The following is a 115,343-nucleotide window of genomic DNA, read 5'->3' as shown; positions in this document are numbered from 1 at the left end:
AATCGCCTCGTCTCACAACTGGTTTCAGTCCCGCGCGTCATCCACAATCGTGTTTTGACAGGGGATGCAAAAGCACGGAATGTGATTCGAAGATTGAGCCAAAAGAAGACGGTGTTCAATGGCTTGGTTGTACGGGATAAGAGAAAGGTACACCAGATGCTCTGGAAAAACGAACACATTCGTAGCTATCTGCCACAGACAGTTCCTTATTCCATGGAGCAGTTGCGTCAGTTCTTGGATAAATACCAGGTGGTGTACGTCAAGCCTTCGATTGGATCAGTCGGAATTGGGGTAGCACGTATTGAACGGCATGGAGGCAATTATCACTTCATTGCATCGAAAAAACGGCAGATTTTATCTCATTCGCAAATACTCTCCACGGTGCGGCGTTGGGTCGGTAACAAACGATTTTTGATCCAGCGAGGGATTCCTTTGGCGCGCTATGGAGGCAAAACGTTTGATATTCGTGTTTCGGTGCAGAAAAACAAAGAGAAACAGTGGACTGTGAGCGGGATGGTTGCCAAAGTCGCCAATAAGAAAAACAAGCTGAGCAATCTCTCACGAGGTGGGACAGCAGTGCCGTTTTCGGAAGCATTATTCCCCATCTTTCCTGAGGTGAAACAACAGCAAGCAGTCATCGAAAGAGTAAGCGTAGCGGCGGTGGAAATTGCGAAGCAATACGGTCGGCATTTTTCATCATTAGCAGACTTAGGCATGGATATGGGAATTGACGAGCGAGGTAATCCGTATTTAATTGAAGTCAATGTGCGTGATCAGCGCTATTCTTTTTTCAAGGCTGGAGAGAAGGCGATGTTTAAACAAACGTACCGTCATCCACTGGAATATGCGCAGACATTACTCGCTGAAAAAAAGAAACGGAAGCATCAGCTTCTATCGCCAAGCTATTTACTCTAAAGAAATAACGCAGAAAGAATGTGAAAAAGACGGTGGCAATTATTGCCCCGTCTTTTCGTATGCCGTGACCTACGATTCTGCCGGCTGTTGTTGGTCAGCCAAAGGAAAGGGCAGATTGCGAAAGTGACGATATACCAAAGCCAATATCGATTTTCGAGTCAAGATTCCTTGGAAATAGTGCTCGTCGTCTTCAATGCAGACGAAAGGGTGATTAATGGACACTTCCAATGCTTTCAAAAATTCATCGGTGTCACGCAATCGAGGGACCTTCGTATCCATCACATCATCTACAATATGTTCGGACATACGCTCGGTCTCGAAGCGTTCCAGACCTAGAGTCTTATTCATGATCATATTCGTGCTGATTAACCCATGCAAACGATACTGATGATCCAGTACAGGAACGGCTGAATAACCGGACTTGATTAGGACAAGCAGGGCGTGCTCAAGCGAATTACCTAACTGCACATGTGCGACCTTTGTGGACGCGATTATGAGATCTTTGATCGGAATATGTAACAAAGGGATCTCTTGATTCATTCAGATCCACCACCTTTTCTTTCTGTCGTCTATAGCAGTAAAGAACTGCCTGTGGTCCTCTTCTATGATACCGTAAGCGAGGTACAAACGGTAGGGCTACATTTAGAAAACTTGGCGTTGCCAAGCCTTTGGTGGGGTAATAGACGAAAAAAAGCCCGGCAGTTACGCCAGGCAAGTAATCGAGGTGTGGAACAATCGTCCCTACTTCTAGTATGGGAGATCATGTTGTTTTTTACATTAGGAGTTTAGAGGAAACCAGCTTCTCTCTTACGCTTTATACGTTTGATTTTTGAAAATCGGTTTTGCTTCCACACGTTTTTTCCGATTGAACCAAAAGGACATCGTCGTCAACTCGTAAAGGAAAATACAGAGTGGCGGTGTAATCACGAACATGCCGAGAACCAATGACGGCGTCGACCAGCCTAGTCGATGAATGACGTAGCTCTGCAGTAAGAACAGGATCAACGGATGAACCAAATAGATAGCCATATTTTGTTTGGCCAACCGGGCAAGCCACGGACCGAGGTTAGGCAGTTTGCCGAGATAACTGGATGCAGGGTAAAAGCTGATGATCACACAGAGTGTGTACACCAAATAAAGCGGTTCAAAAATATTCATGCTCTCGTAATAGCTTTTGGAGCCGGAAAGATAGCTGAACGCCATCCAAACAGCAGCACATGCCATCACAACGATAGAAGGTATTTGAAGGCGTTTCACCCACGTCCGCCATTTATCCACATTCATCCCGGCATAAGCACCGAGTGCAAAAGTAAATACGTACATCAAAACATAGTGCTGTCCGTAAACATAACTGTGCTGCACGAGGGACAGGAATGGATTTGCAGCCCAATCAATGGCCCATAACGGCTTAATGAACAAATAGTGATAGAGAACGTATAGACCAGCCTGTCCAATAAATAGAGCGATGATCCAGCGGAAGTTCAAGTACCGTTCCATCCACGGTTTGATCAGGCAAAACAACAAGCATAGTTGCAAGTAAAGCGGAATGTAGTACAGGTGGTAGAATGAACTGCCATTAAGCAGACTTTCGAAAAACGGTCCAACCAGCACGGCCGGGTCAAAGGTTTGGTGTTTAAAATAGGTGAAGATGGCCGTCCAAATTACGTAAGGCAAAATAACTGCGCGCCAGCGTTTTTTCCAGAAAGCACGCCAATCCAATTGTCGGTTCTGATACCAGTAAAATAGAAGCATTCCAGTTGCAAATATAAATAAAGAACGACCGAATTTTAACAAGATGATTAGAACGGCTTGTAAATCACTATTCCACGGATACGTCTTCTCATTTGAGAGAAAAAAGCTGAGGATGTGAATTATCAAGACAGTAAGAGCCCCAAAAACAAAAAGGGCATTCAGATCCTGAAACGTCCCCTTTCGATTGCTATTCATAATTCCTCCAGAATTTTACCGGCAGCACCTGGAGAATCAAAAGCAAGTATAATGCCCGTTATTCGGGTAAGTGCCAGTCAGGTGCGGCCAGTTCTTTTGCGGTATAAGAAAATAAGTGTAATCGTTGCGACAAATGATGCCTCGACTCTGTCACTAACTCATTTTGCACATAAAAGGGGGTAGGTAATACAGCCCACTCAGAACGGATTGTCTCCAAAAGCCGTGCTTTTACATCATCCATAGTGGCCAATTTCCCAGTCAAACTCGCAATGCTTCCAACGGTAGAAGCATCAATGGAAGGAATTGGCTTATGACTTTGCATTTCATCCAAGCCCGCAAGACGGTAAAAGCGCTCCATCCATTCCCCTCGTGGCCGATCGTCGACGTTAATGCATAACTGCAAAATAGAGCCGTGTCGCGTGCGTCTTTGCGCCATACCTCCGATTTTTTTACCGTGAATGGAAAAATCGTATTCCCCTGCACAGTAGGAACCCGTCACTTCACCAAATTCGAGCTTCCCGTAATCGCGCAGGCCCACATCAAGAAGCTGGGCTACAAACGAGAAGAAGGAGTCAATGGAAATCGAGGTGTCAGGCAATAGACAAGCCATATTGAGAACGCCAGCATCAAGCGGAACACAAGCTCCACCAGATGAGCGAAGAACACAACCAAAGCCATCTTGACCAAACTTACGCAAGGCTTGCTGGAGATGAGGAAGCTTGGCGTCTCTGCGGCCGAGATACAGCGCCTGATCGTACACCCAGAGATGAATGACAGGGGTTGCAGATTCAGATTGCATACTCGCTGCCAACGCTTCATCACGGATTAAAGGCTCAAGTGGACTATCCTGGTAGGTACCGGAGTCCATCCAGCGAAACGGTTGATTAACAGAAAATGACATAGGAAGGCTCCTTCACAGGACAAGAATAGCTACCATTATAACATCTGAAATGCGTTTATTTCTACGTTTTCGCCATCTTTTTTCCATTTGGTAGAACATACATGTCAAGTAGAGTGAAAAAATACCCGACAGGCCAAGAGAGCTTGTCGGGTCAAAATATGGTTCTTTATTTGGTCTCCTTGAAGGAGAAATTGTCCAGATAGGTCGTTTTGCGAGGCGCATTTTCAGTTGCCTCTTCTTGTAGGTACAGACCGAGCTTTGTGCCTTCTTGTTTCACATACTGTTGACCAAACAAGTATTGATCGTTCAGATAAATGGAAACAGTGTTCTCGTTAACTTCTACTTTTAAGCGATTGCTGGATTTCAGCTTGTAGGAGCTAGAAGTAATGATGTCAATATCGTCTTCTTCGACATCATTCACTTTACCTAAAACAACGCGATCTTTTTGGATGAATACAACATTGGCTTTTCCGTCTTTACCGTTGAAGTAAAGGCCTCCTAAGCCTTCACTGCCTACGACATTGACATCGACGCTCAATTCGTATTTCTTAACTTTGTCAGACTCATTCCAATTCAATGGCAGGAAGTAGTGATCCAGATCATCATCATCGGATTCCGCTGTCACTTGTTTGCTAGCGACCTCCCAGTTTCCTGTCGCTTTGTCTGTATCCCAGTTTTTCAATTTGGAATCAGAGAAGGAATCGCTGATATTGATTCGCTCTGGTTCTGGCTGAGGTTTCGGTTGACCAGGGGTAGGGAATACAATTTTGATCTCATCATCATCGTCACGATCCAAAATAGCGCGATAGAGCAGAGAGGCAGCTTCCGCACGAGTAATCGGATCTTGTGGACGGAAATTGCCATTGTACCCTTTCATCAGATCAGTTTGGATCGCAATCGCAATATACGGACGCAGAGCTGACGAAATATCATCGTAATCACGGAACTTTTTCAATTGATTCAGGTCGGCTTTGTACTTTTGATCGTAGCCCAACAGGCGTACCAATGCGACAGCAATATCTTCACGTACTGCCGCTTGATCTGGCTTATACGTGTAGGTGGAGCCGGATTTGTAACCAGTCAAGTAAGGCTTGGCGTACTCCACATACAGAAATGCCCAGTGATGACGCGGTACATCCTTAAAGGTTTGGTCGACGTAGCGTTTGTTTATATCTACATCTGCTGCTGCGATCATAATTTTGGCAAATTCGGCGCGGGTAACTTCGTTGTTCGGTCTAAATGTCCGATTGTCGTACCCTTTGATGATCCCTTTTGCCGCCATCTCCGTAATTTCCTTGTATGCCCAATGGCTACGTGGAACGTCTGAGAACGAAGGAGTGGAAGCGGCACCGACGACTGGGATAACCGTTAAGAACATTAACACCGACAAAAATACGGCTAGTGCTCTTTTCATGTTAACCTCCTCAAAATGGCAATGTAGTTTTTGTTGACTGCTATTCAGACGGCGAGTGGGCTTGTATTGTTGCAGGAGAAAAAAATATTATGGTGAAAATAGGAAAAAAGACGGAGTTTCAAAAAAATTGGCGGAGCATGTACCAATGGTAAGGGCATGCTTGTTTGATTTGGATGGAACGCTATTGGATCGGGAACGGTCGTTGGATGCATGTTTGGCACGACAGTGCGAACGTACACGGCCGCTCCAGAAAAGAATGTCTCTGGAAGCGGGACCTGTTTTGGGGGGATAACGTGGAGGCAGACGCTATTATCGAGAAAATCCCAGAACTGATTGGAACGATCTCTCGCCGTTTCGTACATATTTTGCCTCATAATGGTTATTATGCATTAGCTTTTGTATCACCCAAAATGATATAATTCTTTATTGGTTACTTATGTAGATGATTTTAGCTGAGGTGATATATGATGAAGGAAACGAAAGAGGCGACTGTGGACTTAAAATCCGTTAAGTCTCCAAAGAAAACGGAAGACTATGCGAAATACTTCCAGGCCCCTTCTTTGAAAGATGCGAAAAAGCGCGGTAAGGAAGAGATTTTAGTCCATTACGATTTTAATATCCCAGAAGACATGCAGAACATCGGAAAAGGAAAGCGTTATCACGTTCGTACGTATGGCTGCCAAATGAACGAGCATGATTCGGAGACGATTTCTGGTATCTTGCAGGCAATGGGCTATACCTCCTCTGATTCTGTCGAAGATGCGGATGTCATCCTATTTAACACCTGTGCGATCCGCGAAAATGCAGAGGATAAAGTATTTGGAGAGCTTGGCCACATGAAGCGGCTCAAGAATAACAATCCGAATCTGATCCTCGGTGTTTGCGGCTGTATGTCCCAAGAAGAGAAAGTCGTCAAGAAAATCCTGAAAAGCTACCAGCAGGTCGACTTGATTTTTGGAACGCACAATATTCACCGATTGCCAGAACTGTTGCGCGATGCAATGTTCAGCAAAGAAATGGTGATTGAGGTTTGGTCTAAAGAAGGCGATATCGTCGAAAATATGCCGAAGCTCCGCGAAGGAAACACCAAGGGCTGGGTTAACATCATGTACGGCTGTGATAAGTTCTGTACGTACTGTATCGTGCCATATACTCGTGGAAAAGAGCGCAGTCGACGCCCGGAAGATGTTATCGCGGAAGTGCGTGATCTCGCTCGCCAAGGCTTTAAGGAAATCATGCTTCTTGGACAAAACGTCAATGCGTATGGGAAAGATTTTGAGGACATCGAGTATGGTTTTGGAGACCTGATGGACGAGATCCGCAAGATTGATATCCCGCGTGTGCGCTTCACGACTAGTCATCCGCGCGATTTTGACGACCACTTGATCGAGGTGCTGGCAAAGGGCGGCAACCTGGTGGAGCAAATCCATTTGCCTGTCCAATCCGGTTCGACAGAGGTACTCAAGCGGATGGCGCGTAAATATTCGCGTGAGCATTATCTGGAGCTCGTTCGCAAAATCAAGGACGCGATCCCGAATGTCTCGCTTTCTACCGATATTATTGTTGGCTTCCCAGGCGAAACCGATGAGCAGTTCGAAGATACTATCTCAATGGTGGAAGAAGTCAAGTATGATTTTGCCTATACCTTCATTTACTCCCCACGTGAAGGTACACCGGCTGCTGTCATGGAAGACAATGTGCCGATGGAAGTGAAAAAAGCGCGCTTGTACCGACTCAATGAAGTCTTGGGTCGAATTAGTCTGGAGCAAAACAAAAAACTGCAGGATCAGGTTGTCGAGGTACTTGTGGAAGGCGAATCGAGGACGAATGCGGAAGTGCTTGCGGGACGTACGCGTACGAACAAGCTGGTCCATTTCACTGGCGACAAATCCTTGATCGGACAGTATGTGCACATTAAAATTACAGATGCGAAAACGTGGACACTCCACGGAGAACTCGTATCCAAAGTTGAGGTGTAGGTCATTATGGAACAAACAAACGTGTATACCCAGAAAGAAATTCTTGATAAAGCTCGCGAGCTTGCAGCTATGATCGCGCGTACGAATGAAGTCGATTTCTTCAAACGTGCCGAACTGCAAATCAAGCACAATGAACGTGTGCAAGATTTGATTGATACCTTGAAGCAGAAGCAAAAGCAAATGGTGATGTTTGAATCCATCAACAAGCCTGAACTGGTGAAAAAAGTGGAAGGCGAGTACAACCAATTGCATGAGGAACTGGATGCTATTCCAATCGTTACGGAATTCAAGCAATCGCAGGTGGATGTGAACGATCTTTTGCAAATGGTCACGAACGTGATCACGAACACCGTTTCGGAGCGTATTATTTTGGATACAGGCGGAAACCCATTGACCGGAGAGACGGGTGGCGGGCCTGAGAAGAAAAAATCTGGCGGCTGCTGCTCCTAATTCTTGATAGAAAGCTTTCCTGGCGCTGTTTTGATGAGTACCCAACAACTTTCCCAAATATAAGGTGGTTGTTTGCACGCTAGTCGAATGCCCTGCATACAAATGTACAGAAACGTTGTATGGAGGAGGTAACGAAATGTCGGGTATAGACAAAGATCTACAGTGCCGGGAACTTATCGCGAAAGCAGTCTGCGGCAAAGGCCATAAATTTTCTACTACCACCCACACCATCATACCGTCGCAAACTCCTTCGACGATCCTCGGATGCTGGATTATAAACACGAACTTCCAAGCAGAGAAAGTCGGAGATGCCGTTGAAGTATCTGGTACGTATGACGTCAACCTGTGGTTTTCGTTTGCTAATAACACGCAAACCGAAGTCAAGCGGGAAACTGTAAAGTTCTCCGTACTCGTACCGCTTACGTTCTTCGACAAGAACTGCAGAGGCGATCTGGAAATCGTTGCACGCGCCGTGGAGCAACCGAAGTGCATAAAAGCGGAGTTAAGTGGTGGTGGCACAATCACAGTCAGAGTTGAAAGCGAATATGCAGTAGAGGTCATTGGAGAAACAAAGGTGTGCGTTGTTGTCTGCAATAGTTGTGATGACAAAGAGTTCCATCTGGTTGACGACTTTGAAGATAACAGTGACGAGTTTGATGACTTTGATTCCGCTACGCTACTCGACGAGCTCGACTAAAGAGGAGAAATTATCTCCTCTTTTTTCTTTTTTTCGGAAGTGTACCATTCACACTTTTTTTTGGGCGCAGTCATAAGATAACGAGAGAATAGCGGGGGAGTGTGGAAGGCATGATTCTACGCACAAAGGCGAGTCAGCGAGCTAACAAGCAGGAAACGCCAGCAACACAACCGATGACGGCCAACGCTAAAGAAGTCGTAGCGTATTTGCATCGTCCAGAAATCGGGCGCTGGTTGCTCCGGCAAGGGAGAATACCTGTAACGACAGGAAAAGCAGCGCGACCGGGTTGGCGGACATATAGGATCTGCCTTTACCAAGACTATGTACTGGATATCGCCAGGAGCGAGGAGCAATCACAATGGCTGCTGCACCGGATGCAGGAACCCGAATGGCATTCCGTCTCCTTACCTTCCGCCGAAACGGAGGTTCAAGTGGTACAGGGGCTGGCTGCGCGCAGTTTGTATGCCGCTGGAGCCGATGCGGGTCAAGTAACGATCATGGCGGCTTCTCCCCATCGACTTAAGGTCGTCGAGGTGGAACCAAATTGGCCAGCCAATCATGCTGACGAATATATGCAGCGGGCTCGAGATTGGTGGGAAGGTCGGATGCGCAAACAGCCGCAAAAGCTGCAAAGCATGGGGGCTGATCCCGAGTTTGCTTTACGCAAGCCCACAGGAGAGATGGCACTTGCTTCGGACTTCCTGAGTATTAATGGCACGGTTGGATGTGATACGACACGCTATCGGGAAGAATTAGGTCTCCATCAGCACCCGGTTGCAGAGTTGAGACCTGCGCCATCGGAGGACCCTGATCAATTATTTATGCACATCTACGATAATCTGGCACTCGCATACCAAAAAATAGGGAACTCGTCTATCGAATGGCTCGCTGGCGGAATGCCGTTTCAAGGTTATCCAATCGGCGGGCATATTCATTTTGGCGGTCTTACCCCTACTTTTTCTCTACGGCGAAAGTTGGATGCGTACTTGGCTCTTCCCCTTGTTCTAATTGAGGATGCAGGCTGTATGAGCCGCAGAGAGCGATATGGATTTTTGGGGGATGTACGGGAGAAGGAATATGGATTCGAATATCGTACGCTCCCCAGTTGGCTCGTTGATCCCCTTGTCACCCGAGGTATTCTTCATTTGGCCCATTTGGTTGCAACCAATCACGAGAAGCTACAAGCAACGCCTCATCTAAAGCTCCCGCTCATCAAAGCGTACTATCAGGGCGAAAAAGAAAAGCTCCTGCCGTACGTTGCCCAAGTCTGGCAAGAATTAAAGGAGCTACCAGGCTATATGCTGTCACGAATTCATTTGGATCGATACTTTTCTTTTTTAATCGAAAGCCAATCGTGGAGAACGGATGAAGACCTTCGCAAGACATGGAAGCTAGCATAAACAGATCTACCATTGGATGCAGGATCAACATTACCGTACAATCATGATATAATAGCGACGAGAATTAGTAGGCTAGGAGAAGAAAATCATGGCTCAATATACCCCGATGATTCAACAGTATCTGGCTATCAAAAAAGATTATCCGGATACTTTCTTATTTTTTCGCTTAGGCGATTTTTATGAACTGTTTTTTGATGACGCCATTCTTGCGTCCCGTGAGCTGGAAATTACACTGACGGGACGTGAAGGTGGTGGTTCTGAGCGCATACCAATGTGCGGTGTTCCACATCATGCGGCAGATGGCTATATTGCAGAGCTACTGAAAAAAGGACATAAAGTAGCCGTTTGCGAGCAAGTCGAAGATCCAAAAGAAGCCAAAGGGGTCGTTCGCCGGGAAGTTACACGTGTCATTACTCCAGGAACGATGATGGAAGGCAAATGGCTGACGGATAAGGAAAACAATTACATGGCAGCTTTGGCCCAAGTAGAAGGGCGAACGGGTGTTGCTGCGTGTGATATGAGTACAGGCGAGATGTACGTTACCTCTTTGGTGGGACAAGCAGAGGCTGTTCTGGATGAAGCCTTGCAATATCGCCCCAAGGAGCTCGTCTTTTTTGGCCTCGCTGTTTTGCCGAAGACAGCACTGCCATCTACTGTCGTGGATGCGAACCAGCTGGACGCATTTGCGGTGGATAGTCAATATGCGGAGCAGGCAAAAGGTCTGGACATGTCCATGCGAGCGGCGGTAAATGCTCTCTTGTTCTACATAGGGACGACGCAAAAACGCAGTCTTGCCCATATGCGGCTGTTAAAGCAGTACGATGCCAAGCAGTACCTGCAAATGGACGGCTTTTCCAGACGCAATTTGGAATTGACAGAGACCATTCGCGATAAGACGAAAAAAGGCTCTCTGTTGTGGCTGTTGGATCGGACTCAAACCGCAATGGGTGGTCGTCTTTTGCGCAGATGGATTGAGCGTCCGTTGCTCAGTCGCGATCAGTTGGAGGCACGATTGAGCGCTGTGGAAGCCTTAAAGGGTGACATGCTGCTTCGCTCCGATTTGCGGACTTGCTTGGATCGTGTCTATGATTTGGAGCGTCTGGCGGGCCGTATTTCCTACGGGAATGCGAACGCACGAGATCTCATTCAGCTGCGGATGTCTTTGGAAGCTGTTCCAGAGCTGAAGCAATATATGATTCAAACGAATACGCCGGTATTGATGGAACTTGCGCAAGGGATGGATGAGTGTACGGATATCGTCAACTATTTGGCTCATGCGCTCGTGGATGATCCCCCAATTTCGGTTCGTGAAGGCGGAATGATTCGGACGGGATACGATGAGTACCTGGACAAGCTCCATACGGCAAGTCGTGAAGGGAAGACGTGGATTGCCCAGCTGGAGCAGGGAGAACGGGAAGCGACAGGGATTCGATCACTCAAAGTAGGCTTCAATAAGGTGTTCGGTTATTACATCGAAATATCGAAGTCCAATATCGCCAACGTTCCGGCTGGGCGGTATGAGCGCAAGCAAACGTTAGCCAATGCAGAGCGGTACATCACACCAGAGTTGAAGGAACGCGAAGCGCTCATTCTTGAAGCGGAAGAAAAGATGATTGAGTTAGAATACCAACTGTTCGTGGCGGTAAGAAGTGAAGTCGCGAAGCATATACCAAGACTGCAGAACCTCGCAGAGCGCATTGCATCTGTGGACGTTCTTCAGGCATTTGCTACGGTAAGTGACGAGCGCGGATTTATACGCCCTGAGCTTGTGGAAAGCGGCGAATACGTCATTACAGAAGGGCGTCATCCAGTAGTAGAAGCCGTTCTGGAGCGCGAAAAATATGTGGCAAATGACGTGGAGATGGATCAGACGAATCGTCAAGTTTTGCTCATTACGGGTCCGAATATGGCGGGTAAGAGTACGTACATGAGACAGATCGCCTTGATCACGGTGATGGCACAGATCGGTTGCTTCGTTCCGGCTAAACAGGCCAAGCTCGCGATTGTTGATCAGATTTTTACTCGAATTGGGGCCGCCGACGACTTGGTAGGCGGGCACAGTACGTTTATGGTGGAAATGCTGGAGACCAGACACGCCCTGCAAAAAGCGACAGCAAAGAGCTTGATCCTGCTCGATGAAATCGGTCGCGGGACTTCAACGTACGATGGAATGGCGCTTGCACAAGCAGTCATTGAGTACATTTGCCAAAAAATCGGTGCCAAAACACTCTTCTCGACGCACTACCATGAGTTGACCGGGTTAGCAGAGACGTTGAGTGGTGTCGTGAATGTCAACGCTCGATGCGAAGAACGGGAAGGAAAGCTCTTGTTCCTTCACAAAATTGAAGAAGGACGAGCAGATAAAAGTTATGGAATCCATGTGGCAGAGCTGGCTGAAATGCCGACCTGGGTCATTGAACGGGCGCGCAGTATCTTAACCGGGCTTGAAGCGAATGGAAATGCAGGGAATGGAAATGCAGCGAGTGACGTGCAAATGTCGCTCGAATCGCTATGGACGGCACCAGTTGCTGCGGTGCGTGAAGAACCGATGCAGTTTGCGGCGGCCGAGGAAGAAGCAATTATGGCTGAACTGCGCGAGCTGGATTTGAATTCAACGACGCCAATGGACGCTATGATGAAGCTATATGAATGGAAACAGCAATTGAAAAAGCGATAGGGTTCGTCCGGAGGGGAGGCACTCATGGGAACCATTCAAGTTTTAGATGAGCAACTCGCCAATATGATTGCTGCAGGGGAAGTAGTAGAAAGACCGGCTTCGGTTGTTAAAGAGCTGGTAGAGAATGCAATTGATGCCAGTGCAACGACAATCGAGATCCACGTAGAAGAAGGCGGTCTGGAGATGATTCGGATCGTTGACAATGGGAAAGGGATGGACCGGGAAGATTGCCAACTGGCTTTTGAGCGCCATGCCACCAGTAAAATCAGCAACGCTCGTGATTTGTTCCGCATTCGTACACTGGGCTTTCGTGGCGAAGCCCTGCCGAGTATTGCTGCAGTATCGCGCATGGAGCTGACGAGCAGTACGTCCAGTAGTGAGATAGGTACTCATCTCATGATTGAAGGTGGGCAGCTCGGAACGCTTTCCGATAAAGCCGCTGTAAAAGGGACGGAAGTATGTGTACGCAGCTTGTTTTTCAACACACCTGCTCGTTTGAAATACATGAAGTCGATCGCCACGGAAGTCGGACATATTTCCGATTATGTGAATCGACTTGCACTCACGCATCCGTCGCTCTCCTTCCTGCTGACTCATAACGGCAAGACACTTTTGCAAACGTCTGGCGACGGAAAGCTGCTGCACGTCATGGCGGCTATCTACGGTGTGCAAGTAGCGAAGCTGTTGCTACCAATTGCAGGGGAGACCCTCGACTATAAGTGGTCTGGTTTTCTATCGAAGACGGAAGTGACAAGGGCGAATCGCTCTTACCTTTCGACACTGGTAAACGGTCGGTACGTGCGCAGCTATTCGATCAACAATGCGATTATGCGCGGTTATCATACATTGTTACCCATCGGCCGTTATCCGATTGTGGCTTTGCAGATCGAGATGGATCCATCACTGGTCGATGTGAACGTACATCCTGCCAAACTAGAGGCGAGATTCAGTAAAGAAGATGAATTGTGCAGTGCAATTGAACAGTCAGTAAAAGAGACATTGCGACAAGGCTTAGGAATTGTCAGACCCATGGCTACACAACCAAAAGCGAAGGTCGTCACCCAGGTTGTACAACCACAGTTTGACCTGCAAATCACCAAGCCTGATACTCCGCAAACGCCACTATTAGCAGCGAGTCCCCGGCTCCAGGAATGGATGGCCAAGCAGGAAACGATAAGTAAGCAAGTGGATGTAGTGCCGCATATCGCACCGTCCATGGAAAACGGCACGGTAAAGGAGTCGGCAGCCAACTATGAAATGCTGGAGTCTGCAAAAGTAGAGGCTATCCCGCATGAAATCGTGCAGGCGACTTTCCAACCTTACGAGACTAAGGCTCCGGAACAATTGGACATTGCCCAGGCACCATCTCCTGTGCATCCATTACATGAAATCAACAGCGAAGACAATTCAGCCACAGCAGGTACCGATCAATTACTGCCACATCCGGAAGCTACCAATGAAAATGAGACGGATTCACCTGTTCCCGTTATGTACCCAGTTGGTCAAGTACATGGCACCTACATCGTCGCGCAAAATGACGAAGGCATGTATTTAATCGATCAACATGCTGCGCAGGAGCGGATTTTTTACGAGTATTTCATGAACAAGCTGGCAGAAGAGGACATTTCCAGCCAGATCATGCTGTTTCCTCATACGGTGGAGTATACGGCTGCAGAGGCAAGCAAACTGGAGAAGCGACTGTCGCTTTTGCAATCGTTTGGTTTGGAGATTGAGGCGTTCGGTGGACGGACCTTTATCGTTCGCGCTCATCCACATTGGTTCCCAGAAGGGGCTGAGCTGGAGGTCATTGAGGAGCTCATTCAGTTTGTACTGGAAACGGGCGAAAACACCCAAGCTAATGTCGTGCTGATGCGCGAAAAAGCTGCCATCATGATGTCTTGCAAAGCTTCGATTAAAGCGAACCGCTTCCTCACGAATGCAGAGATGGAAAGCTTGCTGAACCAGCTGCGCAAGACGAGCAGTCCATATACGTGCCCGCACGGCAGGCCGATTGTGATTCATTTTACTGGTTATGACTTAGAAAAAATGTTTAAGCGTGTGATGTAAACATGTATGGGGAAGAGACTTATCTTCGGAGTAGAAAAACGAGATACTTCATTTTTATTGGGGTGCTATTCGTCATTCGCGAGGATAAACATCAAGAAGAGACGAGAAGCATGCTAAACTAACAGATTTGTCATTTTGCGAAAAAAGCGGTAGTCAGGAAATGGTTTATTGTTCCTGACTGCCGCTTTACTTTTCATAAGTGGACTTCAAAGTTAAATAAAGCAGTGCCAAAACCACTGACTGAGCTCTCGATATGGCCTTTTACTCTTTTGGGTTCCGGCTTTACAAGACCCCCGAGAGGTTAACCAAGCCTCGTTAAACCTAACATTCCTCAACATTCATAGTTTGCTCGGGTACGTCATTGATAAGGGATATACGGTATCTCCCAAAAAGCAATTAAATCTTCCTACCTTTTATCCCTGATTTTGTCAGGGACTTTTTAAAACATATGAAGGAGGAGTCAACTACGGAATTCAATGACGAGAAGCGAGACAAGACTCCGGTCACTCGCTCCCTACTTAGTGGGCGTTGAATCTTTGGATTTTTTTAAAGAAAGGGTATTGTTGAAAAGGAACAAGAATTATATACTATTTATGTAATAAAATGGTAAAGGATGTGGAGTATGATTAAAAAGGTTATGACTTTGGGTGCAATTGTTTCTGCATTAACTTTCGGTTCGCAAGCCGCTTTTGCCAGTGATGGATGGGCAGATACAAGAGAAACTGCTCAAGTTATCCACGCTGGTGGTAGTTTCTTTCAAACAATCTCGGATAGTACAGATGTTGATTGGTATGTTTTTAGAAATGACTCAGACAAATCGAATTGGGTATTCGAACTTCAATCCCCTGCTGGCATTAACTATGACTATGACTGGATAGCTTTTGGACCTAATGGCGAGTATATATTGTCTGGTACTGCTGGTGATTTAGGGCCTGGTGAAATTGACGCTGCATCGGCAGGTGGCATAGGTTTTGGTAAGGGGGCGACAGTATACTTTAAAGTTCGTGGACATGCCTCCCAAGATTTTGATTCGAGACATATTTACGCTGTTTACTTATCGACTTGGTAATATTAGAGGAAAAATTTTTTATGGGCTTAATGAAAAGCACCCAAGTGGTGCTTTTTCTTTTTCAATAAAAAACTTAATAGGCGACTATTCTGCCTCTTTAATTTTATTCAGAAAATTTAAAAATCAAGATTGATTTTAGACAAACGCTGACTTATGATTACTTGCAAAAACGAGGTGAAACGAAATGAGTTCATCACGCCAAACCGGGATGTTTATTTATCCGTGGGACATAGCCGAGAGTGGAATCGAAGCTGTGATGCAAACATTGCAGGGGGCCAAATGCAATACAGCGGTGGTCAATAGCAGCTACCATCAGGGGAGATTTTTTCACCCGAGAAGCAAAACGTTTCGCAGGCTGCCGTTTTCAGGGGTGTCGTTTGCGCCTGAATGGTCGAAGTACAACCGTTTACGCCCGACCGTACACGAGCAAATCGCACAAGCAGGCATTCTTGCCAAAATGAAAGAAGCTTGTGAGCAGGCAGGAATGGGGTTTCATACATGGTGGGTTGGCCTTCACAATTCTACACTTGGTTTGGCTCATCCAGATCTTTGTGTGCAAAACATTTGGGGGGATACATACACGTACGCGCTATGTCCTTCGCAGCCTGAGGTTCAGCATTATGCCAAGGCGCTTTTTACGGATACGCTAGAGCAGGTCAAACCGGAGCGGATTCTGATCGAAGCGACCGCCTTTTTGCCGATAAAGCATGGCGAGCATCATGAAGTATGCCTCCTGCCGTTAGGAGAATCACTGCAATGGTTACTTTCGCTCTGTTTTTGCGGAGCATGTACGGAGCGTGCCGAATCGAAGCGAATCGATGTAGGAGCAGTCCAACAGCTTGTATCAAGGCTGGTCAATCAGATGGTAGAAGCCGATTCCATCTCGCAAGTATCCGCTGAAGCGAGAGAAGTTGCCTTTTTGCTGCTGGAATACCCGGAATTGTATCAGTATCAGCAATCTCGTCTGGAAGTGGTAGATGGGCTATGGAGGAGCCTGAAGGAAATCGCGATGAGTATGGGGACTGCATTGGATGGCTTTCCGTCTTCGACACCGTTTTTTGTGAATCAGTCCTATTGGGAAGGGGTTTCGTTGCGAAAAGCTGCGGCTACTCTCGATCGTGTCGTTCCTCTCGCCTATGGAGACAGTGTCGGTGATGTGGCGTATACCTTCCATGCAATCAAGCTTGTAGCCCCAGAAGCTGCGTTGGGAGCGGCTTTTTCCCTGCATCATAGCCAAATCCAGTCAGCAGTCGAGTTGGCAGCGAGGGTGAAAACAGCAGTGGACGCAGGCGCTCAATCGATTGTTTATTACAATCTCGGTCTGTTAAATAACCGCAGGCTGGATTGGATCAGACAGGCGAACCTTGCAGATGAGTAGTGGAGATAGCTTTTTTCATTCGCATGGCTTATGCCCACATGTAACAAGACCCACGGAACTACTACAGTCCGACGCGCTTTCATAAAAAATGGTATGATTGTCATAGCAAAGAGGAAAACAGTTTGGTTCAGATTCTATTTGACCGGCAAATTAATCCTGCTTACAATAATATGATCGTTACCGTTTATGTAAAAACCGTCGAGTCGTTTTTCTAGAACAGCAGTTCTTGTCAAAAGGGCGAAGACGTAAGGAAGGGAACAAAGGCGTGATTGTTACGACAGGACTTGAGCCTGGTGAAGAAACCTTGCGTCACGCAGCTGAATTGGCTAGTACATTGGGGCTACAGGTTGTGAATCGACGAGATTTTTCATTGGGTCAAATGCGCAAGCAATATGGGGTAGAAAAAGTATTGGTGGTTTCCGCTCTCGGAGCACGACTGGAAGTGCCGGGGAAAAAACCATTCTTTTTTCATCCGAACACATCTGCTTTTCGTATAAAGCGGCTCATGCGCGGCGATACTGATACTATGCTTGTTGCTTGCCAAATTCATCCAGGGGACGAAGTGCTTGACGCAACCTTGGGTTTGGGTGCTGACGCTATTGTATTTTCTCATGCAACTGGCGCAAATGGGAAAGTCGTTGGTATCGAATCTGAGCGATTGTTAGCCATCTTGGTAGAAGATGGACTGCGGCACTGGTCATCCGATGCGGAAGAACTGGAGCAAGCCATGCGTCGTATTGAGGTGCGATGTGGCAACCATCTAGAAGTACTGAGAGGACTGCCTGCACGTTCCTTCGACGTCGTTTATTTCGATCCCATGTTCGAAGTAACTGTACAAAGCTCGTCGGGAATCGCCGGAGTCCGGGAGCTCGCCAATCCAGATGCTCTTTCAGAGGAGGCTGTTTTGGAAGCGCAGCGAGTTGCGAGAAAACGTGTGGTAATGAAAGAAGGAAAAGAAGGTAGGATGTACGAGCGCTTTGGTTTTACACCGTTTCGCTCCCGCGGCCAGCAGGTCGTGTACAGCTACAAAGAGATAGGTGGAGGGGAGTGACCTTGCTACAGAGAGAAAGGCTAGTCGTGATTCTTGGCCCAACAGCGGTCGGCAAAACCCAGCTTAGTCTGGAGCTGGCCGAACAGTTCGACGGTGAGATCATTTCCGGAGATTCCATGCAAGTATACCGTGGAATGGATATTGGCACCGCAAAAGCAGAACCAGAGGAGCTTGCGAGCATACCGCATCACCTCATTGATATTAAAAATCCAGACGAAGAATACTCTGTCGCGATGTTTCAGGAAAGTGCCGCAACGTTGATTACAGACATCAACCAGCGTGGCAAACTTCCGTTTATCGTAGGCGGGACAGGTCTGTACATAGAATCGGTTACCCATCGATTTCAGTTTTCCACCACTTCTCAAGACCCTGAGCTGCGTGATCGACTGCAAAGATTGGCTGACAGTGAAGGCGTGGAAGCATTGCACGCCCGATTGGCCGATGTCGATCCGATTACAGCCGAACGCTTGCATCCCAATGATGTAAAGCGGGTGATTCGCGCATTGGAGATTTATGAAAGCAGCGGGTACAGGATGTCCGACTTTCAGCTGCGGGCACAGCATTCCCCTTATGATTTGGTGATGATCGGTCTCACGATGGACCGCGCAAAGCTGTATGAACGAATCAACCACCGGGTAGAACTGATGATCGAAGCGGGACTGGTTGAGGAAGTGAGGGGGCTCTTGGATGCTGGATACGATGTGTCACTGGTCTCCATGCAAGGCTTGGGGTACAAGGAGCTCATCCCTTATCTGTATGGAGAAATCACGCTAGAAAAAGCAGTGAACGACATACAGCAGCGAACGCGACATTTTGCCAAACGCCAGCTTTCCTGGTTCCGTCGCATGGAAGAAATTCAATGGTTTGACATGACCGATCCAGCCGAACAGAGGAATAACGTGGAAACTATCAAGCGAATATTGGCAGGAAAGTTTCAACAATTGCCGAATATATAACATACAAGTCCTTTTAGGGGGTAGTGTACATGAAACAGACGATCAACATTCAAGATACGTTCTTGAATCATTTGCGGAAAGAAAACATCGCGGTTACCATTTACCTTGTGAACGGATTTCAATTGCGCGGGTATATTAAAGCATTCGATAATTTCACGATTGTGATTGATAGCGAAGGCAAGCAACAATTAGTATACAAGCATGCGATCTCCACTTTCACTCCGCAACGCCCTGTATCGCTTATGTCTCAAGAGAACAACCAACAGTAAGCGAAGCAACACCAACAGCCAGGATACATGTGATCCTGGTTCTTTTTTATTATCTGGCGCGATTGAGGGAAATTCCTTAAACGCAAAAAGTATCAATAAAAAAGCCCTGTCGCCTTAGAAGCGAACAGGGCTTTCACATTACTCTATGCAATGATTATCCGTATAAATTTGGAACGTGATGCCGAATTTGTCTTTCACATTACCGTATGCTGGGCTGAAGAACGTTTCTTGCAGAGGCATAAGCACTTGACCGCCTTCTTGCAGGGCATCAAAAATCTTATGAGATTGTTCTTTATCATCGGTCGAGATGCAAATGGTCACTTGATCACCAAGCTGATGCGGTTGTCCTGGGAAGGTATCGGAAAACATCAGTTCAGTTTCACCGACGCGAATAGTAGCATGTCCGATACGATTCTTGGCTTCTGCAGGTAATGGGAACTCAGGATTTTCCGGCATTTCACCGAAGGTTTGCTTGAACAGCACTTCAGCACCTAGCGCACCCTCGTAAAAGCTAATCGCTTCACTTGCAGTACCATCCAAAACGATGTAAGGAATCAAACGCAATGCCATCAGTCAACATCTCCCTTGGTTTTCATATGACCAACTTGTCAAACCCACTTACTATTATTGCCCATAATGTGATTGTAATGCACAGAACGTACGTTTGCAATAGAGAAGTTGATCAGGACGCTGATGAATTCCGACGAACCATGACTACGTAGCAGACAATGGCGCCAATCGTAGAAAGAGCAATGATGATCCCCATAGGTACTGCGGTATGTTCGCCGCTGATTCCCACAAGTGGAGCGACAATTCCACCGCTAATGAAGGATAGTAGCCCCTGGAGAGCAGATGCGCTTCCTGCCGCCTTACTTTGATTTTGCATGGCGAGAGAAAATCCTGTTGCGCCCACAATCCCTACACTGGATACGACAAAGAAAAGGGGAACGAGCACAGCAATAAGACCAGCTTGTAGGAGAATCATTCCCAGAAGGAGGATTCCGCCGACTCCTGCAATGGTAATCCCAGCAATGAACAAGGAAGTTTCTTTCACTTTACCTGCAAGCTTCCCTGTGATTTGACTCGCTATAATAATGCCTACACCATTCATCGCGAAAATGAGACTAAACGTTTGTGGAGACACTTCAAATATTTTTTGAAACACAAAGGGCGAACCGGCGATGTATGCAAACATGGCGGCTATCACTAGGCCCTGCGCGATGGCGTAACCCATAAAAACACGATCCTTCAGCAAGGTACCAAAGGTCGTCAGTGTATTGCCGATTCCCGCCTTGGAGCGGCGATCTTGTGGCAATGTTTCTGGAAGAGCAAGCAGCACGACGAGAAACATGATAGCGCCAATCAGACCCAGTACGACAAACACGCCGTGCCAGGTAGTAAATTGGAGGATTTGTCCCCCTACGATAGGTGCCGCGATCGGAGCGATCCCGTTAATGAGCATCAAGAGGGCAAAAAACTTCGTCAGCTCTGTCCCCGAGTACAAATCGCGAACCGTAGCGCGGGCGATAACAATTCCAGCAGATCCAGCAAGACCTTGTACGAAGCGAAGCAAGATGAACGTATAAATAGAGGGAGCTACCGCACACAAAAAGGAAGAGACCGCATACAAAATGAGCCCGATAATTAAAGGGGTTCTTCGACCGCGTACGTCGCTGATCGGCCCCGCAAACAATTGACCAATGGACAGTCCGAGCATGCATGCTGTCAAACTGAGTTGGGTCATGGAGGTGCTCGTCAGCAAATCATCGGCAAGCATAGGAAGTGCAGGTAAATACATATCTAGGGACAGTGGACCAAAAGCAGAAAGCGATCCTAGAATCGCCGCCATCCACAGCCGGCGTGATTTGTTGCCGGTTAGGGACGTGGAATCAAGTTCTTTTGCTAGATTATTCACGGCAAGTTGTCAAACCTTTCTCATTATTATTCAAGGAAAGAAGCTTTTTATAACTCAGAAGTGGGTTGCGTATTTTGCAAGTAAAAAGCTTGGAGGTTGCTGTGCATGCGATCGAGCAAGCCACGCAACACATCCTTTTCTTCCTCGGAGAATCCCATGAAGCAATTTTCCTCAATGACGCGTAATACTTCTTTGACATGCTTGGTAGCCATCCGACCTTTGTCGGTAAGATAAACGCGGGAGATACGTTGGTCCCGTTCATCTGCTCGGCGCTCGACAAGTCCCGATTTGGCCATTCGATTAATCATAACGGTAAGCGTAGCGGGCTTTACTCCGATTTTTCGGGCCAATTCTCTTTGAATCATCCCATCTTTTTCAATCAAGCGCATCAAGAGAATGGGCTGACCGGGATAGACGTCGTATTTTTGAATCAGAAATTCTACATTTTGCCGATGCATTTTCATTACATGCGACGCAGAATGGGTTAATGCGGTTGCATAACTGAACTCCACCAAAGTACCCCCAATTAATTAGTTTGCTAATGAATTTTCTGTTATAGACGTCCGGAAGTTAATGCCTCGTCCTATTATACAAAAACGATTGGGCTTCGTCATGAAAATGATTTGCAATTACGAGCTTTGGAAGGATACGCGGCATTCTTTGGAGAAGTAATGATGTCCTTGAAAATCGAATGAACAGGTTAGGTGAGACAAGATGATCATGAATGAAAAAATAAAAGCGGCAGTCGTTCAATTAACAGGGGTAAACGGGGAAGATCTCGGAATCATCTCCACAAAAGAAGCTCTTCAAATGGCAAAAGAACAGGGAGTGGACCTGGTATGTCTTTCTTTGGCTTCGAGTCCGCCGCCTTGTCAATTAGTGAATCGAACGAATTATAAGGAACAGGTCATCAAGGAAAACGCCAAAAACCGAAAAGCAGAAAAAGGCGTAAAAGTAAAAGAAATTCGTTTAAGTGCCTACATCGAAGACCATGATTACGATACGAAAAAAAGACAGGCAGAACGAATTCTTTCATCCGGGGATGCTCTTCAGTTGACTGTAAAACTGGAGAAAAAGGAAAGCCAGGAAGCCAAGCGGTTAATTGAGCAGCTCATCAAAGATCTGGCTCATTGCGGAAAACAGGATAAAGGGATTCAAGTAAGCGGCAAGCAAGTAGTTGCCAATCTATTGCCACTCTAATGACGAAAAGGGAGTAAGCGTATGCCTTTTACTTTTGCTCATCCGGCTATTGTACTGCCGTTACGCAAATGCAAGTGGTTTTCGTTCTCTGCCCTCGTCTTTGGCAGTATGGCACCCGATTTTGAGTATTTCTTCCGGATGCAGCCATTCAGCGTGTACAGTCACACCATGCTTGGATTGTGGCTGGTTGATTTGCCCATCGCGATCCTATTAGCGTTTTTGTACCAGTACGTGGTCAAAAAGCCGATGCTTGCACGTTTACCAGAGTGGATTGGACGAGGGCTGGACTACACAGACAAGGGTGGCAGAATGCCAGCGTGGCGAGCGGCAATTGTGTTTATGTACTCAGCGTTACTCGGTAGTTTGAGTCATATCGCATGGGATGCGTTTACCCATGACGGTGGACGTATGGTAGATCACTTCTTGATCTTGCAACAATCCATCTCGATCGCCCACTATAAGGTGCCTGTTTACAAGCTGCTACAGCACGGCAGTACCCTTTTCGGCGGCTTGGCTATTTTGTATGTCATTGCGCGAAGTGCGCACAAAAACAGACAGATCGTCATGAGACAGGTACCTGTCTTGGAAAAATGGTTGTTCTGGTTCGGGGTGGGGTTGTTTGGTATCGTGACGGTCTTTTTACACGCATTCCTGGTAAAAGGAATTTCACCCTTCGTCCATCCTTTGCAGCAAGTCGTCCCGTTTCTCTCGGGATCACTGCTTGGAATCGTGGTGCTCTGCTTCGCTTTGGACAGGCTCAGATTAAAAAAATAGGGCAGGGTGGCGGACAGATACTTCATCTCGCCAGAATGGGCTCTGTAGGTGTTGAGATGACGAAGCGTATAGTTTAATACGCAGAATCTCAAATATTACAGTTATAAAGTCTAAAATCCCTCATTTTGAGGGATTTTATTTTTTCTAAATTGAAAAATCCTCGGACTTCAAATTCATTAAATCATCACGAGTTGGGTCAGGAACTTTGAGCAATCTAACTGCTTGCACACGTATTGCCTTTTCAATATTATTTCGTACATATCTTGCATTACTGAAATTTACTTGAAACGGATCGCTCGTTACTGTTAGCAGTCTTCTCCTCAGTTTTTCACTTGCTTCAGCAGAAATTCTATACTCCTTGTTCTTTGCCATTACATTTGCAATTTCCATCAACTCATCCACCTCATAATCAGCAAAGTTGATGTGGACGGGAAAGCGTGAAGGCAGTCCCGGATTTAACTCAAGGAATGTATCCATTTCATCATTGTACCCTGCAATTATACAGACGAAATCATTGCCAAAGTCCTCAAGGCATTTTGTAAGACAGTCTACAGCCTCTTTTCCAAAATCTTTTTCACCGCCACGAGCTAATGAGTAGGCCTCATCGATAAACAGTATTCCTCCCATGGCTTTCTTAACAAGATCACGAGTCTTTTGTGCCGTGTGCCCAATAAATTCACCAACGAGATCTGCACGTTCAACTTCGGTTAGATGGCCCTTAGTTAAAACACCCATTTCCTTAAAAATCTTTCCGAAAAGGCGTGCAATTGTTGTTTTCCCAGTACCGGGATTTCCTTTAAACACCATATGGAAAACTTGTTTCTCAATTTTAAGACCGTGTCGTTCCCTTGCTTTATTCATTTTGATGAGCGCATAAATTTCATAAATCGTTTTCTTGGCTTCATGTAAACCAATCAGGCTTTCTAATTCTTCAAAAACAGTTGTTAAATTTGAACTCGACGTGGTACGAACTATTTCAGGTAAAGTATTTAGCTGCTTAACACTTACTGGTCGATTGAATACAACTTGAATTCGATTATTACTACTTGAAGATTCGAGCACCTCAGTTTGAGGAATGGCTCCTGCTTGCTTCACATGTTTCACCTGCCTTGACCATCATACAGAAAGTATACTCAGGAACATCGGAAAATCTGCCAATTTTTGAGGAGTTTATGCCAAAAGAGGAATGGAAAAAGTACTTTTCTTCCAGGAAGAAAACAGCAAAGTATCGAGGAGTGTGCTTTAACAAAGTTTCTGGTAAATTTCTGGCTCAAATTTATGATATAAGAAAAAGCGTTAAAATTGGTGAGTTTGAAACAGTGAAAGAGGCGGCTATGGCGTATAATCAAAAGGCAATTGAGTTAAACGGAAATAAAGTGAAATTAAGCGTTTATTAAATAAGAATAGGCACCTGATAAACAAGCGCCTTGGGAAACTAGAAAGGTAAAGGTAGGGATTGCAATGAAAAAAACTTTAACCTTACTTTTAGCCACATTACTCATGTCTGGATGTGCGACTAGTAACAATGAGACTGAAAGACAAACAATAACTGGATACGTCATTGAAAAAGATACTGAAAAAAACGTCTCTTAGTCATAGAAAATGATGAAACTAAGACGAACGACAGTACAAACTATGAAGCAGAGTGGTACTTCCAAAAAGAAGAAGCAGTCTTCCAAGATAGCAGGGGCAATAACATTTCCTTTGATAAAATTGAAGTAGGACAAATGGTATCTACATGGTCAGCGACACCATCCGCGCAGTCATACCCCAGTTCAGCAAAACTCAGTAAACTTGTAATTAATGAAGAAAGCAAAAATCCTATTAATCAAATGGATGAAAAAAAGGCTATTCAACACGCAATCAATTTTTTAAAGAGCAAACATGATGACGGAATCATTATTAAAAGTGCAAATGGACAGAAGGATTATTGGCAGATTAAAGCAACAGATTATGATAATGAAGAAGAATCTATTCTACAAATTAATGCACAAACGGGAGAAGTAAAAGAAGTTTGACTCCCTGTTGCAATACGGAAACGACCATTACTCGGCGAGGGAAGAGTGATGGTCGTTTGGTTTCTTCAATGCTCCCATTCAAATTTCCATAATATGATATAATCTTCCAAAATAAAAGAACTCCATCAAACAAGCGGAGGAACAAGATGGAACAAAAGAAATATACGGACGTTATACGTCTCGGCCATCAAACGACAGAAGGTGTATTTAAAGAAGGGGATTTCATTATCATTCAAGAAAAGCTTGATGGAGCGAATGGAAGCTTTCGATACGATGAAGAAACGAACAGCATCCGGGCATTCTCTCGAAATATGGAATTGCATGAGGAAGAGAACCTGCACGGCTTTTTTCAATGGACGCAACAGCTCCCGAAAGAGAAAATCGTGGCGGGCATGGTTTATTTCGGAGAGTGGTTGAATCCGCATAAAATCAAATATCCTCAGTATGAAAAACAATTCTTTTTATTTGATATGTACGATACCGCTGCCTGCGAATATGTGGATTTCGCTATCGTGGAAAGGGAAGGACAGCGACTTGGCTTGCAACTCGTGCCGGTCTTTTATCAGGGGGAATACCAAGGGGAAGAGCATCTCAGATCGTTTGTCGGTAAAACAGCGCTAGGTGGCAAGCTCCGGGATGAAGAAATCGGTGAGGGCATCGTCGTGAAAAATGCCGATTATCGGGATCGTTTTGGACGACAGTTATTTGTCAAAATCGTCACGGATGTATTTAGTGAAGTCAATCGTCAAAAGCCAACGAAAGACCCGAATCAACCGAAATCGGAAGAAGTGTTGTTTGTTGAGCGGTATGTGACGCTCGCCCGTGTGGAGAAGTTTCTCTACAAATTGATTGACGAAGGCCTACTGGAAGAGACATTTGGCGTAAAAGACATGGGGGTTATACTGAAAAATCTGAATGTCAGCATTTATGAAGATCTCCTCAAGGAAGAGGCTGATGCCTTGCCTGATGGATATGATGAAAAGGAACTCCGCAAAGCGATTAGCAAAGTGATTCCGCTTTTCGTTAAGGAGATTTTCTCAGAGAAAGCGGCAGGTAACCCGTGACACAAGTTGATTTCAGTTGGGTGCCCCGCTGCCGTAACGTTTTGGGCAAAATGTGGTATGATAGTCATGAAGGGGCGTGAATCGGTGAACGATCTGATCAAAACGAAAGAAACAGCCATACTGGTTGGTTGCTATTTAGATAACCGCGATGAAGAAAGAACCCGTCTTTCCATGGAAGAATTGCATGAGCTGGCCAATACTGCTGGTGTAGAAGTACTGGACGTCATCACGCAAAATCGGGACCGGGTTGATTCTGCCTGGTATTTGGGGACAGGAAAAATTGATGAAATCGCGCAGAGGGCTGAAGAGCTGGATGTGGACGTCATCATTTTCAACGATGAGTTGTCTCCGAGTCAGACTCGTAATTTGGATAAAGTTTTTGATTGCAAAGTGATTGATCGCACGCAGCTCATTTTGGATATTTTCGCAGGACGTGCACAGTCGCGTGAAGGGAAAATCCAGGTAGAGCTGGCGCAGTACAACTACTTGCTGCCGAGGCTTGCCGGGCAAGGAAAACAGCTTTCCCGTCTCGGAGGCGGTATCGGTACGCGTGGTCCAGGTGAAACCAAGCTGGAAAGCGATCGTCGCCATATTCGCAAGCGGATCAGTGAACTCAAGCAGCAATTGGAGGATACCGTTCGGACGAGACAATTGCATCGGGAGCGTCGGAAGAAAAACAATGTGTTCCAGATTGCGTTGGTCGGCTATACGAACGCTGGGAAGTCGACGATCCTTAACAAGCTTACGAATGCAAACACGTTGCAGGAAGACAAACTGTTTGCCACTTTGGACCCGACGACCAGGCAATTGGAGTTGCCGAGTGGACAGGATGTTCTATTAACGGATACGGTTGGTTTTATTCAAGACTTGCCTACGAGTCTGGTCGCTGCATTCCGTTCGACGCTGGAAGGCGTAAAGGAAGCAGACCTTATCCTGCATGTGGTGGATAGTCATCACCCTGATTTCCAAGTACACATGGAAGTCGTAGATAAGATTTTGCGCGAGCTAAAAGCAGAAGAAATTCCGCAGCTAGTCGTTTTTAACAAGGCAGATATGCTCACAGAGGGCTCTTACTTGCCGCGTGCAGACGAATCGATTCTGATTTCTGCGATGCGGGAAAATGACCTGAAGCAACTGCTCTCCCGGATTGAGTCATTTGCTCTGCAATCTTTCAATGAGATGAAGCTACGCGTTCCTGTCGAGCGTGGAGACATTCTCTCCCTTTTGCATCGGGATGGGGTAGAGATGGAGCAAGAATTTAATGAAGAGGAAGCGGCCTACTTGATCACCGTCCGAGTGAACAAGGATAATCCGATATACGGCAGGATTGCTCCTTTCCTCCTGGATAAACCAGAGACTGTTGAAGAGAGTTGGTAAGTAACAGATGTTTTCATATTTTTCCCATGGAGAAAAGCTTCGCCCCCTCGTAATGGAGGTGGAAGCGACGATCTCAGAGAGACATCGTCAAATTTCCGCTTTGGTGGATACGAATCAACTGAAAGTATTGCGTTCTTTCCAAAAGCATGAAGTCAATGAATTTCATTTTTCAACATCCACAGGCTATGGCTACGATGATTCCGGACGTGCAACGCTGGAATCGATTTATGCCGAAGTGTTTGGTGGAGAAGCGGCTCTGGTCCGCAACCATATCATCTCGGGTACGCATGCGATTGCGATTTCTTTGTTTGGCATTCTTCGTCCAGGCGATGATCTTCTCTATATTACGGGCAAACCATACGATACGCTGGAAGAAGTAGTGGGTGTGCGCGGCGAAGGGCAAGGCTCACTCAAGGATTACGGCATCGGTTATAGCTACGTGCCTTTGACGCCAGAAGGTGAAATTGATTTTGTGGCAGTAGCACAAGCGATTACGCCAAAGACGAAGGTCATCGGGATTCAACGTTCGCGAGGCTATGCAGATCGACCTTCTTTCACCATTGCGAAAATCAAAGAAATGATACGGGTTGTAAAAGAAATCAAGCCTGATCTGATCGTCTTTGTAGACAACTGCTACGGAGAGTTCACGGAGGAGCAAGAGCCATTGCACGTAGGTGCAGACATCATGGCAGGCTCACTCATCAAAAACCCGGGTGGCGGCTTGGTCAAAACAGGCGGTTATATAGTGGGACGCGAGGATTTGGTTCAGCTTGCTTCATATCGGATGGCAGCACCTGGAATTGGCGCAGAGGGTGGTGCATCGCTCTACTCGCTACTGGAGATGTACCAAGGCTTTTTCTTGGCTCCACACGTAGTGGGAGAAGCTTTAAAGGGAGCGGTGTTCTCTTCGGCAATGCTGGAGCGTTTGGGCTTCAAAACAAATCCACTGTGGCATGAGCCGCGGACAGACCTGATTCAATCCGTGGAATTCGGCAGTGCTGAACGACTGATCACGTTTTGCCAAGGGATACAGAAAGCAGCACCAGTTGATTCACACGTCACTCCGTATCCAAGCGAAATGCCTGGATACGCTGATCCTGTGATTATGGCAGCAGGTACGTTTATTCAAGGGGCGAGCATCGAATTCTCGGCAGATGGCCCGATTCGTCCACCTTACTTGGGCTTCGTTCAAGGCGGGTTGACGTACTCTCACGTAAAAGTGGGGATTTTGACGGCGTTGAATGGGATGCTGGAAAAAGGCTTACTGGAAATACCGGGTGAATAGGATAAAAGCGTAAGGAAATGGCGGCATTCTCTGGATGATGGAGGATGTCGTTTTTCAATGTAATAAAACTGTACATAACTTTCTGTGTAATATTATCTAACATCTATTGACAGGGATTTTGTTATAAAATAGAATAAGATTAAGAAATACGAAACAGGAGGGACAAGTCATGAGTGATGACCTTCGCCGGAATATGGCCCTCTTTCCCATTGGGATCGTCATGAAGCTGACGGATCTCACTGCGAGGCAAATCCGTTATTACGAACAAAACGACTTGATTCAGCCCGCCCGCACAGAAGGGAAGCAGAGGCTCTTTTCTTTCAACGACGTAGATCGCTTGTTGGAGATCAAGGCTCTGATTGAAAAAGGACTGAATATTGCAGGGATCAAGCAAGTCCTGCAAATGCAAGAGCCTGCTATGGAACAAACAGAGATTACCACCACGTCCGAAGAGAAACGCAAGGACATGTCCGACAAAGAGCTGCATCAGCTCCTAAGGCAACAGATTATGTATCGCGATGCCACTCGCCATGGCGAGGGTGCATTGATACGTGGAGAGCTTTCCCGCTTTTTCCACTAGATAGAAAGCCGATATAGAGACAGGAGGAGAGAAATGTGAGCAAGTTTACAAGAGAAGACATCATGCGCATGGCCCAAGAAGAGGACGTAAGGTACATCCGACTGCAGTTTACCGACCTGATGGGGATCATTAAAAACGTAGAAATCCCGCTGTCCCAATTGCCGAAAGCACTCGATGGCAAAATGATGTTTGATGGTTCTTCCATCGAAGGCTTCGTTCGCATCGAGGAATCCGACATGTATCTGGTACCTGATCTGGATACATGGGTTGTATTCCCGTGGGGCAATGAATTTGGTAAAATTGCACGTCTGATCTGTGATATCCACATGCCAGATGGCTCTCCATTCGAAGGAGATCCGCGCTACATCCTGAAGCGTGCCTTGAAAGAAGCCGAAGAAATGGGCTTCACAGCATTCAACGTAGGTCCAGAGCCTGAGTTTTTCTTGTTCAAACTGGATGCAAAAGGCGAGCCTACACTGGATCTGAACGACCAAGGCGGATACTTCGACTTTGCTCCACTCGACTCCGGTGAAAACTGCCGTCGTGATATCGTATTGACGTTGGAAAAAATGGGCTTTGAAGTGGAAGCATCTCACCACGAGGTAGCTCCAGGTCAACACGAAATCGACTTCAAGTATGCAAATGCACTCCAAGCAGCTGACCAAATTTTGACGTTCAAACTGGTTGTTAAAACCATCGCGCAAAAACACGGTCTGCATGCGACCTTCATGCCAAAACCGCTGTACGGTGTAGCTGGTTCCGGTATGCACGCGAACCAATCGCTGTTCCGTGGTAAAGAAAATGCTTTCTATGACGAGTCCGATGTAATGGGACTGAGCCAAACAGCGAAGCATTACCTGGCAGGTATTTTGCAGCATGCGCGTAGCTTTACTGCGATCACGAATCCGCTCGTAAACTCTTACAAGCGTTTGGTTCCTGGTTACGAGGCTCCTTGCTACGTAGCTTGGTCTGCGAAAAACCGTTCTCCATTGATCCGTATCCCTGCTTCCAGAGGCTTGAGCACGCGTATTGAAGTACGCAGCCCAGACCCTGCAACCAACCCATACTTGGCGCTGGCAGTTATGCTGAAAGCTGGTTTGGACGGAATCAAAAACAAGCTTACGCCACCACCTGCTATTGATCGCAACATCTACGTGATGACCGAGCAAGACCGCGAAGCAAACGGAATCGAGAACTTGCCTGCTACTTTGAAGGAAGCAATCGAGTGCCTGAAAGCAGATCCGGTGATTTGCGAAGCATTGGGCGAGCATGCATTGGTACACTTTATTGAAGCGAAAGAAATTGAGTGGGATATGTTCCGCACACGCGTTCACGATTGGGAGCGCGAGCAATACATGACTGCTTATTAATAAGCGAAACCCCTTGCGCCTGTAGGTGTAAGGGGTTTTTTCAATTTGTGGGTGCTGCTGTAAAACGTTTCACCCACAAACGCACCCACAAATTACTCATAAATGTTCTGCATATGGTCTTCAAATTTTCTCATGTTGTCGCTTTCGAGATTTGCATGCTGCCATGACCTAGACGCTCTTGAATATATTTCATATCCGCACAAGTTCCATGAGTCAGACTGCGTGAGTATATCTTAATGAGTGGATAGCTATTGAGGGAATGTTCATTTTTTTTAACGTTCGTGAAAAGGCGTTAAACAAAGTAGATTTCGGTATGAAATTTCCATCTTTCCTGCACAATACGAGATGTAGATCATGATAGCAAGCAATTTAACAAACTGCCCATTTTAATAAGGTTCCATATGGTTGACTCTAAATGGATCGCAGGCTTTCACATAACGGGACAAGCCGTTTGAGGCTTTTCGAATCGCATGATGATTCACCCAGTTCGCATCTTCATTTTCTCACGCCCATCCTTCCGGATATACCACCTGCGTTTATGAAAGGAGATGGACCTGTAATTCTGGGCCAATCTGATGATTCGTTTACGAGTAAGTGATGCTGGTTTTGAAGATAAGCTTTTGTTAAGGGAACTTCTTACAACCAGATGACCGGGGTAGTGAGCTTTCACGAAGTTACCGTAAGTTTCGAACTCGGAGAAGCCGGCATAACTCTGCTTGTTGGTTTTCTTGATAATCGCCCAGTACCATCTAGTCTTATGCCTAGCCTCAATTTTAGATTTCAGCCGGGAGAGCTTCGATTTGTCGAACAGCATATAGTGGGCAACGAAAGAGCGCGAAGCGGTTGCCTTGGTTCCCATTAATTTCTTATAGGTGCGAAAATACTCGGGACGACTCCAGTTACGGCAGTAAAAAACGGTTTTCCCGTTGACAAGAAAAACATGAGGGCGGATGAGAATGGTGTCGGCGTCAATCACAAGATAATACCTTTGCTTGGTCAAGTTTCCTCCCGCCAGCTTCAACAATTGTTGGAGCAGCCAGCCAGAGCGATTGGTGCGTTTGGTTTGGTAGTGAATGTCTTTTTTTGTAATCGGTAGGACGCGTTTTTCATTGATGAAGGTGCAGTTTTTACGCCGGCAAAGGGCTTGGATTCGTTTGCTTGGTGGCGAAACAACCATGATCTTACCGACCGGATGCTTCACTTGCTTACGGATACTGTCAATGACATAGGGAAGAGTGCCAAGGTCTTTCTCAATAGCTGGGATTAGGACATCAATTTTAATAGAGCTGTTGAAGGTGCTTTTCGCTGAACGTGTCAACTTCTCAACTCCTTTTCGCTAAGCAGTTTCAAGCATATGTGTCTGAACGGGTCGGCCAGAGTGTCCGACTTTCCAGATAGGATATGATTTTCTTCCTTAGGGTGAATATGACAGATATGGAAATCCTGCAAAATGGGTGTTTGTCTGCTGGTTTAATAAATCAGTAAAAATGGAAAGAACCCCGTTCTTAGTAGACGGGGAAAGAGTAGGACAATTTCTTATACTTCCAAGCCTAACTTTTCGACGAGAAAATTTCCATTTTCTATTGTCAGTACACGTTTTTCAAATTTATAATCCCAACCATTTTGTAGAGCATGCTTTACTATTTTAGCGCATATACCTGGCGTACAAAAATTGGCATACCAACTTATCGGCCAAGAAAAAAAGATTATGACGTATGATGTTTTAGTTCTTGCTGGATAGATAGTAAATCTAATGTTATCGCGGTTATAAGTTTGGTCAATAACACAATGAAATAAAGAACCATCAACTACGACCTTTTTTACTTCTTTTGTAAACGCCTTAATAGAGTATTCCCCCTCATAATTAGACAGTCTACCATCTGGGATATTTTACCATGCACGATACTTCTTGGAATATGTTCTGAACTTAGTAAAAATGATGCTTCAAATGGATTTGATCAATGACTTCATCAACGAGTGCGAGGGCATGTGCGGCGTTTAACAAAATGCTTAATATGCTAATTAGGTCTTTACATTATTCGTAGTATTTGGATGCCTCTAAGATTTTAGCGAAAGCTTCCAAAGAAGGGGTGTCTGGTGCTAAGTGGGTTTCCAGCGAAGCAGCCATCGATTCGAGATAATGACTTAGTGAGACATTTTCCCAATCTGGATTATTTTCTAACTCAGCGAGCGATCTTTAATCAAAATCGATAAGGTCCTGCTTTGTATATGCTTGTCCATTTTTTGACCAACGTCCATACGAGGTCCTCCACAAATTGTAACGATGGTTCAATGTTATATAAATACAGGTTTGATGGGAAGTAGAAGCCATTTTATTTAACAAACTGTGTATTAAGTAATGAGTGAAATGCCCTGGCTCATGTTTACGATGCTGGATCGAGTAAGAATATTATGCTACTTTGAAACTTTGAGCTAACGTACAATCATACACAACGGCTTTTTTACTTTATAGATAGGGCAAAACTTTAGCTTTATAGCGTTGTAGCGGTGCCTCATATAGCCGTTTAATAATTATTTCTGTTACCTTTATATATTTACATAATCTTCGTTATTGGAAGTGAAATGAGCTTACACATCCAAGCTGTTGATGATAGCTAATATTTGATGATCTGTCCATTTGCCATTAATCTTTATATTTTCTTTAGCTATACCTTCTTTTTTAAACCCTACCTTTTCTAATACACGAATAGATGCTATATTGTCAGGCATAGCTCCTGCTTCAATTCTATGTAGTTTTAATTCTCTAAAAGCAAAGTCTACAACAAGTTGAAGAGCTTCTGTTGTATAGCCCTTTGCATTATACTCCTTATCTAAAGAAAATCCCGTAGTACAGCTTTGGACGTTTCCCCTAACAATTTGAGTTAATGAAATGTCTCCGATAAGTTTATCAGTTGCTTTTAAAAAGATTCCAAAAGCATATACTTGCCCTTCATCTGTCTTTTTTAATACCTGTTCAATGCGTATTTTTTGATGTTCTTCTGTATAAAAGGCTTCTGGGAGTAATGGGCAAACTCGTTGAAAAAATTCGCGATTTCTAGTATGTAATTTAGCTAACTCGCTGGCGTCAGAAATCTTGTAAAGTCGAAGATATATTTGTTGTCCTACTAGTTTCATAATAAAATCCCTCCGATATCCTCTTTTTTAGGCTTGGTTTCCTTATCCCGAATTCCATCCGTGATCGCCGTTCTCTTTTTTCCACATTGTACCACTCGTCTGAGTTTTACAGAATAAGTATTTGCACGTTCGCATGTTGCTCACATATAATAGGAACAAATGTTCGTAAAAGGATGATTTCTATGCAGACAATCAAAACAGTGATTGATGGCCAACTCCAAGCTGTTCCGGTTTTAACTCCAAAGCATCTCAAAGCTATAAGCAAAATCCACACAGGTGGTAGCCCAGGATGCGCTCCTGACATTCTCCGTGATTTGATAGAGGCTGGATTGGTGGAGGAGACTGCAAATGAGCTTGTTGTATGAGCATCACTATGAGCCTGTAAGGACTTCGTTACCCCATATTGATCCAGACTCGCTTGCTGAAATGCTTGTGATCGTCTATGACTCAGTACGCCATGATTTTGCGATTGAGGTTAGCTGGTTTGAAGATTGTATTCGTAGGGAATGGGGAGTGATTAAGAACATCGACCGTGAAGAACGGAAAATCAAACTAATACGGGACGATGGCTGCTGGTGGATTCCTATCGATAATTTACTTAAGTTGAGCGGGTGTAGTAGACGATGATACAACCTGACCAATGGCGAGATGTACTACACATGAAACGATCTTGTATGGCATGCTGTTTAAGGCTATCGCCCTTGATACAGAAAGCCTTAATCAGGATCAGCTCAAAATGTCATACCGCCTCATGCTCGATACCGTATCGATGTGGGCTGAGCGAAAACATCACGAATATCGGTGCCAGTTTGGGAGGATGGGTTCATGTCCAGAAGACAACTGATGGTTTTCTATACTCTGTAGTTGTAACTGTCCGTGGCAGACAGGAAGAATGCCTCTACAGCGTGTCGCACCTCAAAGCTGAATGTCAGGTACGGCTTAACAATTATCTGTACGACGCCAAGCAGCGAGCGAAGTAATTACCAGTATTTATACATGAAATCATTTCAATAGCAAGTCGATAATAATTGTGTAATCTAGTATAGGTTCACTTGGGGATAAAGCGTACGACTCAATCTGTGCAGATGAGTCTGCGCTATTTTTTTGTGGCAAGAGAAGGTATGGATACCTATATATACTTGTAGTAAATACTGAGCTGATAACCTACTATATTGATAAGAACTTTTTTTATTCACGTACTACTTCTTGTGTACCCCAATTTGCTTAAAGCAGTTGGGGACTTTTTTGTTTCGAGGTGACCACATGTATATTTCTGCTATGCTGCTTGAGCAAGCGGATAAACCATTTTCGGACAAACGCTACGTCCTGGGCACTCCCCAGCGACCATTTTAGGCTTGGTTTCCTCATCGCGGGGAACTTCTGTAAGAAAAAAGAGGCTGTCCTAAAAGTCGAAAGACCATAGGACAACCTCTTTTCTTTACTTATGCACAACATCAATAAAAATCATTGACATATGGGCTCGAATATGTGATTATCTTCTCTGTCACTTATAATGATAATCATTATCAAGTGCTGCTTCACACCAAACATCACGTAACAAGGAGAAATGAGCATATGAAAAAAGGAACACGAATCATACTTGCCTGCTTGGTTGCAGTAGTCACAGCCATATCGGCGGGTTGCGGAAGCAGCCAAACAGCTTCGGAAGCAACCAAGAAGCCTGAAACACGCGTAGTCAAGCATCTGATGGGGGAAGTGACGATCCCGGCGGAACCAAAGCGGATTGCAGACGTATCGGGAGCAGCGGAGGAACTTTTAATTTTGGGACACAAGCCTGTTGCTACGGCCAATACATATAAGACAAAAATCATGTCCCACGTAACGGATAAGTTGACAGATGTAAAAACGGTCGGCTGGATGTGGGATGACTCCATCAATTTGGAAGCTGTGGTAGAAACAAAGCCAGACCTGATTATTATGAATAACCGCCAGCAAAAGATGTACGAGCAACTTTCCAAAATTGCACCGACTGTCGTACTGGAGACAGACATGGATAAATGGCGTGATAAGTTTAAAGAAATCGGCCGCCTGTTTGGACAAGAAGAGGACGTGAACAAATGGCTGGCTGGCTATGACGAGAAGACGAAAGGGATGCGCGAGCAACTCAAGCAAGCATACGGCGACCAGACCTTTATGTTCCTGGCCGTAACGCCTAAATTGTTCCGCGTGTACGGAAATTATGGATATGCAGATATCTTGTTCTCTGACCTCGGCCTGAAGCCGGCAGCAGGGACACCTACGGATAAAACAATGGAAATGATCGAGCTGGAAGGATTGACGAAGTTTCAACCAGACCATATGTTCCTGGTCAATTTCGGCGGAAAAGCAGATGAAGTATACGCAGAACTGAAAAAGAGCCCCGTATGGAAAAGCAACAAGGCAGTTCAACAAGGCCATCTCTATGAGGTAACCAATGAAACATTCAATATCAAAGCCTTTGGCCCAATTGGAAAGGAAATGCTCTTAGAGGAGATTGGCAGCATGTTGCTGAAAAAGCAATAATGATGCGATCACACGAAAGATAGGGCAGGCCGGAAAGTCCGTTTTTACTTCCCGTTTGAGGAAAAGTTGCTTCCTAACGTGAACTTCCTTATTGTGGCCTTAGGACCTATCCACTCCAAAGACGGGTATTCTCCTAATCACTTTCCTAAAAGCTAATCGGGACAAATAAAGAAGTCGAAGCTGGAGAGAAACGAGATGTTTTTCCCAGCTTCATTACTTTTAGGGGCCACGGAACACATGAAAAAGCTGGAATCATCAGCGGGGAACTATAGGCATACACCTCACGGCAATAGAGGAATTATTCGAGCAGTTCCAGCCACGTCATCCAAATGACAAGACAGAAAAAGAAAAAGCACTACTAAGGATGCAATCTCGCCACGATTTATGTATCTTCCGCAAAAGTGAATTCATGTCATTTCAGAGTACAACAAATAATAACAGCCTTATTTTAGAAGTGCAAAAGAAATAGGTTCAAATAAAATCTCATTTTTTTTCGACAAAAAGTAGTTGAATACAACATACCAGAAAATCACCTTTGAGGTGTTTTTTTGTTGATGCCTGCTAGAAGGCAATGAGAGGTCTCAGCAGATACAAATCGGATAGAAGATAAGCAGGGTGGCAGATCAAGCGGGTCGAGCGAGACTCGGAATTCGGATGAAAAGGGAAACTCGATAAACTCGATAAACTTGAGCCTAACTTCATGCTTAATAGGGCACCTGACAAATGTGATCACAAATCCCGTGAGATCTCCACCGACGGCAACGATTGTAACACTCTTCATCCAATCGTACTCTTCTTGGGTCTAGATACGAGAGACATATCGTTTCACAATCCTCATGAGGCGGACTTACACGTCTACATTCATCCATCCATACATTCGCGAAAGTTAGGAAGAAATTCAACCAATTGACCATTTACTTTCTCGAATCGCTCAGTCTTAGATTTTTTCTTTTTTAAGTGATATCCCCTCCTGATGACGATCTAAGATAGCGTACGAACTTAATCCCCCCTTTTGATTGGCGAAATAACACAGTAGTAGGCTGATATTGACATAATGAGTAGGGGAAAAAAGTGCGATGCAAATAGTAATAAAGCCCGTCTTCACAATCAAGACGGGCTAAAATCTATACATGTTTTACTGAATCGTATAAGTAGCTACGATGACATTTTGATCCTCATAGGAATAGGGGGCTTGAAATTGTACGTAGCGATAACCGTCCGCATCAGCCTTAATGATGATACCTGTCGTACCGCTCCAAATCTGTTTATTTTGAGCATTATACACTGTGTAATTCGCAAAGCTTCCTCTTGGACTGATACGGAGCTCCTGCCCTTTCTTTAGATAAATCGCTTCTTTTGGACTTAACTGACCAGGTGTAAGGTAGTAATATTTGGTGAATTGTTGTTCTTGTTTTTGTTGCTCCATAGTTACTGTGTCTGCTTCACCTTGTACTTGAGCATTGGTAGAAGCGGAAGCATATACAGGTGCGCCAGAGAGGAGTAAAGCGAGCATCGAAATAGAGAGAAGCTGTTTTTTCATACCTAGTACACTCCTTAGTATCAATTCTGATCAAATTCTAAATACACGAACTAAAGGTAATTATACTCAAATTGAATGTATTGGTAAATATTTACATAAAAATCAGATAGATGCCTATTCATATTTCAAGTCCACAACTCCCTATCACAGTGGTTGTCATGGAAAATGACATGGATCATGAGCGCGGCAATACATGATTGCTTACTAATAAGTGAATCTCCTTGTGTCTGTTGGTGAGAGTTTTTTCATTTCGTGGGTGTAGTCAAAACAATAGAGTTAATCTATTTCTTGGAGAGAAACGTGGAAGATGGGTACAAAAAAGAAGGGCTCACATGCTCAAGGTCAGAAGTGTCTATCCTGATTAATCCGTCAGAGCCCAATTTTTTACCAGAAACCAAGATAGTATAGATGTTCGTTCACCATCAAGCTTGATCACAACGACGGAAGAGTCTTCCTTTATCTTGGTCAGAAATGGCATGAAACGATCGATACTGTTGGTCTCGATATTTTTTAAACCTAGTTCTTCTAGTGAAGCTAGTTTGGAAAAAAGAATTTGATATTCGGTGAGATCCATAATTTACGCTCGATAAGGAGTGATTGGAATGGTAATACCTTTGTCATATGTCAAAGAGAGAAGGAACATGCCTTTCCTCCAAAGGAGAATGCGGGTCGAAGTAGATGGACTAATGAGAGTTGTCACAGCTGGCAACCGCAGTGATAATATAAATGTTCGATTTGATGGAAAAAAGCATTCCGAGAACGTACATCCTTGGTGGCATACCAAGTATTTCGATAAGGGTAAACAAAATGTGTAGGCTGATAACTAGGGTGTTAGAAGGTTTACCCAATTATAACCAAAAAACAATTAACTGATCGGATTTATCAAAATAGTTAGAGAGAGAAATTAGGCTTACGACGATTTTTAAATATTGAGTATAGAAAGATGAGCAGACATCCAATAAGACTTACACAGCTTATCAAAGTATTGTATGGATGGTAGTTGTACGCTAAATCATCCATTATGTTCATACTCCATAATAGAATGGGGATCGCAAGAAAATAATGCAATTTTGTATCATCTACAAACCTGATGTAGGCAAGGGCTAGGACTGTAGAAATGGCAAAAGTCTGAATGAATCCTTGCATTTCATCGTATGAAATCGTTACCGGAATGTCACTTGCAAGAATCATTTGATAAAACCAAAGAAGCAAGAACCAGCCACTTGTCAGTATACCCACAGTTAGCTTTAAAAATATTCTCATAAATAATTTATCTCCCTACATTCAACTTGATAAGTAAGACGGAAAATAAGTGGGTTACAAAATAGGTATAATTTAACAAATCGGAACAACCCATATTATCAGACCGACGGGAAAGAAAACAAAGCTAAAAAAATAAACAATTCCTTTTTCGAATTTGTTCATTGGATTACCACCACTTAGTTTTTTAATTATTTTACAACATTTGGATTTCGTTAACAAACCACACGATTTGTTAAATGCAGGGACAGCACAATGAAAATTGTTTAGAAGAAACTTCTCGTAACCGAATCAGAGTCCTTGATCAATGATTGGCTTTCTCATATCCCGGCAGAAGATATGTATCGGTGAGTTTTCATGTGGTTGAGTTCAATGGTGGAACCGATAAGTATACGGCTGTTATTTACAAGAAGCTCAAGGATGGCGAGATCGGGGGACCTAGCACGGTTAAATTAGATTTAACTTAACAGTACTTGTGAGAAGCAGGGGATAGTTTTATGAAAAACGAACTGAGTGTAAAGGTTTTATGGAGGGGCAATAAATGAACTTTCATTTGATGACAATTACAGATGCAAAGCAAATTCTTTACAAGGGCGAGGACGTATTGGATATCGGTCTCGGAGTGAAACCAGATTTGACAGGGAAGGGGATAGGCTTTTCGTTTTTAAAGGCTGGAATCGAATTTGCCAAACAGCAATTTGAACCAAAATATCTACGTTTAAGTGTTGCTAGCTTTAATAGTAGAGCAATCAAAGTTTATACAAGAGCGAGATTTAAAGAAACGGCCTCATTCGTTAACAATGGGACCCCATTTATCGTGATGACGATGGAAATGGGGCATCTTGGATAGGCAGAGTACAGCGCATGCCATTTAACATAAGAGAAATTGTGATGAGGCTGTAGAATGATCGGTTTTAAGGTGCGAACGCGAAAGGCGTTAAGCCGCTCGGGGAAAGAACCGGGCGGCTCTTTTGTTGAAATCGTAGGTGATAGAAATACCACTGAAAAAGTTTTGTCGTATGACAGAATGTCCAAATCTAACCTCTCCACAATACTACACTCCTTCTACTAAAACATAACGTGGGAGGAGTGGACAAAAAGATGGGCTCAAAGCTCAATGATGTCAAAAAGGGTGAAAGAGGGCAGCTAAGCCGCCCATTACATTGGACAGAAATTAGCAATCATCACAGCTGCAAGCAACAATTGTTAATAAAACGAAAAGAACCAAAACTAATGCAAAATTGTCGTCAAAGAATCCCATCGATATCCCCCCTTCAAGTGTATGAGGAAGAACCTCAAACTCAAGCTATGCAAATGGAGAAGCTATGTAAGGGCGATATCACAGTAGGTGGAAAATTTGGGCATGTAACAAACTGTTACCTGTCATGACCAACAGCTCAAATACGTTAAATCAGCAGGGGGATATACGACGAAAAAAGGCTATCCCTAAGCCACATTGATGGCATTTGGGACAACCTTCTTGGAACTTAGCTACCACTACCAAGGGCATAAGCATCTGCCATGATAAATAATGCATGAGTCTCCGCAAGGTTCAATTGAATATGTTGAACCTAACTTTTTCAGGAGCTTCTTCAACATGATCCTTCACCTCCTTAATAGATGCATTTACCATGTATTACCATCTTGTCGTGGGTAAGTGATGATAAGAACATGAATTTTATTTGCAAATTGTTTATTGTGTCAAAGCTTCAAGCCGGTTCGAAGGACTTGGAAATAATTGAAGTAAATTAATTCTTCTGACTCGATATGCAGTACTTTCATTTCAAATTGTTGTGACTTCCACACAACCCCAGCCAATCATGGATTTAGCAATACAGTATGTGCTCTATGTAAAATTCGGAGATTTACGCTGCATCAAAATCGAAAAGAACATGATCGCTCCAGAGCCTATTAAGCCAATAACACTCATCAGCGTATCATAGGGGTGATACTGATGGGTGAAAACTTGAGCAGTAGAAAGTCCCCACAAAAGTGTAGGAATAGACAAGAAGATATGTATTTTTCCGTTAGGAGTGAACCTCACATAGATAAAAGCTACAACCGTAGAAACGAGATAACTGAAAGAGAAAAGGATCGTGTCCCAGGTCGAAATGGTTACTGGAATATCGCTTGAAAGAAGCGATTTACAGGCCCAAAGAATAAAGAACCAAAAAGCAAAGGCCAAACCAATCATCATTTTCAAAAGACTTTTCATACCTTTACATGGTTTACTTGGTGAAATGATATCACGAATGAAAAAAGAAAAACATCATACCGATAGTTAAACAGTCGGTGAATGATGTTTGATTACAATAAACGATGTAGAATTTACTTTAATTTCTTTTACTTTACTATTTCATTTGGTGTTAAATGCTATAGGTCGGCCATCCGCAATACCCGTCAGCTTCACATGGTACACGTTGTTCTTTTGCGCTGCTTACACCAGGAAATGAAAGCGATAGTAATAAAGCAGCAGCAATGCCAAACAGAGCAAATTTTTTCATGAATTTTCCCCCTCATAAGTTTAACTTCCCAAAAAAGTATACGTCTGGGAACAACATATATTCTGAAAACAAATCGACTTGCTGGTGAGCTACCCGTCTTCCGCTATAAAAGACGGAAAAAGACCATCCCTCTGCCATGCACATAGCTGTTGGGACGGCCTTTTTAAGTACTATCTAACATTACGCAGGACACATGCAATATTTTCCTGCTGGTATGCAATCCCGAGGGCATGGGCGGTAAGAGTTAGCGCCAATTTTTTGAAGTAATTTCTTCAACATTGTTATTCACCTCCTAAAATGGAAAAATATAACTATCAAATCAATAATAACACACATGCACTCTAGTTAACACGTAAAATACCAAAAATTCGGAAAATAAAAAATCTGGCTAATGAAATGTCAGTGTCGTAGTTATTAAACTACAATTTGAGATAACAGGGAGGGGAAATGGTTGAATGCTGACTGATATCTGATAACCTAGTCCCCATGTCTGCGACCAAATACAATATTCCCTCCAAAGATCCCGATAGAAATTGAAGGAAGAAAGTTAGTAAAGGAAACAAGCTGATGTCGATGGAGTTTCGACGTCAGCTTGTTGTTTGGACAGAATTATCCTACTTGTTTGTTCAACCAATATACCTGATCAGGTTCCTAGTTCCTGAGCTATCCACGATAACCCATCCTTCTGGAATAGGGGAGTCTAGCATTAATTGCTCACCAAATGCAGATTTTTGACTGTAGTTCCGTGCTTAGTCCCAGTTGATTTTGAAGAAGTTTTTTTCTCTTTCCAGTCATTCTGGGTAGTGCTTGCTGCGAAGGTGACCGGCTTGTCCTGTAAAAGGAGTGTCGCTCCTTGGGCGGTTGTGGCATGGCTAAACTTGGTACCGTGATAACAGAGCTAACTGCCAGAATCATCAAGGCTTTTTTAATCTGCAACAACCTTTCGTCATTTGAAACCCATCGCGAACTGACGTATAATCAGGTATTATTGATTAATCACTAAAAAGGAGGCGATCTTGCAATGACGTCGGTCAATCGTAAAACGGAAATCATTTCTGCTGCCATTGAAGTTTTTGCTGAAATCGGATATTTCCGGGCAACGACAGCGCAAGTTGCAGAGCGTGCAAAGATTTCCCAGCCGTATATTTTCAAGTTTTTTGCATCGAAGGAAGCTTTGTTACAGGCAGCCTTGGAGGCGTCTTGGGAGCGGATCATTAACTCTTTCCGTCTCGTTGTGGAGTCCGCATCCAAAGAGCAATTGGAAGCCGACTTAATCAAGGCATATGCAAAGATTTTGGCTTCCCATCAAAATGAGATCCTTCTTCAAATGCAGTCCCAGACGATTCAAGAGCCCTCGATTCGAGAGGCAATGCGCGAAGGATTTCGGGAGGTTCGTCAAATCGTCCTAACAGCTTTTCATGAAGCAGGCATCGCGAGTCCGGAAGAGAGAACGCTTATTTTCCTGGCAAGAGGAATGCTGTGTAATATTTCAGCGGCTTTGGACATGCCAGAATTGATGGAGGTGTAGCGGAGAAAAAATTACGACAATTAGTGATTGACTAATCACTAACTAAAACGTTATAGTTCAAATTAGTTAGTGATTGATCAATCACAAATCAAACAAGTGGAGATGATCCGAATGAAAAAAGCGATTGTAGTCGGGGCAACAGGCGGAACGGGAGCGGCAATTTTGGCGGAGCTCATCGAGCGGGGGATTGAAACGATTGCTTTTGGGCGTTCTCGACAAAAGCTAGAACAAATGGCGTCAGAGCTGGGGAATCCAGCTCATTTGTCACTGACCGTCGGGGATGCATTCCGCTCTCAAGACATCCTAGCAGCATCGGAGGGAGTGGATGTACTATTCCATTGTGCAAACGTCCCCTATCACGAGATGGTAAATAAGCTGATCCCACTTGGCGAAGCGATCATGGAAGCCGCCAACATGAGAGGTTTGAAGGTTGTTGCGGTAGACGGCATTTATCCATACGGGAGAAAGCAGATGGAACCAGTGACGGAAGAGCATCCAAAGCAACCGCATACGAAGAAAGGAAAAATCAGGTTGGCATTTGAACAGATGCTGTTTAGCAGCCGCTGGGATCATGCGCGAACGATGATTGTCAGATTACCGGATTATTACGGACCTACTGCTAATCAAGCATCGTATTTGGGTTCTACACTTGAGGCAATTGCGGCTGGAAAACCGGGACTTTTCATTGGGAATATGCATGTTCCTCGCGAGTTTGTTTATTTACCGGATGCGGCAAAGATGATTGTAGAGTTGGCCAGCCGAGAGTTTGCTTATGGACAAAACTGGCACATTCCAGGTGGAGGCATCATTTCCGGTCGAGACATCGTCCGAATCGCTCAAAAAGCAAGTGGCACCGTGAAACCTGTCATTCCTCTTGGGAAAATTGGTTTGTCTTTGCTGGGTATGTTCGTCCCGGTGATGAAGGAGGTTGTCGAGATGCTGTACTTAACCGAAAAACCGTTGATCCTTAGCGGAGAAAAATATAAACGGCTTATTGGACCGATCCCAGCGACGAAGTTCGAGGAGGGGATAAAGGCAACGATCCAGCATTTACAGAATCGAACTTCCATGAAATAAATGATAGCCGTTAGTTATTGATTAATCACTAATGAATAGTTTGCCGCAATTTCCTTAAATATTCCTTTACAGGAATATTCCTATTGGTGTATATTTTACCTAACAAGATGATCACAATAACGCTGAAAAGGGGATGAGATGAACGTAGAATTTATCATGTAACGAGGTGAGTGACATGTCAGGGATGAATCCGGGCATGGACATGGCGACGCTGAGTGCTTTAGCTGAACCGAATCGTTTGAAAATCGTCGAACTTTTGCGCGACGGTCCTCTAACTGTAGGGGAAATCGCCGAACAACTGGGGCTTCGCCAACCCCAAGCCTCGAAGCATTTGAAGGTGCTTAGTGACAACGGGATCGTGGATGTGCAGGCCGAAGCCAATCGCCGAATTTACAAACTCAGGCCAGAGCCCTTCCGAGCGCTGGATTCTTGGGTGAAGTCATTCCAGCGTGTTATGGAAGAAAGATTCGATAATCTGGAAGACTATTTGCGGGAACTGCAAAACAAGGAAAATACTTGAGATCCATTCAAATGAATGAGGAGGAATTGCTATGTCAAGAAACGCAATGGTTTCAAGGGTAGAGAACGATCGGGTTCTGGTGCTGGAGCGTATTTTCGACGCACCGAGAGATCTCGTGTTCAAGATGTTTAAGGAGCCTGAGCATCTCAAGCGTTGGTGGGGACCGAAAGGCTGGGAACTTCCGGTTTGTAACGTCGAATTCCGACCGGGCGGTGTATGGCACTACTGCATGAAATGTGTCGATGAGAATCAAGGGGATTTTTATGGCATGGAATCTTGGGGCAAGGCCGTTTATAAGGAAATTGTCGAGCCGGAAAAGATCATCTATACCGACTACTTTTCAGACGCAGAAGGCAATACAAATGATACCATGCCTTCGACAGAGGTCACGATGGAATTCATCGATTTGGGTGGCAAGACGAAGCTGGTTAGCCGTGGTGAATATGTGTCCGCAGAAGCCCTAAAGACTGTCATGGACATGGGCATGCTAGAGGGCATTACCCAAACGTGGGATCGTTTGGAAGAGAGTCTGAACGAGATCAAGTAAGGAACCTATAGGAAAGGCCGCCTGGCATGGAGACCCGGCGGCTTTTTCGTTGCAGATTTATTTCACCATCAGCGAGATAAAATCGTTTAACTTATCCAACGAAATAATATTTTGATTGCATGTCACACTGTCTTGGCAAATGTAGTTTCCTTTTTTTAAATACGTTCCATCCCCAGAGCCTTTGGCTTCAAGGACGAACATGCCGATTTCTTCAAATCGATTACAGAGCGCACAAACGCCTTTTTTGTTTACGTTTGTAAACTGTCCGTGAATGCCAATCAGTTTTCCTTCGTGGTAAGCAACAATAAATTTCTTTTCCGTCGCGTTGTCTAGCCAGCTCACATAAGAGATTTCTGAAAAATCGATCTGTGCTAAATTCGAGACTTTCAATTTCTTTACTTTTGGAAAGAGCTTCTTAATGGAAGTCTCTGTGAGAGCAGGGAATGGAATCACAAACGGTGAAAGCTGATGCAAAAACTGCTTTCCTTCTGCCTTTTCTTTTATCGAGTCAATCGGATGCAAAATCTCTTTTTGTTCTTTTGTCATGTTCGGGAACAACTGAAAGATTTCTTCATAGGCGATTTCTTTTCGAGCACGAATCACGTTGACATCTGTACTGGTCGCATAGGCGTTCATGATTGCTTGAACGCGTGATTTAATGAAGTGATACTGATGCGTATGGATAAAAGGTTCCATCTTTCGGTTCCTCCTGTTTCTGTGTTGTAAGGTGGGTTCTTCTTTACTTTAGTGTGTTTGCAAGCGAGGAGAAAGGGAGAAGACATTTCGCAAAAAAATTCGCCATAAAAAAGCACTGACAACCTGAATGGAAAGGTCGTCAGTGCTCTATAAACGTTTATTTGGTATACACGATTTTTTTAATCGTCTCTGTAGACAAAAAATATTCCTCCGCTAACTGAGAAATTGCCGTCCCGGCCCGAAAGCTGCTTTTAATAGCCGTATTCCGCTCATCCAGGAGTTTTCTCCCGCCAGTGCGCGTTCCCCATTTTTGATGGGTTACTTTTGTCTTCGGAATATAAATGGTTTCTCCTTGCACGTACTTTTGAATTTCTGCGAGTAACGATTCAGGAAGGATTAAATTTGCTTTCACACATTTCATTTCTGCTCGCTCCTTATTTATAGATAGGCAAATAAGGGGCAAAGCCAAGAAATAGGAAATGAGATACGCAAATGAAGGCGATGATTCGATTAAACGTAAGACCACCTCATGCAAAGTATCGCCTCACTATTTCTAGGCTTTGCATGAGCCGCTGCGGTATGTGGCAAATTGAGAGCATTCGCCATTGGTACACCCCCCTCGAGGTCCATTTTAAAAACGGTGTTCCCTTTCCTTTTCGAAAAAGGAGTATTTGTAATTATATAAGAAAACGGCCTTTTTGTATAACGATACTTACAAAAATGTAAGTGGATATGTAAGGAAAGTTGATGGTAATGATCTCTATCGACTATTAAAGTAATACTTGCTTGGCTAGCAGGAGAGAGAAAGGGGAAAGTCATCATGAAATTACGTAAATTCAGTCTGGGTGTGAGTTTGCTTGTTGCGACGGTCTTATTTACAGAATGCTCCCAGGACGCAAATGATGCCACTTGGGTACAAGTGGAGGGAACCGCCAAGAAAGTCTCGGTATGGGGATATAACAAGGATCCTAAGAATGAGATGGGTACTTTTGATGTAGAAACGGAACAGCTCGTTCATATGAAAGAACAAGACAAGAGTAAATAAAAGAAAGAAATTGGATTGCTCATTTACAACTTATTGAAAGTCAAATATAGTAAAAGTACCTAACGTGAAAAGAGGTTTTGATTGAATATGATGAAATGGATAATCGCGAAATAAAATTCGAACGAATTTTATAGGGGAAAAGGTCAAATGAAGGGCGTGCCCTTTGTTTATTTTTTATACCTTTTTTCAAAAGCGATTAGAAGGCATTATATCTCATCAAAACAAATTTAACGTTTGTGCTTGATATCTATTCTGTTCGGGATAGGTATCTTCATCACAACGATAAATTTGACCATGAGAAGAAAATTCTTCTTGTGGTCTTTTTTATTGGAAAGAAGGGATTGCTGAAAAGGAATGAATGATGACAAACAGCACAAACAACAGAATGGGAGGTTTTTATATGGGTGAATATCGATTGATTAGCGACTACAAGCATATCGAAACATACAAGGAAAGCTTTAATGACCTCGCCAAGCAGATCTTTCAGCTCGATTTTAAAGAATGGTATGACAAGGGCTTTTGGAATGACAACTATGTCTGCTATTCCTATTTGGATGGGGATCAGGTTATTGCGAACGCTTCTGCCAGTAGGATGATCGTGACATCCAATGGTAAAGACTATAAGGCACTTCAGATCGGAACGGTCATGACGCATCCTGCCTATCGCAATCAAGGATTGGCAGCGAAATTGATGAACCATATTCTTGATACATGTGAGAAGGAATACGATTTTATTTATTTGTATGCCAATGATACCGTGCTCGATTTTTATCCGAAGTTCGGATTTGAGAGAGTACAGGAAAGTAATTTTCGCTTATTGGCATCCGATTTGAAAAAGGTGGGACAAAAATCGGTCTTGCGCAAGCTAGATGTTGATAACGAGGATGATTTTAGATTCATGAAGGAATTTGCTATCAAACGAATCCCCGTTTCATCGAGACTAGGTATCAAGGATAGCGAGCATCTGTTGATGTTTTACTTTCTTCTTGTTTTTCGGGATGCGATCTATTATGTCGAAGAGGAGGATGTGATTGTCTTATTGGAACGAGAAGACGACCAACTGCATGTATTTGATCTTGTAAGTAAAAAACCAGTTGATATTGAAGCAGTTATTTCTCATCTGGTAACGGCTGAGACCACGATTATTCATTTTCACTTTATGCCGGATAGTGAGAATGAGATGATTCAATCTGCTTTGATGACAACGACGGATGATGTCTTATTTGTTCGTCCCTCGTTAAAAATGGAGACAGAACATTTTCGTTTTCCGCTTACCTCACACGCATAAAAGGTTTGAAATGACACATCAGGTGAAACAGTAAAATAGAAAAGCATGTGCGGCCGTTTTACTTTCGTAACGAACTTGGAAAAATGGAAGGAACGGTTCCAAATCGAAGTCATTCCATTTGATGCAGAGCCACGGTACAATATTGCACCGGGTCAGTTCATTCCAGCGATTATTGCTGATCGCGGCGAGCGACGTATAGGTCAGCTGAGATGTTAAAGGCTGTCATACAATACTTTTCCAGTAATTTGTAATAGTCCTTATAGAGACAAGGATCAATTAAAAGACACATGCACTATTTGCTGAATATTAAATGGCTTGAGTGATGTGTCTTTTGATTAAAGAAAGGAATTTGTCTATTATTATCGAACATTGTGGTCATAAGTGTTTATTTTAGGTGGGTGAATTGTGTGTCCTCTATATTGTTTAAAATATGCAAAAAATTTAGATGGTTATAAAAAACGCTTGATTTGTAAAGATGGAATTCCGCTCTTGCATTCAACACAATATCTAAATTACATTCACAGTAAATATCGTCGTACCTCAACGGCAGATACATATGCGGTTCAGTTACTGCCGTTCTTTCAATGGATGGATTCTGAGGGGCACGATTTACTAGGTATATCGAGAATCCAATTGCAGAAATATCTTAACTACTTACAGACACGTAATTTATCCGACACAACAGTTAGGCAGTATATGGGAAGTGTATTACGTTTTATTGTGTGGTGAATGGAACCCTCTGATCAAGCACAACTAATAAAGACAAAGAAAAGATCATCATTTGCTAAAAGAGAGACTCGGGGATTACTAGCTGGAATCGTAAGGAATGATGTGGAAAAAATATATGACCAGCTACCTAAATCAAGAAAGAAACTACCGAATATTTTGTCTTTAGAAGATCTTGATCGCATAAGGAATTGGATAATGGTTACATTTATGGACGATCCAGCTTTGCAGTGTTTGTACCGTTGCATTATAGAACTTCTTTGGGATGGAGCACTTAGGCGAGGAGAACTAATAGCGTTAAGGTGGGAGTGTCTACAAGGTAACAATCTCTTGATCGAAAACGTTCCAGATCAATTTGATCAAATATGGCTAAAGAGGCTTGGTGTGGCATTAAAAACCGGTGAGCGACTAATTCCTATTGCAGCTAATACTGCTCAATGGGTTCATCGTTGGAGAACTGAGTTTAGACCTACACAAGCGCATAAACAAGGCCATGGCTTTTTACTCACAAATCTACATCCTGACCGAATTGGTAATCCTTTCTCGATCAACTCTCTAAAATGGTTGTTTAATCGCTTAAATCACCATGAATATGGAGTTGGTCTATCTAACCAAGTTATTCATCCCCATGTGTTCCGACATACGTTCGCAACCATGGCCCTAAATGAGGGGGTTCCAATTACATCAATCCAATTTTACTTAGGACATAGATCAGTAAGTACTACACAGATTTACGCTCAGCTTTCAGATTCTAAACTCCGAAATGACCTTCAAGAATGGCGAAGTAAAAATTCCTATAGGTACAGAGGGTTGTAATATGAATCATGTAAACGAATTTGGAACAAGACTAGAGATTAAAGGGTCACTCTGGATTATTACTTTTAAGAACGGTGCAGGATACCAAGCGAGATCATTGGAGTGGTCCTTTATTTCAAATAAATGGATGGTGTATTGGCAGCAAATCTGCAAATCCCTGTTTGACAAAAACAAAATATCATTGTGCAAGAAAGTACATGGTTCTGCCGTTCAATTTTATGGTTGGATCTCAAATTATGAATTTGAATCGTTTGATCAATTTTCAGCTGAGCATTTTTCTTTATTCGATGAGTGGCTATCGACTCGACCCAAGCTAAATCAGAAACATACCCCAATTCCAGGAACTAAGTTGTCAGAGGAATATCGACGAACTATTTTCAATGGCTTAATAAAGGATTTGAGGAATCAATTATTCTAGGTAAACATGAAGTCACCAACATTGGACTAGAAAACATACGAGAAGCAAGGGCTGGGCGTTTTAGAGACACGAAACGATTACAGTATGTAGCTAAGGCACGTAAGGTGTTTAGTCGACAAGAAATAGACCAAATTTATAGTGTGATGGTGGAACAAATTCATGAAGCTCAAAAAATTATGAAACAACCAATTCGAGGGATTCCAGGTGTTGAAATTGTTAATTACGGTAATGGAAGACAATGTGTTATTAAACGCAAAGTAGATCTACTTTGCGTAATTGCTATTTGGCTCGCAGCGGAGCACCGGATACGTCCAGAAGAGTGTAGGCTCATAACCGGGGCTGATCCACGGGCTACTGAATGAGCGAACTGCATTTCTTCCGATGTGGGTGTATATACTTCATGGAGCTCTTTTGAAGTAGGGTTTTTTTTAAATCGCGGGTAGGCAGTACGTTCAATAGATGCCATGTGTTCCTCTCCTCATAAGATCTATCTGATTTTCATATTCCTTTACACGTCGATAAAAGGTATTGGATTTTAGGTTAAGGCGCTTCATACATTCGGTGGCTGTGATTGATCCGGACTTCCATTCCCCATACAACTGAATGAACTCTGCATTAATCTCGTGCTTACGTCGTCCGAATTTCACTCCGTTATTTTTGGCAACTTCTATTCCTTCCGCCTGCCGTTGCTTATTTTTTTTTCGTTCCTGTTCAGCTACGTAGGAAAGAAGGCTTAAAAATTGATCCTCCATTAACTTTCTGTGATTTTCTTTCATTCTCTAATGATACCATCATAATCCCGTCCTAATCGGGCGATAAGCCGTCATATGACAGTAAAAACGCATCATGGTGACATAATGGCATCTTGGCAGTATGACAATTACTTTGCAATCATAATCCCGTCCTAATCGATGGTGACATAATGGCATCTTGGCAGTATGACAATTACTTTGCAATACTCGGGGAGACAAATCGCTTCGCAACGAATGTCAAACAATAACCCTGGGGAGGAAAAAAATGAACAAGAAATTATTAACGAGGCTGGCACTTACTACAATATGTAGTATAAGTTTGGCCGGTTGTTCCACAGAAGAAATCCCATCAACACCATCCAGTTCGGGCAATACGCCTGCATCTAAACTTGAAACTGCCATGAAGGACAACCAGACTCCATTACAGTGGCTGGAGAAGAATGCAAGCAAATTAACAACAACAGAGCCTCGTGCTTCTTTGGAAGATTTACAACCACTTAAAGAGATGATAGGATCTGCTTCTATTGTTGGTTTAGGCGAAGCTTCTCATGGCATGCATGAAATATTCACGATGAAACACCGTATCGTACAGTATATGGTTACGGAATTGGGGTTTACAAGCCTTGTCTTAGAGGAGAACTGGGGGAAAGGATTGATGCTTGATCAATATGTTCTTACAGGTAAAGGGCATCCAGACAAAATTCTTAGCCCCGTGTTTAACAATAAAGAAATGACGCAAATGTTGGAATGGATTCGTGACTACAATGCCAATCCCAAACATCCCAACAAAGTACGTGTAATCGGGATGGATCAAAAAAAATTAGATGAACATGTGTTTAACAAAATTTCGGACTATATCCAACAATATCATCCGGATTTGATTTCTCAATTAAATGACAAAATGAAAGAGCTTATTTCCGCAACAAAAGATGAAGAAAGTTTTGAGAAACTGCCGAAAGATGAGAAAGAAAAGCATCTTTCCAATGCCCGGTCTATTATTGAGCTGCTAGAAAAAAATAAAGCTAATGCCGGCAAGCAAAAAGAAGCTTACGCATGGGCATTGCATAGCGCCCGTATTATCGAGCAATTTATTCATATGCTTTCAGCTGAACAACAGCCGGAGTTCTTCTTAAGACATGATATTGCAATGTATGAAAATGCGAAGTGGACACAAGAACAATGGGGGAAAACCATTGTATGGGGTCATAACGGACATATATCCAAAACCAATACTCTTCCATTCGTATATCCGGAGATGTCAGGACAACATTTGGCTAAACATTACGGCGACAAATACGTATCCATCGGGACTTCAATCCATTCAGGTTCATATAACGTTGTTAATGAAAGCGGCAAATTCGGTCCTTACGGAACGGTTAGAATCGATGACCCCAATAGCATTAACTATACCGTCGGACAAGTCAAACATGATCAATTTTTTGTAGACTTGCGCAAAGCAAGCGGTTCGGTGAAAACTTGGTTAGATGAAACCCGTCCTCTATTTGCCGGAATAACAAAATTGGGACCTGAAGTACCTTTGTTTGTAGACGCTGCATTCGGCAAGACATTTGACATCTTTTTCTATATCAAAAAGGTCACTCCATCACAAATGAATGAATAATACGATTCCTTAATCAAAAGGAGAAACGAAATGAACAAAATTTCTATGCTCACTGTATCGACAATGATTACCGCGACTCTATTACTGCCATTACAAGGAACTGGTTTTGCAAAGCAGGCGGATCCCCTCGTTACTACTTACAGTCAAGATTCGCAGACCAAAGCCAAGCAACTTATCGATGAAGCTGCTAACCATCAAAATATACCGGGCATAATTGTAGCTTCCTCAAACAAAGGATCAAAATGGGCATATGCTTCCGGTGAAGCAAGCATTTACGGTACTGACCCGGTTAAGACGAACTTTACTTTCCGGATCGGTAGTCTAACAAAGACGTTTACTGCAATGGTCGTTCTTCAGCTTGTTGATGAACAAAAACTGAACCTGGATGACACGATAGAAAAATGGCTGCCTGATGTTGTTAAGGGTACTGAATATGAAGGGGATCATATCACGATTCGGCAACTATTAAACCAAACAAGCGGTATTCCTGACTATTCAGAACACAAGGATATTCTCGATAAATTACTCCCAAACCCGTTACATTCCTTTACTGCTGACGAATTAGTTCGTACTGGACTGAACATGAAGGCAACCTCTAAGCCTGGAGAGAAATGGGTGTATTCCAATACGAATACGGTACTGGCAGGGATGATTATTAAGAAGGCTACTGGAGAAACATACGGGGAACATATTAGGAAACGTTTCATAGCTCCCCTTAAGCTAACGAGCACTTATGTACCCGACGACTACTCGTTTATTCCAGGTGAACATGCACGAGGATACTTCGTACTCGACGGTCAATTCATAGACAGAACCGAAATGAATCCCTCTTGGGCAGATGCTGCGGGATCTATGATCTCCACAGCGGATGATATGAATACATTCTTCAGTGCTATACTTAGTGGCAAGCTATTAAAACCAGCTACTTTAGATCAGATGTTAACTGGGGTTGAAACTCCAGTAGGTGAATACGGCTTGGGGATCGTTGGAACAAAGCTGACGAATGGTATTACGATTTGGGGGCATGGCGGCAACTTTCCAGGATTCGCAACGTTCGCAGGTGGAACTCGCGGCGGGGATTATGTACAAACCCTTAATATCAATGCGATGCCTTCTGAAATTAATACGTTGCCTCTTTCCAAAAGCATTGCCGAGCAACTCATTGGCTCTTCATCACATTAAGAACACCAGCAAGCTGGCACCGGAAATTTCCTATTCCGGTGCCAGCTTGCTGCCATCTCGGCCCCGACCGTTTCCTCTGCCCGCGACGGAATGTCCGAGATAAACAGTCTCAAACTATCTTATAAACAGTCTCAATTTACGTTATAACTCACACCGGCGCGAACGCATGGGACATTTTCCTGATCGGATTACCGATGGATACGGGTGCAATCTTGGGCCAGCCCAAACATCCAAACATATGCGAAGTTTAGTTACACCCCATATGCTCTCATTTGTAAACCGCCGACATGTAACTGCCCAGAAGATCGATGCAGCCATACGTGACATTCTGAATCAATACAATACACTAAGCCTGCCTAAACTATGGGGAGACGGGAAGACAGCTGCTGTAGACGGAACGAAGTTCGATTTGTACGAAGAAAATTTGTTATCTGAATATCATATTCGTTATGGTGGGTATGGCGGAATTGCTTATCATCATATTTCAGATACCTACATTGCTTTATTTAGTCACTTCATTCCCTGCGGAGTATGGGAAGCTGTCTACATAATAGATGGCCTACTAAAGAACAAATCAGACATCCAACCTGATACGTTGCACGCTGATACCCAAGGACAATCTACTCCTGTTTTCGCATTAGCGTACCTGTTAGGGATCAACCTAATGCCTAGAATTCGAAATTGGAAGGATCTCATATTTTTCAGGCCAAGTGAAGACACCGTATACGAACACATAGATCCACTATTCAGTGATACTGTGGATTGGGATTTACTTGAAACCCATTGGAAAGATCTCTTACAGGTAGTTCTGTCAATCAAGGAGGGTAAAATTCTACCGTCAACCTTACTTCGGAAACTTAGTAACGAGAGTAAGAAAAATCGACTCTATCAAGCATTTAGGGAATTAGGACGCGTTGTTCGGACCGTTTTCCTCCTGAAATACATTTCAGATATTACGTTACGTGAGCAAATAACGGCCAGTACAAATAAAGTGGAAGCATACAATGGATTTTCCAAGTGGCTCTTTTTTGGGGGAGATGGCGTGATCGCTGAGAATGATCCAGAAGAACAGGAAAAACGCATCAAGTACAACGATCTTGTAGCGAATGCAGTCATTTTTCAGAATGTTATAGATATCACCCTGATTTTACGGGACTTGATTAAAGAAGGGCAGACACTATTTAGGAATGATGTTGAAGCTCTGAGTCCTTATTTAACCAAGCATGTCAAACGATTTGGGGACTATATACTTGATTTAGAAAACATTCCGCAGCCACTTGAAGGAGCAATGTCAGTACCTATTTAATTGATGGGGCCATAGCATGATATTTTTTACCATGCTATGGCCCGTTTTTACACGTATCTCGGCTGTACCCCTAATATACATGTGTTCTTTCGAATGAATAGACGTTGATATGCCAAAAATCTAATGAAATACACATAAAGAGCACATATACTCCCACCTATAACAAGTGGGGGTTAGTGCCGTCGTGGGCTGCTGACATTATAATACGAATGGGCAGGATAACGGATGAATTTGCGGGCAATTGATATAGGTTTAATAGCAGGGTAAATTAAGTGAAGTTCAAATACTTTTAACGATACTGGCGGAACCGAGGAGTAGTTGTATGGCATTATAAACGAAAAAAGCAGACATAGGCCTTCATAACAAAATGAATCATCCAACATTTGCGATAATGAAAGCGCAAGATCTTGAAACGCAAATTCCCCTATACTAAAAATGCAAATTTGAATGGCAATTAGTTGTGACGAAGAATGGGGGAACGAGCATGAGTAACAAGGTGGAAGGATTGTTAACCAACACAGATTTTCGGAGGCTCTGGATTGGGCAAACTGCATCACAGTTTGGGACTCAGGTTGCATTATTAGGAATGCCATTAGTGGCAGCTCTCTATTTAGGGGCCAGTCCCATGCAAATGGGGTTGCTTGGTTTTGCCGAGTATGCGCCATTTATCATTTTCGGTTTGCTCGCTGGTGTATGGATAGACAGATTTCCCCGGCGACCAATTCTTGTCGCCGCTAACTTTTTCAGGGGTGCATTACTGCTCATTGTGCCGATGACAGCCTTAACTGGATTCCTGAATATGACAGTTCTATATTTGGTAGCCTTCATAGTGGGTATTTGTACTGTCTTTTTTGATGTTGCCTATACATCCTTTTTGCCTTCCATTGTGAGCAAGGAGCAGCTTGTTGATGGGAATAGCAAACTAGAGACAAGTAAATCTACCGCACAAATTGCTGGGCCGGGTTTATCAGGTGGACTGGAACAGTTAATCACCGCTCCTTTTGCAATATTGTTCACGTCGGTATCCTTTTTTGTATCCGCTGTGTACATAGCCAGAATTCGCAAGTTGGAGACAGTCGTGACAGATGCGAAAAAACAAAAAAACATGTGGCTGGAAATTAAAGAAGGGCTGCATACGGTTTACACAAAACCGTTGCTGTGGGGAGTGGTGCGCTGCTCAACAGTCTTTAACCTCTCCTGGAATGTTATTTTTAGTGTTTATGTTCTATATGCATCGCAAGAACTCAAAATCAGTGCGAGCATTCTTGGCATCATTTATGGAACGCTAGGTGTAGGGTACCTATTTGGCTCTCTGCTTTCCCAAAGGGCTGTACGTCGTTTTGGAGTAGGTCCAACAATTGTGGGTTCCGCTACGATCGCAGCAAGTGGCGGTTTGCTTGCTCCATTAGCAGTAGGATCAGAATTAAGTATTGCGTTCATTATGATGCTCGGACAGCTTCTTTTCGGAATGGGTGTCTCAATGTTTAGCATTAGTACCGTCAGTTTGCGTCAAGTAATTGTACCCGATGCCCTGCAAGGTCGCGTGAATGCTACATTTCGATTTATCTCGTGGGGTTCTTTACCGCTTGGTTCGTTAATTGGAGGGATGATAGGGGGGGCAATGGGTTTACGGTTCGCTTTATTTGCGGGTGGCATTGGATTGTTAGCTTCGGCTTGTACATTATTGTTCACCCCATTTTTACAACTACGTGTGAAATCATTTCATGAATTAACATTGGAAAAAGATGTGTCTATAAAGAGCTAAGAAGTGGCTTAAGAAGTAGTAAACTACATAATAAAGCAGCGGTGAGTCTAAGAGTAGTGTTTTTAATCCTCCCAAAGTGGGCAGTCCACAAAATGATGATCCTTCCTGCATTCAAGAAGTAGAGATTGGCTCTTTGTTCGAAGATTAATCCTTTCGTAGCAGCTGAACTCTTTGTCGTAATTCCTGGTCTGTTAACGACTCCCATTGCAACAAAGCCTCATATGGATCATCACCCGGAATATGAAAGTATTGAGCAAACGCAGGCTCTGTTTTGATGCCGCTTTGCTTTAGAGCTCTGATATGTTGGTACGCATCGAAGCCTCCTATGTCTAACAATCGTGCTTCGATGTCCATATGACGATAGGCGTTTTGCTTTTCGACAACTACCGGTTGAGCAAACAATTCAAACCAAAAGTCAACTGTGAAAAACGAGATAACGCACGTGGGAATACTTTTTATATCTAGGTGTGCCACTTCAAATCCGGGCAAGCGGCCAAACTCTGTACGAACAACCTGCTCAAACTGTTCCAGATCATGACTCTCGCAAATAATGTCGAGATCGCTTTGCACAACATCAATGTCCAATGGGATGGTTCCGGCAAGTACTGGACGGTAATCGGATAGTACTTCCAAGATGTGTGTCTGTTGAATTGCTTCCCACGCCGCTTTTTGGCGCATCGTTCCTCTGCCCAAGTAAGAGAGATCATGCCAATTTCTCATGAGACTACCTCCATGTCTACTTTCTTTTAAAATAGTTTAGACAAAAGTGAATAAGTACGCAACGAAATTGATAATCACTCGTATACCTAGATGAAGGGAGTGTAGTAGATGGAAATATTTTTGTGGATTGTGGTTGTGTTATTGTTCTTGCTAAGCATCGCAGGGATTTTTTTGCCTGTTTTACCTGATACGATATTGCTGTGGGCGGGCTTTTTGCTCTATCACTTTTTTATTGCAGATCCGGGAGCGGGATTGCCGGCATCCTTTTGGTGGGGAATGGTCGTTCTAAGCATTCTGCTTTACGGTGCTGACCTGCTGACGAATATGTACTTCGTGAAAAAATACGGAGGGTCCAAATGGTCGTCTATTGCTGCTGCGGTCGGAATTATCCTCGGGATTTTCGTTTTCCCGCCGTTTGGTATGCTGATCTTGCCGTTCGTATTCGTCGTTCTCGTAGAGCTGATGGTGCAGAAGCAGTCGATGGAGCGAGCAGTGAAAGCGGGCTTAGGCTCACTAATCGGATTTTTGGGCAGTGCAGTCGTAAAAGTCATCTTGCAAGTTACGATGATCATCTGGTTTTTTATCGCCAGATAATATACAGAAAACGAAAAGGACAGCCGAGGCTGTCCTTTTTTACGTGGAAACTAGTGAATGAGTCGATAAACACCGATGACTTTACCGAGAATGGTGACATGCTCCAGGATGATCGGTTCCATCGTGGCATTTTCCGGTTGGAGACGAAAGTGATTCTTTTCTTTGAAAAATCTTTTGACGGTCGCTTCGTCTTCTTCTGTCATGGCTACGACAATGTCACCATTGTTGGCTACGTGCTGCTGGCGAACAATGACGTAGTCTCCGTCGAGAATCCCGGCATCAATCATACTGTTTCCGGAGACGCGCAGCATATAGACCTTGTCAGAAGTCACGATATTGTCTGGAAGCGGGAAGTATTCCTCCACATCCTCAATGGCAGTAATCGGTTGTCCAGCGGTTACTTTTCCGATTACTGGCACACGGACGACAGAGTCTTCGAAATTGTCTTGAAAACGATCTTCATCTGATAGCAATTCGATGGCACGAGGTTTGGTAGGATCTCGACGAATGAGGCCCTTCTTCTCTAAGCGTGCCAAATGTCCATGTACTGTTGAGCTGGAAGCTAGTCCAACAGCCTCCCCAATTTCACGTACAGAAGGCGGATATCCTTTATCACGAACTTCCTTTCGTATGAACTCGATGATGGCTTGTTGTCTACTCGATAATTTTGACATAGAAAGACACCTCTGATTTCTCGAACATATTTTCCTATATTATACCATGGGAGCTTGCGTTCGACAAACATAAGTTCGATTCTTTGTTGACATGAACATATGTTCTCATTTATCATGAGGTTACAAGTGATCAGAACGTATGTTTGTGAGGAGGCCATTATTATGAATTCATTGACAGTACGTAATCGTTTCGAGAAAAAAGAAGAACGTCGTGTTCGTTTTGGTGTCACGAGAGGACAAGCTCTCTTGTTTCTTATTACATTTACTCTCTTTTTTTACTTGTTGACCGAACTAGTGTTTGCTTCTTCGCCAATGGAGGAGCCACAAGGTATAGAAGTAATCGTACAATCTGGAGATAGCTTATGGTCATTAGCTGTTCAATACAATACAGATCAGCATATGGATGTTCGCGACTATATAATAGAGATTAAGGATGCGAACGGTTTAGAGAGCAACAGGATTTACCCAGGTCAGACTCTCATCCTTCCTGATACTCCGTAAGTGTTCGGATGTCTTGCGGGATCATTCGAATGTGGTATAATGAAGCGGCACTAATACAGAGTGGGAGGAACCAGCAGTGGTATCTGACGCAGAAATTAAACGCATTAACGAATTGGTCAAAAAATCTCGCGAAGAAGGTTTGACTGAAGAGGAAAAGCTCGAACAAAAAGCATTGCGCCAAAAGTATATTGACGCTGTTAAGCTTTCATTGAGAGCAAATTTGGATTCCATCCGTTATGTGGAAGACCTTGAAGAAAATAAGCCAAAACAGTAAGATAACAATTACTGATACGACAGACATCCTCGCTTGACGCTAGGGTGTCTTTTTCTGTGACATACATAAACGCTTTGATAGCCAGGGGGGAAAGCGATGGCGTGGATAGCTGTGGCGGTTGGAGGAGCAGTTGGCTCTCTTTTGCGCTACCTTTTGTCTTTGCTCGCGAATCAGCCGGGATGGCCGTGGGGAACCTGGATCGCCAATGTATGTGGATCTTTGATCATCGGCATCTTGTTCGTGCTGGGGAAGGAACGTGGCTTTTTATCTCCGACACTCTATCTCTTATTTGCAACGGGGGTCATGGGAGGATTTACGACTTTCTCTAGCTTCTCCTTGGAAGTGGTCTCTTTTTGGGGAGAAGGCCACCTGTTGCGTGGCACTTTGTACGCTCTCCTCAGTTTGGGAGTCGGTCTACTTTCTTGTGCGGTTGGAATATGGCTGGCTAGGCAATGGTCCTAATACGTTCAATGACACGATACATGTGAGGGGGAATGAATGTGAGTACACAGCATCGTGATTATGAGGTAGAACAAAAAAAACTGGATGAAACAATTTCCGCGATCGACGAAGAAATGGAGCAGCTTCGCAATGATATTCGCGAGGCAACAGATGACTATGTGAAACAGGTCGTTAACTATAATAAAGCAAAGGATTTGCGCTACCTGGAAGATCAGGGTCGAGAGAAGCCTTATTTCGGCAGAGTGGATTTCTTGAAGGATGAAATCTACGAGCTGGATCAGGTTTACATAGGAAAACGGGGAATTGTACGCAGCGATACGTTTGATTCTGTCGTCGTGGATTGGCGTGCGCCTATCGCCAGTCTTTATTATTCCGGCGAAAGCAAAGAAGCGTTCTATCGGATGGGACGCGAGATCGTGCGTGGTGAAGTTCGATTAAAGCGTAATTTTGCGATTGAAGACGGAAAGATCGTCGGTATCTATGATGGAGCGGTGAAAGAAACGATTAACCGCGAAATGGGGCATCCTGACGAATTTTTGCAAGAGGGCTTCATTGATGAATTTTTGGCAGCCAATCTGAATCAGGCGAACGATAGCAGGCTAAAAGACATCGTCGCTACGATTCAATCCGAGCAAAATGATATTATCCGGGCGGAAAAAGAACGGCCCATTGTTGTGCAAGGAGTAGCGGGGAGCGGAAAAACAACCATCGCGCTGCACCGACTCTCCTATTTGATTTATAACTACCAGGATTCCATGATGTCCAAAAAGTTCATGGTGTTTGCACCTAACCGGATGTTTCTTACCTATATATCCGAGGTTTTGCCTGAGCTGGGAGTCGATGACGTTCAACAGTCTACCTTTGTAGATTGGGCAGCGCGTCTTGTGAAGCCTCTGCTGCCAAAAGGATGGAGAATCGTGAGTCCCGATAAGCCTCTTCAATTGTTCTTCGAAGAGGGGCAGGATGAGCGCCAGCAAGAAATGACGCGAAACAGGCTTCGCTTCAAAGGATCGCTCGCTTGTCGGGAGGCGCTGGAACAATACATTCGGCATATCGTCGAAACGAGAATCCCTTTTAAGAAGCTCAGCTTTTTATACAACAAAACGAAGCAAGTCTTTTCCATTCCGGGTGATTTTATTCGCCAATGCTTCCTGGAGCAATTCGCCAATATGCCGTATCATCGACGGGTAGAAGCGCTTCGCAAGCATTTGAAACAAGAAATGAACAAGCAATTGTTTGCCCATTTGCGAGAGCGGAAAGTCGATTTGGACAAAGAAGGCTTGTACAAATTCGAGAAAATGCTGGAGCAAATACTGGACACGTACCTGACTTCGTTTCCAAGACTGGAAATCTTCGCAGCTTATCGCGAGTTGATTGCTGACGAGGAATTGCTGCGCAAGCTCGCACCTGCTGACATTTCAGATGAAGTTGTGCGTGATGTGACTCAGTCAAGTGCTGCGCTGTTTGCAGAGGAGAGATTGGAGCCGGAAGATATCGCGCCATTGCTATACTTGCAGCATAGTGTTGAAGGAATGAATAAGGCAGAGCATTTTGATCATACGGTCGTGGATGAAGCACAAGACTTGAGTGCGTTAGAAATAGCCGTCATTGCATTGGCAACCAAGCGAAACTCTCTAACGATCGTAGGAGATATTGCGCAAGGCATTCATAGCTACCGAGGGATTCATGCGTGGGAAGAGTTGACGAAGGGGATTTTTGCACAACTGTTTCCTTCCTACTATACGTTGTCGCAAAGCTATCGTTCGACAATTGAGATCATGCGCTGTGCCAATGAAGTGTTGCGGCAAATTGAATTACCCGAGACGGTATTGGCAAAACCGGTTTTGCGACATGGTGAAAAACCAATCATGGTCAAGGCTCGCTCACGAGCGCAACTGTGGGAAGACATCTCACAGCGTGTGGCTGCCTACCAGTCGGAAGGCTTCAAAACGATAGCGATCGTAGCGAAAACCATTCAAGCGAGTAAAAAAGCACATAAAGGTCTGCAAGACAAGATAGCTGATCTGACTCTGTTAGGCAGCAAGGATAACCAATTTCCGGGTGGCGTAACCGTCATGCCTGCTTTTTTAACGAAAGGCTTACAGTTCGATGTGGTCATTGTACTGGATGTGGACGCCTATCAAAATAATGAATGGGACGCAAAACTGTTGTATGTCGCGATGACACGTCCGGTCCATCGCCTAGTTATGACGCAGGTTGATGACGTTTCTTCACCGTTGCTGAAAGATTTACCGACAGAGCTGTACACCATGGCTATTGACGAATAAGAATCTCATTATCAAAGAAAACCCTCTGCCTGTATAAAAGCAGAGGGTTTATCTGTATCATGCTTAGTGGTCGCCTGTGTTACCTTTGGAAGGGTTAGTAATAACAAAACCTTCTTGCGGCAAGAAGAGATAATCAATGATGATGCCATCCAGCAATGGCTCATCCTTTTTCACGATCACATCGATTTCTTTGTCGGTCGAGATCACAACATCTTCTTCTGTTGGCTTGTCCAGAGCGAGACCGTAGTGTGCATGATCACCGTGAGAGTGAGTAATATAAACGCGCAGTTTCAATTCTTTGTCTTCTTCTGCCTCGATGATTGGAGTCAATTGCTTGGCAGCGTTACGAGTGATTTTTAGTTTCACAGGTCAAATCCCCTAACTGTATGTAAGTTACCCCTCCATCTTAGCAAGAGGGAAATCAGGATGCAATGTTGAAAGTGTTACGATATGTCTAGAGAATGACAACAGGGTGGAAGGAGAGTCATCTATGAAAATCGATTTGCGCAGCGATACCGTTACGAAACCAACCGAGGAGATGCTTCGAGCAATGGCGGAAGCGGAGGTTGGTGATGATGTTTATAGAGAGGACCCAACTGTCAATCGTTTAGAAGCGATCGCGGCTGAAATACTCGGAAAGGAAGCTGCCCTGTTCGTAACAAGTGGCACACAAGGCAATCAGGTGGCTGTTTTGACGCATTGTGTCAACGGAGACGAGGTCATTGCGGAAGCGGATTCGCACATTTTTTACTATGAAGGCGGCGCTATGTCGGCATTGGCTGGCGTACAAACAAGGACGCTGGTTGGAGAACGTGGCGCTTTGCGTGCAGAAGATGTAGAGAGGGCGATTCGGGGCAATAATATCCATTTTCCTCGCACGAAATTGATCTGTCTCGAAAATACACATAATCGCGCTGGCGGGGCGGTAATCTCTGTCGCGCAAATGAAGAGTGTCTATGATATTGCACAAAAACAAGGTATTCCCGTTCATTTGGACGGTGCTCGTCTCTTCAATGCGGCTGTGGCCCAAGGTGTAGCAGTCAGTGAGCTAAGCACTTTTGCCGATACCGTTCAGATTTGCTTGTCCAAAGGGCTGAGTGCTCCAGTAGGTTCCATTTTAGCTGGAGATCGTGCGTTTATCGAAGAAGCGAGATGGTGGAGAAAAAAATTAGGAGGAGGGCTGCGTCAGGCAGGGTATTTGGCAGCCCCGGGCATCATCGCTCTGACACAGATGACCGAACGATTGGCAGAAGACCATGAACGGGCACAGCAATTGGCAAAAGGCTTGCGCCAGCTATCGCTTCAGGTCGAGCAAGTCGAGACGAATATCGTGCTGGTGAATACAGACTCGATTGGACAAACAGCTGTCGCCTTCTTGGAACGATTGGAGGAAAAAGGACTGCTCGCTGTTGATTTTGACGAGTACGTCATTCGCTTTACGACGCATCGACACATTAGCGATCAACATATTGAGATCGTTTTGGAAGCAGTAGAGCAATTATTGCAAACGGTGTAATTGTTTCAACCGCTTGTAGCCAGTCTGAACCGGAAGACTGGCTTTTTTCTTTGTCTCAACAATTAATTCAAAATAATTAGACAATTTGTACAAAATAAGAGTTTATACGCGATCTGTTTTTCGCCATACCGTCTGATTTGTTTCGTCTACACTTGCGTTATCATGGTAGTGTGATAAAGCGAAAGTGTTTCCTGGTGTATGGAATCGAAAGGAATCAAGGGGGATGGTCTCAATGAGAAAAAGGATGAGCTTCATTTTGAGCTGCTTCTTGCTGCTTCAAGTTTTAGCGGGATGTAGTCCAAGTGAAACGGCGGTAACGAACAAATCGAATGATCAGGCATCTAAACCAACGCAGCCAACGGGAAAAGAGATGGTATTGAATTGGAACGCAGACGGTGGAGAGCCTCCGACAGCAGATCCCGGACTTGCTTCCGATGGCACTTCCTTTGATGTCATTACTGCCTGTTTTGAAGGATTGACTCGCTATGGACCGGATGGGAAAATAGCCAACGCAATTGCTGACAGTTATACGGTATCCGAGGATTTGACGACGTATACGTTCAAATTGAAGTCGAATGCGCTATGGAGCAACGGAGATTCGGTAACCGCCCATGATTTTGAGTTCGCCTGGAAAAGAAATCTCGATCCGAAGACAGCATCCGAATATGCCTACATGCTTTATTTCATTAAAGGGGCTGAGGAATTCAACACAGGGAAAGGTTCGCATGAAGACGTAGGGGTCAAAGCGCTAGACGATTTTACACTAGAGGTCAAGCTCAATTCGCCAGCTCCGTTTTTTTACGAGCTGACGGCTTTCCCAACATTGTTTCCTTTACATAAAAAGACCTTGGAGGCACATCAGGACTGGGCAGCGTCTCCAGATAACTACGTGGGTAACGGCCCATTCAAAATGGAGCTATGGGAGCATAAAAACAAATTAATTCTTGTGAAAAACGATAAGTATCATGACAAAGATACCGTGAAGCTCGACAAGATCGTCTGGAGCATGATTACTGATACGAACACCGCTCAAGCATTGTTTGATTCTGGTGAATTGGATTGGGCAGGGCATCCAACCTACGTGTTGCCCGTCGATGTGATCCCTGCTTTGCAGGAGGAAGGAAAAATCGTAATGGCACCGTATCCGAATACTGTTGCCGTCACCTTTAATACAACCATGCCCCCTTTTACGAATAAGAAGATTCGACAAGCCTTCTCGTATTCGATCCAACGACAGCCTCTTGTAGACGGAATTGTGCAGACAGGGGTGCCTGCGGCTTTTGCATGGGTTCCGCCCTCAATGCAACTCAGCGGAAATGACTATTTTCAAGAGGATGTAGACAAAGCCAAACAGTTATTGGCTGAAGGGTTAAAGGAGCTGGGGCTTTCGACGATGCCTGAAGTGACCTATACATATGGATCAGGTGACGATCGTCAGAAAAAGCTGGCGGAAGCGCTTCAGGATCAATGGAAAAGAAGTCTAGGAGTAGATGTAAAAATCAGCGGCTTGGAGGAAAAAGTTTTTTTACAAAACAAGCGCTCCAAAAACTATCAGTTTGCCTACCGAAATTGGGGGGCTGATTTTAACGACCCCATCAATTTCTTGGAAATTTTCAAGGACAAAACAGTGGGGACGAACGACGCTGCTTGGGAAAATGATAGATACCGAGAGCTCATCGTCCAGAGCTACTTGGAAAAAGACCCGACGAAGCGTAATGCGATCATGCGTGAGGCAGAGACTATCTTAATGGAGGAAATGCCGATTGCTCCCGTGTATTATGGCGCAAGACCCTATATAAAAAATGACAGAGTCAAAGGATTTTTGATCAACCCGTTTGGCGGTAGGGATTTTAAATATACAACCATCGAACAATAAAAGACGTAGTAAAGTCTTGCCGTGTCCGGAAAATTGGAGAGCGGCAAGGCTTTTTTTGGTTCCATTCGGTTGACTCACTTGTGTGTAATTCAGACCTGCCAATGAAATACTATAGCTATCCAACATAGGGGAAAAGAGGGATGGATATGATCTCGGCAAAAGAGCGAGAACGCATTCTCAATCAAATGAAACGGGACGAGAGCAAGATTGTCAACATCGTCCTAAACGATTCTAATCAGGTTGCAGGCGAAATTGAAAAAGCCAACCACCAAGGCATTTTCCTGGTGGATGGCCGCTACTACGGGTACGAGGACATCAAAGAAATCAATGGCTCGTAATGGTTACAGACGGGGAGGGGGGAAGAAGTAGCGCAAGGCGTCAGGTAGCTCTTTTTGCCACAACCCCCAGACGTGATTCCCTGGTTTTTCTCGATAGGACAAGGTTGCTTGCTTGTCCTCAAGAATCTGTTTTGCCTCGCGATTCCATTGGACGAAATCGAAGGTACCCGCACTTGTTTCCACAGCTGTCTCATCGAGGCCAACGACCATCCAGATTCGCAGCCAGGATAGGCTGGACTGATTCAAAAGCGGGTCGAGTGTCGTTTGGAAAAACGCCCCGGACAGCGCGAGTACTTGTGGAAAGAGATCGGGGTTTTTCAATGCGAGATGCAAAGAAACGGTTCCACCCAAAGAATCTCCTGCCAGCACACGTGAGGCAGGATCACGGCGTACAGGATAGCGTTCCTCTATGTAAGGAATCAGCTCTTCGGTGAAAAAACGCTGATAGGTTGCGTTTCTCGACCCTGATGGAGAATACTCACTCGTGCGCTTGTTACGGTCGACTGAGACACCGACGACGATGTAGGGCTCGATACCTTCTTCCAGAATCAATTGATTGGAGATGGTCGCGATTCGCCCCATCGTAAAAAAGTCGTTCCCATCCTGGCAATACACAACAGGGTAAGAAAGAAGCTCATTGTACCCCGGCGGTAGGTATACTTTGACCGAGCGGGGAGTGTCCACGTGGATGCTGGGCACTTCTTCTTTCATTATGGTTCGCTTTACATAGTCAGACATCGATTCACACTCCCTGTTTGCTCAAATGAAAAACTAAGCCTTGAAAAAAACTGATACAGCTTATATAGTAAATGATAACAGAGAGGAAATAAACCCTGTAATATCAATACTGTAACACATTAAACAGGTATTTCATCTGCAATATAACAGGGTGTTGCAAACGGCGCTGTAAGCCCTTTCTTGCACCATGCAACTTTCTTCTGGTTTTTATCAGGGTCACTTCCGCCGCGAATTGCATTCGTCGCTCATCGAGCAGATGCTCAGATAAAGGCGACAAAGGGCAACTCGGAAAAAGGAAGTCCCTTATTCTAGTGACGAGGTGAATGTGATGAGCGTATCCACTGCTGTTGAACAAACAGAGAACAACGCCCCGCTGCAAATTCTTGCCCCGGATGGTACGGTTGTTCGTCCTGACTTGATGCCTAAGCTCTCCGATGATGAATTACGTGAACTGATGCGTAAAATGGTATTTACCCGTGTATGGGACCAACGCGCAATCAGCTTAAACCGCCAAGGTCGTCTTGGTTTCTATGCACCAGTAGCTGGTCAAGAAGCAAGCATGATCGGTTCCGAGGCTGCTCTTTCCAAAGAAGACTTTGTCCTTCCTAGCTACCGTGATATTCCACAAATGGTATGGCATGGTTACCCTATGCACAAAGCATTCCTGTACTCCCGCGGACACATCGAGGGTGGCAAAATTCCTGAAGGTGTAAACGTATTGATGCCACAAATCATCATCGCGGCTCAATGTACACAAGCAACAGGTGTGGCAATGGGTTACAAGCTGCGCGGTGAAAAGAAAGTTGCGATCAACTACTTTGGTGACGGTGCGACTTCCCAAGGTGACTTCTACGAGGGTATGAACTTTGCAGGGGTATATAAGCTGCCTGTTATCTTCTTCTCCCAAAACAACGGTTATGCAATCTCTCTGCCGTTCGAAAAACAAACGGCTTCTGAAAATATCGCAGTCAAAGCAGTTGCAGCTGGTATTGCTAGCGAACGCATTGACGGTATGGACATTCTCGCAGTTTACTACGCGGTTCAACAAGCAAAAGAGCGCGGCGTGAATGGCGAAGGTGCGACTCTGATCGAAGCAATGACGTACCGTTATGGTCCTCACACCATGGCTGGTGACGACCCAACTCGTTACCGTACAGGTGAAGAGCAAAGCGAGTGGGAACTGCGCGATCCATTGATCCGCTTCCGCAAGTTCCTCGAAGCAAAAGGCCTCTGGAGCGAAAAAGACGAAGAAGCTGTCATCGAAGAAGCGAAAGCAGCTGTTGCGGACGCCATCAAAAAAGCGGACGAAACTCCTAAGATGAAAGTTAGCGAACTGATCGATGTAATGTTTGAGACACTGCCGCCTGCACTCGAAGAGCAAAAGGCAGAATTCCTGGCGAAGGAGTCGAAATAAGCCATGGCACAAATGACAATGGTTCAAGCCATTACGGATGCAATGCGCGTAGAGTTGAAGCGCGATGAAACCGTTCTTGTCTTCGGTGAAGACGTAGGTAACAACGGCGGGGTGTTCCGTGCAACAGAAGGTCTGCAAGCTGAGTTCGGCGAGCAACGCGTTTTCGATACGCCGCTCGCTGAGTCCGGAATCGGCGGTTTGGCTGTTGGTCTTTCCGTAAACGGCTTCCGTCCAGTAGCAGAAATTCAGTTCTTTGGTTTCGTATTTGAAACGTTCGATGCTATTGCATCTCAAGCTACTCGTATGCGTTACCGTTCCGGCGGTCGCTTCACGAGCCCAGTCACATTCCGCTCCCCATTTGGTGGCGGTGTGAAAACGCCTGAGCTGCATGCTGACTCTTTGGAAGGCTTGATGATGCAAACTCCGGGTCTGAAAGTGGTTATCCCTTCCAACCCGTATGATGCAAAAGGACTGCTGATCTCCGCGATTCGCGACAATGATCCAGTTGTATTCCTTGAGCACATGAAGCTGTACCGTTCCTTCCGTCAAGAAGTTCCAGAAGGCGAGTACACGATTCCACTCGGCAAAGCAAACGTAGTAAAAGAAGGTAGCGATGTTACCATCATCACCTATGGTGCGATGGTGCATACCAGCCTGAAAGCAGCAGAAGAAATCGAGAAAGCGCGTGGAGCAAAAGTAGAAGTAATCGACCTGCGCACCATTAGCCCACTCGATATCGATACCATCGTGGATTCTGTGAAGAAAACAAATCGTGCGATTGTGGTTCAAGAAGCACAAAAAACGTCTGGTGTTGCGGCAGAAATCATCACGCAAATCAACGAGCGTGCGATCCTGCATCTCGAAGCACCAGTGCTGCGTATTACCGCACCAGATACCGTTTACCCGTTTGCACAAGCAGAAGATGTATGGCTGCCTGACGTAAAACGCGTAGTAGATGGTCTGACTCAAGTCCTCGATTTTTAATTGAGAAACGGACATAATGGCGGAAAAGTTGAAAGCTTTCCGCCTTCTTTTGGGAAATATAGGCTTACTACTATGGCGAAGTGTTATAAGGAGGAGATACTGTGAGTCGTTTTACATTCAGACTCCCGGAGCTCGGCGAGGGTATCCATGAAGGCGAAATCGTCAAATGGCACGTACAGCCCGGAGATTCCGTAGAAGAAGACCAAGTCATCATGGAAGTACAAAATGACAAGGCGGTTGTAGAAGTACCGTCGCCTGTTAAAGGGAAAGTTATCGACCTGAAAGTAACCGAGGGTACGGTTTCTGTAGTCGGCGATCCACTGATCGAGTTTGACGTAGAAGGCGAAATTCCGAACCTGCCAGACCATGGTCATGGCGATTCCCACGCTGCTGAAGCGGCACCAGCGCCTCAAGCTGCAGACAAAATGGAGCCAGGCTGCGACATCGGTTCCCAAGTGAGCGCAAATGCGAACCAAGCTCTCGAAACGCCAATGGCACAAGCAACTGCAACTGCAGTAGCGGCACCGATTGACCGTAAGCATGTGTTGGCTACACCTTCTGTTCGCAAATACGCTCGTGAAAAAGGCATTCAATTGGCTAATGTACCTGGTACAGGCAAATTGGGTCGCATCACACGCGAAGACGTAGATCGCTTCGTATCTGGTGGAGCAGCAGCACCAACTGCACAAGCAGTGGCAGCTCCAGTAGCAACTGAGGCTCCTGCAGCAGCTACAGGTGTAGCACAAGCAGCAGCGGCTCCAACTGTTCACCACACACCTCAAGCAGGCGAGCTGGAAGAGCGCGTTCCGCTGAAAGGTATGCGTAAAGCAATCGCGAAAGCAATGGTGAAATCTGCTTACACAGCACCACACGTAACGATCTTCGACGAAGTGGATGTTACAGCGCTTGTCGCTATGCGTAAAGATGCGAAGCCACTTGCGGAAGAGCGTGGTGTGAAGCTGACTTACCTGCCGATGATCGTGAAAGCAGTTGTAGCTGGTCTGAAGAAATTCCCAGAACTCAACGCTTCTATCGATGATGAAAAACAAGAAATCATCTTTAAAAAGTACTACAACATCGGTATCGCTACCTCGACAGAAGACGGTTTGCTCGTTCCAGTTGTGAAATCCGCTGACAGCAAATCCATCTTCCAAATCGCAGGCGAAATCGGCGAGCTGGCGAAGAAAGCACGCGACCGCAAAGCGACTGCTGATGAATTGAAAGGTTCTACTTTCAGCATCACAAACATCGGTTCTGCGGGCGGTATGTTCTTCACGCCAATCATTAACTATCCAGAAGTAGCAATTCTGGGTGTTGGCCGCATTAGCGAAAAACCAGTTGTGAAAAACGGAGAAATCGCGGTTGGTCAAATGTTGCACCTGTCCTTGAGCTTTGACCACCGCTTGGTTGATGGCGAACCTGCACAGCGTTTCGTCAACTACGTGAAGCAGCTCCTCGAAAACCCAACGCTGCTCGTCATGGAGGGATAAGAGACAATGGTAGTAGGTGAATTTACTACAGAGGTTGACGTACTCGTAATCGGTGCCGGTCCAGGTGGATATGTTGCAGCGATTCGTGCAGCTCAACTAGGTAAAACAGTAGCTGTCGTGGAAAAAGCTGAGCTGGGCGGCGTGTGCCTGAACGTAGGTTGCATCCCTTCCAAAGCGATGATCCACGCTGCACACACATATGAGCACACACAACATACAGAATCCATGGGTATCACCATGGAAAATGTAAAAGTGGATTTTGCCAAAGTACAAGAGTGGAAAAGCGGCATCGTGAAGCAACTGACTGGTGGCGTAGGCTCCCTCTTCAAAGGCCACAAAATCCAGGTAATCCCTGGTGAAGCACTGTTCGTAAGTGAAAATGAAGTACGTGTATTCCACGGTTATGATGTCAACCGTTATCGCTTCCAGCATTGCATCATTGCAACTGGTTCGCGTCCAATCGAGTTGCCTGCATTCCCGTTTGGCAAACGCGTAATGTCTTCTACTGAAGCGCTGTCCTTGACTGAACTGCCGAAGAGCCTCGTGGTAATCGGCGGCGGATACATCGGTATCGAGCTTGGTACTGTGTTTGCGAAGTTTGGTACAAAAGTTACGATTTTGGAAGGTTCCGATCAAATCTTGCCAGGATTTGAGCCAGACATGCCACGTTTGGTGGAACGCAAGCTGAAAAAGCTCGACGTTACCATCCATACAAAAGCACTGGCACAAGGAATGGAAGAGACAGAAAACGGTGTGATCGTGACTGCAGAAGTAAAAGGCGAGCAGCAAAAAATCGAGGCGGAATACGTACTCGTTACTGTTGGACGCCGTCCGAATACAGATGAACTCGGTATTCGCGATATCGGCATGAACGTAACTGACCGTGGGTTGATCGTTGTTGACAAGCAAGGCCGCACGAGCATTCCTAACGTGTACGCGATCGGGGATATCGTAGCAGGTCCTGCATTGGCTCACAAAGCTTCCTACGAAGGCAAAGTTGCTGCTGAGGCGATTGCTGGCCATCCAGCAGAAGTAGACTACAAGGCGATTCCAGCGGTTGTATTCTGCGATCCAGAAATCGCAAGCGTAGGAATCAATGAGAAAGAAGCAAAAGAAAAAGGCATCGATTACGTTGTAGGTCGTTTCCCATTCGCAGCAAATGGTCGCGCTCTGTCTGTAAATGCAGGCGAAGGCTACGTGAAGCTGATCGCAGAAAAAGAGACGAATCTCGTATTGGGTGCGCAAATCGTTGGTCCAGAAGCATCCAATATCATCGCAGAGATCGGATTGGCGATCGAAATGGGCGCAACACTCGAAGATATCGAGCTGACCATCCACGCACATCCAACACTGGGTGAAGTAACAATGGAAGCTGCTGAATTGGCTCTGGGTCGTCCGATCCACGTCATGAAATAGGAAGTGGGAAAAGCCTTGTGCCGGAAATGGGTACAAGGCTTTTTCTTCCACATCTTACCCTTTCCACCTGTTCTTATTTAATGTAAAATAGTGGGAGACAACGTTAGGTGGGGGTCTGCAGCATGGAAACTACGAGTAAGATGATTGATGACTTGCGACTAAAGCTAGAGCGCGCAGCAAAAAATGCAGGTTACAATTTTCTTGACCCTGAAATCGTGAGAATCAGCCAACAATTAGATAAATTGATTGTCGCACATATGCAACATGAAAAACGCCCTTCATGAGGGCGTTTTTGGTTGAGTGGGAACTTCCGAGATAGAAAACAGCAAATGGGCATTCCAGCCTTTTTTCGTAAGCGTGGGCTCTTTGGCATAATAATAGCTAGGATAAAGAATGAGATGCTGCGCATCGTAGCTTGGACCCTTACTCGGACAGGTAAGCTGGTGAGATTCTGAGTCATAGGAAATTGCGGGAGAAATGGATTGCAGATAGGTGGTAAGGGATTCGATTCCTTGTAAAGAGTAATAAATCCGTTCTGCTTCACGCACGAATTTTGGAGCAATCGCCTCCCAATTCGCCTCAAAAAATAACTGCCAATAAGATGAAACGAACAGGCTGAAACGGCCTTTCACATAATCGGCATCCTCTTCTAAATCGAAGGCAACCAGAGGAGTATCGTGATGCGAAATCCACTCCTCCAAGATCGGTTTCATGCTGCGCACAAAATGATCAGTGGGAAGTGTTACGAAGTACTCATACTGATCATCGACAGCCATCACACCTTTTGTATGTAGGGGGTCAAATGAGTCTGGGATCCCATATCGAAAGAGGGGGACAAAATAACCCCATTCTTTTAAAAGACGGGCTGACTCAAACTGCTCTAACTTTTCTTCGGTCCAATACGCAAATCGCTCGGGAGGTGTCTCTTGGGCGAGTGTATACAAGCTAGCAGCCATCTCGTACAGTGGGGAAACACTATAGCTGATCAAATTGGAAAGAGGGCTATGGTTGCCCGGAAGTGGAATGGTGATCATCTTCACTTAACCTCCATCAAGGATACTAAATTTATCATAGTGCATCCTTGTGGGACAATTCAATCTTTTTCGATGTAAAAAAAAGGAAGGGCAGAGGCACCCGACTGCAATAGAGCCGGGTGCCATTCATTATCCTTCACGTGTTCGAATGGCGCGTGAATGATTTTGCTGCTTCACTTTTTTAGATCCGGGCTGGGGATCGCCAGTCTGTTCCAGCGGTCGAGCTTCATTATTGTAAGTTTGATGCGGATTTTCATCAAGAATATGGTCCTTTTCCATAAAATCAACTCCTTCTTTACCTAGTTTGGCGTAAACACATGATGACGAATCATAGGAAATGCTGGTATTCTATAAGGAAGCATGTTCACATTTAGAAGGAATTGATATGTTGTCAAAACTACAGAATGGCACGATACTGTTTATAGAACATAATATTTATTATGTAAACAATAAACGAGCTCTGCTGGTCTGGAAGGAGCGAGAACTATGCCGGTCTTAATCGCCCCCGTATTCAATTCAACAACAGCGCAGCCCGTTCGGATCGATTTGCCTAATTCGTACACGCTCATATCAGGCGCAAAGAGGCCATATGAGATCGCATCTCGTTTCTTGCGCAATGAGATGGACGAGAACAAGCGAACCTTTGATTTGCGTGTAGATCCCAGCAGTTTATTTTTAGTTGGGGATCACGAAGAGATGAAAGTAACGGATGATCGGGTGTGGATTGAAGAAATCGAAAGTAAGCTGAATCTAGCTTCCACAACGGGTACTTGTTCGATTCCTTACATCATCACCGTCAATGGCAATATGTATGGCATTACGTATTTGAAGCGATCGCTAGATGGTGACAAGTACACATTTGATGATGAAGCTGCGGGCATTTTTACTTCATTAATCGAACAGAAGCTGCCATCCCTTGCTTTTCGTCGCTATGCGCTTTCGCTGGAGAAGAAAAACTACGAGGATCAGCTGTTGGATCTGTGGATTGCATTGGAATCATTGTTCGTTCCCGATGGCAAAAAAGGCGAGATTACCTATAAATTGCGTGTCCGAATGGCGTACTATTTTGGAGAAACCGCCTTGCAGCGTGAACGGATTGCACAGTTTGTGAAAAAATCGTACAATCATCGCTCAGAGATTGTGCATAGCGGCAAGCTTTTTGGTGACAAGCTGGCTACAGAAGTCAATATTTTGAGGGTGATGACACGAGCCGCGATTTTGAACATCGCCGGGGAAAGGGTCAACCTTCAGGATATGCGTGTCCGGCTGGACGAATTGGTATTTACGGGCGAATCTTATGTGGCACGGTACGCTCCTACTTTTTTTGAAAGAATTTTGTTGTAAGCCTCAAAGAGGAAACAGATCAGGAGGAAGAATAGAGCATGAGTGTTTTGATTGTAGAGAATTTGTCCCATGGCTTTGGGGACCGTGTGTTGTTTCGCGATGTGTCTTTCCGTTTGCAACCGAATGACCGTGTAGGACTCGTAGGCGCAAATGGTACTGGAAAATCAACGATGATGGGGATTTTGACAGGCCAAAACTTGCCTGATAATGGTCGTGTTGAATGGATGCCCAAAATCGAATACGGATATTTGGATCAGCATACCAAGCTGCAAGCTGGTAAAACGATTCGTGACGTACTAAAGGACGCCTTCCTGCCGCTGTTGGAGCAAGAGGCTGAACTGATGACGATTGGTGAAAAGATGGCCGAGGCAACTCCAGAGGAACTGGAAGAATTGCTGGAGCGCATGGGAGAAATTCAAGACAAGCTGGAAACAAGCGGCTTTTATTTGATCGATGCGAAAGTAGATGAAATCGCCAACGCTTTGGGTTTGAGTGCAATCGGTTTGGAGCGTGATGTAGCATCGCTCTCTGGTGGTCAGCGTACCAAGGTTCTTCTGGCAAAATTGTTGCTGGAAAAACCAACCGTTCTTTTGCTGGATGAGCCGACGAACTACTTGGATGAAGAGCATATCGTGTGGCTGAAAAACTACTTGAAGGAATATCCTTATGCCTTCATGCTGATTTCCCATGACACGACCTTCATGAACGAAGTCGTGAATGTGATTTATCATTTGGAATTTACCAAGCTGAATCGTTACACAGGGAACTACGAATCCTTCCTGGCTCAGTCCGAGACGAAACGCAGCCAGCATTTTGATGCGTTCGAGAAGCAGCAGGAAGAAATCGCGAAAATGGAAGACTTTATTGCGCGCAATAAAGCTCGTGCTTCTACTACCGGTCGCGCGAAGAGCCGTCAAAAGCAACTTGATAAAATGGACAGAATCGACAAGCCGGAAACAGCTGCCAAACCTTCGTTTATCTTTAAGGAATCCCGGGCAAGTAGCCGTTTTGTCATCGAGGCTGAAAACTTGGAGATCGGATATTCTCATCCATTGTTGCCAAAGCTGAGTGTGAAGCTGGAGCGCGGTGAAAAAGTAGCAATTGTCGGCATGAACGGTGTCGGTAAGTCTACCCTATTGAAAACGTTGCTGGGTGTGATTCCTCCGCTGGATGGAAAGCTGGAGAAAGGCGACTTCCTCCATCCTGCTTACTTCGAGCAAGAAGTAAAGGCGAAGCCAATTACCGCACTCGATGATGTATGGAATGATTTCCCTTCCATGAATAACCATGAGGTCCGCGGAGCGCTTGCACGTTGTGGTTTGAAAAATGAGCACATCAACCGGAATATGAATGCACTGTCCGGGGGAGAGCAAGCAAAAGTTCGTCTCTGTAAATTACTGCAACGCGAAAGCAACTGGCTGGTATTTGACGAGCCGACGAACCACTTGGATGTTGTAGCCAAGGAAGAACTCAAACGCTCCTTGAAGGAGTTCAAAGGGACCGTTCTTCTCGTATGTCACGAACCTGAATTTTATGAGGATTGGGTTACGCAAACGTGGGATGTTGAGAAATGGAGCTTGGAGCAAGCAAAAACACCGATTAAATTGTAAAAACAAAAACAGGCAGTCACCATTGGGTGAGACTGCCTGTTTTTTATGTGAGCGACGCATTTCGCATACGGATCATGGAAAAGTGCAGACTGCTTTGTAGCAATGAATCTCGAAGCGGCAACAGTGACGGAGTGATTCTCAATTCAATTTCCGCTTGGCTAAGGCAGTACACGAGGTCTCCTAATGGCCTTACGTCTAGTGGCGTAACAGTTTCCTTTGACAAATAGTAGCCCGCGCCTTCGTCCCAGCAATAAAAAGATTCTGGTGAGAAGGTATATTCATATAGCTTTGTTTGTGTAAGCACGGGATACCATTTGCTTTCGATAGCGATGACCATTTTGGCACTCGTCAAGCCCAGAAAGCGCTCGATGTCTGCTGACTCGGAATCTGCTTTTTGGTAAAAGCAAATCCTCGGGCAATCTCGCGGTAAATAATACATTGGCGCTCGTGCTTCATCAATCGCCCATACAGCCGGAGCAAGTGTGGGGTGGGAGGGATGGGCGCGAGGCTGAAAGATCGTAATAGTCGGGTCTTCACTATAATGAAAGAGTCTTTGCATAAATCAGTGACCTCCTCGATTCCCTCAACACTTCTTTAAAAAACAGCCCACGCATTTGGCAAATAGCGACCTCGATGATACGGAGAAGACGTCTTCGTGATGGCTTCACCGTTGTGCAGCATCATGGAGCTGGAACCACCATCCATGGCCATTGCTGTAACCACACCGCGCTCAGCTAATACTTCCGCCATATCGTTCATGCTTGCGCCGATCGAGTGGCCGGGCTGTCGTCCGTCAATGACAGCAAATACGATCGTCCCGTCTTCTTTTTGTCCAATCGCGGTACGCGGTTGAATGCCCCAGCTCTTGGCTGGCTTTCCTTCAAACATATTTTTGCCGTTTACAATCAACTGCGGACGGAAGCTCACAGCGTCACGCACGCCCATCTTTACAAGTTGTTCAGCCGAGTAGCTGCCTGTAATCAGTTTACCGTCATAGGTAAGCCCCAACGCGGTTTCTCCGCTTCTCGGATTGTAACCCTGCAAAATCTTTCCGTCGTGAATGACGACGCCGTAGGCACGCGCTCCTTTGCCGTATCCGTCTGGATCAGCGAATCCGCTCGCATTGACGATCCCGATGGCTCCTGTTTTCTTTACAAACTCATCGAGCAAATCTCCACGGTCCTTGCGATTCGTGACGACGAGCCGTACTCTGCTCGGGTCGCTAATGTACATGATTTTTCCTTTAAAGTAATAACTGCCTTTCGAGACATCAATTTCCTCAATCTCGATTAGCTCCTTTGGTTTCTCCGGAAGTGTGACGGTTACCAGATTCGATTTCGGCGGAACTGGAGGTCCTGCCGTGCCTGTGCCTTCGGAATTGATAACGGTTGGATGTGTAATTTGCTGTTTTAGTTCTTTCAGTTTTTCATCAGGTAAAAACGTATAGGGGGCCCAGTAATCATGCTGTGTTGTCAACAAAGTGCCTGCCGCCCACTCACGTAATTCTGCTCCGTTTTTCGTTCCAAATAAAAAAATAATTCCCAGTAGAGCTAGGGTTGTACAGGTTAAGGCAGTGCCGAGCATCCATTTCTTGACCCAACGCCATGGTCTTTTGCGCTTGGCTCGCTTGTGTGTGCGAGTGCGCGACAACGTCTCCATTCACTATTCACATCCATCTGACAAATTGTACTAGGACTATCATTCCTATATGAAGAGACGCATGACCGGGAAAAAGGTTTCAGGAAAATAATATGTGATCACTCTGGTCAAAATATAGGACAGGAGGTGATAGGTGTGCGTGACTATGATGAGGCGTTTCAAAAGGAAGTAGAGGAGTACATGGAAAGTCCAAAAGGGACACGTAACCAAACCACCAGCCGGGACCGTCAAGACCAGGGTGAGAAGCAGGAAACCCGTTTCGATTCGAATAACGGGTAGAAGGAAGGTCCAGGCGAAGTCCAATGCGGATTTCGCCTGTTTTTATCTACCTCTAAATGGACCTTACCTCACGAGGACTGGCTTACCTCTGTTTTCTACCTGCAAAGTGTGGTAAGCTTACCCAATGCACGAATTTATGCCAGGAGGGTTTTTGTGAGCACCACGTTTGCAGATTTACAAATTAGCGCACCGCTGTTGACTATATTGCGAGAGCGAAAAATGGAAACACCGACACCTGTACAGAGTGAAGCCATCCCGTTGATTATGGCTGGTCGAGATGCCTTGATTGAATCACCGACTGGGACAGGCAAGACGTTTGCTTATTTATTGCCGATTTTATCGAAAATCAATATGGAGCAAAAAGATGTACAGGCTATCGTACTCGCACCGACGCATGAGCTCGTTGTTCAGATTGCGCGGGAAGCAGAAAGCCTTCTGCCAGGGAAGGACACGGCCGTGATGTCCATTATTGGCGGAGTCGATGTGAAACGCCAAATCGAGAGACTGAAAAAGAAGCCTGTATTGATCGTAGCAACACCAGGAAGGCTGCTGGAGCTGATTGAGCAGCGCAAGCTAAAGGTCCATGAAGTGAAGACAGTTGTTGTCGACGAGGCAGACCGAATGCTGGATGCGGGCTTTGGCAAGCCAGTTCAAGAGGTCATGAAAAAAACACTGCGTGATACACAACGTCTGCTATTCTCAGCGACAATTGCAGAGGAAGTCGTACATACGGCTGAAATTTTTACAAAGGATGCTGCCGTTATTCGCGCAGCAGCACCAGAAGGCGCTGCTGGAGTCGCACATATGTATTTGGTCACCGACCCACGCAAAAAGGTGGACACGCTCCGTCGTTTGTTGCGCCTCGTCAATGTTCGCTCCTCGATTGTTTTTGTCAATCAAATCGAAAAAGTGGACGAGATTGTATCGAAGCTCAACTACCACCATTTGCCTTGCAGATTCCTGCACCGTGATGCTACAAAAGAAGAGCGTGCCCGCACCCTGCAACAATTCCGGGATGGAGCATTCCCCGTGTTGATTACGACAGATGTATCGGCACGTGGTATCGATATTCCAGGTGTGGAATGTATTGTTCATTACGATCCTGCGTCGGACGCTGACACGTATATTCATCGCAGTGGCCGAACTGGGCGTATGGGGCGTGCCGGACTGGTATTTTCGATCATTACGACACAGGAACGTTTTATCATCGAAAAATTTTCCAAGCAAACAGGCTTGCCGATTGCTGAAAAATTCATGACGCACGGAGCGCTGGAAGATCCGCGTCCTGTACGAAAGCCCACGCCAGCACAAAAGTCAGGAGCTCCAACCAAAAATACGAGCCCTGCAAAACGGAATCTAAATCGTGCACATAAGAAGGGCAGCTTTGGAACAAAGTAGGACAAGAAGTACACAACTTGTCTGCAGGAGGTTTCCATGCGCAAAGATCGGTTATATGAAGAGGATTTGCTGGTAAATGGCACAGTTGGTGGAGAAGTTCTGACGAAACACGAACGACAAGTTCTGCGCCAGGAAGCAGGGGAACTGAAGGAAAAGATGGAACAGGCGAAACAAGAGCCGATTGCAGAATGAATGACGAAGAAGAGCAGGGAGAATCCGTGACGTCTACGGATGCCCTGCTCTTTTTTCGTGGGAGTGGATCAAATAGCGGTCCAACTCTCTTAGCCAATCATGTACGCTTTCATAAGGGGCGTCCATTTGTAACAAGCGCCGAATCATCATGCGAATGGAAGGGGATAACGAGAGCTCCTCTTCCCAGCTTTTTTCAGGTGCGTCCGGTTCCGATTCGTACCCGGAATAGAGCAAAAATAAAAAGAAATGTCCCAATGCGTACAAATCACTGGAAGGAGCAACTTCTCGCTTCAATTGTTTTTCAGACGGGTAGGCGGAAAGGGTATCAGCTGTATAAGTCGGACGATCACCAACAAATCGAGCGAGGCCAAAATCAATCAGGTACGGCTTGTCCTCTTTCCAGATGACGTTGGGGATGCGTACGTCGCGGTGAATCACATTTTGCTCATGGAGGTAAGCCACGAGTTCCCCGATTTGGCGGATCCATTCGGCGCATTTTTGCTCATCAGCTACGATATTTTGATCAAACAACATGTCTTCGAGTGTCGGGCCTGCTATATAAGTCATGACCATAAACGAGTCTTGCCGATAAAAGAAGGAATCCAGACAGCGAGGGATTTGCGGATGCGAGAGGGACATCAGCACCTTTTTTTCATACGCTTGCATGGCTTCTCCTTTTGGAGTGTGCCGCAGGCTTGGTTTCACTTGTTTCAGCACGACCTGATTACCTGTAGGGTTGTGCGTGGCGAGATAAGCGATCCCGTAGCTTCCCATCCCTAATACTTTTGTTATTTCATACTGACCTGCTAGGTGGCCGGGCTGATACGGTTTATCGCGTATCGTTTCGTTCCACCATGACTTCATACGAGTCCACATTGTGTGATTTTCCCCTCCTCTCTTCATCTTATCATGATTTGAAAAAGCTGACCTTTTTTTCAATAGGTTTGCTATAATCAGTTCGTTACATGCAGACAGGAGCGAAGGGTATGAATTTTACAATTGACTGGTTATCCTTTTATCTAATGGAACAGCCTGAAGAGGAGGATGGCATTAAGCAAGTGCGGATGACGCGCTATTTGAGCCATGATGAATATCAGAGAAGCGAGCTGAAAGATTTTCTCGATGGGGAATTCGCCCGGATTGCGAAAAGAAAAGTCGAGATGAATCCGAAGACAGAAGGCACGCCGACAAAGCTGGGGCAATTTGTGTTGGAGCCTGGACATCCATTGGACTCGAACCCCAACTATGCCCTCTTGAATCGATTGTTGGCAGCCGAAACGTCAGGGGAGAGCAAAGAGCCCTGTCAGGAGCTGATTCAGTCGTATTTGCGAACCTCTCAGGTGAGAGGCGGGGTCATGATTGTGGTCCGGACGAGGTTAGAGCTGATTGACGAGCGCTATGTCTTTATTTTAAAATGCGATTTCGAACAAAAAACAGCGGTCATCACAGATGAGAAGAGCCTCATATCGAATGTACGCATGGCGATTAATGCCAAAAACATGAAATCGCTGATGTATCCGTACATGATCGAATCGGGAATGAATGACCCGTATCATGTGAAAATTCATCAGTTCTCCCACGCCCGGTATTTCGAGGAATTTCTGCGTTTTATCGAGTATCCGCAAACGATGACGCAGATCGTCTCTGAAGAAGTCATTTCATTGGCCAGACAGCACATCGAATATACGTATCCCGAAGAGTCTGAAGACCGGATACGGGAAGAAGAAGCGATTGAACTCATTGCCGCAAGTCCTAAGCGGGAGCTCGCAGAAAAATGGGAGCATGAGACCGTGATGGAAGCGATGCAAATCATTACAGATCGCCAACCAGAGGTCGAGCTGAAGTTCAAGCTCGATCATATGCAGATCCGCACGTTATTGGCCGATTACGGCACCAGCCTACATATCGCCAAAGTGAACGGGCGTTATTTGGTGCTGTTAGAGGGCGAGCAGCTACAGTTCGAGCGTGGCATGTCCCCTGTTGAGTTTTTAAAGCCAAAGGCATTGACGGACATCGTGAAAGAAATCGAAGAGAGAAGCCAGAACGTTGCCTATACCCCGGTGAGCACGCCTACGGAGGACGATGATAATCCACCTTGGTAATAAACGAAGGGAAGGGAGTGAGGGAGTTGGATCGACAACTAAGAGTAAGCGGCCAAGAGCATAGCATCTATCCGGTTTTGCGACATGCTTCTATGATCAACAAGTACCCGGAGCGTTGGGTGGTGAAGGAGCATACAGCTGATACGTACGTACTGTACGCCCTAGATCAAGGCGAAGGCTACGCATTGATTGAGAAGCGGATGCTGGAGGAAGCAGGCTGGACGAGCGAGCAGCTTCATTCATACGCGATGGAAAACTTGCAAAAGCTCCCCTTTTCGGTAAAGTCACAAGAGGTAGGGGCTCAGCGCATCCATTTTATTAGTCCGGCAGATGGTTACGCGGCAAGCCGAATTTTGCTTGATTCATTTCTGGCGGAGATGGATCAGAAGAAGCAAGGAGACTCGCTTGGTGTCGCGATTCCGCATCAGGATGTGCTGATCGTGGCGGATATGACAGGAGAAGCCGGGGCCCACCTGTTAGCGCGTCTCACCTATGATTTTGCTTCGAAAGGGCAAGTGCCGATTTCTGTCTTGCCTTTTTATTGGGAGGAAGGGGAATTGACCCCATTTCTCGTGGTGACGCACGACTCAGGTACGAAAATTGAAAGAAAGTAGAGCAAGCGCGGGGATAGCTTTCCCGCGTTTTCTATACCGCCGGAAAAGAGGAGGAAACCCTCGAATGAAAAATTTCATGATTGGTCAATATGGAGGTTTTGATCAGACAAAATACGCGCGAGATTTTAAGGAGGGCTTTTACGGAATAGAGGCATGTTTGTTTGATTCGGAGGAGGATATCGAACTACTACAGCGTGAATCTCAAGCAAAAGGATTTGCGATCGGTGTTCATTTTCCTCTGCGTGCAGGTCAATTCGTGCTGCGGGATGCTTTATTCATGGATGCTCATGATCAGACGAGAGCCGAGGCATTTGAGAGGATAGAGAGGGAACTGGGGTATATGGCATTCATTCAGCCAACCTATGTCTTATTCCATTATCCAAAGCCAGTCATTTTGGATGATCGCGTCGACTGGAGTGTATGGAGATTTCATGATTCGCGAGATTATGTATGGGAGCATGCCTACACGGAAGCGGAGTTTCAAAGTCGCAGTGAGCAGCTGTTTGCGTGGTTGGCTGAGAAAGGCAAGGAGTTTCGCTTCACGCCAGTCCTTGAATTTGATGCACTCAACCGATATGTGTATAAGACAGAATTTTTAGAGCGCTTGCTACAGAAGTATCCAACGATCAAGCTCTGTCTCGACACTGGGCGATTATTCCTGCAAGAAAAAATCGACCCGTTTTTCGATGCCCGTAAAATCATCCAAACGTATGCAAAATACGCGTGGAGCATTCATTTGAAGAGTATGAAGATGACCGCTAATACGGTTGAATTCGTTCACTTTCCCGTTCTTCCCGAATGCAAACCGGATGAAGGATGGGCCCCGATTGAGGACTACCTGACAATCATCCGGAAGGAAAACCCGCACGTTAAGATTATGTTCGAGCATCGTTCCGACCAAGTAACGGACGAACAGCTGGAGAGTTGCTATCGTTGGGTGAAGCAACTCCTATCTGAGCCTCATGAGTCTACTTCCAGTAATAACTCAATATAGCGCCCGGCATCTTGAATCAGCCAGTACGGGTACCTAGGACCGTGTATGTACAAGTCTGTGGCGGTCACGAGCATCGTCTTCACCCGTGTTTTATCACCCATCAACTGCGCGCATACTCCCATCGTCATCCACGGATATAAATCACCAGTCTGAAACGTATCAAAATGCGGGAAAGCGTCTGTGATCCTTTGGTAAAGCAGCGAGGCGGTGTTTGCATCTGTCAAGCTGTAGACAATGGGAAAAGCTTGCGAGGTGACGTCCGGGTACCATTTTCGCCAGCCGGGGTACGTACGATCATACATCGCATATGACTTGCGAATCCGACTGTACATTCCACTGATACCGAGCTCGCAGGCTTTGGCGCGTGCAGCCGCTTCCTCGGCAGCCTCCACATCTCCGATCAACGAAAATAAATACGAAGCATCTGCCAACCCCTTGGCCACCTCGCAATTGTCCATCAAATATTTGACCCGATACGAATGCTTCGCCCAGGTCAGACCGTCCTTCTGTTGAAGGCGTGCAACTGCTTGGAGAAGGGACAAGAGTTTGGCGTGGTTGAGATGCAGCCAGTCCATATGTCCCGTTGCTCGTATCCATTCCGCAAGCAGGCTGAAATAAGTGGTGTGGTAGCTATCTTCGCTATCATTTGTGCCGGTATCGATTTCCCTGCCTTGTTCAATACGAAAATCATTGATATAGCCGTCCGCATTCAGGTTTCGCAAATACCAATTGAGATGACCGTGAACAGCCTCTACCTCCTTCATGCGGATGAGGGAAATAATTCCGAGGTTAGTGAAGTACGGATTGATTTGATCACGTTTGGGGCCAAGGCGAAAGGTACCGCTCGGCAATTGGCAGGATAGCAATAAATTTGTTTGATTCAACGCCATTTCTTGCATCCATTTTTCCATGAGGCTGACCTCCTCTCCAAGCTACGTGATTGCTGAGACGAGTTTGACTCCGTATTCGATCCATTGCAAGGAACGCACATAAGAATCACTGTCGATGGAAGGCAGTGAAGCAGGTTCTTTCACGACCTTGTGCCATTTTTCATCTCGAAACCAATCTACCCCATCTGCCGGATCGTGTCCATAATCAGCCCATGCATCTTGAAGACGTGGACTGTAAATCTTCGGACTCCCTTCTAGTAACTCATGTCCATCCAATCGCAGTTGGTACTCATCTTCTGTGGTGGAAGAAGGAGGATGAGGTGTGAACAAATGCGGCCAATAATCCGCTCGTGAGCCTGTATGAGGAATACGAGAGCAGTAGGAGACGATTTTCTCGAAGCGAAAACGATCCCCAAATAATTTCTGGTACAACGTCTTTCCAATCTGAATGCGGTTACGGACATCGGAAAAATGATGGACATTCAACCCAATTAAGTTTAGTCGGCGGTCTGTGGGATGTGCTTTATAAGGAATGAGCACTTGATTCATCGAGAGAGCAGATTGGGCGACGAAAGCAAACGAAGCGAAAATACGATTCAGTGTAAATGGCTTCTGTACGACACGTTGCTCGATATACTGCTGTTCATTGACGATGAGTGCATGTGAAAGGCGCGCGCTGTCTCTGGAAGTGAGGAACTCTTGCCAATACGATTGCATAAAGACTGAAACACCAAGTGGCGCCAAAAGCTTTGTTAAATCTGTCCCCGTTCGTTTCATCTCCGCATAGAGAAGTAATTGCGGATAGGCATCGTGAAAAATCAGCCAGTTACTTCTTTCCAAAAACCAAAAAAAGGGCTGGATCGCCTGTGCATCCATAATAAGCGGTAGCCATTCTCCTTTTAAATCGGTCATGCTCCACCCGCCATTTCGTGAGACCAGATGGGCCAATAACGCCCAGTGAACCTCTTGGTGTTCGAGATAAAAGGCGAGGTATGCTTGTGTGCGGGTGACATTGTTGCGATTGGCTTTGGTTGTTGCTTGTCTGATTTGAGCAACCAGGTGCTGCTCGTCGATTGTCGTTGCTGTTTTGTATGTCATGGATAGCTCCTTGTGGATTCGGGATTGAAAAAAGCAGGTCCAGTTGGCGACCCGCTTTTCATTCAACCAATCATTTCTAGCACCAGAAGCCGAACGAGTAGTTTTTCCTTGGCTTCCTCCCACGTATTCGCAAAAATGACAACGTGCTCCGATTGGAACTCCGTTTCAGCGACAAAAATCCCATCTTGTTCGTAGATGTTCATAGGTGATCGTCCTTTCTGCTGCCTTTCAAGCATTGTATGCTATCATGGAAGAGATGATGCATTCAGCAAACTGGAAAATCATGAGAAAGGTGGCATCAAGAACATGATCGTGAAAGTAACAAAAGAGGCAGCAGAACGCATGGCCAATACAGACAAGACCATTCGGATCAACGGTGAGCTAGTCGGTGGCTGCGGGATGAATGTAGAGTATGCGTTGTGGTGGGATACTCAAGGTCCAGAAGATGAAGTCTACCATGTCGATTCTTTGACGTTTCTGATAGATCGCGAAACCATTGCCTATATCGGGTCTGATATGCTTACGATTGATTACCGTGCGCAGCAAGGCTTTCGCATGGTTACACCACAGCAGATTCTGGCCTATGGCCTTCAGTTGAAAGAGCGCTGGAGCTAATCACTTCGGGAGAAATTGCAAAATAAAGGCGAGAATACCTGCTGCAATTAAAGGACCGACTGCAACACCGCGGAAAAAAGTGACACCAGCGATCGTACCTAGTAGCAAGCCAGTAACGATCAAAGGGTTTTGCGTCATCAAAACCGTTCCTTTTCCAGCCAGATAAGCGACAAACATACCGACAGCAACGGCGAGTATCGAACGCCAATTCGTAAAAATTTCAAGGATAGAGGACGGATCGATTTTGCCGCTAGCAAGCGGAGCCATGATTCCTACAGTCAGTACAATGATACCGAGCTGTAACCCATGCTGTTCGAGAAGCGGGAAAAATCGATCCAGCGACAGGAGTCTCATGAGAAGAAGGAGAGCGACAGCAATGGACACGGTTGCGTTGTTTCCAATGACACCGAGTGCTAAAAGGATTAAGAGAATGATACTAATCCAGTCCATAAGTATTGGTCGCTCCCCTTTGTTTTTGTTAGTATATCCAAGAGAAAGCAGCTTGTGCCGGACGGACAAAATTCTAACTGAAATGGAGTGGGAGATTCATGAAGAGTCGACTGCCAGCCGTAATAACTGGACTCATTCTGATCTTTGTCCTAATCGGATTCGGAACGGTTCAGGACTTCATACCTGTTCTCCAAAAAGCCTCGTCTGCACCTAAGTCAGCGCAATCCCTTACGCCGCTAAACAACTCAACAACAAAAGGTGAGCGTTCAAATGAGGCGGAATTTTCGCAATTTCACAAGCTTGACCGATCAGCTGAGCTTGCCTCCTATTACGATCGCCATCTCGCCATGAAGGATGGGAAAGTATACGGCTGGAGTGGCAACGAAAAACCGAAGCTTATGCTTGACAACGTCATACAAGTAGGTGTAAGTGATCATGTGAGCTACGCCTTATTGTCTTCCGGTACGCTAGTTTCGTGGACGGATGAAGCACAGGATGCCAGGGAGGTTACTCGTCAAGTTGCCTTCTTCTCCGCCGGAAAAACCGGATTGTTCGTGATTAGAAAAGACGGAAGCCTGTGGAGATTTGCAGCGCCGGATCAAGAGGGGGTTCAAATTGCTTCTGGAGGCATTGTGTACGCGAGCATCGGGGACGGAGCGGACTATTACATAACGGAGCAAGGACACGTATTCGTGAAAGGTCTTGCCCACAGAGGTCAGTACGGAGACGGCCGACTAGAGAGTACGACTGATTATGTGAAAGTTGCTGAGGATGCCGTTCAGGTCAAAGGGCACACCGGCCATGCGATCCTCTTGAAAAAGAATGGAGACGTGCAAGGTACGGGTGGCAATATTTTCGGACCGCTCAGCACGCATGGACTCGGCGACAAAGCGACAACTTGGGGGACAATTTTTCGCGATGCCAAGATGATCGCTACTGGCGCATCGCATTCCGCGGCAATCCGGAACGACAATACGTTATGGCTATGGGGGAAAACAGTAGGTACGACCCCTGTCCAAGTGATGGAACGAGTCGTTGCAATTGCAGCAGGAACGGACGTAACGTTAGCGAAAACCGAGGATGGACGCATTTGGTTCTGGAAGCTCGGTGAGAAGCCAAAGATTTGGTTAGAGTAATAAAAAATAGACCTCATTGAATTGAGGTCTAACAAGCTACTTTCCATTAATCAAACCATAGTTCCAGCATTCCTACTGGAAAACCTGTCTGTTCGTCCGAATCAGGGAAACGTCCCCAAGCAAATACGCCGTTGAAATAATCAATTGTAAACGGCTGATCGTAATCAGGCACACTGTATTTGCTGCCGATTCGGAACTCACCCGTTCCTAAATAGTACGATTTCGCCATAAAGTACTTTTGTGTAATGATCGCAAGCTGTGAGTAATCACCAAGCTTCTTTTTCTCTTTCGCTTCGACGTGCAGGCGCTCCATTTCCTCCTGCAGCTCGGCGAGTGTCATTTGACTGTACAAACGCAACGGACTGCCCCCTTTCCATACAGGTATATTGTAGCAAAAGACAAGGGAAAAGGCGATGTACACCACTAACGGAGGGCTTGCTTAGCGACGAAGATTTGGTAGGACCTGCGTTTTTCTTGTCCTCTGATGCAGCTTCACACATATCGGGGCAAACGATTTCGGTTGATGGCGGTATGTCAATATACGGGTTTTCATAAAAAAAGGGGCATTCCCAGTTGGGAATGCCTAATTATTGGGGGCGATTGAGAAAAAGAACGACTGATTGTTCTATGACTGTTTTGCTCTCACCCAAAACAGTCAATCAATCAAAGCTATTAGCGTAGGCATACTCAGATTGAAAGATCGATCTAAACATGCTTACGTTAAAAAGTCATCCAAAGAAGATAATCGAACTTTTTCTCAATGCGTTGAAAAAGTGCTTACACCTACAACATAGCAAGCAAAAGTAAAACATCAATAAAATAAAAATAAAGTATTATTAAATTTTTTCTGTAAGTAGTGCGTTAACGAGCAAAACGATGGTTACCAATCTCAACCGTTACAGGGCGTGACCAAATCCACTTGGATGTAGCCGTATTCGGATTGAAGAAGTACAGGGAGCCATTGCTCGGATCCTTTCCATTCACTGCGTCCTGGACCGCTTTTCTCGTACTTTCATTTGATTTATGTGTCAAATTGCCGTCATGGACAGGCGAAAACGCATTGGGAGCATAAATAACCTCCCGTACCGTATTTGGAAATTCATCTGAAGCAACCCGATTCAATACAACGGCAGCAATCGCTACCTGTCCTTCATACGGTTCTCCCCGGCCTTCCGCATACACTAACCGGGCGAGCAGTTCCATATCTCTCTGTGAAACCTTGACTTTTCCATTGCGAACCACTTTTGGGCGACTATCACGACTAACCTGCACAGACTCGCGTTTTACTGCTGTAGCAGATGTGGCTGGTTTCTTTTCCTTCTTTGAAACTTGTTCCGATGGCGCCTGTGCACGATCGAGAACAGGGAGAATTTGTACTGGTTGTGGTGCCATTGCACTTGTCGGTGTGACAAATAAGCATAACAGCATCAAGCCAAAACTGTTCAAAAAGAAGAAAAAGCGCGTTGGCGCTTCTCGTGTCAACATGGTGTGAACCACTCCTTTTCGCTTTTTGCGTTTTGATTGCGGAAGCGAATCAGGTCTTTTGCAAGTCTATCGGTCTTATCGGAATGGTTCAAGAGGTAATTGGTTCCATAGAACTATTTACAATATCGCGTAGTTTGTGAAAGTGCTTTCATAAACGGATGTTTTCTCTATAAAAAAAGCCACTTTCCTGTTGAGAAAGTGGCTTTCATGTGCAGTTTGAGGCTGCTCTTATTTTTCCGTAATCGTGATCGATTTAATGGTAATTGTTTGTTCAGGAACACTTGGTTCACCCGTTTGTGGGTGCTTCTTTACTTTTGTTCCTGCAATTTTTTGAACCACATCCATGCCACCCGTAACTTTTCCGAAAATCGTGTATTTCGGAGAGTTGTCCAATCCTGTCACGTCAGGTCCAGAACCAATGAAGAATTGGCTACCATTCGTGTTTTTACCGGAATTCGCCATGGCAACCACGCCTGGTTCATATTTATGACCATTTTTCAATTCGTCTTCAAACGTGTAACCAGGGCCACCCATGCCATTTGCTAATGGATCGCCTGTTTGAATCATGAAGTCTTTCATGACGCGGTGGAACGTGATGCCGTCATAGTACTTGTCCTTTGCGAGGAAAACGAAGTTATTGACAGCAATTGGGGCATCTTTTTCAAACAGATCAATCGTAATGTCTCCCATAGAAGTAGAGATTTTCGTTTGATAGTCCTTTGCTTTGTCAATCTGCATAGCCGGAGCCTTCTCGTATTTCTTCTCTCCGGTTGGACCCGGTGGGTTAGCTGGCTCTTTGGATGCTGGTTTCTCTGCTGGCGTAGTCGGTTGATTAGGAGCTGCTTCATTGCTTCCTGTAGAACAACCCGTAACCAAGGCGATTGCCGTCAGACATGTGAACAGAGTTGTCATCATCTTTCTCATCTTATGCACCTTCCTTTGTTTCATACTGTTGGGTGGTTCGGTTTCGAATTATAACACAAATAGTCGAGCTTTTGCCAATCCGCTAGTTTTCTTTCCAATCTCTCATGGTATGATTGGGAAAAAAGGGTGATCAATGTGGCAGAGCGATTTGAGACCAAAACGGTACATATCGGACATGACCCTTTGCGGGAAGTAAGGAGCAAAGCTACACCGATTTATCAAACCTCCGTTTTTGCCTTCGAAGGCTTGGAAGAAGTAGAACAGTACTATGTCGGCGAAGGAGAATACTTGTACACCCGAAATGGCAATCCCAACCAAGCTGAGCTGGCTCGTGCAATCGCTGTTTTAGAAGGTGCAGAAGCAGGTGTCAGTGCTGCATCCGGTATGGGAGCGATCATGGCGGGTTTACTTGCCGTTCTGGCCCCTGGTGGTCACGTGCTGGCTTCCCATGAAATTTATGGCGGTACCTATGCGCTACTGCACAAAGAGCTGTCGCGATTTGGGATCGAGCTCGAGTGCATCCAGCTTGGTCAAATGACAAAGCTTGCCGATCATGTTCGCCCAACTACGCGGCTGTTTTTCCTGGAGACCATCACCAATCCGCTATTGACTGTTGTGGATCTGCCTTACTGGATCAAGGAAGCAAAGAGTCTTGGCTTAACCGTCATGGTAGATAATACGTTTGCGACCCCGTATTTGGTACAACCCATTTCATTCGGGGCAGATCTCGTGGTACATAGTGGAACCAAATACATAGGTGGACATAGTGATGTGACGTCAGGTGTTCTGGTTGGATCACAGGCGACAATCAAGCGTGCCACAGAGATCGTAGCCAACTACGGTGCATCGCTCAGTCCTTTTGAGGCCTGGTTGACATCACGTGGTTTGAAAACATTGGCAGTGAGAATGGAGCGTCAATGCGATAATGCCAGCCAGATCGCTGCGTTTCTTCGTGAGCATCCTGCAGTTGGACAAGTGTATTACCCAAGTCCTACGGATACCTTCTTTTTTTCACGGCAAAAGCAGGGGGCAATGGTATCCTTTGTTCTGGCAGATGAGACGAAGATCTACGACTTTTACCGGGCACTTGACTGGATCAAGCTGGCTCCGTCTCTTGCAGGTGTGGAGACGAGTGTATCTCATCCTGTTACGACGTCCCACCGTGCTTTTTCTGAAGAGCAGCGCAAGGAAACGGGAATCACGATGGGACTGGTACGGTTATCGGTCGGAATCGAGGCTGTTCAAGACATTCAGTTAGCATTAGATGCCGCATTAGGGAAATAATTCAAAAAACTTTGCCGCATTATGAAACTTTCTTCCTAAGAAATACGTAATACTTAGTTAGAGTAGTCTCAGAATGTAGTGGAGAAAGTCCATTCTGAGAGCATGCTTCAGTCTGGAAGAAACCGAGGAAAACGCAAATGGGAATGGCTATGAAGCAACCGTCGGGGCCATCATCCGGAGATTATTATGAATCTCGTCCATTTACGGAACTGTATGACGAATATTTTGATCGCGTCAACCGGTATTTACGATGCCGGGTTCAAAGTACGTGGGATGCCGATGATTTGACCACCGTGGTCTTTTTAAAAGCGCTAGAAAAATTCGAGCAATATAGCAGAACAAGTCCTTTCGCATCATGGATTTTTCGAATTGCTCACAATACATATGTGGATTTTATGCGGAAAAACAGGGAGTTACCGGTCGACCAGGAAGATTTTCTAGGAGCAGAACCGGACGACACATGGCAGCCGGAACGGCAGGCACTGACGAATGAAGAGATTCGTCAGCTTCGTGATCGTCTGGACTTGTTGTCTCAGGATCAGCGCGACGTGTTGATGCTCCGGTACTTTGCTGACCTCAAAATCAGTCAGGTAGCTGAGGTGCTCGGCAAAACAGAATCGAGTATCAAAATGATTTCTTATCGCGGATTACAAAAACTTCAGAAGATGTATGAGAGGGGGGACTCCGAATGAGAGAAGAGGAGAAGCACCCCCAGGATCATCAATCGGATGATCAGACCGTAACCCAGCTCCTAGCCCATTTGAAGCAGATGCGCGGATCAGTTCCTGTCAATTATCAGTTAAAATCAGACCTCAAAAAACAATTGCTCCAGAAAATGAGAGACCTCGAAGCCAAACAGGCAAAAGTTCCAAGTGCCACACCCAAAAAGTGGGGGAGGCTGGTTTGGAGCGGAATCGCTGCTGCTGCTCTCACCCTTGCCATAGGCGGATTTGTGTGGTGGAACAATACCTCTCTTGCCGTTCGGGAGCATGAAGTACTTAAGCTGCCAGCACAAGCAATTGTGGAGCTTGTTGATATTGACCGGAAAGCCACTCAGCTAGCATACATCAATAACAATGCAGAGCTGAAAACCATGCCAATCGATGAGGAATTAAAGCCAGTCACGATCAAGCTGCCGCCAACCGAAGGAAAATACATCGGGGTAGCATGGTCTAATTCCGGGAAGCAAATCGCAGTCGTCGAGCAGGATAAAAAATTATCGCGGATATGGATTGTGGAGATGCCTACGACTTACAGCATGGGAAGCAGCCGATTGCTGAAGGAAGAAGAAGGGGTATTATACTCTTCACCAAGCTGGTCTGAACATGATGATTCGCTTGCCTTTACCCGCTCTAAAAATGACGTCGAAGAAATTTGGGTGAGCAGCACAGTATCGTTCCAAGAATGGAAGCTTGTTGAAGGTTCTCAGCCTGAATGGTCACCAGATGGAAGTTTGCTTGCCTTCAATAAAGCCGGTGAAGTACAGCTGATGGAAATGCGGACGGGGAAAGTTACCTCGCTTGCAGTGGGACAGTGGGCATCGTGGAGCTCTGATACGAGATTAACCTATACACACCCAAATGGAACGCTGATGGAAGTAAACGTGAGTGAAGAGCCTTTTGTGACGCGCGAGTTACCATTGCGAAACCAGTCGTCTGAAGAGCTGATCAAAGGCAACTGGGCAAACAAAGGTAAGCACTTGCTGCTTATCTCACGCCATGATCAGCTGCAACAACTGGTTATCTCTTTGGCGTCACGAAAATGAGCGGAGGAACAAGCATGAGATGGAAATGGGTGTTAATCTTTGTCATCACATGGCTTAGCTTTTCGATACGCCCAGCTATGGCAGAGAGCAACATAGACATACAATTCGAGATACCTTTAAGTGGTATCGTCAAATATGAATCATGGATGAGACTAAACGTAAAGGTAACCAGCCAAGAACAGGATTTCACAGGTGCTGTAGAGTTATCGCAGCGACAAGTCAAAAAAAATAATGAATATAAGCTTCGGCGTCCAATAAAGCTCGAGCAAGGAAAGAGTACAACCGTGTACTTTGATATGCCTTCCCAAATATTGCTCGATGATTGGTACGTCCAGGTGACGCAAAACGGTCAAGTTGTCAAAAGCGAAAAGCTGCGTATCCCTTATCCAACAGACGGGCGCACCATTGGGGTGATCAGCGAAGAGGGCAATGCGTTTCATTTCCTTGCCGTCAATCAATCACAATCCAAAATGAATCGCCCCTTGTCCGTTCAAAATCTCACGGAGCAAATGTTGCCTGATCAATCGTGGATTTACGAAAACATAGACATGTTAGCGCTGGCAGGCAATAGTGGTTCCACGATTAATGATCAACAGATGGCAGCGATCAAGGAGTGGATCCAACTGGGAGGGATCGTGGTTGTTTCCGCAGGTCCCAATCAAGATGGGATGATCCAGCGTTTTGCAGATATCCTCCCAGTGGATGCCGGAAAAGCTGGTAATGTCGAGCTACAGCAAGCATTAAGTGGGTATGACATTGCGAAAGTCGCGCCAAATGGCAGTATCGGTGTGTATAACCATGACTTGCCCTTGTTTGTGTCAAAATCGTACGGCAGAGGGCTGCTGCTATTTGTAAACTATGATGTGACAGCAGAACCGTTGGCATCGTGGCAGTTCAATCCACAACTGTGGCAGAATGCAATGATCCAGCATGGCGCCAAGAAGATTTTTGAAGAGAAGCTTTTTATGGATCAAATGACACGGCCTTTTCTTGACTTGAGCAAGAAGATTCCTGAAGTACAGACTCCTCCCCCGATCTGGATGGTGGCGTTGTGGGGCGGATATGTAATTGTACTCGCACCATTGACATACTTCGTTCTGAAAAGAATGAGAAAACCTGAATGGGCGTGGGGAGTCATCCCGGTTGGAGGAATTTTCTTGACCATCGCTATATTCGCGGTTGGAAAGCCTGCTGTTGTGAAAACGAGTACCAGCTACGCCGTAACCAAGATCGACATATTAGATGAGTCTCTGGCTCATGTTCGCTCAGCCGCAACGTTTTTAGGGGTGGATCAAAACGAATACGATGTTCAGCTTGAACCTTCGATCGTTGCATTGCCCTTGACAGTCGGACGAAATGATTATCGACCAGAGGGGCTAATGGATGGCGATGAGGTTCTCTCTTTCCGCAATCTTCCCTATTTGACACCGAAACAGGCAATCGGTATCGGGGTAAAGCACGACATGGGAGCTTTTGATGCTTCCTTGCGAATCAATGAGAATCGTCTGCAAGGGCACGTGAAGAACAATACGGAGTTTGCCTACGATCAGACTTATATTGAAATTGGATTTCAGCGAATTCCGCTTGGACCATTGAAAAAGGGAGAAGAAAAGCAGATTGACAGTGTGCTGGAGCCCTTGTTTATGCCAAGAAAGCCACAAGCAACAAACGAATTGCAAACGATGGAAGAACGAATCAAAGAAATGAAGGAAAGAGTCGTTGAATATGAAGAGGGGAATCAGGTAAGTATCATCGGCACAACGACAGAGCCTCTCCCTCTGATGACGATGCAGGTGCCTCATCAAGCACATTACTGGAATGTCATTCAACAGCCTATTCAATTCCAGCCGAATGAACAAGGTCTAGTGACTTTTCCATATGGCTTGCTTGATGCCGAAATGTATGAAATGACAGGGGACTTCGATAGTACCGGATACATTTGGCAGCTTGGAAAGGGTAGCATTACATTTGAATTGCGTACAGATAAAGCGGCGATCAATATGAAACGATTAACGGTACCGCTGAATCACAGCTCATTCAAGCCTTTCCGGATCGAATACTTCCACCAAAAGAGCGGTAGGTGGATACCTGTTGAGCGCGGGACGAGACTTGTCCTCGATAATGACCTCCAGCAAATATTGACACCAAATCAAACATTATTGCTTCGTTTTTCCCACAATGGAACGTCGCGATTAGCTCTACCAGAGCCAATTTTCCAGGTAGAGGGGGTGCGGAAATGGTAATCGAAACCGTTCATTTAGGAAAAAGGTACGGCAATTTGCAAGCGTTGACGGATTTGAACCTTTCCATCGAACCAGGAAAGGTGTTCGGTTTCATTGGTCCAAATGGCGCCGGAAAATCTACTACGATGCTTATCTTGTCTACCCTTCTGGAACAGAGTGAAGGGGAAGCATTTGTCTGTGGTTACAATGTTCGAAAAGATCCTGCGAGTGTACGCCAGTCTGTTGGCTACATGCCTGATTTTTTTGGTGTATATGACAATTTGACAGCAGTGGAGTATTTGGAGTTTTATGCCGGGGCTTACAAAATTCCTGCCTCTAAAAGACGGGCACTGGTCGGTGATCTTTTGGAACTGGTGAATTTGTCTCACAAAGCAGACGCTTTCGTCGATTCTTTGTCTCGAGGCATGCAACAGCGCCTGGGGTTAGCACGTTGTCTCGTACATGATCCAGCCGTGCTGATTTTGGATGAACCTGCGTCAGGACTTGACCCGCGAGCTCGTATCGAATTGCGCGAAATTATGAAACAACTACGGGAAATGGGTAAGACGATTATTATCAGCTCCCATGTTTTGCCGGAGCTAGCCGAGCTGTGTGATGATATTGGTGTCATTGAAAAGGGCAGATTAATTGCGTATGGTTCTGTGCATGAGGTCAGCAATCGGGACACCGGACAAAGTCGGATGCAACTAAGAGCCCTGCGGAACTTGGACAAAGCGGGACTTCTGTTAGCGAGCTCTCCGTATGTACATCAATTGACAGAATATATGGGAGGCTTTCGCTTCTACTTTCAAGGGACGGAGCAACAAAAAGCTGAATTGCTTCAAGAACTGCTGGATGAGCAGGTCGCAGTCGTCTACTATGGCGATTCCAAGAAAGATTTAGAAGACGTCTTCTTAGCGATTACGGAAGGAGTCGGTATGGAGTGAGCGACTTCTTGTTCAATCCTCTTTTGGTAAAAGAAATGCGGGACAGATTCCGTTCGAGAAAGACCATGCTCATTTTAGCGGTTTACTTGTTTGTCATGGGGGGAATACCGATGGGCTTTTTGCTCATGGACCCCTTAAAGGCTGAATCGTTAGGGGATAACCGGGATTTGTTTCTGATATCCGCGGGGATACACTATGCGATGATTTGCTTTGTGGCACCTGCTCTGACTGCTGGAGCGATTAGTGGAGAGAGAGAACGCCAGACCTTGCATATTTTGTTGACGACTCAGTTGTCGACGCGCACGATTATTTTGAGCAAGCTCATTACGTCTTTGGCGTTTTCCACACTGCTCTTGGTTGCTTCGATGCCTTTGTACAGTATCGTGATGCTGTACGGAAGCGTCTCCCCGGAACAAATGGCCCAGCTCGTCCTTTTTCTCGCGGTGAATATGTTTTTTCTCGGGTCGTTGGGGTTGTTCTGCTCCACCTGGATTAAACGAACGTCGATCTCGACGGTCACCACATACGGAATTGCCTTCTTTTTTGTGGTAGGTACTGGCTTGCTGTTCTTTTTTATCGGTGAGTCCTTGCAACAAACGTATCCAGAACGATACGTCAATTCAAATGTTTGGAGCATGTATGAGCTACAGATGCTGGCAGGGACGAACCCTATCATCGTTTTGTTCGATATTTTAGGCGAGTCATTCGATCAATCCGATGACATCACTTTTGCACCGTGGTTGTTTTTCTCATGTGTATACGTAGTTCTTTCGTTTGTGCTCGTCATCTGGAGCGCTTATTTGTTAAAGCCAATCCGCCGAAAATGGTGGAGTTGGAAGAAACGACCTGTTCGTGTACAATAAAAAAAGTGCATGGGAAAAGGGAGGTTTTTTTGTGAGCGATCAAGATGTACAGATCATTGATTTTGAAGAACTGCTTCGTGCGATTGAGAGCCGTCTGGCATCTGCTGGAATGTATGTCAAACGTGAAGCGATCGTGACGATTCTTCAGGCAGAAGAAGCATTTTTGCTTGAAAAAGGTGTTCTTCAAGAGTATAGTGAGTAATCAGCTAACAACCTGCCTTACGTGGTAGGTTGTTTTTTGTGGACAGGGAAGGCACAGAGTTATTCGCCTGTTTGCTTCTCCCGGAAAAAAACGGTATGATGGAACCGAATACGAATATCAGCATAAGGACGTGAACACATTGACAGAAGAGAACAAAGACCTTGAGTTGGGCGATATCATTACATTGGACGATGAAAATGGTGAACCGTTGGGGGATTTCGAAGTATTGGCTATGTTCGACCTGAACGGTAAAGAATATATTGCCTTGGCTGAAGCAGTGGAAGACGAAGAAAGCGAAGAAGATGAAGAAGTGGACATCTTCGTGTTCCAAGTAGACGGCGGCGAAATGGTACCATTGGAAGAGGACGAGGAAAGCACTGTTTACGCGAAGCTGAACGAAGTGCTGGAAGGCATCGAGCTCATTAAAGAAGACAAGTAATCCCGGTATGAATGAAACAAGCCACTGCTGGCGTTAAAACCCAAGCAGTGGCTTTTTCTTGCGGTCGATCAGTCATTCATTTTTATAATGTTATCCTTAAGGTCTCGTACAACGAGAAGGCAGGTGTAGTCTGTTTCCTGTAGCTCGCGAACCAAGGCAGAGCACTCATCTTTCGTAAGACCAAGCTTTTCGAGTCGCTGACGGAGTTCTTTACCGCCATTGTCAAAGAAATGCGCCATGCTGTCAATGTGACCCACGGCACTTTCAAAGTGGGTACTGTATTTATAAAAATTGTTTCGTTGATTGGAGTGATTTTTATCAGGATTCCATTTCAAAACCCAGATGTCATCACTGTTGTATCCGGCAGAATTTAACGCATGAACGTCAGAAGCTAGCTCAGCATCATACTTATGGAATTTGACAAACGGCTTGGTAGCACTGATCAAAAGTATTCCCCCCTTTTTGGCCTCAGGAATCGATGCCTTACTAGGATGCCCAAAGCCAAATCGCGGATGAATGGAAATACCTGAGGCATATTTTCCTTGATAGTAGCAGGATTTACGCTGATGGGGGAGAAATAGAGAAAGGGAAACAGATGTTTTGGTTTTTCGTTTTGACCAATCTTCACCATTAGTGCTACACTAATTAATGGAATATGCATGTCATGTACAGAACGAAATGAGAAACGAGGAATACTGAGAAGAATCGGCCATCTCGCTAGGGGCGAGGTGGCTTTTTTGCCCCATTTTGCTACTGGCGTTGAATACTATGGGAACCATACGGTACAATAGCGATTAAGTGTTCGCTTTTATTAGGAAAACGTTCCTCTCATGGGTCTCGGCGTTTTTCAAAAAAGGTGAATACGACGCTAGCCATCAGTAAAAAAGGCATGATCGTTTTTCTACGTGTCCGAAGAGTAGAGGGGAGAGCGCGATTGAAGGAAACAGAAACACAGCAAACACTAACGTATACGGAAGAAGATATTCAGGTCTTAGAAGGCTTGATTGCCGTTCGAAAGCGGCCTGGAATGTACATAGGCTCCACGGGCTCGCGTGGCCTGCATCATCTGCTGTGGGAAATTGTAGATAACGCTAAAGACGAGGCGCTTGCCGGTGTTAACGATAGCATCATCGTCACTTTGTACAAGGATGGCAGTGTCAGTGTGGAAGACCATGGACGCGGAATTCCAACGGGTATGCACAAGACTGGCCGACCTGTACCAGAAGTTATTTTTACAACGCTCCATGCCGGTGGTAAATTCGGCGGCGGCGGATATAAAAAAAGTGGTGGCTTGCACGGGGTAGGCTCCAGTGTCGTTGTGGCCTTGTCCAAATGGCTTGAGGTCGAAATCCACCGGGAAGGCAAAATTCATAAGCAACGCTTTGAGTATGTTGTGGATGCAAATGGTACTGAGTATGTCGGTAAACCGGTTACCGGTCTTGAAATCACAGGGAACACCAAACGGACAGGTACAACGGTACGTTTTCTGCCGGATGACGCGGTGTTTGGCAATGCTCGCTTTGACTATGAGACGATTCGTGATCGTTTTCGTGAGACGGCATTCCTTCTGAAAAAGCTGCGCATGGTTTTGATTGACGAGCGTGGACCTGAAAAGAAACGGGAAGAGTTTTACTTCGAAGATGGCTTGAAATCATACGTTTCTTACTTGAACGAGGGGAAAAATACGCTCCAGCCGATCGTTTACTTCGAAGGGGAAAAGGACAATATCTACGTTGAGCTGGCTTTTCAGTACAATGACGGCTATGCAGAGACACTGGTGTCCTATGTCAACTCGATTGTAACAACGGACGGCGGAACACATGTTACGGGCTTCCGCAACGGTACGACCCGGATCTTTAACGAATTTGCCCGGAAAAAAGGGTACTTGAAAGAAAAAGACCCGAACTTGACTGGAAACGATTTGCGGGAAGGTTTCCTCGGTGTATTGTCATTGCAAATGGCTGACGTCCAGTTTGAGTCCCAAACAAAAGACAAGCTGGGGAACGAAGAAGCACGGGCAATCGTAGAACAGATTGTTTCCGAAAAGCTAGGCTTCTTCCTCGAGGAAAATCCGGAAATAGGCAAGCTGCTGATTGACAAGGCATTGCGTTCTGCTGAAATTCGCGAAGAGCTGCGCAAACAACGCGAAGCACTGCGCGGCGACAAGAAAGGCAAAACCGCGAAAAAGCGCAAATCGATTTCGGAAAAGTTTACTCCGCCGCAATACAGAGACTCCAAGCGCAATGAGCTCTTCCTCGTCGAGGGGGATTCCGCGGGTGGCTCTGCAAAACAGGCTCGTAATTCAGAGTTCCAGGCCTTGTTCAGCCTGCGCGGGAAGCCGTTGAACACGGAAAAAGCAAAGCTTTCCGAGGTATTGGCGAATGAAGAGTTCCGCACGATCCTAGAGGTGCTTGAAACCGATATTGGCGAAGAGTTTTCCATCGAAAACTGTGCATTTGACAAAGTGATCATCATGTCTGACGCGGACGTTGACGGCTCGCACATTCAAACGCTGCTGTTGACCTTCTTCTTCCGCTACATGCGTCCGATGATTGCAGCTGGTCACTTGTATATTGCCCAACCGCCTTTGTATCAGGTGAAAAAGCAGAGCAAGGGCAAGCAGACAGAGGGGATCTACTGTTGGAGCGATTACGAGCTGGAACAGGCGTTGAAAAAGGCTGGACGCGGTGCTGAAGTGCAGCGCTACAAAGGTTTGGGTGAGATGAACGCTGATCAGCTCTGGGAAACAACCATGGACCCTGAGACGCGCAAGCTCATCAAGGTTGAACTGGAAGACCTCGCTCACTGTGAGAAGCTGGTAACCGTTTTGATGGGTGACAAAGTCCCACCACGGCGTGAGTGGATCGAGAACCACGTCACCTTTGAAGTGGGGGAGGATGAATAAGCATGCTGTCCAATCAAATTATTAAGCAGAGCTTCGCGGAGATTATGGGGAAGCGCTTCGGGGACTATGCCAACCTGGTTATTCTCTCACGCGCGATCCCAGATGCTCGCGATGGATTAAAACCGGTACAGCGCCGTATTTTGTATGCCATGTACCAAGAAGGCAACACGAACGATAAACCATACCGGAAATCAGCGAAGACGGTCGGGTACGTGATGGGTACCTATCACCCGCATGGTGACTCGGCGATTTACGAAACAATGGTGCGGATGGCGCAATGGTGGAAAATGCGGCAGGTGCTCATTCAAGGCCACGGAAACTTTGGTAGCTTGGACGCAGACCCGCCAGCCGCTATGCGTTATACTGAATCCAGACTGTCGGCATTGGCCAATGAGCTACTGCGCGATATTGAAAAGGATACGGTTACATTCATCCCGAACTACGACAACTCCGCTCAACAACCGGCAGTATTGCCTTCACGGTTTCCTAATCTTCTCGTGAATGGTGCTGCCGGGATTGCGGTGGGTTTTGCAACTGACATCCCTACACACAATTTGGGCGAAGTCATCGATGCGGCTGTTGCACAGATGAAGAACCCGAATATCTCGCTGGATGAGCTGATGCAGCATGTCAAAGGTCCAGATTTTCCGACAGGCGGTATTGTTCAAGGGCTGTCCGGAATTCGCAAGGCGTTTGAGACAGGCCGTGGCCAATTCATTATTCGCGGGAAGACCCATGTAGAGGAGCCAAAAGGCGGCAAAGTCAAAAAAATCGTCATTTCCGAAATCCCTTACGAAGTGGTCAAGTCGAAGCTAGTCGGCCAAATCGATGAGCTCGTAATGGAGCGCAAAATCGAGGGGGCACTGGCGGTTCGCGATGAAACTGGTCGCAAAGAGGCCGAGCAGAAAAAAGTCCGTATCGTAGTGGATATTCGCAAGGAAGCGGATGAGCAGGCGATTCTCAACTACCTGTACAAAAATACGGATCTGCAAATCTATTACAATTACAACATGAACGTGATTCATGAGGGGACCATCCGCCAGATGGGACTCAAGGCTTTGTTGGGAGCGTACATCGACCACCAAAAAGAAGTCGTCACGAATCGCTGCCAATATGATCTGAATCGAAAGCAAAGCCGCGAGCATATCGTGGAAGGCTTAATTCGTGCCAAGTCCATTTTGCGTCAGATCGTGGATACGATTATGGATTCGGAAGACCGTGCAGACGCCAAGAAAAACATCATGGAGAAATACGGCTTTACCGACAACCAAGCAGATGCAATCTTGAGCATTCAGCTCGCTTCCTTGACACGTTTGGATATCGTCAAGCTGGAAAAAGAACTGGCTACCCTGGCAAAAGAAATCGAGGAATTGAAATCGATTTTGGCAAGCGAGAAAAAGCTGATTCAAGTCATTACAAGCGAACTGAACGAGATCAAGAAAAAATACGCAGAAGAGCGCCTGACAGAAATCCAGGGCGAGATCGAGGAAATCAAAATCGATATCGCGATGCAAATCAATGCGGAGGATTGCATCGTAACTCTCACAAACGAAGGATATATCAAGCGGACGAGCCCGCGCTCCTTCAAATCAGTGGGGGGAACGCTGGAGACTTGTGGAGTAAAAGAGGGAGACCGTGTCCGTTATTTCATGGAGACCAATACGTCTCACACTGCTCTCTTCTTTACTCAGGACGGTAAATACTTCGCCACACTGGTCAACGCCTTCCCGGACGATAAGTGGAAGGATATTGGTTCCGCCCTCGTCAACATCATCCCGTTGGAGAAGAATCAGCGGATCGTTGGTTTTACGATCGTAGAAAACTTCAAACAACCGCTGTATGTATACCATGTAAGCAAAAATGGTTTGATGAAAAAGACGGCGTTGTCCGAATACGAAACGAATCGTTCCAGTGCGTTGGTAGCTGCGAAGCTGAAAGCCAACGATGACGAGTTTGTGAATGTATTTGTGGCTGACGAAGCCGGGGCGATACTCGGTGCGACGAAAGATGGCATGGGCATTCGATTCCAGCGCAGTGAAGTCAGCGCAACGGGTAGAGCGTCGAGCGGGGTAAAAGCAATCGCACTTGCTCCTGGCGACGATGTGATCACGATGCTTCCGATTGAGGAAGACGATACTCGTGCCTTTAGCTTGTTGACGGCTGAAGGGGTTGTAAAACGCACAGCCATTGCTGCAATCCCACTCCAGGCTCGCGCAGGCAAAGGCGTACAGTTGATTCGTAAACGAAAAAATAATCCACATGAGCTTGTTGCGATGTTCATCGAGGAAACGGTATATGCCTGGACGTCGCAGAACGAATGGACCCCTGTCGAGACAGAGCAAGTGATCGTCAACGAGCAAGGTGGCATCGGCCGACAACTGGTGGAGGGTGGAGTAAAAGCAGTTGCTTTTGAAACCATTTTGCCGACAGATGAACCGAAGGACGAAGCGACTGCAAAAGGCTCAGGAGACGGAGCTGGCACAGCAGGACAACAGAAAACGCCTAATGTCCAGGCTAGCCTGTTCGATGGAGATCATCGTGAAAAAAAGGAATGATGAATAGATGGCGTTTGAAGCCTTTGTTTCACCGCTAAGCTGGCAGCAGGTTTCTCTGCTTCTCGATACTGTGCAATATTTCGAAGACGCGCCGAAACTGCTTTCTCTTCCACAAGAGCAAGGAGCAAGTGTGCCTGTACCGATTACGTCAGACACATTGAAGACGATGCTTGGTTGTCTGGACGAAGAGGAAGCATTTAGCCGCAAAGCTTTTTCATTGAGTTGGGAAGCAGCTGAAGACGAAGCGAGTGGCTATCTCGTTGTCGAGCTCCCGAATGGAGACATCGTGAGACAGCCAGCCGTTCTATCCGCTTTTTCTCCGGTTTAACAAATAAACGCTTTGGTGACGCACTTGCATTCATGACAGGATGTGAGCGGTTTAGCCAAAGCGTTTTTTTTTGCATACAAAAAGATTGCCAGCGAATTGGAATATGTGATACAGTTTGAACACGAGTTGTTGCGTAATAAAGTTAGTAACTTACTAAATTGGTATACTTACCACTGGAGGATGGAATCATGGAAAAAGTCATCGATCAAAAGGCTTTTATGGACGTCATTCGGGAGCGTCGTTCCGTACGTCATTACGATCCAACAGCAAAAATCTCACGGGATGAACTAAAGGAAATGCTTAAGGAAGCGACCTTGGCACCTTCCAGCTCTAACCTCCAGCCATGGCGGTTTTTGATTATCGATGAACAGCCATTGAAAGAGAAGCTGCTCCCCATCGCATTTAACCAAAAGCAAGTGGTAGAGGCTGCGGCGATTATTGCAGTCCTGGCTGATTATGAGGGCTACAAGCAAGCCGGGAGCATTTACAAAAAAGCGGTAGAAGCAGGCTACATGACAGAGGAAGTAAAAGCTACACTCATCGACAACATCAACAAGCGTTATGAGAATCGGGATCGAGCCATCATCAAGGAAATTGCTTTGGTAGATGGAGGTCTCGTCTCGATGCAATTGATGCTCGTTGCCAAGGCAAGAGGGTATGACACCGTGCCAATGGGAGGCTATAACAGCGAGAAATTCAAGGAAGCTTTCCAAATCCCGGATCAATATGAAACAGTCATGTTGATTGCAGTTGGCAAAGCGGCAGAGCCAGGTCATCCGACTACTCGCCTGGATGTAGATGAGATTACGTTCTGGAATGAGATGCCGAGTAAATAAGCATGGAGAAATGGAATAGCCTTGGCCTGATATGATTTTTGGGCCTGGGCTTTTTTCACGTTTGTAAGCTTTCGAGGGACAGACATGCTGGCAATCAGGTGAAATGGGGCGTACAATAGGGAGACATGACAGTACAGGAAGAGAAGCCGCAGACGAGCGAAAGAAGGGTGTAGGATGAAAAGATTGTTGGCAATCAGCGATATTCATGGGGAATTAGCGAAACTGGAATCGTTGATGGAGCAAGTTCAGTACGATCCACAAAACGATCAATTGATCCTGCTAGGTGATTATGTAGACCGTGGACCAGAGTCGAAGGGGGTCGTCGACAAGGTGAAACAGCTCCATGCAGAAGGGGCAATCGTGTTGATGGGCAACCATGATCATATGATGGTTAAATCATTCGAGCAAGACCCTGTTTTTATCGAACGATGGTTCCGAAACGGCGCACAAAAGACGTTGGCGAGCTATGGTCATGCCGCAGCAGATACGGAGTCTGGCGCACCGGAGACCTTGGAAATCACCTCTTCAGTCAAAGAGCATCTGGAATTTTTGACTGGCTTGGACTGCTATTATGAAACCGATGATTATATTTTTGTTCACGGGGGTGTACATCCCGAGACTCCGGTTGCAGAGACTGACCCGTACCTGCTGATGTGGATACGTGATGAGTTCCATAAAGGCTACCAGGGTGAGAAGACCGTTGTTTTTGGTCACACACCGACCAGTTATTTGCACGGTAAACATGATGTGTTTTACGGTGAAAATAAAATCATCGGCATTGACGGAGGTGCCGTATACGGTGGCCGTCTGCATTGCTTGGAGCTGCCCAGCCGAAAGGTTTACTCGGTAGAGTAATAGAATAAGGACGAAAGGCTTCCACCTCTCTTTACAAGGAGCGGGTGAAAGCCTTTTTGATATGCGTCAAGATAAGTTCAGAGTAATATTGTAATGAATTTTATTTAAATAAATTGCAAAAATTAATAATTAAAGGCTTGTCTTCTAATATATGGGATAGTAAAATATTCCCAAATCACTCATATTCTTATTGTTTACTATCATATTAGCCCACGTGAATATTTGCAAATCAATGACCAATTTCCCCTGCTATACTCGCTGCAATGTGACCGTTACTCTAATCGTCGCCCATATTCCACTCCTAGAAAAGACAAAAGAACCAGCCATTTTAAAAAAATCATTGATTGATACATCCATTCCTGGAAAAAGGCAAGAATCATCCATCTGATTATGGCGATGGTTTCTTACTGTTTAACACTTCAAGAAAAATCAATAAAAGGGAATAAAAGTAAGTGGCGATATCGTTTCCGGGTAAAAGTTCCTAATATTCAGAATGAAATAGCTGTTTGCTTATATCGGGTACAAGCTTTATGTGCTACCCGGAAAAGAAAGCGGGAGACAGGCGATTCGTACAGCGAGTCACAGCTTGGGGAAATTCACTTCTCTTGTATGCACGTGGGAGCAAGAGGGAGCATTTGGAGTGGTTATGCTCACCAGGCAAGTACTAGAAACTATCAAACACGGGACAAGGGAGGAACAACGCTTTGCATTTTGTTCAGACATTAGTAGAAGCGCTGGAATTGTGGAAGAACGAGGACCATAAAGGCGTTACCTTCATTTTGGGAGACCAGAATGAGGTGTTTGTTTCTTATAAAGAATTGTATGAAGAAGCCCTCGGTTATTTATTTGTCCTCCAAAAAAATGGAATCAAGCCTGGTGATGAAGTCGTTTTTCAAATTGAGGATAGTAATCTCCGAATGTTTGTCTGCCTTTTTTGGGGATGCTTACTCGGTGGAATTATCGCTGTGCCTATCTCTGTGGGGGACAACGAAGAGCATCGTCTGAAGCTGTTAAAGGTTTGGAAGACGTTAATCAATCCGTATCTGATTACGACGGACAGCGTCTGGAAACGGCTGGAGGATTTTTTTAGTAAACACAACTACCTGACGGAAATGGAATCATTGAAGGCGAAGTCTTTCCTGCTTGATGAGACCGGGAAAAATGAACAGAAGGGCACCATCTATTATCCTTCTGCTGATCATGTGGCCTTTATTCAATTTTCATCTGGGTCTACAGGAGATCCGAAAGGGGTTACCCTGACGCATGAAAACCTTGTCCATAATGTGCTGGCGATTAATAACAGACTTGGAACGGTTGAGTCTGACTCTTTCCTAAGCTGGATGCCCTTAACTCATGACATGGGGATGATCGGGTTCCATTTATCCCCGTTGTATGCAGGAGTTCAGCATTATTTTATTCATACCTCACTGTTTATCAGGCGGCCTACGCTATGGCTGAAGAAAGTAAGCGAGCACAAGGCGACGATTTCTTCTTCTCCGAACTTTGGGTATAAATATGTGTTGTCCAGGTTTAAACCGGAAGTGGCAGAAGAGTGGGATTTGTCTACACTTCGTACGATTTTAAATGGAGCGGAACCCATTGCTTCTGAATTGATCCATCACTTTTTGGATCAGATGAGCCCATATGGATTAAAGAAAACGAGCATGCTCCCGTGCTATGGATTGGCTGAAGCCTCCGTGGGAGTAACGATACCTGATCAGAATCAGCATGTTACAACGCTTTCTCTGGATCGTCGTTTTATCCAGGTAGGAAAGCCAATCAAGATGACGGATCAAACAAATCCAGAAGCTCTCACACTGGTAGAAGTGGGTTACCCCATCGATTTTTGCGAGGTAAGAATATGTGATGACGAGGATCACGAGCTGCCAAGCGATACTGTTGGCCATATCCAGATTCGAGGGAAGAATGTAACCGCTGGATACTACAACAACCCTGCTGCCACAGCAAATGTAATGACGGCTGATGGATGGCTCAGAACAGGGGATCTAGGTTTTATGCGAAAGGAACGTCTTGTCATTACGGGGCGTGCGAAAGACATCATCTTCGTGAATGGTCAAAACGTTTATCCGCATGATATTGAGCGGATTGCGGAAGAAGTCGAAGGAGTCGAGCTTGGGAAGGTCGTTGCCTGCGGGGTATTCAACGAGAAAAGCAAAGAAGAGGATATTCTTGTGTTTATCCTTCATCGGAAAAGCGTAGACGAGTTCATTGCGCTTTCTAAGAAAGTGAAAACGCATTTGAACGAGCGAACAGGATGGAGAATAAGCGAGGTCTTGCCGATTCAGCGCATCCCCAAAACAACGAGCGGAAAAGTCGAACGATATAGAGTGGCTAGGGAGTATCAGTCTGGAGTATTTCGCGATGTTTCCGAGGAAATGCAACGCCGAATCACCGAAGAGGTAAAAGAGGAGAGAACCAATAAATCACCTCAGTTACGTGAAGAATTAGAAAAACAAATGCTTGGCATTTGCCGCGAGGTGCTTCAAACAGACAGATTGGGACCAAACGACAGTTATTTTGACGTAGGCGTGTCCTCTATGCAGTTGACCCAGTTAGCAGGGCGGATAGAAGAAGAGATGGGGATCACGTTGGCGGTAACAGATTTGTTTGCCTATCCGACTATCTCCAAGCTTTCTCGCAGTCTCTTCCACGACGATCAAGCGCCTGATCGCATAAAAGAGACAGATACGAGCCAACAGAAACAAAAGGATATCGCTATTATCGGGATTTCTTGCAAGTTCCCGCAGGCTCAGGATGTGGATCAATTTTGGCAAAACATCCGGGAAGGAAAGGATTGTATTCATGAGCTTCATGGTCAGAGACGAAAGGACACAGAACAATATGTATCGCTGGTAAGAGGCGAGCAGGGCAATCCTAGCCTTGTGGAGGGTGGTTATTTAGAGGAGATCGATAAGTTTGACTATTCGTTCTTCTCGATCACCCCCAAAGAAGCCAAGCTAATGGACCCCAACCAAAGGCTGTTCCTAGAAAATGCTTGGAATACGCTAGAAGATGCAGGCTATGGCGGGCACAAGCTTTCAGGGGAAAAAGTAGGGGTGTATGTCGGATTTTCCAAGTTAGGATATGATTACGAACGCCTCTTGTCAGTGGTAAGTCCCAAAGATTTGCCCTCTTATGCAGTAGGCAACCTTCCTTCCATTATTGCAAGCCGCATTTCGCACTTGCTTGATTTGCGCGGCCCTGCTGTCACTGTGGATACAGCCTGCTCTTCTTCCTTGGTTGCGGTTCATATGGCGTGCAAGGCTATCCAAAACGGTGATTGTGAGATGGCATTGGCAGGTGGAGTCAAAACCATTCTGCTGGCGCTGAAGGCTGGAATTGGAATGGAATCCTCTGACAACCGTTCAAGGGCGTTTGATGATCAATCTGATGGAACGGGTTGGGGCGAAGGCGTAGCTACTGTTCTGTTAAAGCCTTTGGAAAAAGCCATCGAGGACGGGGATCACATCTATGCCGTGATTAAGGGAAGCGCTGTTAATCAAGACGGCGTTACAGTCGGGATTACCGCACCGAACTCACAGGCCCAGGCAGAATTGATCGTAGACGCTTGGGAGGATGCACAAGTCGACCCGGAAACGATTAGCTATATAGAGGCGCATGGAACGGGCACAAAGCTGGGGGACCCCGTTGAGCTGGACGGAATTCAGAGAGCATTCCGCCAATATACACAGAAAAAACAGTTTTGTGGAATCGGCACTGTCAAAGCGAATATTGGGCATTTATATGAAGCAGCGGGAATCGCTGGCTTGATTAAGGCTGCTTTGCAGTTAAAACACAAAGAGCTGCCGGCCCTCGTCCATTTCCAGAAACCGAATCGGAATTTCGCATTTGAAAAGTCGCCAGTCTATGTGCAAAACAGACTGGAAAAATGGGAAACAGATGGACATCCGAGGAGATGCGGGGTTAGCTCGTTTGGGTTTAGCGGGACCAATAGCCACGTTATCTTGGAAGAGTATGTGCCGGTTAATGAAACGGAGATGACAGTCTCAGATGAGGTGCAAGTGTTTACCTTGTCGACCAAATCCGAGTCAGCCCTTCAACGTCTGATTCAGAAATACCGGGAGTTTCTTGCTACCTGCGGACCGCTTTCTCTGTCTGATTTATGCTATACGGCAAATACCGGGAGAGAAACGCTTCCCTATCGGATTGCACTCATTTTGCATAGTCGCAGCGATTTCGAACAAAAGCTCGACCGATTGGCGGTCCGGCTTGAAAGTGATCGAGATGTTTTTGTTTACTCACCTGGTAAAAAGCGCGTTCCAGAAGAAACCGTTCATCTGTTGAGTCAATCCGCTCGGGATGTGCAGGAAAAGTACCGCATGGCGAGTACAGAAATGAAGTATTCGTATGCAACGACATTATGCGATTTGTATGTACAGGGAGCTACGGTTGACTGGGATGAGTTCTACAGAGATGGCAAAAAGAGAAGAAAAATGCCATTGCCGGTTTATCCTTTCGATCAGCTTCGCTCTTGGATTACAGATGATGTGATCAGCATCATTCCAGAACAGATGAATACTATTAGCGGAAACAGAGGTGCTACTGTGTCAGAGATAGGAACTGCGCCAATCGCAAAAGTTCTGAAAGAGTTGGTTCATCATGCTTCAGGTTTTGCTGTAGATGAAATTGATCCATCCCTTCATTTTCTGGAGCTAGGCTTGGATTCTATTATGCTCGTACAAATCAATCGAGAAATTCAAGAAAAGTTTGGAGTGGTCATTCCGGCCCAGGAGTTGTTTGAAACCATTACCAGCGTTGATAAGCTAGCAGCGCACATCGCTCTGGAGCTATCCAGTAGCCCGGCTGTGGCTTCAGCCAAACAAATGGAATGGATGACAATCGAGCAACCGAAAGCAAACGTAGTTGTGGAACAGAATGACGTTCACAATAGTCAACAATCAGAGCCGAGCGAACAAACCATGAAATTGCCAGTCTCGAGAAGCACAGGGGCCGTTGAAACCATTATCGAAAAGCAGATTTCGCTCTTGTCTGAGCACCAAAACCAAATGGCATCGTTGTTACAAAAGCAATTGGAGCTGTTGAATCAAGAACAAAGCTATGTACCAAAGCAACAAGCTGAATCTGTGCCTGTTGCTCCCGTGAGCAAGAAACCTGAAGTAAAACCGCCCGTCAAGGTGAAGGAAGAGGAACGCCAGAAGCCATTTATACCGTATCAGCCACTGATGATCGGTGAACGAGGCAATTTTACACCGACACAAAGAGAGTATCTGAACGCATTCATTCAAAGCTATACGGAAAAGACAAAGCACTCCAAGAAGTATACGCAAGAGCACCGATTTGTCCATGCCAACAATCGGAATGTGTCTGGATTCCGTTCGTATTGGAAGGAAATGGTCTATCCGATCATTACACAAGCATCAGCTGGTTCAAAAATGTGGGATCTGGATGGGAATGAATATGTCGATCTGACGATGGGTTTCGGTGTAAACCTGCTCGGTCATAATCCCGCATTTATCATGAAAAAGCTGGAGGAGCAGATTCAATCTGATCTGCCTCCGCTGGGTCCTATGTCGGATGTAGCTGGAAGGGTAGCAGAATTAATCAGCGAGCTTACCGGAGTAGAGCGTGTCGCCTTTTACAATTCGGGGACAGAAGCAGTAATGGTGGCACTGCGCTTGGCTAGAGCTGTTACAGGCCGCTCAAAAATCGCATTATTTTCCGGCTCCTATCACGGTACTTTTGACGGCATTCTGACTGTCGCTGATCCTGAGTCTCAGGACGGGAAGGCCATACCGATGGCACCAGGTATTACTCAGCATACGGTGGATGACGTGCTGGTCTTAAACTACAACCATCCAAAATCAATCGAGCTGATCAAAAAACATGCACATGAACTGGCAGCAGTATTAGTCGAGCCTGTTCAAAGCCGCCGTCCAGATCTGCAGCCAGTGGAATTCTTGAAGGAAGTCAGAGAGATTACAAGACAATCAGGCACTGCCCTTATTTTTGACGAAATCATTACGGGATTCCGCATACATCTTGGTGGCGCACAGGCGTGGTATGGAATAGAAGCAGACCTCGTTACGTATGGAAAAGTTCCGGGTGGTGGCATGCCGATCGGTGTTGTAGCCGGTAAAGCTGCGTTCATGGATGCAGTAGACGGGGGAACCTGGAATTTTGGGGATCATTCTTACCCGGTAAATGCCGAGAAAAAGACGTTTGTGGGCGGAACGTTTTGCACGCATCCACTGACGATGCATGCTGCGATCGCTACTCTTGAATATTTGAAGGAACAGGGGCCGAAGCTTCAGGAAGCGCTGACTCAAAAGACCCTCTACTTGGTAGAAACACTTAACGCGTATTTTAAGAACGAACAGATTCCCATCCAGATGATTAATTGCGGTTCCTTGTTCCGCTTCGTATCGTTTACCGATATAGAATTGTTCTTCTATCATCTGATTAGCAAGGGCATTTATATTTGGGAGGGCAGAAATTGCTTCCTTTCCACTGCTCATACTGATGAGGATATCGAGAGATTGATCCATGCGGTGAAGGAAAGTATTGATGATCTGAGGCGAGGAGGTTTTTTGCCGGAGCCACCCCCAACTTCTCCGAGTGGAGGACGCAAACAAAATCAAGTCGTCGAAATGACAAACTTTACGAGACGAGATGGACAGAAGCCAGAGGCAATGCTTGTGGAAAGTGTGGGGGAACAACTGAAGCTCCCTCTTAGCCCTGAACAGAAACAAATGTGGTTTGCAGTCAAATATCGCGTGGAAGCATCTGCAGCTTTTAACGAGACGATCTCCCTTCAGGTGGAGGGTGTGCTTGATATCCCTGTGTTTGAGCAGGCTGTCCAAACTATGGTGGATCGTCATGAAGCGTTGCGAACCATCATTGATTCCAATGGAGAGTATCAAGTGGTACTGCCCAAGAGGGACATACGTGTTCGATTCGTGGATTTGAGCCACCTTTCATACGGGGAACAGGAAGAAAAAAGGAATCAGCTGTTGGATGAACAAACAGGCACACCATTTGAACTGTCTTCTGAGGACCCCCTGTATCGGGTAAGTGTCATCAAGCTGGCTCCCGCCAAATTCCTAACCTCCTACACCTTCCATCATATGATTGCGGATGGATGGTCCATGGCTGTTTTTATAAAAGAGCTGGATGATATCTACTCGGCCCTTACACAGAAACGACCTATATCGCTCGAGCCTTCTACACCGTTTTCTACGTACCGAAATTGGCAAGAAGATCAGATGCAGAATCCAGCGTTTCAGGACGCACTCGCATACTGGAACGAAAAATTCGCAGATCCAATCCCCAAGCTCGTTTTTCCTTTAGAGCAACGAGAAACGGGAAAACCATCTTTTACAGGCGAGCGAATTACCTTCAAGATCGATAGCAGCATCACAAGGAAGGCAAGAAAGAGAAGCATTCAAAACAAGAACAGTCTGTTTATTACCTTACTGGCTTCTTTTAACCTCTTCCTTCATCGCATTCTTGGAAATAGAAAAATGGTTGTTGCGATTCCTACTGCGGGTCAATCCCATATTGGCAAAGTGTCCTTGATCGGAAACTGCGTTAATCTTTTGCCGATTTGCACGGAAATTGACGGCAATGATACGGCTGCGGATTATTTGTCCCGGGTGAAACAGGCGGTTGCGGAGATGGAAAAGCATCAAGCCTACTCCTTTGCAGCATTAGCTGAGAATTTACCGCCTCAAAACTTGCCAGAGCTTTCTGTGTTGTTCAATATGGATCGACCGCTTCATAACCTGACTTTTGCTCAAATGAAGGCTACGCTGTTGCCCAATCGAATCATTTACAGCAAGTACGATCTTTTTGTCAACGTGACAGAAGTGGGCGGAGAGCTTGTTGTTGATGTGGATGCACGAAGCGGGGTAGTAACCACGGAGATTCTTCGCCAGTGGGGCGTCTACTTTGCCAATCTTTTGCATCGTATTGCAGAAGACGATCAGGAAAAAATTCATGCACTTTCGCTTTTACAGCCCGACGAGATGGAAACAATGATACGCGAATCCAGTGGCAACCTGACCAAATATGCAGCGGAATGGGCAGAACTTTTGCAGGATGTGCCAGATGATCGAGTAGGACGAGCTTCCCTCTATGTCCTGGATCAGTATCAGCAATTAGCCCCTGTGGGTGCGGTCGGACAGGTGTATCTGGCTGATGGGGGATTCGAACAGGCAGACCCGTCTCATTGGCGGCGAACAACGAAATCTGCTGTTCCACTAGGAAATGGAGAAATCCAAATCATCCAGTCATCCGATCGACTTGCAGTAAGCACGAGAGACAGAGAAATAGAGCCGGCTGGTTCGGCGACCGAAGAGACCATCAGGGTGATTTGGCAAGAAATCTTGGGAAGTTCCCCGATGTATCTGGATGATAACTTTTTTGAACAAGGCGGGAACTCCTTACAAGCGACTGTCATGCTCAGCAGAATCTACAAGGAATGCCATGTGCAAATTCCTTTGCATCAAATTTTTCAATCGCAGACGATACGTGAATTAGCCAAATATGTAGACTCGTCAAAGCACCAAGCTTTTACACCCATTCGCTCATGCGAGTTGCAGCCATACTATAAGGCTTCTTCCGCACAGAAAAGAATGTACATCCTCCAAGGTCTGGATGGAGGAACCGCCTATAACCTATCCGGCTACTTACAATTGGATGGGGAACTGGAACTTGATCGTCTGATTCACTCTTTGCAACAGGTTGTGCAAAGGCACGAGTCTTTCCGGACCAACTTTGTCATCAGAGATAATGAAGTTGTGCAAGTTTTACATGACGATTTGCTATTGGATATTGAGGTCGAACAATTGTCCGAAGAGGATGTAAATGAGGCGATTCGTACCTTTATCCAGCCATTTGATCTCAGCAAAGCACCGCTTATTCGGGCGAAAATCTTCCAAGTGTCAGCCAAACGCTTCATTGTGGCTGTGGACATGCATCACATTATTTCGGACGGCTATTCGGTCTCTCTGTTTATCCGTGAGCTGCTCCATACGTATAGAGGAGAATCACTGCCCAAGCTCAGCGTGACATATAAAGATTTCGTGGCATGGGAGCAAGAGAGGGAGCAGTCAGAAGAGCTCTTGGCTCAAAAGGAGTACTGGCTTAAGCAATTTGGCCAAGGAGAACTCCCGGTATTAAAGCTTCCTATTGATTACCAAAGACCGCCGGTTCAATCCTTTGAAGGTGACCGCTTGACGATGGGGATCGGTGAGGAAGTCAGGAAACAGTTGCTCCAATTGGCTAGGGAAACTGACACGACCTTGTATATGGTCTTGCTTGCTGCTTACAATGTACTTCTTTATCGATACACGGGGCAGGAGGAGCTGATTGTCGGTTCTGCTGTGGCGGGAAGACAACACCCTGATTTGGAACGAATGATGGGCATGTTTGTAAATACGTTAGCTATCCGAAACTATCCAACAGGAAGCAAGACCTTTACGGATTTCCTGAAAGAAGTGAAAAATCAAGCCATACGTGCCTTTGAAAACCAGGAGTACCCGTTTGAAAAACTGGTTGATGCTCTTCAACTTAACAAAGATTTGAGCCGCAATCCTCTATTTGATACCATGTTTGATTACCATTATGAGTCCTTTGACGACGTGGCTTCAGACGATTTCAAAGTCACGACGTATGAATATCCAAAAGGTGTGTCCCTCTTTGATCTCAGTCTTGATGTCCATGACGATGGGACAACGCTCACTTGCCAATTTGATTACAGCACTCATTTGTTTAAACGCGATACGGTTGAGCGAATGGCCAATCACTTTGCCAAGATTCTTCACTCCATTCTGCAATCGAATGAGAGTTGCCTAGCTGATTTGGAGTATTTGTCCAGCGAAGACGTCAAGCAGGTTGTTGCCGACTTTAATCAAGCGAGAAAGCAAATACCCGCTCCTCTCCATCCAACGTTCTATGAATGGTTTGAGGCAGAAGCAATACGACATGCAGAGCAAGTCGCTGTTTCTTACGGGGAAGAGCAGATCAGC

109 protein-coding genes and 3 pseudogenes (2 of these 112 cut by a window edge) are annotated in these 115,343 nt (G+C 45.5%); 79 read left to right on the top strand and 33 right to left on the bottom strand.

Features of this window, described 5'->3' with window-relative positions:
* A protein-coding gene (locus tag ACKKE8_RS17930; RefSeq protein ID WP_409174263.1) for a YheC/YheD family protein crosses the window boundary here: on the top strand, nucleotides 1–915 show its 3' portion. The gene continues 186 nt to the left of window position 1, outside the view; 915 of the gene's 1,101 nt are visible here — the last part of the coding sequence; the start codon falls outside the window, past its left edge; the stop codon is at nucleotides 913–915.
* A 69-nt stretch (nucleotides 916–984) separates the two neighbouring features.
* Here ACKKE8_RS17930 and cbpB read toward each other — a convergent pair whose 3' ends face one another.
* The 4 genes from cbpB to ACKKE8_RS17910 form a co-directional block, all read right to left on the bottom strand.
* Nucleotides 985–1,455 (bottom strand): cyclic-di-AMP-binding protein CbpB, encoded by a 471-nt coding sequence (gene cbpB / locus ACKKE8_RS17925; RefSeq protein WP_047067754.1) that lies wholly within the window; start codon nucleotides 1,453–1,455, stop codon nucleotides 985–987.
* 267 nt (nucleotides 1,456–1,722) lie between these two features.
* Nucleotides 1,723–2,862 carry an acyltransferase gene (locus tag ACKKE8_RS17920; RefSeq protein WP_409174262.1) on the bottom strand — a complete coding sequence of 380 codons (1,140 nt, stop codon included), beginning with the start codon at nucleotides 2,860–2,862 and terminating at the stop codon, nucleotides 1,723–1,725.
* Between the two features lie 58 nt (nucleotides 2,863–2,920).
* A complete protein-coding gene (locus ACKKE8_RS17915) occupies nucleotides 2,921–3,763 on the bottom strand; it encodes a lipoate--protein ligase family protein (RefSeq protein WP_409174261.1) in 843 nt (280 codons plus the stop codon).
* Between the two features lie 166 nt (nucleotides 3,764–3,929).
* On the bottom strand, nucleotides 3,930–5,177 hold the full coding sequence (locus tag ACKKE8_RS17910; RefSeq protein WP_409174260.1) for an S-layer homology domain-containing protein: 1,248 nt from the start codon (nucleotides 5,175–5,177) through the stop codon (nucleotides 3,930–3,932).
* A gap of 164 nt (nucleotides 5,178–5,341) precedes the next feature.
* Between ACKKE8_RS17910 and ACKKE8_RS17905 the strand changes: the two genes are divergently transcribed.
* From ACKKE8_RS17905 to hfq, 12 genes are all read left to right on the top strand, one after another.
* Nucleotides 5,342–5,596, top strand: coding sequence for a hypothetical protein (locus tag ACKKE8_RS17905; protein ID WP_409174259.1), 255 nt, complete (start codon nucleotides 5,342–5,344; stop codon nucleotides 5,594–5,596).
* A 48-nt stretch (nucleotides 5,597–5,644) separates the two neighbouring features.
* Nucleotides 5,645–7,156, top strand: a complete 1,512-nt coding sequence (gene miaB / locus ACKKE8_RS17900) for a tRNA (N6-isopentenyl adenosine(37)-C2)-methylthiotransferase MiaB (protein WP_409174258.1) — start codon at nucleotides 5,645–5,647, stop codon at nucleotides 7,154–7,156.
* Between the two features lie 6 nt (nucleotides 7,157–7,162).
* Nucleotides 7,163–7,606, top strand: coding sequence for a RicAFT regulatory complex protein RicA family protein (locus tag ACKKE8_RS17895; protein ID WP_409174257.1), 444 nt, complete (start codon nucleotides 7,163–7,165; stop codon nucleotides 7,604–7,606).
* Between the two features lie 136 nt (nucleotides 7,607–7,742).
* A complete protein-coding gene (locus ACKKE8_RS17890) occupies nucleotides 7,743–8,303 on the top strand; it encodes an outer spore coat protein CotE (protein WP_106840364.1) in 561 nt (186 codons plus the stop codon).
* A 110-nt stretch (nucleotides 8,304–8,413) separates the two neighbouring features.
* On the top strand, nucleotides 8,414–9,703 hold the full coding sequence (locus ACKKE8_RS17885; protein ID WP_409174256.1) for a putative amidoligase domain-containing protein: 1,290 nt from the start codon (nucleotides 8,414–8,416) through the stop codon (nucleotides 9,701–9,703).
* 88 nt (nucleotides 9,704–9,791) lie between these two features.
* On the top strand, nucleotides 9,792–12,380 hold the full coding sequence (gene mutS / locus ACKKE8_RS17880) for a DNA mismatch repair protein MutS (protein ID WP_409174255.1): 2,589 nt from the start codon (nucleotides 9,792–9,794) through the stop codon (nucleotides 12,378–12,380).
* 24 nt (nucleotides 12,381–12,404) lie between these two features.
* Nucleotides 12,405–14,447 carry a DNA mismatch repair endonuclease MutL gene (gene mutL, locus ACKKE8_RS17875; RefSeq protein WP_409174254.1) on the top strand — a complete coding sequence of 681 codons (2,043 nt, stop codon included), beginning with the start codon at nucleotides 12,405–12,407 and terminating at the stop codon, nucleotides 14,445–14,447.
* Between the two features lie 622 nt (nucleotides 14,448–15,069).
* Entirely contained in the window at nucleotides 15,070–15,516 is a 447-nt protein-coding gene (locus ACKKE8_RS17870; RefSeq protein WP_409174253.1) for a hypothetical protein, read from the top strand.
* Nucleotides 15,517–15,700: 184 nt separating this feature from the next.
* Complete coding sequence (locus ACKKE8_RS17865; protein ID WP_409174252.1) at nucleotides 15,701–16,894, top strand: hypothetical protein; 1,194 nt, start codon at nucleotides 15,701–15,703, stop codon at nucleotides 16,892–16,894.
* Between the two features lie 265 nt (nucleotides 16,895–17,159).
* Entirely contained in the window at nucleotides 17,160–17,945 is a 786-nt protein-coding gene (locus ACKKE8_RS17860) for a class I SAM-dependent methyltransferase (protein ID WP_409174251.1), read from the top strand.
* Entirely contained in the window at nucleotides 17,942–18,901 is a 960-nt protein-coding gene (gene miaA / locus ACKKE8_RS17855) for a tRNA (adenosine(37)-N6)-dimethylallyltransferase MiaA (protein ID WP_409174250.1), read from the top strand. The genes ACKKE8_RS17860 and miaA overlap by 4 nt, the downstream gene beginning before the upstream one ends.
* Before the next feature lie 29 nt (nucleotides 18,902–18,930).
* Nucleotides 18,931–19,170 carry an RNA chaperone Hfq gene (gene hfq, locus ACKKE8_RS17850; RefSeq protein WP_007719110.1) on the top strand — a complete coding sequence of 80 codons (240 nt, stop codon included), beginning with the start codon at nucleotides 18,931–18,933 and terminating at the stop codon, nucleotides 19,168–19,170.
* A 138-nt stretch (nucleotides 19,171–19,308) separates the two neighbouring features.
* On the opposite strand, the gene ACKKE8_RS17845 is transcribed toward hfq, so the two are convergent.
* From ACKKE8_RS17845 to ACKKE8_RS17835, 3 genes are all read right to left on the bottom strand, one after another.
* Nucleotides 19,309–19,740 (bottom strand): VOC family protein, encoded by a 432-nt coding sequence (locus ACKKE8_RS17845; protein ID WP_409174249.1) that lies wholly within the window; start codon nucleotides 19,738–19,740, stop codon nucleotides 19,309–19,311.
* Between the two features lie 112 nt (nucleotides 19,741–19,852).
* On the bottom strand, nucleotides 19,853–21,085 hold the full coding sequence (locus ACKKE8_RS17840) for a multidrug effflux MFS transporter (RefSeq protein WP_409174248.1): 1,233 nt from the start codon (nucleotides 21,083–21,085) through the stop codon (nucleotides 19,853–19,855).
* Nucleotides 21,086–21,132: 47 nt separating this feature from the next.
* A complete protein-coding gene (locus ACKKE8_RS17835; protein ID WP_409174247.1) occupies nucleotides 21,133–21,600 on the bottom strand; it encodes a MarR family winged helix-turn-helix transcriptional regulator in 468 nt (155 codons plus the stop codon).
* 199 nt (nucleotides 21,601–21,799) lie between these two features.
* Between ACKKE8_RS17835 and infC the strand changes: the two genes are divergently transcribed.
* Together infC and ACKKE8_RS17825 are read left to right on the top strand one after the other, a co-directional pair.
* Nucleotides 21,800–22,285 (top strand): translation initiation factor IF-3, encoded by a 486-nt coding sequence (gene infC, locus ACKKE8_RS17830; RefSeq protein WP_409174246.1) that lies wholly within the window; start codon nucleotides 21,800–21,802, stop codon nucleotides 22,283–22,285.
* A 21-nt stretch (nucleotides 22,286–22,306) separates the two neighbouring features.
* Entirely contained in the window at nucleotides 22,307–23,059 is a 753-nt protein-coding gene (locus ACKKE8_RS17825; RefSeq protein WP_409174245.1) for a DUF4184 family protein, read from the top strand.
* Nucleotides 23,060–23,203: 144 nt separating this feature from the next.
* On the opposite strand, the gene ACKKE8_RS17820 is transcribed toward ACKKE8_RS17825, so the two are convergent.
* Entirely contained in the window at nucleotides 23,204–24,154 is a 951-nt protein-coding gene (locus tag ACKKE8_RS17820) for an AAA family ATPase (RefSeq protein ID WP_409174244.1), read from the bottom strand.
* A gap of 77 nt (nucleotides 24,155–24,231) precedes the next feature.
* Between ACKKE8_RS17820 and ACKKE8_RS17815 the strand changes: the two genes are divergently transcribed.
* The 7 genes from ACKKE8_RS17815 (at nucleotide 24,232) to glnA (ending at nucleotide 30,753) form a co-directional block, all read left to right on the top strand.
* A complete protein-coding gene (locus tag ACKKE8_RS17815) occupies nucleotides 24,232–24,456 on the top strand; it encodes an AP2 domain-containing protein (protein WP_409174243.1) in 225 nt (74 codons plus the stop codon).
* 198 nt (nucleotides 24,457–24,654) lie between these two features.
* Complete coding sequence (locus ACKKE8_RS17810) at nucleotides 24,655–25,077, top strand: hypothetical protein (protein WP_409179154.1); 423 nt, start codon at nucleotides 24,655–24,657, stop codon at nucleotides 25,075–25,077.
* Nucleotides 25,078–25,223: 146 nt separating this feature from the next.
* A complete protein-coding gene (locus tag ACKKE8_RS17805) occupies nucleotides 25,224–26,141 on the top strand; it encodes an RNA ligase family protein (RefSeq protein WP_409174242.1) in 918 nt (305 codons plus the stop codon).
* Nucleotides 26,142–26,225: 84 nt separating this feature from the next.
* On the top strand, nucleotides 26,226–27,518 hold the full coding sequence (gene hflX, locus ACKKE8_RS17800; protein WP_409174241.1) for a GTPase HflX: 1,293 nt from the start codon (nucleotides 26,226–26,228) through the stop codon (nucleotides 27,516–27,518).
* A 7-nt stretch (nucleotides 27,519–27,525) separates the two neighbouring features.
* Nucleotides 27,526–28,803, top strand: coding sequence for a methionine gamma-lyase family protein (locus ACKKE8_RS17795; RefSeq protein ID WP_007719088.1), 1,278 nt, complete (start codon nucleotides 27,526–27,528; stop codon nucleotides 28,801–28,803).
* Nucleotides 28,804–28,972: 169 nt separating this feature from the next.
* The gene (locus tag ACKKE8_RS17790; protein ID WP_015891641.1) at nucleotides 28,973–29,383 is read left to right on the top strand and encodes a MerR family transcriptional regulator; all 411 of its coding nucleotides are present in this window, start codon (nucleotides 28,973–28,975) and stop codon (nucleotides 29,381–29,383) included.
* A 35-nt stretch (nucleotides 29,384–29,418) separates the two neighbouring features.
* On the top strand, nucleotides 29,419–30,753 hold the full coding sequence (gene glnA, locus ACKKE8_RS17785) for a type I glutamate--ammonia ligase (RefSeq protein ID WP_007719084.1): 1,335 nt from the start codon (nucleotides 29,419–29,421) through the stop codon (nucleotides 30,751–30,753).
* A 92-nt stretch (nucleotides 30,754–30,845) separates the two neighbouring features.
* Here glnA and ACKKE8_RS17780 read toward each other — a convergent pair.
* The 3 genes and pseudogenes from ACKKE8_RS17780 to ACKKE8_RS17770 form a co-directional block, all read right to left on the bottom strand.
* Nucleotides 30,846–31,110, bottom strand: a pseudogene (locus tag ACKKE8_RS17780) (site-specific integrase); the annotation flags it as partial.
* A 121-nt stretch (nucleotides 31,111–31,231) separates the two neighbouring features.
* Nucleotides 31,232–32,071 (bottom strand): DUF6492 family protein, encoded by an 840-nt coding sequence (locus ACKKE8_RS17775; RefSeq protein WP_409174240.1) that lies wholly within the window; start codon nucleotides 32,069–32,071, stop codon nucleotides 31,232–31,234.
* A gap of 1,271 nt (nucleotides 32,072–33,342) precedes the next feature.
* The gene (locus tag ACKKE8_RS17770; RefSeq protein ID WP_409174239.1) at nucleotides 33,343–33,888 is read right to left on the bottom strand and encodes a GNAT family N-acetyltransferase; all 546 of its coding nucleotides are present in this window, start codon (nucleotides 33,886–33,888) and stop codon (nucleotides 33,343–33,345) included.
* 182 nt (nucleotides 33,889–34,070) lie between these two features.
* On the opposite strand from ACKKE8_RS17770, the gene ACKKE8_RS17765 reads away from it, so the two are divergent.
* From ACKKE8_RS17765 to ACKKE8_RS17755, 3 genes are all read left to right on the top strand, one after another.
* The gene (locus ACKKE8_RS17765; protein WP_409174238.1) at nucleotides 34,071–34,253 is read left to right on the top strand and encodes a hypothetical protein; all 183 of its coding nucleotides are present in this window, start codon (nucleotides 34,071–34,073) and stop codon (nucleotides 34,251–34,253) included.
* Complete coding sequence (locus ACKKE8_RS17760; RefSeq protein WP_409174237.1) at nucleotides 34,237–34,515, top strand: YolD-like family protein; 279 nt, start codon at nucleotides 34,237–34,239, stop codon at nucleotides 34,513–34,515. The genes ACKKE8_RS17765 and ACKKE8_RS17760 overlap by 17 nt, the downstream gene beginning before the upstream one ends.
* A gap of 948 nt (nucleotides 34,516–35,463) precedes the next feature.
* The gene (locus ACKKE8_RS17755; RefSeq protein ID WP_409174236.1) at nucleotides 35,464–36,411 is read left to right on the top strand and encodes an ABC transporter substrate-binding protein; all 948 of its coding nucleotides are present in this window, start codon (nucleotides 35,464–35,466) and stop codon (nucleotides 36,409–36,411) included.
* 1,135 nt (nucleotides 36,412–37,546) lie between these two features.
* Here ACKKE8_RS17755 and ACKKE8_RS17750 read toward each other — a convergent pair.
* Nucleotides 37,547–37,951 carry a hypothetical protein gene (locus tag ACKKE8_RS17750; RefSeq protein ID WP_409174235.1) on the bottom strand — a complete coding sequence of 135 codons (405 nt, stop codon included), beginning with the start codon at nucleotides 37,949–37,951 and terminating at the stop codon, nucleotides 37,547–37,549.
* A 1,801-nt stretch (nucleotides 37,952–39,752) separates the two neighbouring features.
* Between ACKKE8_RS17750 and ACKKE8_RS17745 the strand changes: the two genes are divergently transcribed.
* Nucleotides 39,753–40,061 (top strand): GNAT family N-acetyltransferase, encoded by a 309-nt coding sequence (locus tag ACKKE8_RS17745; protein ID WP_409174234.1) that lies wholly within the window; start codon nucleotides 39,753–39,755, stop codon nucleotides 40,059–40,061.
* A gap of 324 nt (nucleotides 40,062–40,385) precedes the next feature.
* Here the strand turns inward: ACKKE8_RS17745 and ACKKE8_RS17740 are convergent, their stop codons facing one another.
* The gene (locus tag ACKKE8_RS17740; RefSeq protein WP_083261501.1) at nucleotides 40,386–40,472 is read right to left on the bottom strand and encodes a YjcZ family sporulation protein; all 87 of its coding nucleotides are present in this window, start codon (nucleotides 40,470–40,472) and stop codon (nucleotides 40,386–40,388) included.
* 835 nt (nucleotides 40,473–41,307) lie between these two features.
* On the opposite strand from ACKKE8_RS17740, the gene ACKKE8_RS17735 reads away from it, so the two are divergent.
* Nucleotides 41,308–41,496, top strand: a complete 189-nt coding sequence (locus ACKKE8_RS17735; protein WP_409174233.1) for a hypothetical protein — start codon at nucleotides 41,308–41,310, stop codon at nucleotides 41,494–41,496.
* An 81-nt stretch (nucleotides 41,497–41,577) separates the two neighbouring features.
* Here the strand turns inward: ACKKE8_RS17735 and ACKKE8_RS17730 are convergent, their stop codons facing one another.
* Nucleotides 41,578–41,715, bottom strand: coding sequence for a hypothetical protein (locus ACKKE8_RS17730; RefSeq protein ID WP_409174232.1), 138 nt, complete (start codon nucleotides 41,713–41,715; stop codon nucleotides 41,578–41,580).
* 1,021 nt (nucleotides 41,716–42,736) lie between these two features.
* On the opposite strand from ACKKE8_RS17730, the gene ACKKE8_RS17725 reads away from it, so the two are divergent.
* The 4 genes from ACKKE8_RS17725 to ACKKE8_RS17710 all read left to right on the top strand — a co-directional run bounded on the left by ACKKE8_RS17725 (nucleotide 42,737) and on the right by ACKKE8_RS17710 (nucleotide 45,387).
* Nucleotides 42,737–43,243, top strand: a complete 507-nt coding sequence (locus ACKKE8_RS17725; protein WP_409174231.1) for a TetR/AcrR family transcriptional regulator — start codon at nucleotides 42,737–42,739, stop codon at nucleotides 43,241–43,243.
* A gap of 111 nt (nucleotides 43,244–43,354) precedes the next feature.
* On the top strand, nucleotides 43,355–44,320 hold the full coding sequence (locus ACKKE8_RS17720) for an SDR family NAD(P)-dependent oxidoreductase (protein ID WP_409174230.1): 966 nt from the start codon (nucleotides 43,355–43,357) through the stop codon (nucleotides 44,318–44,320).
* A 175-nt stretch (nucleotides 44,321–44,495) separates the two neighbouring features.
* Nucleotides 44,496–44,840, top strand: coding sequence for an ArsR/SmtB family transcription factor (locus ACKKE8_RS17715; RefSeq protein WP_409174229.1), 345 nt, complete (start codon nucleotides 44,496–44,498; stop codon nucleotides 44,838–44,840).
* A 31-nt stretch (nucleotides 44,841–44,871) separates the two neighbouring features.
* Nucleotides 44,872–45,387, top strand: a complete 516-nt coding sequence (locus ACKKE8_RS17710) for an SRPBCC domain-containing protein (RefSeq protein ID WP_409174228.1) — start codon at nucleotides 44,872–44,874, stop codon at nucleotides 45,385–45,387.
* A gap of 57 nt (nucleotides 45,388–45,444) precedes the next feature.
* Here the strand turns inward: ACKKE8_RS17710 and ACKKE8_RS17705 are convergent, their stop codons facing one another.
* On the bottom strand, nucleotides 45,445–46,083 hold the full coding sequence (locus ACKKE8_RS17705) for a FusB/FusC family EF-G-binding protein (RefSeq protein WP_409174227.1): 639 nt from the start codon (nucleotides 46,081–46,083) through the stop codon (nucleotides 45,445–45,447).
* Nucleotides 46,084–46,240: 157 nt separating this feature from the next.
* Nucleotides 46,241–46,504, bottom strand: a complete 264-nt coding sequence (locus ACKKE8_RS17700) for a CD3324 family protein (protein ID WP_007718970.1) — start codon at nucleotides 46,502–46,504, stop codon at nucleotides 46,241–46,243.
* A 399-nt stretch (nucleotides 46,505–46,903) separates the two neighbouring features.
* Between ACKKE8_RS17700 and ACKKE8_RS17695 the strand changes: the two genes are divergently transcribed.
* The 10 genes and pseudogenes from ACKKE8_RS17695 to ACKKE8_RS17650 all read left to right on the top strand — a co-directional run bounded on the left by ACKKE8_RS17695 (nucleotide 46,904) and on the right by ACKKE8_RS17650 (nucleotide 57,002).
* A complete protein-coding gene (locus ACKKE8_RS17695; protein ID WP_409174226.1) occupies nucleotides 46,904–47,128 on the top strand; it encodes a hypothetical protein in 225 nt (74 codons plus the stop codon).
* Between the two features lie 400 nt (nucleotides 47,129–47,528).
* Nucleotides 47,529–48,416: a GNAT family N-acetyltransferase gene (locus ACKKE8_RS17690; protein WP_409174225.1), complete on the top strand. Its 888-nt coding sequence runs from the start codon at nucleotides 47,529–47,531 to the stop codon at nucleotides 48,414–48,416.
* Between the two features lie 45 nt (nucleotides 48,417–48,461).
* The gene (locus ACKKE8_RS17685) at nucleotides 48,462–48,632 is read left to right on the top strand and encodes an SOS response-associated peptidase family protein (protein WP_409174224.1); all 171 of its coding nucleotides are present in this window, start codon (nucleotides 48,462–48,464) and stop codon (nucleotides 48,630–48,632) included.
* 189 nt (nucleotides 48,633–48,821) lie between these two features.
* Nucleotides 48,822–49,145: a site-specific integrase gene (locus ACKKE8_RS17680; RefSeq protein ID WP_409174223.1), complete on the top strand. Its 324-nt coding sequence runs from the start codon at nucleotides 48,822–48,824 to the stop codon at nucleotides 49,143–49,145.
* On the top strand, nucleotides 49,146–49,958 hold the full coding sequence (locus ACKKE8_RS17675) for a tyrosine-type recombinase/integrase (RefSeq protein ID WP_409174222.1): 813 nt from the start codon (nucleotides 49,146–49,148) through the stop codon (nucleotides 49,956–49,958). It begins immediately after the preceding gene.
* 1 nt (nucleotide 49,959) lies between these two features.
* Nucleotides 49,960–50,376 (top strand): hypothetical protein, encoded by a 417-nt coding sequence (locus ACKKE8_RS17670; protein WP_409174221.1) that lies wholly within the window; start codon nucleotides 49,960–49,962, stop codon nucleotides 50,374–50,376.
* Nucleotides 50,377–51,393: 1,017 nt separating this feature from the next.
* Nucleotides 51,394–52,749, top strand: a complete 1,356-nt coding sequence (locus tag ACKKE8_RS17665) for an erythromycin esterase family protein (protein WP_409174220.1) — start codon at nucleotides 51,394–51,396, stop codon at nucleotides 52,747–52,749.
* 30 nt (nucleotides 52,750–52,779) lie between these two features.
* Nucleotides 52,780–53,931, top strand: coding sequence for a serine hydrolase domain-containing protein (locus ACKKE8_RS17660; protein WP_409174219.1), 1,152 nt, complete (start codon nucleotides 52,780–52,782; stop codon nucleotides 53,929–53,931).
* Between the two features lie 199 nt (nucleotides 53,932–54,130).
* Nucleotides 54,131–55,237: pseudogene (locus ACKKE8_RS17655) on the top strand (transposase); the annotation flags it as partial.
* Between the two features lie 484 nt (nucleotides 55,238–55,721).
* Nucleotides 55,722–57,002: an MFS transporter gene (locus ACKKE8_RS17650; protein WP_409174218.1), complete on the top strand. Its 1,281-nt coding sequence runs from the start codon at nucleotides 55,722–55,724 to the stop codon at nucleotides 57,000–57,002.
* 144 nt (nucleotides 57,003–57,146) lie between these two features.
* On the opposite strand, the gene ACKKE8_RS17645 is transcribed toward ACKKE8_RS17650, so the two are convergent.
* Nucleotides 57,147–57,722 (bottom strand): DUF4269 domain-containing protein, encoded by a 576-nt coding sequence (locus ACKKE8_RS17645; protein ID WP_409174217.1) that lies wholly within the window; start codon nucleotides 57,720–57,722, stop codon nucleotides 57,147–57,149.
* Nucleotides 57,723–57,830: 108 nt separating this feature from the next.
* Here ACKKE8_RS17645 and ACKKE8_RS17640 point away from each other — a divergent pair, with 108 nt between their 5' ends.
* Nucleotides 57,831–58,316 carry a DUF456 domain-containing protein gene (locus ACKKE8_RS17640; RefSeq protein ID WP_409174216.1) on the top strand — a complete coding sequence of 162 codons (486 nt, stop codon included), beginning with the start codon at nucleotides 57,831–57,833 and terminating at the stop codon, nucleotides 58,314–58,316.
* Nucleotides 58,317–58,366: 50 nt separating this feature from the next.
* Here the strand turns inward: ACKKE8_RS17640 and lexA are convergent, their stop codons facing one another.
* The gene (lexA, locus tag ACKKE8_RS17635; protein ID WP_007718939.1) at nucleotides 58,367–58,990 is read right to left on the bottom strand and encodes a transcriptional repressor LexA; all 624 of its coding nucleotides are present in this window, start codon (nucleotides 58,988–58,990) and stop codon (nucleotides 58,367–58,369) included.
* Nucleotides 58,991–59,152: 162 nt separating this feature from the next.
* Here lexA and ACKKE8_RS17630 point away from each other — a divergent pair, with 162 nt between their 5' ends.
* The 4 genes from ACKKE8_RS17630 to ACKKE8_RS17615 all read left to right on the top strand — a co-directional run bounded on the left by ACKKE8_RS17630 (nucleotide 59,153) and on the right by ACKKE8_RS17615 (nucleotide 62,515).
* Nucleotides 59,153–59,491 (top strand): LysM peptidoglycan-binding domain-containing protein, encoded by a 339-nt coding sequence (locus ACKKE8_RS17630; protein ID WP_409174215.1) that lies wholly within the window; start codon nucleotides 59,153–59,155, stop codon nucleotides 59,489–59,491.
* A 76-nt stretch (nucleotides 59,492–59,567) separates the two neighbouring features.
* Entirely contained in the window at nucleotides 59,568–59,765 is a 198-nt protein-coding gene (locus ACKKE8_RS17625) for a DUF896 domain-containing protein (RefSeq protein ID WP_007718933.1), read from the top strand.
* A gap of 96 nt (nucleotides 59,766–59,861) precedes the next feature.
* A complete protein-coding gene (gene crcB, locus ACKKE8_RS17620) occupies nucleotides 59,862–60,227 on the top strand; it encodes a fluoride efflux transporter CrcB (RefSeq protein WP_017249166.1) in 366 nt (121 codons plus the stop codon).
* Between the two features lie 38 nt (nucleotides 60,228–60,265).
* Nucleotides 60,266–62,515 carry a HelD family protein gene (locus tag ACKKE8_RS17615; RefSeq protein ID WP_409174214.1) on the top strand — a complete coding sequence of 750 codons (2,250 nt, stop codon included), beginning with the start codon at nucleotides 60,266–60,268 and terminating at the stop codon, nucleotides 62,513–62,515.
* A gap of 63 nt (nucleotides 62,516–62,578) precedes the next feature.
* Here the strand turns inward: ACKKE8_RS17615 and ACKKE8_RS17610 are convergent, their stop codons facing one another.
* Entirely contained in the window at nucleotides 62,579–62,881 is a 303-nt protein-coding gene (locus tag ACKKE8_RS17610; protein WP_144614795.1) for an iron-sulfur cluster assembly accessory protein, read from the bottom strand.
* Nucleotides 62,882–63,005: 124 nt separating this feature from the next.
* Here ACKKE8_RS17610 and ltaE point away from each other — a divergent pair, with 124 nt between their 5' ends.
* From ltaE to ACKKE8_RS17595, 3 genes are all read left to right on the top strand, one after another.
* Nucleotides 63,006–64,031: a low-specificity L-threonine aldolase gene (ltaE, locus tag ACKKE8_RS17605; RefSeq protein WP_409174213.1), complete on the top strand. Its 1,026-nt coding sequence runs from the start codon at nucleotides 63,006–63,008 to the stop codon at nucleotides 64,029–64,031.
* 232 nt (nucleotides 64,032–64,263) lie between these two features.
* Nucleotides 64,264–65,907 carry a peptide ABC transporter substrate-binding protein gene (locus tag ACKKE8_RS17600; RefSeq protein WP_409174212.1) on the top strand — a complete coding sequence of 548 codons (1,644 nt, stop codon included), beginning with the start codon at nucleotides 64,264–64,266 and terminating at the stop codon, nucleotides 65,905–65,907.
* A 140-nt stretch (nucleotides 65,908–66,047) separates the two neighbouring features.
* Nucleotides 66,048–66,245 carry a hypothetical protein gene (locus ACKKE8_RS17595; RefSeq protein WP_047067647.1) on the top strand — a complete coding sequence of 66 codons (198 nt, stop codon included), beginning with the start codon at nucleotides 66,048–66,050 and terminating at the stop codon, nucleotides 66,243–66,245.
* A gap of 3 nt (nucleotides 66,246–66,248) precedes the next feature.
* On the opposite strand, the gene ACKKE8_RS17590 is transcribed toward ACKKE8_RS17595, so the two are convergent.
* Nucleotides 66,249–66,983, bottom strand: coding sequence for an alpha/beta hydrolase (locus ACKKE8_RS17590; protein ID WP_409174211.1), 735 nt, complete (start codon nucleotides 66,981–66,983; stop codon nucleotides 66,249–66,251).
* A gap of 328 nt (nucleotides 66,984–67,311) precedes the next feature.
* Here ACKKE8_RS17590 and pdhA point away from each other — a divergent pair, with 328 nt between their 5' ends.
* From pdhA to ACKKE8_RS17565, 5 genes are all read left to right on the top strand, one after another.
* Entirely contained in the window at nucleotides 67,312–68,397 is a 1,086-nt protein-coding gene (gene pdhA, locus ACKKE8_RS17585) for a pyruvate dehydrogenase (acetyl-transferring) E1 component subunit alpha (protein ID WP_016743455.1), read from the top strand.
* Nucleotides 68,398–68,400: 3 nt separating this feature from the next.
* Nucleotides 68,401–69,381: an alpha-ketoacid dehydrogenase subunit beta gene (locus tag ACKKE8_RS17580; protein WP_047067643.1), complete on the top strand. Its 981-nt coding sequence runs from the start codon at nucleotides 68,401–68,403 to the stop codon at nucleotides 69,379–69,381.
* A 101-nt stretch (nucleotides 69,382–69,482) separates the two neighbouring features.
* Nucleotides 69,483–70,871, top strand: a complete 1,389-nt coding sequence (locus ACKKE8_RS17575; RefSeq protein ID WP_409174210.1) for a dihydrolipoamide acetyltransferase family protein — start codon at nucleotides 69,483–69,485, stop codon at nucleotides 70,869–70,871.
* A gap of 6 nt (nucleotides 70,872–70,877) precedes the next feature.
* The gene (lpdA, locus tag ACKKE8_RS17570; protein WP_409174209.1) at nucleotides 70,878–72,287 is read left to right on the top strand and encodes a dihydrolipoyl dehydrogenase; all 1,410 of its coding nucleotides are present in this window, start codon (nucleotides 70,878–70,880) and stop codon (nucleotides 72,285–72,287) included.
* 122 nt (nucleotides 72,288–72,409) lie between these two features.
* The gene (locus ACKKE8_RS17565; RefSeq protein ID WP_173619577.1) at nucleotides 72,410–72,571 is read left to right on the top strand and encodes an aspartyl-phosphate phosphatase Spo0E family protein; all 162 of its coding nucleotides are present in this window, start codon (nucleotides 72,410–72,412) and stop codon (nucleotides 72,569–72,571) included.
* Here the strand turns inward: ACKKE8_RS17565 and ACKKE8_RS17560 are convergent.
* Entirely contained in the window at nucleotides 72,566–73,321 is a 756-nt protein-coding gene (locus ACKKE8_RS17560; protein WP_409174208.1) for a hypothetical protein, read from the bottom strand. The genes ACKKE8_RS17565 and ACKKE8_RS17560 overlap by 6 nt on opposite strands.
* A gap of 129 nt (nucleotides 73,322–73,450) precedes the next feature.
* Nucleotides 73,451–73,600: a small acid-soluble spore protein P gene (locus tag ACKKE8_RS17555; protein ID WP_409174207.1), complete on the bottom strand. Its 150-nt coding sequence runs from the start codon at nucleotides 73,598–73,600 to the stop codon at nucleotides 73,451–73,453.
* 207 nt (nucleotides 73,601–73,807) lie between these two features.
* On the opposite strand from ACKKE8_RS17555, the gene ACKKE8_RS17550 reads away from it, so the two are divergent.
* Both ACKKE8_RS17550 and ACKKE8_RS17545 read left to right on the top strand, forming a co-directional pair.
* Nucleotides 73,808–74,665, top strand: a complete 858-nt coding sequence (locus ACKKE8_RS17550) for a hypothetical protein (RefSeq protein WP_409174206.1) — start codon at nucleotides 73,808–73,810, stop codon at nucleotides 74,663–74,665.
* Nucleotides 74,666–74,703: 38 nt separating this feature from the next.
* The gene (locus ACKKE8_RS17545) at nucleotides 74,704–76,275 is read left to right on the top strand and encodes an ABC-F family ATP-binding cassette domain-containing protein (protein WP_409174205.1); all 1,572 of its coding nucleotides are present in this window, start codon (nucleotides 74,704–74,706) and stop codon (nucleotides 76,273–76,275) included.
* A gap of 43 nt (nucleotides 76,276–76,318) precedes the next feature.
* Here the strand turns inward: ACKKE8_RS17545 and ACKKE8_RS17540 are convergent, their stop codons facing one another.
* Together ACKKE8_RS17540 and ACKKE8_RS17535 are read right to left on the bottom strand one after the other, a co-directional pair.
* The gene (locus tag ACKKE8_RS17540) at nucleotides 76,319–76,834 is read right to left on the bottom strand and encodes a DUF6886 family protein (RefSeq protein ID WP_409174204.1); all 516 of its coding nucleotides are present in this window, start codon (nucleotides 76,832–76,834) and stop codon (nucleotides 76,319–76,321) included.
* Between the two features lie 35 nt (nucleotides 76,835–76,869).
* The gene (locus ACKKE8_RS17535) at nucleotides 76,870–77,934 is read right to left on the bottom strand and encodes a phosphodiester glycosidase family protein (RefSeq protein ID WP_409174203.1); all 1,065 of its coding nucleotides are present in this window, start codon (nucleotides 77,932–77,934) and stop codon (nucleotides 76,870–76,872) included.
* A gap of 135 nt (nucleotides 77,935–78,069) precedes the next feature.
* Between ACKKE8_RS17535 and ACKKE8_RS17530 the strand changes: the two genes are divergently transcribed.
* The 3 genes from ACKKE8_RS17530 to ACKKE8_RS17520 all read left to right on the top strand — a co-directional run bounded on the left by ACKKE8_RS17530 (nucleotide 78,070) and on the right by ACKKE8_RS17520 (nucleotide 79,803).
* On the top strand, nucleotides 78,070–78,213 hold the full coding sequence (locus ACKKE8_RS17530; RefSeq protein WP_162837736.1) for a hypothetical protein: 144 nt from the start codon (nucleotides 78,070–78,072) through the stop codon (nucleotides 78,211–78,213).
* 153 nt (nucleotides 78,214–78,366) lie between these two features.
* The gene (locus ACKKE8_RS17525) at nucleotides 78,367–79,611 is read left to right on the top strand and encodes a DEAD/DEAH box helicase (protein ID WP_409174202.1); all 1,245 of its coding nucleotides are present in this window, start codon (nucleotides 78,367–78,369) and stop codon (nucleotides 79,609–79,611) included.
* Nucleotides 79,612–79,647: 36 nt separating this feature from the next.
* Nucleotides 79,648–79,803, top strand: coding sequence for a hypothetical protein (locus ACKKE8_RS17520; protein WP_007718860.1), 156 nt, complete (start codon nucleotides 79,648–79,650; stop codon nucleotides 79,801–79,803).
* A gap of 33 nt (nucleotides 79,804–79,836) precedes the next feature.
* Here ACKKE8_RS17520 and ACKKE8_RS17515 read toward each other — a convergent pair whose 3' ends face one another.
* Nucleotides 79,837–80,679 carry a serine/threonine protein kinase gene (locus ACKKE8_RS17515; RefSeq protein ID WP_409174201.1) on the bottom strand — a complete coding sequence of 281 codons (843 nt, stop codon included), beginning with the start codon at nucleotides 80,677–80,679 and terminating at the stop codon, nucleotides 79,837–79,839.
* Between the two features lie 110 nt (nucleotides 80,680–80,789).
* On the opposite strand from ACKKE8_RS17515, the gene ACKKE8_RS17510 reads away from it, so the two are divergent.
* From ACKKE8_RS17510 to ACKKE8_RS17500, 3 genes are all read left to right on the top strand, one after another.
* Complete coding sequence (locus ACKKE8_RS17510; protein WP_409174200.1) at nucleotides 80,790–81,905, top strand: DUF3900 domain-containing protein; 1,116 nt, start codon at nucleotides 80,790–80,792, stop codon at nucleotides 81,903–81,905.
* Nucleotides 81,906–81,922: 17 nt separating this feature from the next.
* Complete coding sequence (locus tag ACKKE8_RS17505) at nucleotides 81,923–82,519, top strand: DUF1444 family protein (RefSeq protein WP_409174199.1); 597 nt, start codon at nucleotides 81,923–81,925, stop codon at nucleotides 82,517–82,519.
* Nucleotides 82,520–82,583: 64 nt separating this feature from the next.
* A complete protein-coding gene (locus ACKKE8_RS17500) occupies nucleotides 82,584–83,513 on the top strand; it encodes a sugar phosphate isomerase/epimerase family protein (protein WP_409174198.1) in 930 nt (309 codons plus the stop codon).
* On the opposite strand, the gene ACKKE8_RS17495 is transcribed toward ACKKE8_RS17500, so the two are convergent.
* From ACKKE8_RS17495 to ACKKE8_RS17485, 3 genes are all read right to left on the bottom strand, one after another.
* Complete coding sequence (locus ACKKE8_RS17495) at nucleotides 83,480–84,424, bottom strand: hypothetical protein (RefSeq protein WP_409174197.1); 945 nt, start codon at nucleotides 84,422–84,424, stop codon at nucleotides 83,480–83,482. The genes ACKKE8_RS17500 and ACKKE8_RS17495 overlap by 34 nt on opposite strands.
* Nucleotides 84,425–84,445: 21 nt before the next feature.
* The gene (locus tag ACKKE8_RS17490) at nucleotides 84,446–85,501 is read right to left on the bottom strand and encodes a DUF2515 family protein (protein WP_409174196.1); all 1,056 of its coding nucleotides are present in this window, start codon (nucleotides 85,499–85,501) and stop codon (nucleotides 84,446–84,448) included.
* A gap of 62 nt (nucleotides 85,502–85,563) precedes the next feature.
* The gene (locus ACKKE8_RS17485; RefSeq protein ID WP_007718846.1) at nucleotides 85,564–85,704 is read right to left on the bottom strand and encodes a hypothetical protein; all 141 of its coding nucleotides are present in this window, start codon (nucleotides 85,702–85,704) and stop codon (nucleotides 85,564–85,566) included.
* A gap of 103 nt (nucleotides 85,705–85,807) precedes the next feature.
* Here ACKKE8_RS17485 and ACKKE8_RS17480 point away from each other — a divergent pair, with 103 nt between their 5' ends.
* Nucleotides 85,808–86,116: an iron-sulfur cluster biosynthesis family protein gene (locus ACKKE8_RS17480; RefSeq protein WP_409174195.1), complete on the top strand. Its 309-nt coding sequence runs from the start codon at nucleotides 85,808–85,810 to the stop codon at nucleotides 86,114–86,116.
* Here ACKKE8_RS17480 and ACKKE8_RS17475 read toward each other — a convergent pair whose 3' ends face one another.
* The gene (locus ACKKE8_RS17475; protein ID WP_409174194.1) at nucleotides 86,117–86,566 is read right to left on the bottom strand and encodes a DUF441 domain-containing protein; all 450 of its coding nucleotides are present in this window, start codon (nucleotides 86,564–86,566) and stop codon (nucleotides 86,117–86,119) included.
* 98 nt (nucleotides 86,567–86,664) lie between these two features.
* Here ACKKE8_RS17475 and ACKKE8_RS17470 point away from each other — a divergent pair, with 98 nt between their 5' ends.
* Complete coding sequence (locus ACKKE8_RS17470; RefSeq protein WP_409174193.1) at nucleotides 86,665–87,702, top strand: RCC1 domain-containing protein; 1,038 nt, start codon at nucleotides 86,665–86,667, stop codon at nucleotides 87,700–87,702.
* A 46-nt stretch (nucleotides 87,703–87,748) separates the two neighbouring features.
* Here the strand turns inward: ACKKE8_RS17470 and ACKKE8_RS17465 are convergent, their stop codons facing one another.
* The gene (locus ACKKE8_RS17465; RefSeq protein WP_409174192.1) at nucleotides 87,749–88,060 is read right to left on the bottom strand and encodes a YfhH family protein; all 312 of its coding nucleotides are present in this window, start codon (nucleotides 88,058–88,060) and stop codon (nucleotides 87,749–87,751) included.
* A gap of 59 nt (nucleotides 88,061–88,119) precedes the next feature.
* Between ACKKE8_RS17465 and ACKKE8_RS17460 the strand changes: the two are divergent.
* A pseudogene (locus ACKKE8_RS17460) lies at nucleotides 88,120–88,257 on the top strand (2-deoxy-D-gluconate 3-dehydrogenase); the annotation flags it as partial.
* Nucleotides 88,258–88,563: 306 nt separating this feature from the next.
* Here the strand turns inward: ACKKE8_RS17460 and ACKKE8_RS17455 are convergent.
* Nucleotides 88,564–89,187 (bottom strand): cell wall hydrolase, encoded by a 624-nt coding sequence (locus ACKKE8_RS17455; protein WP_409174191.1) that lies wholly within the window; start codon nucleotides 89,185–89,187, stop codon nucleotides 88,564–88,566.
* 228 nt (nucleotides 89,188–89,415) lie between these two features.
* Nucleotides 89,416–90,111, bottom strand: a complete 696-nt coding sequence (locus ACKKE8_RS17450; protein ID WP_409174190.1) for a peptidylprolyl isomerase — start codon at nucleotides 90,109–90,111, stop codon at nucleotides 89,416–89,418.
* Between the two features lie 126 nt (nucleotides 90,112–90,237).
* Between ACKKE8_RS17450 and ACKKE8_RS17445 the strand changes: the two genes are divergently transcribed.
* From ACKKE8_RS17445 to ACKKE8_RS17410, 8 genes are all read left to right on the top strand, one after another.
* Nucleotides 90,238–91,395, top strand: coding sequence for a trans-sulfuration enzyme family protein (locus tag ACKKE8_RS17445; RefSeq protein ID WP_409174189.1), 1,158 nt, complete (start codon nucleotides 90,238–90,240; stop codon nucleotides 91,393–91,395).
* A gap of 137 nt (nucleotides 91,396–91,532) precedes the next feature.
* Nucleotides 91,533–92,087 carry an RNA polymerase sigma factor gene (locus tag ACKKE8_RS17440; RefSeq protein ID WP_007718835.1) on the top strand — a complete coding sequence of 185 codons (555 nt, stop codon included), beginning with the start codon at nucleotides 91,533–91,535 and terminating at the stop codon, nucleotides 92,085–92,087.
* A complete protein-coding gene (locus ACKKE8_RS17435; protein ID WP_409174188.1) occupies nucleotides 92,084–93,160 on the top strand; it encodes a TolB family protein in 1,077 nt (358 codons plus the stop codon). The genes ACKKE8_RS17440 and ACKKE8_RS17435 overlap by 4 nt, the downstream gene beginning before the upstream one ends.
* 14 nt (nucleotides 93,161–93,174) lie before the next feature.
* Nucleotides 93,175–95,403 (top strand): hypothetical protein, encoded by a 2,229-nt coding sequence (locus ACKKE8_RS17430; protein WP_409174187.1) that lies wholly within the window; start codon nucleotides 93,175–93,177, stop codon nucleotides 95,401–95,403.
* Nucleotides 95,397–96,329, top strand: a complete 933-nt coding sequence (locus tag ACKKE8_RS17425) for an ABC transporter ATP-binding protein (protein ID WP_409174186.1) — start codon at nucleotides 95,397–95,399, stop codon at nucleotides 96,327–96,329. Before ACKKE8_RS17430 ends, ACKKE8_RS17425 begins: the two co-directional genes overlap by 7 nt.
* A complete protein-coding gene (locus ACKKE8_RS17420) occupies nucleotides 96,326–97,192 on the top strand; it encodes an ABC transporter permease (RefSeq protein WP_409174185.1) in 867 nt (288 codons plus the stop codon). The genes ACKKE8_RS17425 and ACKKE8_RS17420 overlap by 4 nt, the downstream gene beginning before the upstream one ends.
* Nucleotides 97,182–97,394 carry a hypothetical protein gene (locus ACKKE8_RS17415; protein ID WP_409174184.1) on the top strand — a complete coding sequence of 71 codons (213 nt, stop codon included), beginning with the start codon at nucleotides 97,182–97,184 and terminating at the stop codon, nucleotides 97,392–97,394. The genes ACKKE8_RS17420 and ACKKE8_RS17415 overlap by 11 nt, the downstream gene beginning before the upstream one ends.
* A gap of 139 nt (nucleotides 97,395–97,533) precedes the next feature.
* Nucleotides 97,534–97,833: a DUF1292 domain-containing protein gene (locus tag ACKKE8_RS17410; RefSeq protein ID WP_007718819.1), complete on the top strand. Its 300-nt coding sequence runs from the start codon at nucleotides 97,534–97,536 to the stop codon at nucleotides 97,831–97,833.
* 68 nt (nucleotides 97,834–97,901) lie between these two features.
* Here the strand turns inward: ACKKE8_RS17410 and ACKKE8_RS17405 are convergent, their stop codons facing one another.
* Nucleotides 97,902–98,279: a general stress protein gene (locus ACKKE8_RS17405; RefSeq protein ID WP_088907894.1), complete on the bottom strand. Its 378-nt coding sequence runs from the start codon at nucleotides 98,277–98,279 to the stop codon at nucleotides 97,902–97,904.
* Between the two features lie 443 nt (nucleotides 98,280–98,722).
* Between ACKKE8_RS17405 and ACKKE8_RS17400 the strand changes: the two genes are divergently transcribed.
* The 6 genes from ACKKE8_RS17400 to ACKKE8_RS17375 all read left to right on the top strand — a co-directional run.
* A complete protein-coding gene (locus ACKKE8_RS17400; RefSeq protein ID WP_409179153.1) occupies nucleotides 98,723–100,738 on the top strand; it encodes a type IIA DNA topoisomerase subunit B in 2,016 nt (671 codons plus the stop codon).
* Nucleotides 100,739–100,740: 2 nt separating this feature from the next.
* Nucleotides 100,741–103,293 carry a DNA topoisomerase IV subunit A gene (parC, locus tag ACKKE8_RS17395; RefSeq protein WP_409174183.1) on the top strand — a complete coding sequence of 851 codons (2,553 nt, stop codon included), beginning with the start codon at nucleotides 100,741–100,743 and terminating at the stop codon, nucleotides 103,291–103,293.
* Between the two features lie 7 nt (nucleotides 103,294–103,300).
* Complete coding sequence (locus ACKKE8_RS17390; protein WP_409174182.1) at nucleotides 103,301–103,621, top strand: hypothetical protein; 321 nt, start codon at nucleotides 103,301–103,303, stop codon at nucleotides 103,619–103,621.
* Nucleotides 103,622–103,809: 188 nt separating this feature from the next.
* On the top strand, nucleotides 103,810–104,457 hold the full coding sequence (locus ACKKE8_RS17385) for a nitroreductase family protein (protein WP_409174181.1): 648 nt from the start codon (nucleotides 103,810–103,812) through the stop codon (nucleotides 104,455–104,457).
* Between the two features lie 174 nt (nucleotides 104,458–104,631).
* A complete protein-coding gene (locus tag ACKKE8_RS17380) occupies nucleotides 104,632–105,312 on the top strand; it encodes a metallophosphoesterase family protein (RefSeq protein ID WP_409174180.1) in 681 nt (226 codons plus the stop codon).
* 704 nt (nucleotides 105,313–106,016) lie between these two features.
* On the top strand, nucleotides 106,017–115,343 hold the 5' portion of the coding sequence (locus tag ACKKE8_RS17375; RefSeq protein ID WP_409174179.1) for an amino acid adenylation domain-containing protein. 6,228 nt of this gene lie beyond the right edge of the window; only the first 9,327 of its 15,555 coding nucleotides appear in the window; the start codon lies at nucleotides 106,017–106,019; its stop codon lies beyond the right edge, outside the window.

Source organism: Brevibacillus fortis (assembly GCF_046196545.1).
GTDB lineage: Bacteria > Bacillota > Bacilli > Brevibacillales > Brevibacillaceae > Brevibacillus > Brevibacillus fortis_A.
This window is presented reverse-complemented; position numbering and strand designations above follow the sequence as displayed.

Excerpts from the sequence above, each read along its gene's own strand:
- cbpB (WP_047067754.1), bottom strand. The coding sequence starts at position 1,455 with ATGAATCAAGAGATCCCTTTGTTACATATTCCGATCAAAGATCTCATA.
- ACKKE8_RS17920 (WP_409174262.1), bottom strand. The coding sequence starts at position 2,862 with ATGAATAGCAATCGAAAGGGGACGTTTCAGGATCTGAATGCCCTTTTT.
- ACKKE8_RS17915 (WP_409174261.1), bottom strand. The coding sequence starts at position 3,763 with ATGTCATTTTCTGTTAATCAACCGTTTCGCTGGATGGACTCCGGTACC.
- ACKKE8_RS17910 (WP_409174260.1), bottom strand. The coding sequence starts at position 5,177 with ATGAAAAGAGCACTAGCCGTATTTTTGTCGGTGTTAATGTTCTTAACG.
- miaB (WP_409174258.1), top strand. The coding sequence starts at position 5,645 with ATGAAGGAAACGAAAGAGGCGACTGTGGACTTAAAATCCGTTAAGTCT.
- ACKKE8_RS17895 (WP_409174257.1), top strand. The coding sequence starts at position 7,163 with ATGGAACAAACAAACGTGTATACCCAGAAAGAAATTCTTGATAAAGCT.
- ACKKE8_RS17890 (WP_106840364.1), top strand. The coding sequence starts at position 7,743 with ATGTCGGGTATAGACAAAGATCTACAGTGCCGGGAACTTATCGCGAAA.
- ACKKE8_RS17885 (WP_409174256.1), top strand. The coding sequence starts at position 8,414 with ATGATTCTACGCACAAAGGCGAGTCAGCGAGCTAACAAGCAGGAAACG.
- mutS (WP_409174255.1), top strand. The coding sequence starts at position 9,792 with ATGGCTCAATATACCCCGATGATTCAACAGTATCTGGCTATCAAAAAA.
- mutL (WP_409174254.1), top strand. The coding sequence starts at position 12,405 with ATGGGAACCATTCAAGTTTTAGATGAGCAACTCGCCAATATGATTGCT.
- ACKKE8_RS17870 (WP_409174253.1), top strand. The coding sequence starts at position 15,070 with ATGATTAAAAAGGTTATGACTTTGGGTGCAATTGTTTCTGCATTAACT.
- ACKKE8_RS17865 (WP_409174252.1), top strand. The coding sequence starts at position 15,701 with ATGAGTTCATCACGCCAAACCGGGATGTTTATTTATCCGTGGGACATA.
- hfq (WP_007719110.1), top strand. The coding sequence starts at position 18,931 with ATGAAACAGACGATCAACATTCAAGATACGTTCTTGAATCATTTGCGG.
- ACKKE8_RS17845 (WP_409174249.1), bottom strand. The coding sequence starts at position 19,740 with ATGGCATTGCGTTTGATTCCTTACATCGTTTTGGATGGTACTGCAAGT.
- infC (WP_409174246.1), top strand. The coding sequence starts at position 21,800 with ATGATCATGAATGAAAAAATAAAAGCGGCAGTCGTTCAATTAACAGGG.
- ACKKE8_RS17825 (WP_409174245.1), top strand. The coding sequence starts at position 22,307 with ATGCCTTTTACTTTTGCTCATCCGGCTATTGTACTGCCGTTACGCAAA.
- ACKKE8_RS17815 (WP_409174243.1), top strand. The coding sequence starts at position 24,232 with ATGCCAAAAGAGGAATGGAAAAAGTACTTTTCTTCCAGGAAGAAAACA.
- ACKKE8_RS17805 (WP_409174242.1), top strand. The coding sequence starts at position 25,224 with ATGGAACAAAAGAAATATACGGACGTTATACGTCTCGGCCATCAAACG.
- ACKKE8_RS17795 (WP_007719088.1), top strand. The coding sequence starts at position 27,526 with ATGTTTTCATATTTTTCCCATGGAGAAAAGCTTCGCCCCCTCGTAATG.
- ACKKE8_RS17790 (WP_015891641.1), top strand. The coding sequence starts at position 28,973 with ATGAGTGATGACCTTCGCCGGAATATGGCCCTCTTTCCCATTGGGATC.
- ACKKE8_RS17770 (WP_409174239.1), bottom strand. The coding sequence starts at position 33,888 with ATGAAACTAGTAGGACAACAAATATATCTTCGACTTTACAAGATTTCT.
- ACKKE8_RS17765 (WP_409174238.1), top strand. The coding sequence starts at position 34,071 with ATGCAGACAATCAAAACAGTGATTGATGGCCAACTCCAAGCTGTTCCG.
- ACKKE8_RS17760 (WP_409174237.1), top strand. The coding sequence starts at position 34,237 with ATGAGCTTGTTGTATGAGCATCACTATGAGCCTGTAAGGACTTCGTTA.
- ACKKE8_RS17755 (WP_409174236.1), top strand. The coding sequence starts at position 35,464 with ATGAAAAAAGGAACACGAATCATACTTGCCTGCTTGGTTGCAGTAGTC.
- ACKKE8_RS17750 (WP_409174235.1), bottom strand. The coding sequence starts at position 37,951 with ATGAAAAAACAGCTTCTCTCTATTTCGATGCTCGCTTTACTCCTCTCT.
- ACKKE8_RS17745 (WP_409174234.1), top strand. The coding sequence starts at position 39,753 with ATGAACTTTCATTTGATGACAATTACAGATGCAAAGCAAATTCTTTAC.
- ACKKE8_RS17740 (WP_083261501.1), bottom strand. The coding sequence starts at position 40,472 with ATGGGATTCTTTGACGACAATTTTGCATTAGTTTTGGTTCTTTTCGTT.
- ACKKE8_RS17730 (WP_409174232.1), bottom strand. The coding sequence starts at position 41,715 with ATGAAAAAATTTGCTCTGTTTGGCATTGCTGCTGCTTTATTACTATCG.
- ACKKE8_RS17725 (WP_409174231.1), top strand. The coding sequence starts at position 42,737 with ATGACGTCGGTCAATCGTAAAACGGAAATCATTTCTGCTGCCATTGAA.
- ACKKE8_RS17720 (WP_409174230.1), top strand. The coding sequence starts at position 43,355 with ATGAAAAAAGCGATTGTAGTCGGGGCAACAGGCGGAACGGGAGCGGCA.
- ACKKE8_RS17715 (WP_409174229.1), top strand. The coding sequence starts at position 44,496 with ATGTCAGGGATGAATCCGGGCATGGACATGGCGACGCTGAGTGCTTTA.
- ACKKE8_RS17710 (WP_409174228.1), top strand. The coding sequence starts at position 44,872 with ATGTCAAGAAACGCAATGGTTTCAAGGGTAGAGAACGATCGGGTTCTG.
- ACKKE8_RS17705 (WP_409174227.1), bottom strand. The coding sequence starts at position 46,083 with ATGGAACCTTTTATCCATACGCATCAGTATCACTTCATTAAATCACGC.
- ACKKE8_RS17700 (WP_007718970.1), bottom strand. The coding sequence starts at position 46,504 with ATGAAATGTGTGAAAGCAAATTTAATCCTTCCTGAATCGTTACTCGCA.
- ACKKE8_RS17695 (WP_409174226.1), top strand. The coding sequence starts at position 46,904 with ATGAAATTACGTAAATTCAGTCTGGGTGTGAGTTTGCTTGTTGCGACG.
- ACKKE8_RS17690 (WP_409174225.1), top strand. The coding sequence starts at position 47,529 with ATGGGTGAATATCGATTGATTAGCGACTACAAGCATATCGAAACATAC.
- ACKKE8_RS17685 (WP_409174224.1), top strand. The coding sequence starts at position 48,462 with ATGTGCGGCCGTTTTACTTTCGTAACGAACTTGGAAAAATGGAAGGAA.
- ACKKE8_RS17675 (WP_409174222.1), top strand. The coding sequence starts at position 49,146 with ATGGAACCCTCTGATCAAGCACAACTAATAAAGACAAAGAAAAGATCA.
- ACKKE8_RS17670 (WP_409174221.1), top strand. The coding sequence starts at position 49,960 with ATGAATCATGTAAACGAATTTGGAACAAGACTAGAGATTAAAGGGTCA.
- ACKKE8_RS17665 (WP_409174220.1), top strand. The coding sequence starts at position 51,394 with ATGAACAAGAAATTATTAACGAGGCTGGCACTTACTACAATATGTAGT.
- ACKKE8_RS17660 (WP_409174219.1), top strand. The coding sequence starts at position 52,780 with ATGAACAAAATTTCTATGCTCACTGTATCGACAATGATTACCGCGACT.
- ACKKE8_RS17650 (WP_409174218.1), top strand. The coding sequence starts at position 55,722 with ATGAGTAACAAGGTGGAAGGATTGTTAACCAACACAGATTTTCGGAGG.
- ACKKE8_RS17645 (WP_409174217.1), bottom strand. The coding sequence starts at position 57,722 with ATGAGAAATTGGCATGATCTCTCTTACTTGGGCAGAGGAACGATGCGC.
- ACKKE8_RS17640 (WP_409174216.1), top strand. The coding sequence starts at position 57,831 with ATGGAAATATTTTTGTGGATTGTGGTTGTGTTATTGTTCTTGCTAAGC.
- lexA (WP_007718939.1), bottom strand. The coding sequence starts at position 58,990 with ATGTCAAAATTATCGAGTAGACAACAAGCCATCATCGAGTTCATACGA.
- ACKKE8_RS17630 (WP_409174215.1), top strand. The coding sequence starts at position 59,153 with ATGAATTCATTGACAGTACGTAATCGTTTCGAGAAAAAAGAAGAACGT.
- crcB (WP_017249166.1), top strand. The coding sequence starts at position 59,862 with ATGGCGTGGATAGCTGTGGCGGTTGGAGGAGCAGTTGGCTCTCTTTTG.
- ltaE (WP_409174213.1), top strand. The coding sequence starts at position 63,006 with ATGAAAATCGATTTGCGCAGCGATACCGTTACGAAACCAACCGAGGAG.
- ACKKE8_RS17600 (WP_409174212.1), top strand. The coding sequence starts at position 64,264 with ATGAGAAAAAGGATGAGCTTCATTTTGAGCTGCTTCTTGCTGCTTCAA.
- ACKKE8_RS17595 (WP_047067647.1), top strand. The coding sequence starts at position 66,048 with ATGGATATGATCTCGGCAAAAGAGCGAGAACGCATTCTCAATCAAATG.
- ACKKE8_RS17590 (WP_409174211.1), bottom strand. The coding sequence starts at position 66,983 with ATGTCTGACTATGTAAAGCGAACCATAATGAAAGAAGAAGTGCCCAGC.
- pdhA (WP_016743455.1), top strand. The coding sequence starts at position 67,312 with ATGAGCGTATCCACTGCTGTTGAACAAACAGAGAACAACGCCCCGCTG.
- ACKKE8_RS17580 (WP_047067643.1), top strand. The coding sequence starts at position 68,401 with ATGGCACAAATGACAATGGTTCAAGCCATTACGGATGCAATGCGCGTA.
- lpdA (WP_409174209.1), top strand. The coding sequence starts at position 70,878 with ATGGTAGTAGGTGAATTTACTACAGAGGTTGACGTACTCGTAATCGGT.
- ACKKE8_RS17565 (WP_173619577.1), top strand. The coding sequence starts at position 72,410 with ATGGAAACTACGAGTAAGATGATTGATGACTTGCGACTAAAGCTAGAG.
- ACKKE8_RS17560 (WP_409174208.1), bottom strand. The coding sequence starts at position 73,321 with ATGATCACCATTCCACTTCCGGGCAACCATAGCCCTCTTTCCAATTTG.
- ACKKE8_RS17555 (WP_409174207.1), bottom strand. The coding sequence starts at position 73,600 with ATGGAAAAGGACCATATTCTTGATGAAAATCCGCATCAAACTTACAAT.
- ACKKE8_RS17550 (WP_409174206.1), top strand. The coding sequence starts at position 73,808 with ATGCCGGTCTTAATCGCCCCCGTATTCAATTCAACAACAGCGCAGCCC.
- ACKKE8_RS17545 (WP_409174205.1), top strand. The coding sequence starts at position 74,704 with ATGAGTGTTTTGATTGTAGAGAATTTGTCCCATGGCTTTGGGGACCGT.
- ACKKE8_RS17540 (WP_409174204.1), bottom strand. The coding sequence starts at position 76,834 with ATGCAAAGACTCTTTCATTATAGTGAAGACCCGACTATTACGATCTTT.
- ACKKE8_RS17535 (WP_409174203.1), bottom strand. The coding sequence starts at position 77,934 with ATGGAGACGTTGTCGCGCACTCGCACACACAAGCGAGCCAAGCGCAAA.
- ACKKE8_RS17520 (WP_007718860.1), top strand. The coding sequence starts at position 79,648 with ATGCGCAAAGATCGGTTATATGAAGAGGATTTGCTGGTAAATGGCACA.
- ACKKE8_RS17515 (WP_409174201.1), bottom strand. The coding sequence starts at position 80,679 with ATGTGGACTCGTATGAAGTCATGGTGGAACGAAACGATACGCGATAAA.
- ACKKE8_RS17510 (WP_409174200.1), top strand. The coding sequence starts at position 80,790 with ATGAATTTTACAATTGACTGGTTATCCTTTTATCTAATGGAACAGCCT.
- ACKKE8_RS17500 (WP_409174198.1), top strand. The coding sequence starts at position 82,584 with ATGAAAAATTTCATGATTGGTCAATATGGAGGTTTTGATCAGACAAAA.
- ACKKE8_RS17495 (WP_409174197.1), bottom strand. The coding sequence starts at position 84,424 with ATGGAAAAATGGATGCAAGAAATGGCGTTGAATCAAACAAATTTATTG.
- ACKKE8_RS17490 (WP_409174196.1), bottom strand. The coding sequence starts at position 85,501 with ATGACATACAAAACAGCAACGACAATCGACGAGCAGCACCTGGTTGCT.
- ACKKE8_RS17485 (WP_007718846.1), bottom strand. The coding sequence starts at position 85,704 with ATGAACATCTACGAACAAGATGGGATTTTTGTCGCTGAAACGGAGTTC.
- ACKKE8_RS17480 (WP_409174195.1), top strand. The coding sequence starts at position 85,808 with ATGATCGTGAAAGTAACAAAAGAGGCAGCAGAACGCATGGCCAATACA.
- ACKKE8_RS17475 (WP_409174194.1), bottom strand. The coding sequence starts at position 86,566 with ATGGACTGGATTAGTATCATTCTCTTAATCCTTTTAGCACTCGGTGTC.
- ACKKE8_RS17470 (WP_409174193.1), top strand. The coding sequence starts at position 86,665 with ATGAAGAGTCGACTGCCAGCCGTAATAACTGGACTCATTCTGATCTTT.
- ACKKE8_RS17455 (WP_409174191.1), bottom strand. The coding sequence starts at position 89,187 with ATGTTGACACGAGAAGCGCCAACGCGCTTTTTCTTCTTTTTGAACAGT.
- ACKKE8_RS17450 (WP_409174190.1), bottom strand. The coding sequence starts at position 90,111 with ATGAGAAAGATGATGACAACTCTGTTCACATGTCTGACGGCAATCGCC.
- ACKKE8_RS17440 (WP_007718835.1), top strand. The coding sequence starts at position 91,533 with ATGGGAATGGCTATGAAGCAACCGTCGGGGCCATCATCCGGAGATTAT.
- ACKKE8_RS17435 (WP_409174188.1), top strand. The coding sequence starts at position 92,084 with ATGAGAGAAGAGGAGAAGCACCCCCAGGATCATCAATCGGATGATCAG.
- ACKKE8_RS17430 (WP_409174187.1), top strand. The coding sequence starts at position 93,175 with ATGAGATGGAAATGGGTGTTAATCTTTGTCATCACATGGCTTAGCTTT.
- ACKKE8_RS17425 (WP_409174186.1), top strand. The coding sequence starts at position 95,397 with ATGGTAATCGAAACCGTTCATTTAGGAAAAAGGTACGGCAATTTGCAA.
- ACKKE8_RS17400 (WP_409179153.1), top strand. The coding sequence starts at position 98,723 with ATGATCGTTTTTCTACGTGTCCGAAGAGTAGAGGGGAGAGCGCGATTG.
- parC (WP_409174183.1), top strand. The coding sequence starts at position 100,741 with ATGCTGTCCAATCAAATTATTAAGCAGAGCTTCGCGGAGATTATGGGG.
- ACKKE8_RS17390 (WP_409174182.1), top strand. The coding sequence starts at position 103,301 with ATGGCGTTTGAAGCCTTTGTTTCACCGCTAAGCTGGCAGCAGGTTTCT.
- ACKKE8_RS17385 (WP_409174181.1), top strand. The coding sequence starts at position 103,810 with ATGGAAAAAGTCATCGATCAAAAGGCTTTTATGGACGTCATTCGGGAG.
- ACKKE8_RS17380 (WP_409174180.1), top strand. The coding sequence starts at position 104,632 with ATGAAAAGATTGTTGGCAATCAGCGATATTCATGGGGAATTAGCGAAA.